At 60.7% G+C, this 115,343-nt stretch carries 102 protein-coding genes and 2 pseudogenes (1 of these 104 only partly in view); 49 read left to right on the top strand and 55 right to left on the bottom strand.

The window, feature by feature from the left end; translation table 11 throughout:
* Positions 1-611 precede the first annotated feature (611 nt).
* From AB3L03_RS10145 to AB3L03_RS10135, 3 genes are read right to left on the bottom strand one after another with little or no spacing between them, the layout of a single operon-like run.
* The gene (locus AB3L03_RS10145) at positions 612-1,667 is read right to left on the bottom strand and encodes a hypothetical protein (protein WP_368508516.1); all 1,056 of its coding nucleotides are present in this window, start codon (positions 1,665-1,667) and stop codon (positions 612-614) included.
* Between the two features lie 3 nt (positions 1,668-1,670).
* Entirely contained in the window at positions 1,671-2,276 is a 606-nt protein-coding gene (locus tag AB3L03_RS10140; protein ID WP_368508515.1) for a WcaF family extracellular polysaccharide biosynthesis acetyltransferase, read from the bottom strand.
* Positions 2,277-2,288: 12 nt separating this feature from the next.
* Complete coding sequence (locus AB3L03_RS10135; protein ID WP_368509028.1) at positions 2,289-3,650, bottom strand: undecaprenyl-phosphate glucose phosphotransferase; 1,362 nt, start codon at positions 3,648-3,650, stop codon at positions 2,289-2,291.
* Positions 3,651-4,093: 443 nt separating this feature from the next.
* On the opposite strand from AB3L03_RS10135, the gene AB3L03_RS10130 reads away from it, so the two are divergent.
* The 4 genes from AB3L03_RS10130 to AB3L03_RS10115 all read left to right on the top strand — a co-directional run bounded on the left by AB3L03_RS10130 (position 4,094) and on the right by AB3L03_RS10115 (position 8,992).
* The gene (locus AB3L03_RS10130) at positions 4,094-5,038 is read left to right on the top strand and encodes an ABC transporter substrate-binding protein (RefSeq protein WP_368508514.1); all 945 of its coding nucleotides are present in this window, start codon (positions 4,094-4,096) and stop codon (positions 5,036-5,038) included.
* A 750-nt stretch (positions 5,039-5,788) separates the two neighbouring features.
* Entirely contained in the window at positions 5,789-6,763 is a 975-nt protein-coding gene (locus AB3L03_RS10125; protein WP_368508513.1) for a GDP-L-fucose synthase family protein, read from the top strand.
* Between the two features lie 29 nt (positions 6,764-6,792).
* Positions 6,793-7,989, top strand: a complete 1,197-nt coding sequence (locus tag AB3L03_RS10120) for a glycosyltransferase family 4 protein (protein ID WP_368508512.1) — start codon at positions 6,793-6,795, stop codon at positions 7,987-7,989.
* A gap of 16 nt (positions 7,990-8,005) precedes the next feature.
* Positions 8,006-8,992, top strand: a complete 987-nt coding sequence (locus tag AB3L03_RS10115) for an NAD-dependent epimerase/dehydratase family protein (RefSeq protein ID WP_368508511.1) — start codon at positions 8,006-8,008, stop codon at positions 8,990-8,992.
* Between the two features lie 73 nt (positions 8,993-9,065).
* Here AB3L03_RS10115 and gmd read toward each other — a convergent pair whose 3' ends face one another.
* The 3 genes from gmd to AB3L03_RS10100 form a co-directional block, all read right to left on the bottom strand.
* Positions 9,066-10,157 (bottom strand): GDP-mannose 4,6-dehydratase, encoded by a 1,092-nt coding sequence (gene gmd, locus AB3L03_RS10110; protein ID WP_368508510.1) that lies wholly within the window; start codon positions 10,155-10,157, stop codon positions 9,066-9,068.
* 191 nt (positions 10,158-10,348) lie between these two features.
* Positions 10,349-10,882: a transglutaminase-like cysteine peptidase gene (locus tag AB3L03_RS10105; RefSeq protein ID WP_368509027.1), complete on the bottom strand. Its 534-nt coding sequence runs from the start codon at positions 10,880-10,882 to the stop codon at positions 10,349-10,351.
* A 217-nt stretch (positions 10,883-11,099) separates the two neighbouring features.
* Entirely contained in the window at positions 11,100-11,276 is a 177-nt protein-coding gene (locus AB3L03_RS10100) for a hypothetical protein (RefSeq protein ID WP_368508509.1), read from the bottom strand.
* Positions 11,277-12,666: 1,390 nt separating this feature from the next.
* On the opposite strand from AB3L03_RS10100, the gene AB3L03_RS10095 reads away from it, so the two are divergent.
* Both AB3L03_RS10095 and AB3L03_RS10090 read left to right on the top strand, forming a co-directional pair.
* Positions 12,667-13,698, top strand: coding sequence for an IS110 family transposase (locus AB3L03_RS10095; protein WP_368508508.1), 1,032 nt, complete (start codon positions 12,667-12,669; stop codon positions 13,696-13,698).
* 931 nt (positions 13,699-14,629) lie between these two features.
* Complete coding sequence (locus AB3L03_RS10090; protein ID WP_368508507.1) at positions 14,630-14,875, top strand: PilZ domain-containing protein; 246 nt, start codon at positions 14,630-14,632, stop codon at positions 14,873-14,875.
* Between the two features lie 299 nt (positions 14,876-15,174).
* On the opposite strand, the gene AB3L03_RS10085 is transcribed toward AB3L03_RS10090, so the two are convergent.
* The 3 genes from AB3L03_RS10085 to AB3L03_RS10075 are packed head-to-tail and all read right to left on the bottom strand — an operon-like array spanning position 15,175 to position 18,988.
* Positions 15,175-17,931 (bottom strand): AAA family ATPase, encoded by a 2,757-nt coding sequence (locus tag AB3L03_RS10085; protein ID WP_368508506.1) that lies wholly within the window; start codon positions 17,929-17,931, stop codon positions 15,175-15,177.
* Positions 17,873-18,547, bottom strand: coding sequence for an adenylate/guanylate cyclase domain-containing protein (locus AB3L03_RS10080; RefSeq protein WP_368508505.1), 675 nt, complete (start codon positions 18,545-18,547; stop codon positions 17,873-17,875). The genes AB3L03_RS10085 and AB3L03_RS10080 overlap by 59 nt, the downstream gene beginning before the upstream one ends.
* A 42-nt stretch (positions 18,548-18,589) precedes the next feature.
* Positions 18,590-18,988, bottom strand: a complete 399-nt coding sequence (locus AB3L03_RS10075; protein ID WP_368508504.1) for a nuclear transport factor 2 family protein — start codon at positions 18,986-18,988, stop codon at positions 18,590-18,592.
* 221 nt (positions 18,989-19,209) lie between these two features.
* Between AB3L03_RS10075 and AB3L03_RS10070 the strand changes: the two genes are divergently transcribed.
* The 3 genes from AB3L03_RS10070 to AB3L03_RS10060 all read left to right on the top strand — a co-directional run bounded on the left by AB3L03_RS10070 (position 19,210) and on the right by AB3L03_RS10060 (position 21,387).
* On the top strand, positions 19,210-19,425 hold the full coding sequence (locus AB3L03_RS10070) for a dodecin family protein (protein ID WP_368508503.1): 216 nt from the start codon (positions 19,210-19,212) through the stop codon (positions 19,423-19,425).
* A 168-nt stretch (positions 19,426-19,593) separates the two neighbouring features.
* Entirely contained in the window at positions 19,594-19,911 is a 318-nt protein-coding gene (locus AB3L03_RS10065; RefSeq protein WP_368508502.1) for a hypothetical protein, read from the top strand.
* Positions 19,912-20,679: 768 nt separating this feature from the next.
* Positions 20,680-21,387: a hypothetical protein gene (locus AB3L03_RS10060; protein WP_368508501.1), complete on the top strand. Its 708-nt coding sequence runs from the start codon at positions 20,680-20,682 to the stop codon at positions 21,385-21,387.
* A 265-nt stretch (positions 21,388-21,652) separates the two neighbouring features.
* On the opposite strand, the gene AB3L03_RS10055 is transcribed toward AB3L03_RS10060, so the two are convergent.
* The 3 genes from AB3L03_RS10055 to AB3L03_RS10045 are packed head-to-tail and all read right to left on the bottom strand — an operon-like array spanning position 21,653 to position 24,211.
* Positions 21,653-22,228 (bottom strand): hypothetical protein, encoded by a 576-nt coding sequence (locus tag AB3L03_RS10055; protein WP_368508500.1) that lies wholly within the window; start codon positions 22,226-22,228, stop codon positions 21,653-21,655.
* A complete protein-coding gene (locus tag AB3L03_RS10050) occupies positions 22,225-23,367 on the bottom strand; it encodes an ERF family protein (RefSeq protein WP_368508499.1) in 1,143 nt (380 codons plus the stop codon). Before AB3L03_RS10050 ends, AB3L03_RS10055 begins: the two co-directional genes overlap by 4 nt.
* Complete coding sequence (locus AB3L03_RS10045; protein ID WP_368508498.1) at positions 23,351-24,211, bottom strand: YqaJ viral recombinase family protein; 861 nt, start codon at positions 24,209-24,211, stop codon at positions 23,351-23,353. The genes AB3L03_RS10050 and AB3L03_RS10045 overlap by 17 nt, the downstream gene beginning before the upstream one ends.
* A 247-nt stretch (positions 24,212-24,458) precedes the next feature.
* Between AB3L03_RS10045 and AB3L03_RS10040 the strand changes: the two genes are divergently transcribed.
* A complete protein-coding gene (locus AB3L03_RS10040) occupies positions 24,459-24,845 on the top strand; it encodes a hypothetical protein (RefSeq protein ID WP_368508497.1) in 387 nt (128 codons plus the stop codon).
* Between the two features lie 52 nt (positions 24,846-24,897).
* Here the strand turns inward: AB3L03_RS10040 and terL are convergent, their stop codons facing one another.
* The 6 genes from terL to AB3L03_RS10010 form a co-directional block, all read right to left on the bottom strand.
* Positions 24,898-26,337, bottom strand: a complete 1,440-nt coding sequence (terL, locus tag AB3L03_RS10035; RefSeq protein WP_368508496.1) for a phage terminase large subunit — start codon at positions 26,335-26,337, stop codon at positions 24,898-24,900.
* A complete protein-coding gene (locus tag AB3L03_RS10030; RefSeq protein ID WP_368508495.1) occupies positions 26,334-26,645 on the bottom strand; it encodes a DUF5681 domain-containing protein in 312 nt (103 codons plus the stop codon). Before AB3L03_RS10030 ends, terL begins: the two co-directional genes overlap by 4 nt.
* Positions 26,646-26,739: 94 nt before the next feature.
* A complete protein-coding gene (locus tag AB3L03_RS10025) occupies positions 26,740-28,086 on the bottom strand; it encodes a DNA modification methylase (RefSeq protein WP_368508494.1) in 1,347 nt (448 codons plus the stop codon).
* A gap of 59 nt (positions 28,087-28,145) precedes the next feature.
* Complete coding sequence (locus tag AB3L03_RS10020) at positions 28,146-29,021, bottom strand: hypothetical protein (RefSeq protein ID WP_368508493.1); 876 nt, start codon at positions 29,019-29,021, stop codon at positions 28,146-28,148.
* 2,049 nt (positions 29,022-31,070) lie between these two features.
* Positions 31,071-31,280 carry a hypothetical protein gene (locus AB3L03_RS10015; RefSeq protein ID WP_368508492.1) on the bottom strand — a complete coding sequence of 70 codons (210 nt, stop codon included), beginning with the start codon at positions 31,278-31,280 and terminating at the stop codon, positions 31,071-31,073.
* 183 nt (positions 31,281-31,463) lie between these two features.
* Complete coding sequence (locus AB3L03_RS10010; protein WP_007595450.1) at positions 31,464-31,679, bottom strand: hypothetical protein; 216 nt, start codon at positions 31,677-31,679, stop codon at positions 31,464-31,466.
* A 225-nt stretch (positions 31,680-31,904) separates the two neighbouring features.
* Here AB3L03_RS10010 and AB3L03_RS10005 point away from each other — a divergent pair, with 225 nt between their 5' ends.
* Both AB3L03_RS10005 and AB3L03_RS10000 read left to right on the top strand, forming a co-directional pair.
* On the top strand, positions 31,905-32,270 hold the full coding sequence (locus AB3L03_RS10005) for a hypothetical protein (RefSeq protein WP_368508491.1): 366 nt from the start codon (positions 31,905-31,907) through the stop codon (positions 32,268-32,270).
* Between the two features lie 1,891 nt (positions 32,271-34,161).
* Complete coding sequence (locus AB3L03_RS10000) at positions 34,162-34,665, top strand: hypothetical protein (RefSeq protein WP_368508490.1); 504 nt, start codon at positions 34,162-34,164, stop codon at positions 34,663-34,665.
* A gap of 372 nt (positions 34,666-35,037) precedes the next feature.
* Here AB3L03_RS10000 and AB3L03_RS09995 read toward each other — a convergent pair whose 3' ends face one another.
* The 3 genes from AB3L03_RS09995 to AB3L03_RS09985 all read right to left on the bottom strand — a co-directional run bounded on the left by AB3L03_RS09995 (position 35,038) and on the right by AB3L03_RS09985 (position 36,571).
* A complete protein-coding gene (locus tag AB3L03_RS09995; RefSeq protein ID WP_007595448.1) occupies positions 35,038-35,223 on the bottom strand; it encodes a hypothetical protein in 186 nt (61 codons plus the stop codon).
* 271 nt (positions 35,224-35,494) lie between these two features.
* Positions 35,495-35,680, bottom strand: coding sequence for a hypothetical protein (locus tag AB3L03_RS09990; protein WP_368508489.1), 186 nt, complete (start codon positions 35,678-35,680; stop codon positions 35,495-35,497).
* Between the two features lie 717 nt (positions 35,681-36,397).
* Positions 36,398-36,571 carry a hypothetical protein gene (locus AB3L03_RS09985; protein ID WP_162847251.1) on the bottom strand — a complete coding sequence of 58 codons (174 nt, stop codon included), beginning with the start codon at positions 36,569-36,571 and terminating at the stop codon, positions 36,398-36,400.
* 513 nt (positions 36,572-37,084) lie between these two features.
* Here AB3L03_RS09985 and AB3L03_RS09980 point away from each other — a divergent pair.
* Positions 37,085-37,330 carry a PilZ domain-containing protein gene (locus tag AB3L03_RS09980; RefSeq protein ID WP_018459961.1) on the top strand — a complete coding sequence of 82 codons (246 nt, stop codon included), beginning with the start codon at positions 37,085-37,087 and terminating at the stop codon, positions 37,328-37,330.
* Positions 37,331-37,857: 527 nt separating this feature from the next.
* On the opposite strand, the gene AB3L03_RS09975 is transcribed toward AB3L03_RS09980, so the two are convergent.
* From AB3L03_RS09975 to AB3L03_RS09965, 3 genes are all read right to left on the bottom strand, one after another.
* Positions 37,858-39,429 carry an IS66 family transposase gene (locus tag AB3L03_RS09975; protein WP_368509026.1) on the bottom strand — a complete coding sequence of 524 codons (1,572 nt, stop codon included), beginning with the start codon at positions 39,427-39,429 and terminating at the stop codon, positions 37,858-37,860.
* Between the two features lie 73 nt (positions 39,430-39,502).
* The gene (gene tnpB / locus AB3L03_RS09970; RefSeq protein ID WP_247333956.1) at positions 39,503-39,850 is read right to left on the bottom strand and encodes an IS66 family insertion sequence element accessory protein TnpB; all 348 of its coding nucleotides are present in this window, start codon (positions 39,848-39,850) and stop codon (positions 39,503-39,505) included.
* The gene (locus AB3L03_RS09965; protein ID WP_368508302.1) at positions 39,847-40,215 is read right to left on the bottom strand and encodes a transposase; all 369 of its coding nucleotides are present in this window, start codon (positions 40,213-40,215) and stop codon (positions 39,847-39,849) included. Before AB3L03_RS09965 ends, tnpB begins: the two co-directional genes overlap by 4 nt.
* Before the next feature lie 434 nt (positions 40,216-40,649).
* Between AB3L03_RS09965 and AB3L03_RS09960 the strand changes: the two genes are divergently transcribed.
* Entirely contained in the window at positions 40,650-40,862 is a 213-nt protein-coding gene (locus AB3L03_RS09960) for a hypothetical protein (protein WP_368508488.1), read from the top strand.
* Between the two features lie 182 nt (positions 40,863-41,044).
* Here AB3L03_RS09960 and AB3L03_RS09955 read toward each other — a convergent pair whose 3' ends face one another.
* Both AB3L03_RS09955 and AB3L03_RS09950 read right to left on the bottom strand, forming a co-directional pair.
* Positions 41,045-41,221 carry a hypothetical protein gene (locus AB3L03_RS09955; RefSeq protein WP_161494789.1) on the bottom strand — a complete coding sequence of 59 codons (177 nt, stop codon included), beginning with the start codon at positions 41,219-41,221 and terminating at the stop codon, positions 41,045-41,047.
* Positions 41,222-41,533: 312 nt separating this feature from the next.
* Positions 41,534-41,743: a hypothetical protein gene (locus AB3L03_RS09950; protein WP_007595423.1), complete on the bottom strand. Its 210-nt coding sequence runs from the start codon at positions 41,741-41,743 to the stop codon at positions 41,534-41,536.
* Positions 41,744-42,370: 627 nt separating this feature from the next.
* Between AB3L03_RS09950 and AB3L03_RS09945 the strand changes: the two genes are divergently transcribed.
* The 4 genes from AB3L03_RS09945 to AB3L03_RS09930 all read left to right on the top strand — a co-directional run bounded on the left by AB3L03_RS09945 (position 42,371) and on the right by AB3L03_RS09930 (position 45,850).
* Entirely contained in the window at positions 42,371-42,673 is a 303-nt protein-coding gene (locus AB3L03_RS09945; RefSeq protein ID WP_368508487.1) for a hypothetical protein, read from the top strand.
* A 235-nt stretch (positions 42,674-42,908) separates the two neighbouring features.
* Positions 42,909-43,808 carry a hypothetical protein gene (locus AB3L03_RS09940; RefSeq protein WP_085349980.1) on the top strand — a complete coding sequence of 300 codons (900 nt, stop codon included), beginning with the start codon at positions 42,909-42,911 and terminating at the stop codon, positions 43,806-43,808.
* Positions 43,809-44,669: 861 nt separating this feature from the next.
* Complete coding sequence (locus AB3L03_RS09935; RefSeq protein WP_240543094.1) at positions 44,670-45,116, top strand: hypothetical protein; 447 nt, start codon at positions 44,670-44,672, stop codon at positions 45,114-45,116.
* Between the two features lie 497 nt (positions 45,117-45,613).
* On the top strand, positions 45,614-45,850 hold the full coding sequence (locus AB3L03_RS09930) for a hypothetical protein (protein WP_085349978.1): 237 nt from the start codon (positions 45,614-45,616) through the stop codon (positions 45,848-45,850).
* 400 nt (positions 45,851-46,250) lie between these two features.
* Here AB3L03_RS09930 and AB3L03_RS09925 read toward each other — a convergent pair.
* Positions 46,251-46,997 (bottom strand): annotated as a pseudogene (locus AB3L03_RS09925) (IS5 family transposase).
* 220 nt (positions 46,998-47,217) lie between these two features.
* Complete coding sequence (locus AB3L03_RS09920) at positions 47,218-47,418, bottom strand: DUF6494 family protein (protein WP_085349977.1); 201 nt, start codon at positions 47,416-47,418, stop codon at positions 47,218-47,220.
* A 966-nt stretch (positions 47,419-48,384) separates the two neighbouring features.
* Between AB3L03_RS09920 and AB3L03_RS09915 the strand changes: the two genes are divergently transcribed.
* Positions 48,385-49,281, top strand: a complete 897-nt coding sequence (locus tag AB3L03_RS09915) for an ABC transporter substrate-binding protein (RefSeq protein WP_368508486.1) — start codon at positions 48,385-48,387, stop codon at positions 49,279-49,281.
* 528 nt (positions 49,282-49,809) lie between these two features.
* Here the strand turns inward: AB3L03_RS09915 and AB3L03_RS09910 are convergent.
* A complete protein-coding gene (locus AB3L03_RS09910; RefSeq protein WP_085349974.1) occupies positions 49,810-50,217 on the bottom strand; it encodes a hypothetical protein in 408 nt (135 codons plus the stop codon).
* Positions 50,218-50,823: 606 nt separating this feature from the next.
* On the opposite strand from AB3L03_RS09910, the gene AB3L03_RS09905 reads away from it, so the two are divergent.
* Together AB3L03_RS09905 and AB3L03_RS09900 are read left to right on the top strand one after the other, a co-directional pair.
* Complete coding sequence (locus tag AB3L03_RS09905; protein ID WP_026233982.1) at positions 50,824-51,093, top strand: cyclase; 270 nt, start codon at positions 50,824-50,826, stop codon at positions 51,091-51,093.
* A 233-nt stretch (positions 51,094-51,326) separates the two neighbouring features.
* On the top strand, positions 51,327-51,758 hold the full coding sequence (locus AB3L03_RS09900) for a hypothetical protein (protein ID WP_018460247.1): 432 nt from the start codon (positions 51,327-51,329) through the stop codon (positions 51,756-51,758).
* Between the two features lie 114 nt (positions 51,759-51,872).
* Here the strand turns inward: AB3L03_RS09900 and AB3L03_RS09895 are convergent, their stop codons facing one another.
* The gene (locus tag AB3L03_RS09895) at positions 51,873-52,706 is read right to left on the bottom strand and encodes a Crp/Fnr family transcriptional regulator (protein WP_204514099.1); all 834 of its coding nucleotides are present in this window, start codon (positions 52,704-52,706) and stop codon (positions 51,873-51,875) included.
* Between the two features lie 1,397 nt (positions 52,707-54,103).
* On the opposite strand from AB3L03_RS09895, the gene AB3L03_RS09890 reads away from it, so the two are divergent.
* Positions 54,104-54,319: a hypothetical protein gene (locus tag AB3L03_RS09890; RefSeq protein WP_204513778.1), complete on the top strand. Its 216-nt coding sequence runs from the start codon at positions 54,104-54,106 to the stop codon at positions 54,317-54,319.
* Positions 54,320-54,497: 178 nt separating this feature from the next.
* Here AB3L03_RS09890 and AB3L03_RS09885 read toward each other — a convergent pair whose 3' ends face one another.
* From AB3L03_RS09885 to AB3L03_RS09875, 3 genes are all read right to left on the bottom strand, one after another.
* Entirely contained in the window at positions 54,498-54,881 is a 384-nt protein-coding gene (locus AB3L03_RS09885) for a hypothetical protein (protein WP_143273163.1), read from the bottom strand.
* Between the two features lie 114 nt (positions 54,882-54,995).
* The gene (locus AB3L03_RS09880; RefSeq protein ID WP_204513779.1) at positions 54,996-55,262 is read right to left on the bottom strand and encodes a hypothetical protein; all 267 of its coding nucleotides are present in this window, start codon (positions 55,260-55,262) and stop codon (positions 54,996-54,998) included.
* A gap of 225 nt (positions 55,263-55,487) precedes the next feature.
* Positions 55,488-55,646: a hypothetical protein gene (locus AB3L03_RS09875; protein WP_204513780.1), complete on the bottom strand. Its 159-nt coding sequence runs from the start codon at positions 55,644-55,646 to the stop codon at positions 55,488-55,490.
* Positions 55,647-55,830: 184 nt separating this feature from the next.
* Between AB3L03_RS09875 and AB3L03_RS09870 the strand changes: the two genes are divergently transcribed.
* Positions 55,831-56,094: a hypothetical protein gene (locus AB3L03_RS09870; RefSeq protein WP_368508485.1), complete on the top strand. Its 264-nt coding sequence runs from the start codon at positions 55,831-55,833 to the stop codon at positions 56,092-56,094.
* A gap of 102 nt (positions 56,095-56,196) precedes the next feature.
* On the opposite strand, the gene AB3L03_RS09865 is transcribed toward AB3L03_RS09870, so the two are convergent.
* Positions 56,197-56,934: a metallophosphoesterase family protein gene (locus AB3L03_RS09865; protein ID WP_026233678.1), complete on the bottom strand. Its 738-nt coding sequence runs from the start codon at positions 56,932-56,934 to the stop codon at positions 56,197-56,199.
* Positions 56,935-57,527: 593 nt separating this feature from the next.
* Between AB3L03_RS09865 and AB3L03_RS09860 the strand changes: the two genes are divergently transcribed.
* Complete coding sequence (locus tag AB3L03_RS09860; protein WP_246776154.1) at positions 57,528-58,958, top strand: undecaprenyl-phosphate glucose phosphotransferase; 1,431 nt, start codon at positions 57,528-57,530, stop codon at positions 58,956-58,958.
* A 37-nt stretch (positions 58,959-58,995) separates the two neighbouring features.
* On the opposite strand, the gene AB3L03_RS09855 is transcribed toward AB3L03_RS09860, so the two are convergent.
* From AB3L03_RS09855 to AB3L03_RS09840, 4 genes are all read right to left on the bottom strand, one after another.
* A complete protein-coding gene (locus AB3L03_RS09855) occupies positions 58,996-59,289 on the bottom strand; it encodes a hypothetical protein (RefSeq protein WP_204513783.1) in 294 nt (97 codons plus the stop codon).
* Between the two features lie 532 nt (positions 59,290-59,821).
* Positions 59,822-62,053 (bottom strand): AAA family ATPase, encoded by a 2,232-nt coding sequence (locus AB3L03_RS09850; RefSeq protein WP_018458860.1) that lies wholly within the window; start codon positions 62,051-62,053, stop codon positions 59,822-59,824.
* Positions 62,054-62,081: 28 nt separating this feature from the next.
* Positions 62,082-62,642, bottom strand: a complete 561-nt coding sequence (locus tag AB3L03_RS09845; RefSeq protein ID WP_231188831.1) for a hypothetical protein — start codon at positions 62,640-62,642, stop codon at positions 62,082-62,084.
* A gap of 114 nt (positions 62,643-62,756) precedes the next feature.
* Entirely contained in the window at positions 62,757-62,939 is a 183-nt protein-coding gene (locus AB3L03_RS09840) for a hypothetical protein (RefSeq protein ID WP_204513784.1), read from the bottom strand.
* A 281-nt stretch (positions 62,940-63,220) separates the two neighbouring features.
* Between AB3L03_RS09840 and AB3L03_RS09835 the strand changes: the two genes are divergently transcribed.
* Genes AB3L03_RS09835 through AB3L03_RS09820 form a run of 4 tightly spaced genes read left to right on the top strand, consistent with a single transcriptional unit; the run spans position 63,221 to position 67,989 of the window.
* A complete protein-coding gene (locus tag AB3L03_RS09835; RefSeq protein WP_368508484.1) occupies positions 63,221-64,432 on the top strand; it encodes an acyltransferase family protein in 1,212 nt (403 codons plus the stop codon).
* A 7-nt stretch (positions 64,433-64,439) separates the two neighbouring features.
* Positions 64,440-65,783, top strand: coding sequence for a hypothetical protein (locus AB3L03_RS09830; protein WP_018458856.1), 1,344 nt, complete (start codon positions 64,440-64,442; stop codon positions 65,781-65,783).
* Positions 65,784-65,791: 8 nt separating this feature from the next.
* On the top strand, positions 65,792-66,898 hold the full coding sequence (locus tag AB3L03_RS09825) for an acyltransferase (RefSeq protein ID WP_085349972.1): 1,107 nt from the start codon (positions 65,792-65,794) through the stop codon (positions 66,896-66,898).
* Complete coding sequence (locus AB3L03_RS09820) at positions 66,895-67,989, top strand: acyltransferase (RefSeq protein WP_085349971.1); 1,095 nt, start codon at positions 66,895-66,897, stop codon at positions 67,987-67,989. Before AB3L03_RS09825 ends, AB3L03_RS09820 begins: the two co-directional genes overlap by 4 nt.
* A 22-nt stretch (positions 67,990-68,011) precedes the next feature.
* On the opposite strand, the gene AB3L03_RS09815 is transcribed toward AB3L03_RS09820, so the two are convergent.
* On the bottom strand, positions 68,012-69,109 hold the full coding sequence (locus AB3L03_RS09815) for a glycosyltransferase family 4 protein (protein WP_368508483.1): 1,098 nt from the start codon (positions 69,107-69,109) through the stop codon (positions 68,012-68,014).
* Between the two features lie 295 nt (positions 69,110-69,404).
* Here AB3L03_RS09815 and AB3L03_RS09810 point away from each other — a divergent pair, with 295 nt between their 5' ends.
* Both AB3L03_RS09810 and AB3L03_RS09805 read left to right on the top strand, forming a co-directional pair.
* Complete coding sequence (locus tag AB3L03_RS09810; protein ID WP_368508482.1) at positions 69,405-70,862, top strand: lipopolysaccharide biosynthesis protein; 1,458 nt, start codon at positions 69,405-69,407, stop codon at positions 70,860-70,862.
* Positions 70,863-70,881: 19 nt separating this feature from the next.
* Positions 70,882-72,243 carry a polysaccharide pyruvyl transferase family protein gene (locus tag AB3L03_RS09805; protein ID WP_368508481.1) on the top strand — a complete coding sequence of 454 codons (1,362 nt, stop codon included), beginning with the start codon at positions 70,882-70,884 and terminating at the stop codon, positions 72,241-72,243.
* Positions 72,244-72,258: 15 nt separating this feature from the next.
* On the opposite strand, the gene AB3L03_RS09800 is transcribed toward AB3L03_RS09805, so the two are convergent.
* The 7 genes from AB3L03_RS09800 to AB3L03_RS09770 form a co-directional block, all read right to left on the bottom strand.
* The gene (locus AB3L03_RS09800; RefSeq protein ID WP_368508480.1) at positions 72,259-73,416 is read right to left on the bottom strand and encodes an acyltransferase family protein; all 1,158 of its coding nucleotides are present in this window, start codon (positions 73,414-73,416) and stop codon (positions 72,259-72,261) included.
* A 194-nt stretch (positions 73,417-73,610) separates the two neighbouring features.
* Positions 73,611-77,522 (bottom strand): RHS repeat protein, encoded by a 3,912-nt coding sequence (locus tag AB3L03_RS09795; RefSeq protein ID WP_368508479.1) that lies wholly within the window; start codon positions 77,520-77,522, stop codon positions 73,611-73,613.
* Positions 77,523-78,000: 478 nt separating this feature from the next.
* Positions 78,001-79,392: a hypothetical protein gene (locus tag AB3L03_RS09790; RefSeq protein ID WP_204513790.1), complete on the bottom strand. Its 1,392-nt coding sequence runs from the start codon at positions 79,390-79,392 to the stop codon at positions 78,001-78,003.
* Positions 79,389-80,663, bottom strand: a complete 1,275-nt coding sequence (locus AB3L03_RS09785) for a glycosyltransferase family 4 protein (protein ID WP_018458846.1) — start codon at positions 80,661-80,663, stop codon at positions 79,389-79,391. The genes AB3L03_RS09790 and AB3L03_RS09785 overlap by 4 nt, the downstream gene beginning before the upstream one ends.
* 27 nt (positions 80,664-80,690) lie before the next feature.
* Positions 80,691-82,037 (bottom strand): glycoside hydrolase family 5 protein, encoded by a 1,347-nt coding sequence (locus AB3L03_RS09780; RefSeq protein WP_231188823.1) that lies wholly within the window; start codon positions 82,035-82,037, stop codon positions 80,691-80,693.
* A gap of 34 nt (positions 82,038-82,071) precedes the next feature.
* Positions 82,072-83,253, bottom strand: coding sequence for a glycosyltransferase (locus AB3L03_RS09775; protein WP_210350951.1), 1,182 nt, complete (start codon positions 83,251-83,253; stop codon positions 82,072-82,074).
* Positions 83,254-83,415: 162 nt separating this feature from the next.
* Positions 83,416-84,501, bottom strand: a complete 1,086-nt coding sequence (locus tag AB3L03_RS09770; protein ID WP_368508478.1) for a glycosyltransferase family 4 protein — start codon at positions 84,499-84,501, stop codon at positions 83,416-83,418.
* A 381-nt stretch (positions 84,502-84,882) separates the two neighbouring features.
* Between AB3L03_RS09770 and AB3L03_RS09765 the strand changes: the two genes are divergently transcribed.
* The 3 genes from AB3L03_RS09765 to AB3L03_RS09755 all read left to right on the top strand — a co-directional run bounded on the left by AB3L03_RS09765 (position 84,883) and on the right by AB3L03_RS09755 (position 88,292).
* Positions 84,883-85,890, top strand: coding sequence for an NAD-dependent epimerase (locus AB3L03_RS09765; RefSeq protein ID WP_026233673.1), 1,008 nt, complete (start codon positions 84,883-84,885; stop codon positions 85,888-85,890).
* A gap of 24 nt (positions 85,891-85,914) precedes the next feature.
* Positions 85,915-87,327 carry a mannose-1-phosphate guanylyltransferase/mannose-6-phosphate isomerase gene (locus AB3L03_RS09760; protein ID WP_368508477.1) on the top strand — a complete coding sequence of 471 codons (1,413 nt, stop codon included), beginning with the start codon at positions 85,915-85,917 and terminating at the stop codon, positions 87,325-87,327.
* A 74-nt stretch (positions 87,328-87,401) separates the two neighbouring features.
* A complete protein-coding gene (locus AB3L03_RS09755) occupies positions 87,402-88,292 on the top strand; it encodes an aldose 1-epimerase family protein (protein WP_085357447.1) in 891 nt (296 codons plus the stop codon).
* A gap of 30 nt (positions 88,293-88,322) precedes the next feature.
* Here AB3L03_RS09755 and AB3L03_RS09750 read toward each other — a convergent pair whose 3' ends face one another.
* Positions 88,323-89,171, bottom strand: a complete 849-nt coding sequence (locus AB3L03_RS09750; RefSeq protein ID WP_085349963.1) for an MBL fold metallo-hydrolase — start codon at positions 89,169-89,171, stop codon at positions 88,323-88,325.
* 246 nt (positions 89,172-89,417) lie between these two features.
* Here AB3L03_RS09750 and AB3L03_RS09745 point away from each other — a divergent pair, with 246 nt between their 5' ends.
* Positions 89,418-90,230, top strand: a complete 813-nt coding sequence (locus tag AB3L03_RS09745; protein WP_085349962.1) for a response regulator transcription factor — start codon at positions 89,418-89,420, stop codon at positions 90,228-90,230.
* A gap of 232 nt (positions 90,231-90,462) precedes the next feature.
* Here the strand turns inward: AB3L03_RS09745 and AB3L03_RS09740 are convergent, their stop codons facing one another.
* Both AB3L03_RS09740 and AB3L03_RS09735 read right to left on the bottom strand, forming a co-directional pair.
* The gene (locus tag AB3L03_RS09740; protein WP_231188821.1) at positions 90,463-91,269 is read right to left on the bottom strand and encodes a transglycosylase SLT domain-containing protein; all 807 of its coding nucleotides are present in this window, start codon (positions 91,267-91,269) and stop codon (positions 90,463-90,465) included.
* A gap of 79 nt (positions 91,270-91,348) precedes the next feature.
* Positions 91,349-92,491, bottom strand: coding sequence for a S9 family peptidase (locus tag AB3L03_RS09735; RefSeq protein WP_085357448.1), 1,143 nt, complete (start codon positions 92,489-92,491; stop codon positions 91,349-91,351).
* 141 nt (positions 92,492-92,632) lie between these two features.
* Here AB3L03_RS09735 and pgm point away from each other — a divergent pair.
* The 4 genes and pseudogenes from pgm (at position 92,633) to AB3L03_RS09715 (ending at position 97,371) form a co-directional block, all read left to right on the top strand.
* Positions 92,633-94,278, top strand: a pseudogene (gene pgm, locus AB3L03_RS09730) (phosphoglucomutase (alpha-D-glucose-1,6-bisphosphate-dependent)).
* A gap of 293 nt (positions 94,279-94,571) precedes the next feature.
* On the top strand, positions 94,572-95,621 hold the full coding sequence (locus AB3L03_RS09725; RefSeq protein ID WP_198957655.1) for an aromatic ring-hydroxylating dioxygenase subunit alpha: 1,050 nt from the start codon (positions 94,572-94,574) through the stop codon (positions 95,619-95,621).
* Between the two features lie 6 nt (positions 95,622-95,627).
* Positions 95,628-96,380, top strand: a complete 753-nt coding sequence (locus AB3L03_RS09720; RefSeq protein WP_204513794.1) for a GntR family transcriptional regulator — start codon at positions 95,628-95,630, stop codon at positions 96,378-96,380.
* A 10-nt stretch (positions 96,381-96,390) separates the two neighbouring features.
* Positions 96,391-97,371 carry a PDR/VanB family oxidoreductase gene (locus tag AB3L03_RS09715; RefSeq protein ID WP_204513795.1) on the top strand — a complete coding sequence of 327 codons (981 nt, stop codon included), beginning with the start codon at positions 96,391-96,393 and terminating at the stop codon, positions 97,369-97,371.
* 145 nt (positions 97,372-97,516) lie between these two features.
* Here AB3L03_RS09715 and AB3L03_RS09710 read toward each other — a convergent pair whose 3' ends face one another.
* Positions 97,517-99,478 (bottom strand): bifunctional diguanylate cyclase/phosphodiesterase, encoded by a 1,962-nt coding sequence (locus AB3L03_RS09710; protein WP_204513796.1) that lies wholly within the window; start codon positions 99,476-99,478, stop codon positions 97,517-97,519.
* A 344-nt stretch (positions 99,479-99,822) separates the two neighbouring features.
* Positions 99,823-100,188, bottom strand: a complete 366-nt coding sequence (locus tag AB3L03_RS09705; RefSeq protein WP_018455021.1) for a nuclear transport factor 2 family protein — start codon at positions 100,186-100,188, stop codon at positions 99,823-99,825.
* Between the two features lie 100 nt (positions 100,189-100,288).
* Between AB3L03_RS09705 and AB3L03_RS09700 the strand changes: the two genes are divergently transcribed.
* Genes AB3L03_RS09700 through hemC form a run of 3 tightly spaced genes read left to right on the top strand, consistent with a single transcriptional unit; the run spans position 100,289 to position 103,562 of the window.
* Positions 100,289-100,879 (top strand): TetR/AcrR family transcriptional regulator, encoded by a 591-nt coding sequence (locus tag AB3L03_RS09700; RefSeq protein ID WP_368508476.1) that lies wholly within the window; start codon positions 100,289-100,291, stop codon positions 100,877-100,879.
* Positions 100,880-100,930: 51 nt separating this feature from the next.
* Positions 100,931-102,556 (top strand): GMC family oxidoreductase, encoded by a 1,626-nt coding sequence (locus tag AB3L03_RS09695; protein ID WP_204513797.1) that lies wholly within the window; start codon positions 100,931-100,933, stop codon positions 102,554-102,556.
* A gap of 25 nt (positions 102,557-102,581) precedes the next feature.
* Positions 102,582-103,562: a hydroxymethylbilane synthase gene (hemC, locus tag AB3L03_RS09690; RefSeq protein ID WP_085357454.1), complete on the top strand. Its 981-nt coding sequence runs from the start codon at positions 102,582-102,584 to the stop codon at positions 103,560-103,562.
* A 202-nt stretch (positions 103,563-103,764) separates the two neighbouring features.
* Here the strand turns inward: hemC and hemE are convergent, their stop codons facing one another.
* A complete protein-coding gene (gene hemE / locus AB3L03_RS09685) occupies positions 103,765-104,799 on the bottom strand; it encodes a uroporphyrinogen decarboxylase (protein WP_368508475.1) in 1,035 nt (344 codons plus the stop codon).
* 110 nt (positions 104,800-104,909) lie between these two features.
* On the opposite strand from hemE, the gene AB3L03_RS09680 reads away from it, so the two are divergent.
* Together AB3L03_RS09680 and AB3L03_RS09675 are read left to right on the top strand one after the other, a co-directional pair.
* Positions 104,910-105,125 (top strand): hypothetical protein, encoded by a 216-nt coding sequence (locus AB3L03_RS09680; protein WP_007595236.1) that lies wholly within the window; start codon positions 104,910-104,912, stop codon positions 105,123-105,125.
* A 171-nt stretch (positions 105,126-105,296) separates the two neighbouring features.
* On the top strand, positions 105,297-107,201 hold the full coding sequence (locus tag AB3L03_RS09675) for a diguanylate cyclase (protein WP_368508474.1): 1,905 nt from the start codon (positions 105,297-105,299) through the stop codon (positions 107,199-107,201).
* Positions 107,202-107,207: 6 nt separating this feature from the next.
* On the opposite strand, the gene AB3L03_RS09670 is transcribed toward AB3L03_RS09675, so the two are convergent.
* Positions 107,208-107,426, bottom strand: a complete 219-nt coding sequence (locus tag AB3L03_RS09670) for a SlyX family protein (protein WP_007606917.1) — start codon at positions 107,424-107,426, stop codon at positions 107,208-107,210.
* Complete coding sequence (locus tag AB3L03_RS09665; protein ID WP_204513800.1) at positions 107,416-108,183, bottom strand: rhodanese-related sulfurtransferase; 768 nt, start codon at positions 108,181-108,183, stop codon at positions 107,416-107,418. The genes AB3L03_RS09670 and AB3L03_RS09665 overlap by 11 nt, the downstream gene beginning before the upstream one ends.
* A gap of 184 nt (positions 108,184-108,367) precedes the next feature.
* Here AB3L03_RS09665 and ggt point away from each other — a divergent pair, with 184 nt between their 5' ends.
* From ggt to AB3L03_RS09640, 5 genes are all read left to right on the top strand, one after another.
* The gene (gene ggt / locus AB3L03_RS09660; RefSeq protein ID WP_247299611.1) at positions 108,368-109,954 is read left to right on the top strand and encodes a gamma-glutamyltransferase; all 1,587 of its coding nucleotides are present in this window, start codon (positions 108,368-108,370) and stop codon (positions 109,952-109,954) included.
* Positions 109,955-110,123: 169 nt separating this feature from the next.
* Positions 110,124-110,738 carry a (2Fe-2S)-binding protein gene (locus AB3L03_RS09655; protein ID WP_247299610.1) on the top strand — a complete coding sequence of 205 codons (615 nt, stop codon included), beginning with the start codon at positions 110,124-110,126 and terminating at the stop codon, positions 110,736-110,738.
* A 4-nt stretch (positions 110,739-110,742) separates the two neighbouring features.
* Positions 110,743-111,759, top strand: a complete 1,017-nt coding sequence (locus AB3L03_RS09650) for a xanthine dehydrogenase family protein subunit M (RefSeq protein ID WP_368508473.1) — start codon at positions 110,743-110,745, stop codon at positions 111,757-111,759.
* Between the two features lie 2 nt (positions 111,760-111,761).
* Entirely contained in the window at positions 111,762-114,053 is a 2,292-nt protein-coding gene (locus AB3L03_RS09645; protein ID WP_368508472.1) for a xanthine dehydrogenase family protein molybdopterin-binding subunit, read from the top strand.
* A 60-nt stretch (positions 114,054-114,113) separates the two neighbouring features.
* Entirely contained in the window at positions 114,114-114,578 is a 465-nt protein-coding gene (locus AB3L03_RS09640; RefSeq protein ID WP_026232858.1) for an FKBP-type peptidyl-prolyl cis-trans isomerase, read from the top strand.
* A 58-nt stretch (positions 114,579-114,636) separates the two neighbouring features.
* On the opposite strand, the gene AB3L03_RS09635 is transcribed toward AB3L03_RS09640, so the two are convergent.
* Positions 114,637-114,855, bottom strand: a complete 219-nt coding sequence (locus tag AB3L03_RS09635) for a CsbD family protein (protein WP_007606928.1) — start codon at positions 114,853-114,855, stop codon at positions 114,637-114,639.
* Positions 114,856-114,982: 127 nt separating this feature from the next.
* Between AB3L03_RS09635 and AB3L03_RS09630 the strand changes: the two genes are divergently transcribed.
* A protein-coding gene (locus AB3L03_RS09630) for a cupin domain-containing protein (protein ID WP_085349946.1) crosses the window boundary here: on the top strand, positions 114,983-115,343 show its 5' portion. It continues 152 nt past the right edge of the window; only the first 361 of its 513 coding nucleotides appear in the window; its start codon is at positions 114,983-114,985; its stop codon lies beyond the right edge, outside the window.

The raw sequence follows: 115,343 nt of genomic DNA, 5'->3' as shown, positions 1-115,343 counted from the left end.
CCCCGCAGTTATAAAGAGAAATTCCTCACGCAAGTTTGGCGCTTGGTTCCAGAGGTCGCAAAAAAATCAAATCCTTTGATCGCATTTTGACCACCAAGAGCAGCCACGACTCGACGCCTGCCAGCCAAGGCTTTGACTTGATCGGCGATATCAGTCGTATGGGAAGTTCCCAATGCAGGGTGCAAATAGCTCAGGTCCCAGAACTGAGCGTCATGAATCCATCCTGTCGCGACGCTGCTGAAGCGCTCGTCTAGTCCAAATGGAAGAATAATAATAATTTCCGTCTTTGGGAGCCGCCTTAGAACTGCGAATAGGGCCCGTTTGAAACGATACTTGAAACTCGTTGTGAGAAAGCATTCAGCCGGCCGAAAAAAAGTCCGACCGTAGGTCTTCCGGCTGCGGCGTTCCGGATCGCCATCAAACAGAAGGCGACTTTATTGTCGTCAAGCATAGGGAAGAAGTCGGCAATAGTATTGGCTGGATCTGCCTTTAGCCGAAGCCCAACCTCACGAAGGGCGACCGCTAGTACCTGTTCGTACGATTGTCTATGGCCAATTTCGGAGAAGGTCTTTAGGGCGACGTTTTGCATTCGGGCGGATAGCAATACAGGACTAGTTTTTACCACGCGCGACCTCATCGAGAACTTGGCTGTAGTGTCCTTTCAAGAAATACAATCCGTCTTGCGGGATGGCCTCTTGAAGATCGTGATAGAGACGGCCATTTTCGGCGAGCAGGTTTCGGATAGCTTCGGCTACCCCTGCAGGCGAGAAGCTACAAACTAGGCCAAGCCTGCGTTCTTTAACAACTTCGGAGGTGTAAGTGCCCTCGTTTGTAAGGATCGGCCTTCGGAAGGCGCCCGCATGATAAATGCGATTTGGAAGAAGCCATTGCTCATTTTCATCGGCATGTGGATCGAGCAATCCCAAGATCAGGTGATGAGTATGACAAATTTCGGGAATTTCCAAGTGCGTGAATGTTCCTTTTAATTGCACATTTGGGAGCAAGCTGAGGCGAGACAGCAATCTCTGATCGATATCCTTGCTCGCGTACCCGTAGAGGCTAAACTCGGCTTCAATGCGAAGTTCTTCCGCGACAGTCGCAATAATCTCGAGAACCCGCTCTGACCTGAAGATTCCAGCGTACACTATCTTCAGCGGGGGGGGGGCGGTGACTGGCTGCTTGTTTTCTTGGTGCATGTCAGTCGTGAGATAATTCTCAACAACTACAACTTTGTTAGAATCAATCTTTCCAGAAAAATGCTTGCTGTAGAATTCGGGGGAGGTAAGCAGTAAGCGGTCTGCTTGCTTCAAAAGGAGAGCCTCAACAGCGCGCAGTGCTGGTGAGATGAACTTATGCCTAAGAAGGTGCGGATTAATATCAGAGACGTCCCAGATGAGACGTTTCGCGGGCCTGAACAGTTTCGCTAAAGATCCAACAAAGCAAGCATCGGCCCCCCAAAGCCACCAGATTGCATGATTTGACCGCATGAGGAACATAAACAATCTTAGATAGTCTAGTGAGGCTATCCGCACTAATAGCGACCGGCGTGTCTTGTCGATCTCGGTTATGTATTCTTCGATCGAGCATTCGCTTGCCGCGGCATCTTGCATTCGACGGACGTGCGAGGAGTGCCTCGGTGCGAAGCTAACAAACAAGGCTGACTTCATGCTTTAACCCGCCGCGTAATTCGCTGTTGTCGATCGCGTTGCAGGTGGAAGCCTGTCTCCGATCTTTTTCAAAGGACTCCCCGCCATGATCGCAGAAGGGAGCACATCCTTTAAGACGGTGCTACGTGCGCCAACTATCGCCCCGGCTCCGATCGTTACGCCGGGCGCAATGAAACAATCTGCAGCGACCCAGGCTTCGCGGTCAATTGCGACAGCTTTTGCGACCAACGGAAAACTGATGTCGTTATAGTCATGGCTGGCTGCGCAGACATACGAGCGTTGAGAGACGACCGCGTGTTGCCCGATAGTGATGGGACCCAAGCTGTAGAGTTCAGCGTTGTCGCCAATCCAGCAATGGTCTCCTAACCTCACTTTCCACGGATAGGTCACTCGCACAGTTGGCCTTATGAGCACGCCCTTGCCAACCTTGGCTCCGAAAAGTCGCAACAGCATGCGGCGCCAACCGTATGCAGGCTGGGGCGACCAAGCAAACAAGGTTTGCTGAACCGTCTGCCACAACAAGACGGTCAGACCGGATCTACCTCTGAATCCGGGGGGCGCTTTGGATTGCGAGAGGTCCTGAAACCTCGGTCGCACGTTGTCGGCCATCAACATCTCAACTCAATATGCGTTTGGGCGGGCAAAACTGACCATCAAAGTTCTTAATAGGATCCTGATGTCCAGCGCCGTGCTCCAGTTGTTGATGTACCACAGGTCATGCTCCACGCGCTTCTGCATCAGGTCGAGCGTGCGGGTTTCTCCGCGATAACCATTAACCTGAGCCCAGCCGGTGATGCCGGGCTTGACGTGGTGGCGGAAGGCGTAGTTGCCGATGATCTGCTCATATTCGGTGTTGTGGGCGGCCGCGTGCGGGCGCGGGCCGACCAGCGACATCTCGCCCTTGAGCACGTTGAAGAGCTGCGGCAGCTCGTCGATCGAGGTCTTGCGCAGCCATTTGCCGATCGGCGTGACGCGCGGGTCGTTCTTCTCCGCCTGCCGAATCGTCGGGCCGTCCTCCAGCACGCGCATGGTGCGGAACTTGAAGATCTTGAACGCGCGACCGCCAAAGCCGTGGCGGGTCTGGCGGAAAAGCACCGGTCCCTTCGAGCTCAGCTTGATCAGGATCGCGGTCACCAGCATCACCGGCGCGAACACGAAAAACGCAAGACTGGCGCCGACGAGGTCCAGCGCGCGCTTCAGCGCGCGCTCGTTCCAGGACAGCGGCGCGCGGCGAAGCTCGGCGGTGAAGGTGTTGCCGGTGCCTTCAAGCGGATAGCGCAGGAAGCGCGCCGTGTTGGCGTCCGGCACGAGATGCACCGGGAGCGGCAGGATCTTCAGGGCGTCCAGAATGCTGTCGATCGCGTGTTGCCGGCTCCAGTTCATCAGCAGGAAAACGTGCTCGATCCGGTTCTCGCGCGCATAGGTGATCATCTCCTCGAAGCGGGGCGCCTGCGAGGACAACAGCAGCGGCGAGGCGAGGTCTTTCGCGGGGATCTCCATCACGCGCATCAGGCGGTAGCCGTGCTGGGCGAGGTCGTCGATCGCGTTGGAGGAGGCCGCAAGGCCGAACTCGGCGATCATGATCGCCCGTCCGTTGGCGAAGGCGCCGGTGCGCAGGGCCCGCGCCGTCCAGCGCGCGGCGGCCGTCTTCCAGGCGAGGAGGAGGGTGAGGCCGACAAGATAGAACGAGATCGCGGCGCCGCGGGAGAACCCCTCGCTGATCTTCATCGTGAAGGCGATCGCCAGCAGCGCGCCGAACAAGCCTGTCCACGTCGCCAGCGTCGTCCGGAACGTGCGCGGCAGGTTGGTGATGGCCTTCAGGCGATAGCCGTGCTGCACCGTCGTCAGCAGGATGAAGTTGATGGCGACTAGAACGCTCGCCCCGGCATAGACGTCGGCCTTGCCGACGACCCCCGCGCTCGCGAGGAGATAACCGGCCGCGCAGCCCATCCCGCTGACCACGATCAGTGCCGCATCGACCATGCCCACCAGACGCTCCACAACCACAGGGCGCATCCAGCTCGGCGTAAAACTTGTAGGCGCCGCAACCGCTGGCTCGACCACACGAATGTCCGTCGCAGAATCAGCCACCGGTACTGGTCGAGTGGAAAGAATCGTCATCCTGCCAAACCCACTGACTCAAAATTCATTATCCGAACAAGCCGTGCTATCGGTCAAAGTCGCTGTTAAAACAAGGCGAAGGAAAAATTAACCTTACCCCACAAGCTGCATTGTAGTCCATCTCGCCTCGACTGATATGTTAAATTTCACAACCCGTTAGGAAGACCTCGTTGCCTCGAACCCAGTCCCGGCGGCGGGCCCGGCCGAGAGGAAAGCGCTACCTCGCCATTGGCCTTGCTGTTGTGGCCTTGTTGGGGACCGTGCTTATCCTTATTCGCCCCGACGCAACCCCCGTCCGAGCTCCGATGAGTTCCGAGCCCGTCGCGGTCAAGCTCCTCCTCGATGGGCCGTACGGCGCGAGGTTTGCTGGCGAACTCGCTGCATCGAATGAAGGATATTTCTCCTCCCGCATTGAGTTGGCGGCCCAACCCGCCCTTGACTTCGTCCAGACGATTGCACGCCAACATGCTATCGGCGTGACGAGTGGCCAGAAGTTTCTGCTGGCGAGCTGGCGCGGCGTCCCCGTCACCGCCTTCGCGGCGAGCTTCCTCGATACCTCGGTCGCGATCTTCACGCTCGAAAGCTCGGGGTTGCGGCGGCCGGTTGACCTGGTCGGGAAACGGGTCGGGTATCGCAGAGCGAGTGAGGGAGAGGTCGTCTTTGATGCCATGATGGCGCAGCTCGGACTTCCCCGCAGCCAAATCATCAAGGTCCCGGACCGCGACAGCTTCAATGCTCTCCGGGCCGGAGAAGCGGATGCGATCATTGCCGCCATCGACGAGCAACCCGATCCCTCCAGTCCGACTTTCGCAAAGCTGAACGTGATCAAGCCGCAGGACTACGGCATCCATGTCCCAGGCCAGGTCTATTTCGCGAGCAATGATCTCATCCATGACCAGCCGTCCGTGATCGCCGATGTCCTTCAGGGCCTCATTCGAGGATGGCAGTTTGCCTACGCGGACTATGCACGGAGCGTGCCCGTTCTCGGTGGCGCCGGCCCGGCCAAGCTGAATTCCGAGCGGCTGAGATTCGAGTTGCAGCAGCAGCGCCCGCTGGTATTGCCGACAGGCGGGCGTATCGGCGACTACGACGAAAGCCGCTGGCGGACGCTTCGGGACATCCTCCTCTTCGCCAAGCTAGGTGAGGAAGACGTGCCGCTGGCTCAGACGGTCAACTACCAGTTCCTTCGGGATGTGTACCGCCGTTCACCGGACCTCGCTGCCCCAGGCGCCTGGAGTGGGGAGAAATAGGACCAATAAGCCACACCCGTGCGCCATGTCGTTCCGAAAGTCCGTCGGCCGCCCGGCATGAGTTGCATTTCCGCCGGTGGCCTTGGTACAGTCGGTTCACTATTTGGGCCAATCGCGGAGTGGCTTATGCATCGTGACGTTGGTCGGCTGGGGGCTGACAAGCGACTCGGGGATCAAATCCGCAGGGGCAAGGAGCTTTTTGGGATGTTTAAGACGTTGATGCGAGCGGGTCTTTTGGCCGCAACTGTTAGCTTTTCCGCGGCGAGCGGAGCGAGCGCGGCGATGCAGATGCCGGCACCTGCGGCCTTGCTTACGGGTGAGGGCCAGGTGACGCCTATTACCTTCTGGGCGCAGCCTTATCCGTATCGGTATGCGCCGTGGCGCCGTTGCCCGCTGGTGCGGGTCGAGACGCCCTATGGCTGGTATATGGATCGGGTCTGCGCGCCTCTCGGTCCTGTCCTGCGCCGGGCGTACTGAGGATTACCTAACAGGCGGCGTCTGCCGTTTTTCGATGATGTCTAAAGGCAGCCGCACAGCCGATGCGGCTGCCTTGCTCGTTTTTGTTTCATTGTGTGCTGACCTTTTGTGCGCGCGGCGCAGGTTCACCATGAATATCTTTGTCAGACCGGGACAGGCTGTCGCATGGTGAAGATTGTGTTACCAGATTGCCGGGGCTGCATCGGCAGCGTGATTGCGTAGTGCGGCGGCCGCCGGATGATCCGGCCAAGCCGGACGCTGGTAGAGGATACGATGGCAGGGGTTTCAACCTACGATCTCACGGGCAAACGTGTCTTCGTCGCGGGTCACCGCGGCATGGTCGGATCAGCCGTCGTCCGCAGGCTTGCGTCAGAGAACTGCATTGTCCTGACGGCCGACCGGCGTGAGCTGGACCTCACAAGGGAAGAGCCAACGCTGAAATGGCTCGAGGCCAATCGTCCAGAGGTGGTGGTTCACGCCGCCGCAAAGGTTGGCGGTATCGCAGCCAACAACAATCTCCCGGTCGATTTTCTCTGCGACAACCTGGCGCTGGAATTGAGCGTGATCCGCGCAAGTCACATGGTTGGCGTACAGCGCCTACTGTTCCTCGGCTCGTCCTGCATCTATCCCAAACACGCCAAGCAGCCGATCGCCGAAAGCGAATTACTGACTGGGCCGCTTGAGCCGACCAACGAGTGGTACGCTATCGCGAAGATCGCCGGCCTCAAGATGTGCCAAGCCTTTCGTCGGCAATATGGCGATGACTTCATTTCGGTGATGCCGACCAATCTCTATGGCCGTGGCGACAATTATCATCCGGATCATAGTCACGTTCCGGCGGCACTGATCCGGCGCTTCCACGAAGCCAAGCTCGCAAAAGCACCCAGTGTCGCCGTATGGGGCACCGGTACGCCGCTTCGTGAATTTCTCAACGTCGAAGACTTTGCGGACGCGTGCGTTTTTCTTCTGAAGAATTATTCGAGTGACCTGCCGATAAACGTCGGGAGCGGAGACGAGTTGTCGATCGCAGACTTCGCAGCGGCTGTAGCTGATGTTGTCGGCTACGAAGGTAAATTGATTTTCGATGCGTCCAAGCCCGACGGCACGCCGCGCAAGCTCCTCGACAGTTCCCGCGTTCGCGAACTTGGGTGGGCGCCAAAGACGCCCTTGTCGGTTGGGCTGGCTGTTGCCTATGCAGATTTTCTCGAGATGGGTGGACGGAACATGCGTGTTGGCGTCCAAGCTTAGAGCTCTGCCCGTTCAGAAGAGATATGCAAGTGATCAAGAATATCCTCTATCTTTCCCCGTATTTTTGGCCTGAAGAGATCGGATCTGCGCCATATTGCACGGAGCTTGCGATTTGGCTCCAGGAACATGGATTTCAAGTTCGTGTGGTCGCTTTCCGCCCACACTACCCAACAGTTGAAAAGTTCGGCGGCTGGCTTGACGGTCGGCGGGATGAGGAGAGCCTGCACGAGATAAAAATATCTCGCATTCCTGTAAGCGAGCGAGGTGCGGGAGGCTTCAAAGAGCGAGTAAAGAACGACATTCGCTTTCTGTTTGCCGTGCTCAGCCGGGCTGTTCGCCGCCAATTTAGAGCGACTGACATAGTGGTCGCTTACGTGCCCAGCATTCTAACGGTGTTCGGAGCGTTAGTAATCAAGCTGCTTTCAGGAGCAAAGATCGTTACGGTTGTGCACGATATTGAGAGTGGTTTGGCTCGTTCTCTCAAGATCGCCACCAGTCCGTTATTGATTTCGCTAATGCAGGTGGTCGAGCGATTCGCGCTCAATCGGTCCGACCAGATCGTTGTCTTGACCGACGGCATGAAAAGTGAACTTCAGAAGCTTGGCTGTAAGAAGCCGATTTCTGTCATTTCAATTTGGGCGACTCCCTCGCGGGAGGCGCCGATGCCGCATTCGCCGCCGGTTTTGATGTACTCTGGAAATTTTGGAAAAAAGCAGAACCTCGATCAGCTTTTGCCTTTGATCAAGCGGCTGTCGGTTGAGCGTGGTGACGTGAGAGTGGTCATGCAGGGAGACGGCTCGGAAAAGCATCGCATTGCTCGCCTGTTTCAAGACGCCGGCATTGCTGATGCGATCTTTCTGCCGCTGGCAAGCAGCGAGAAGTTCACGGAAAGCTTGCAGGCGGCTAGCCTCCATATGGTCCCGCAAGCGCTTGATGTTGCCAATTATGCGTTGCCGTCGAAGCTATTTTCGATCATGGCGGCTGGGCGTCCTTATGTCTGTATCGCAGAGCCAAGCAGCCCCTTGGATGTTTTGACCGAACGTTCCAATGCAGGGATATGCGTTTCTCCTGGCGATGAAACCGCATTGTTTGAGAGAGTCGTTACTCTCATCGACAGCAAGGAGGAATTGGAAGCAAAGGGACAAAACGGTCAGTCCTTCGTGGCCAATTGCATGAACAAGCAGGCTATTATGCGTCAATACTTATCGGTGATTGAACAGGCATGACCTTAGAAGGTGGGTTATGAAAGTTGATAAACGAATTGCTGTTGTTTTCGGAGGACACGGATTTATTGGGTCGCATCTAGTTCGAGCCCTCATTGAGTCTGGTGACTATTCGAGGGTGGTAAGCGCCGATATCGCGCCCCATCAAAGATTCGAGACGGTTGGCGTCGAGTATGTCCATTGTGACGTTCGACATCCGATTCCTCCTGAGTTCATTCCTGACGTGACGGATATCTATAATCTGGCGGCCGTGCACGTTACCCCAGGTCACGACGATTGGGAGTATTATTGGACGAATGTTACTGGCGCCTTGAATGTAACCGATTATGCCCGTCGGACTGGTGTCAGCGCTTTGCTTTTCACGAGCTCGATATCGATATACGGACCGAGTGAAGAGGAAGTCTCGGAGTTGTGCCAACCGAATCCCGAGAGCGCCTATGGCAAATCGAAGCTCTTGGCTGAGCGGGTACACGAAGTATGGCAACGCGAGAGCGCCAATCGGAAGCTTGTCATTGTTCGACCTGCTGTCGTTTTTGGCTTTCAGGAACGAGGTAATTTTACGCGACTAGCTAGGACTCTAGAAAGGAGAGCATTTTTCTATCCCGGTAGACGGGATACGAAGAAGGCGTGTGGCTACGTCAAAGACCTCGTTGCATCGTTCGAATTCGCTCTAAGGAGTGATGAGAAGCTTGTTACTTACAATTTTGCATTTGATGAACCGATTACGACTGAAAAAATTTGTGCCGCATTTCGCGATGCGGCGCACTTACCTAAGCCCGTCGGTACGATACCGTTGCAGCTGATCCTTCTTGCAGGACTTCTCTTTGAGATGCTTTCGAAGATCGGCATCAAGACTTCCGTTAATCGAGCTCGCGTGATGAAGTTGTTTCGATCGACAAACATCGTGCCGCGAAAACTTCAAGAAGCTGGTTTTGTAAGGAGGTTCGATCTTGTGAGCGCTCTCCAAGATTGGCGCTCTTGTTCCGCGCTGGGTCGGTTCGAGTAGAATTCTAGGCAATCGGTTGGCAGGCTCGCAAGCGGCGGTCACAAGGGTGACCGCCGCTTCTTTCTATTATTGCTTATTCATGGCGTGGGAAATACCTAAAGCCGTGCTGCTTGATGAGTTCATCTCGCTTCGCAGATTCAAGGTCTTCTTTCATCATCTCGCGCACAAGACTCTCGAAAGAGGTTACCGGCTGCCAGCCAAGCTTTTCCTTCGCCTTGGACGGATCTCCAAGCAAAGTGGCGACTTCAGTCGGCCGGAAATAACGCGGATCAACCGAGACCACGCATGTTCCGCTTGCCACATTGTAGCCCTTCTCGTCGACGCCGGACCCTTCCCATCCGATCTTCATGCCGACTTCGCTCGCCGCGACGTTGACGAAGTCTCGCACCGAATGTTGAACGCCCGTTGCGATGACGAAATCTTCCGGCTTTTCCTGCTGCAGCATCAGCCACTGCATCTCAACATAATCGCGCGCATGTCCCCAATCGCGCAACGCATCGAGGTTTCCGAGATAGAGCCGCTCTTGCAGGCCCAAATGGATCCGTGCCAGTGCGCGCGTAATCTTTCGGGTCACGAAGGTCTCGCCGCGGACAGGAGATTCGTGGTTAAACAGAATGCCATTGCAGGCATACATGCCGTAGGCTTCACGGTAATTGACCGTGATCCAATAGGCGTAGAGCTTGGCGACCGCATATGGTGAGCGCGGATAAAAAGGCGTGGTCTCCTTTTGGGGGATCTCCTGAACCAAACCATAGAGTTCAGACGTTGAGGCCTGGTAGAAGCGCGCCTTCCTCTCCAAGCCTGTAATGCGCATCGCCTCAAGGATCCGCAACGTGCCAAGGCCGTCGGAATTCGCCGTGTACTCGGGTTCCTCGAACGAAACCGCAACATGGCTCTGCGCTGCGAGATTGTAGATCTCGTCTGGCTGCACTTGGCCGACGATACGGATCAAGCTCGAGGAATCCGTGAGATCGCCATAGTGAAGCCGGAAGGGCGGATTGGGCTCGTGTGGATCGAGATACAGATGGTCAATGCGGTCCGTATTGAAGAGGGAGGTTCGACGCTTGATGCCGTGGACCTCGTACCCCTTCTGCAAAAGAAGTTCAGCCAAATAGGCGCCGTCCTGGCCGGTGACGCCGGTGATAAGTGCTCGTTTCTTTGTCATATCAATCCCATAATGAAGATTTGTGCTTACACGAAATTGGCTTCACTAGGGAGGGTGAAGCCGAGCAAAAATCAAGCCTTAGATTAACGGCCTGCTCTGTCCCGTCTGGATGCTCCGGGATCCCCATTATGGTTACTCTGAGCTTCCTTGCCAACGAGGAGGATACTCGCGAGCCGTATTCTTCGAACGTCCTAGAAGACACCAACTTGGCGCGTCCAATACCGTGGATCAGTTTCCGATTCCGCCCGCACCAGGATGTATCGGTCTAAGGCATCCACGAGCGGCGTGACCACTGGACTTAGGTTATCGAGTACAAGGACCGCTCTTCCCTCACGCACGAGCAGTACAAGGTGGTGCTCTCCGGTTGCTCGGATTACCACTTCTGCGAGAAGAAGAACCGAACTGGGCCAACCCGATCGAAGTAATAGATGGCGCTTGGTAACGGCGTAGTCGCCGCAATTGCCCTGGGAGGGAAATATCTGCCATTCCGCGTCACGTCGGCTTGCGAGCAGATCCTTTGGAGCTATGCCGAAATTCACCGTCGAATTGATTTCAGCGAGCTCTCGCCAACGCTGAATCGAGGAGCGGAAATCTCTGATTCTGCAATCGTCGTGGCGTTGGCAGTCCTCCGGATATTGGACGCAGAATTGTGAGAATGAAAGTGGCGGAGCCACTGCTTGAGATTTGTAGTTTGAATAGGCTGGCTGGCTGCAAACGCAATACATTGTGGCCAGCATGCGGAGAGCATGTCTGATCATTGAAATTCGCCTGATCATTCCTGATTGCTTGAACGAACTATATTGCGTTGCAATGGAGGTGCTATGACAATTGTGAGGCAACTCATGCTCAATTGTGGAGCAGTGCGCTGGGCAATCTGGACCATAAATCGTTGCCGGATGAAGCTAACGTCGAGGCAAGGTCTCATCAGCAAGAACCTTTTCGCTAGAGCTTGACGCCGCTTGGCCAACCTTTGCGCTCCGCAGCATTGGCAAGATCAGCCATTTTTGAGCGCCGAAAGTTGTTAATCTCCTTCAGCATCATTAGGCGTGGAAACTGTGCTCCGTTCAGGGGCGATTCAAACGGCACGAGGATATCGCGCGCTTGAACATAGGCTTCCATGCTGATCGAAGCCGTACGATCGCAGGCGGGCCTCGATATCGAGCGCAGCAGAAGGATCTAGCTGCCAGTCCCGTGCGTTATTGATCGTGTAGATTTCAGCTACATCCTGAAAGTCCGGCGCAATGCCGGCGACATCAATACGCCGCAGCGTCATCTCGATTGCTTTTTGACGGCAAGTATTCAGAAGTCTATGCCGCAACACGCGATAGCCGCAACGCACTGCGCGACTCTGAGAGCGTTTAAGTAGCAGATATCACATCGGGAGGACGTTTATGAAACGCCACCGGTTCAAACAGTTAAGACGCTAGGCCAACGACTCCTCGAGGAAGCTAGGGGCAAGGGAAAAGGCGGGGCACCTGCCTCCGGGTGCGGAACGTGAAGACCTTTTGAAAGGCCCACGTGCGATATCGCCGCCCATATTGATGAATGGCTTTCCTTCCCGGATTGCAGGCGCGGAAGTAAGGCGTATGCTTCTAACTGATTTGCAAACTGAGGGAGGTGCACTTGGCAGCCGACCTGGTTTTTAAAGTTGCCATAATAGGGCTAGGTGTATTTTCGACGGTTCTAGTCTCTATGTTGTACTTCAATCTGTAAAGGCAGAGGCTGCGCCTCGGTGCGCGACCTCGTTGATTCAGCCCGCAAGCGACGTCTGCTGGTAGTCCATGGCGTCTGTTAATGCGGTGCAGCTATATGTCTGTTCATAGCGCAGCCCGGCAGTTCGCAACCGAGCGCCCGACCGACACTTTTGGCCGCAGCGGACTCCAGTCCATCGAAGGGGAAACAACCAATTAAATAATTTAATTGCGTTAAAATTTAATGCGCTTATAATATAATCCATGATAGGCGCTTTGATCATAGGGACGCTACTGGCCGGATCGCTGGCCCTCGTCAGCTTGCTGGTCATTTATCCGTCGCTTACCTGGTGGGTCGACGAATAGAACTGCGAAATCGGGCCTAGGTTGACGGGAGTGGCGGTCACGCAATGGTTGGTAAACGGCACGCTAAGTTCACCTTGGAGCCACGATCCCGCCGCAACGCACCTGCATCCTCCGCAAGGGCGTCTCAGGAGACTTCATGGAAGAGATCGCAATCACGTTCGTCGCCGTCGCCTTTCTCGCCCTTGCCGGCCTCGTGGTCGTGGTCAAACCATCGCTGAGCTTTTGGCAGAACGACGAAAGCTAACGATTTTCTGTCCTGCGACCAAAGCCCGCGTATTGTTGCGGGCTTTTTGCTGCCCTGAAGGGAGTGAACGTGGTTCTTGCGAGGTGCGGCTTGAGCAGGGAGCTCTTTGGCATTCCCGCTTCTGATGCTGTGGACGGCTCCTCCACGGGCACGAGAGTGCCAAAGACTGGGCGTCGTTTAAGGCTCCCACGATTCGGAGGAGCAACCTATGCAGTCAGTTTCAACAATTGGTCTGGATATCGCGAAGTCGGTCTTTCAAGTACATGGGGTCGATGCAGCCGGCCAGGTGGTCATACGCCGTCAGCTCAAGCGCCGCTTCGTGCTGTCCTTCTTTGAGAAGTTGCCGCCGTGTCTAGTTGGGATCGAGGCTTGCGCTTCATCGCACCATTGGTCCCGCGAGCTGCAGGCGTTGGGGCATACGGTGCGTCTGATGCCTCCGGCCTATGTGAAGCCCTACGTCAAGCGGCAGAAGAAGGACAGCACCGACGCGGAGGCTATTTGCGAGGCGGTCACAAGGCCCAACATGCGGTTCGTGCCGACCAAGACGAACGAGCAACAGAGCTGTCTGATGCTTCATCGCGTACGCCATCTCTTCATTCGCCAGCAGACTGCTGTCATCAACTCGATCCGTGAATATCTGGCCGAGTTCGGGATTGTTGCCCCCGTCGGGCGCAGGGGTGTCGAACAGCTGTTGGAAGTCGTCGCCGATCCAGCTGACCGCCGGGTCCCGGAGGTGGCCCGCGCGTGTCTTGCGGCTCTCGGCGGTCAGTTGCGGGTACTGAAGGCTCAGATCCTGGAGTTCGACAGGCGCATCATTGCCTGGCATCGATCAAACGCGACGAGCAGGCGACTGGATGCGATCCCTGGCGTCGGTCCAGCACTGGCAACGGCGCTAGTCGCAAGCGTTGCCGATGCGGGAACCTTCCGGTCGGGGCGGGACTTCTCGGCCTGGGTCGGACTCGTGCCGAAGCAGAACTCCAGTGGGGGCAAGGACAAGCTTGGCCGTATCAGCAAGCAAGGCGATCGCTATTTGCGCAGCCTGTTCACAGCGGGCGCACTCGCCGTGATCCGCTATGCCAAGATCCATGGCACGAGCCATCGGCCTTGGCTCACTGCGTTGTTGGCACGCCGCCCCACCAAGGTCGCAGCCATCGCACTCGCCAATAAGCTCGCCAGGATGGCATGGGCGATGATGGCCAGGAACGAACCCTACAAGGAACCCGCCGCTCTCACGGCGTGAACAGATCACAGCCGGTCATCCGGCTGTAACGTAACGGTTGGAAAGGGCGAACAGCACTAATGCAGCGCCGGTCGATCCGGCGATCAGGACAACCCACATGGGCCAGGGCATCTTCGAATGCGTGCTTTTGATCGGGACCTGATCCGCGGAGGGCATTATGGCCAGCGGTCATGAGTACCGCACAAGAAGGCCGAACACATGGCTGCTCCGACCAACGCCGCAAGTGAAGATTCTCCTTGCCAACCCGGAGCCGTCCACACATGGCCCATGGCTTCCGTTGACGCGGTGCAACTACGTGTCGATTGATAGGGGCAGACCGGAAGTTTGCTCCCGATAGCCAAACCGCCCCCTTTGATCCGAAACCGAAGTTCGGGGCGTCACCTCGCGTTGCGGCTGCAGTCAAGGACACGAAGATGGGGAGAGTGGGGGAGGACTCTCGGCTATCCGATCCATTGCGGGAAGGCGTGTCCGCTCCTTCGGCTTGTTCGCCCTCGCTGCTTGCGGAAACGTTGTAACCGACCGTAGACGGCCAGGCGACTGCGACCCAAGCGCTCGCCGAGCTCGGTCGAAGTCATGCCCTCATCGTGTAGCGCAAGCAGTCGCGCTTCTTCTTCGGGTGACCACGGGCGGATCTCTTGTCGATTGTTGGACATCGATTCATGCCAGCAAAAGCGCTGCGGAGCGTCATCGTACGTCAAGATCGTAAACGATAAGTTCAGGAGGAGCCGCCTCACAGGGTGACTTATATTCAGAGCCAAAGAATCCCGATCGAGGTCCTTGAGCGAGACGGACACGACGTATCCGACTAGGAGAGAGAGCTAGCCAAAGAGCCGTCGGGCTTGGCAACACGGATCGCGAGGCAGTTTAGACTGCTTGAAATAGCTTCGGCCGATGAACGACCCGAGACAGCCGCGTCAACTCAAGGATAATCATGTCGGATCGCCGGAAGATCGATCGTTCGGAGGTCGACTTAGCCGCCTACATTTTCGGAGATGGCGGCAGCCGACGTTGCCGCGTGTTCAATATCTCGGAGGACGGTGCTGGGATCGAGTTGTCGACGAAGCTGCACATGGCTCCCACGTTCAAGATGATGTTGGAAACAGACCGTATCATCAGAGATTGTCGTCTCGTCTGGTCCAGTGATACTCGCATCGGCGTCGTGTTCAAAGCCAATTGAGTCGGCTCCGGTACCATCAGCGCATCCAAGTGATCTTGTTCCATCGATCTGAAGACGCGCTGGTACTCTGCCTCGTTAAAGCCCTTGCCCAGCAGAGCAGCCCTCAACGAAATACCTGCTCTTTTTGCCGCTTCTCGCGCTGCCGCACCCTCTTGGGTCTTGCTAGTACGATCACGAGTGCGGGCCCGGGTGCCCACCAACAACCAATTTAGTTTTCCAGATTGCGCGAGCCTCAGCAGAAGCTTCGGTCCACCGGAAGCCCCGGAACATGCGAATGGTGCACCGCTGAACACGTGACGTTAAACTTCAGCGATTTCCTCCAAGAGTGCTTTGGCAGAACGAAGGTCTGATGTTTCGAACCCTTCCGTAAACCAGCCGTAGACGGGACCAAGGAGGCCTCTCGCGTCGGCCTTCCTGCCCTGGTCGCGCCAAAGCCGAGCCAGACTCATGGCCGCACGTAATTCAAAGGCTTTCGCGCTTTGGCTTTGGGCAATCTTGAGCGCAGCTTGCAAGTAGTTCTCGACCTCCTCAGCTGGAGCACCACGAGTGCGATGCAGTTCGCCCTCCATGCATGCAAGCTCCGCCTCCCACATATGTTCTTCGTTGCGCGCAGCAATGGCCTTCGCTTCGGCCAGGGTGGCCAGCCCGTTTTCGTCGTCACCTAACTGGTGGTGCATCGCCGCGAGCATCCACAAGTACCGGACCTGGTACCAACTGGCTCCGAGCCTGGCCCTCTCGTTCAGACTGAGGCGCATGAGGGCGAGGCCGCCCTCCGCGTTACCTTCTTGGGCCATTGCCCAACCCCGCAGGATGAGACCGCTCAAGCGCCAATAATTCAAACTGTGCTGATCGGCGAGATCGATGATGGCTTCAGCGTGCGCATGCACACCCGCCACGTCACCCATCAGCTCCGCAGGCCCCGCTCCGCCATAGACCTGCACGTGCGCCGTAAGGTTCGTTTGATTTAACTCCGCAGCGTATTCAAACGCCGCGCGGCTGGCCCTCTGCGCCTGTTCGGAATAGCCAAGTATCCAAAGCACGATCGCCAGGTAGGGTAACGCCGAGGCCTTCGGGTCATGTACATAGTGGACAGGTGGCGGCCGATGCGTATCCGGCTGATAGCGCCTCACGATCGCTTCGAGCTCTAAGCGCGCGGTAAGAAAGTCGCCGGCGTGCATGGCGGTGAGCGCCGCCAAACGATGCGTAGCTAGTTTGAGCGCCGTGTCCCCGGTGCGCTCGGCAGCGCGCTGGGCCTCGGCGACAAGGCTCTGCATGGCACCAAAGTCGCCTCGCACGAAGTGGAAAACAAACTTGCCGCTAAGGGTGGCGAACAAGGCATCCGTGTCATCGAGTTCATAGCAGAGTGCATGGGCCCTGCTGAAGGCCGTGCCAAGCTGCGGAGCCGTGTATCCGTGAATGGCAATCAGCGGACCTCCGATCGCCGTTTGCAGGGCGAGTTCCTGGCGATCGCGCTCCGGCCCTGCTGGATTCGACTTGAGTGCATCCAGCCCTCTTGTGAGATGAGCGATCGCCTCGAGATTGGCGGAACGCCCCGCGGCAATCCGGCCCGCCCGCAGCCAATAGCCGACCGCCTTTCCCGCCAGTCCCCCCTGCGTGAGGTGCAAAGCGATCGTCTCCGGCTCAGCTTCTGCACGGGCAGGATAATGTTCTTCGAGAGCTGCAGCGATGCGAGCATGGATCTGCTGCCGCTTGCTCTTTAAGAGGCTCTCATGCGCGATGTCTTGGACCAGCGCATGTTTGAAGCTGTAGCCAGTATCCGGAGGTGCTCCACGGCGGAATATGAGTTCCGCTGTCATTAGATCATTGAGAGCACGCTGCAGCGCGTGTTCGTCGAGCGCCGTTACAGATCTTAGAAGCTCGTGTCCGAATTCGCGCCCAATGCATGCCGCGATCTGGGCGACTTCCTTTACCGGCGCCAATCGATCGAGGCGCGCCATCAACGAGTCCTGGAGCGTCGTCGGGATCGCTAGGGGCGGCAAAGGACCAATCAACTCATAGTAGCTGCCCCGGTCTTTGAGCAGCCCGGATTCGAGGACGGCCTTGGTGAGTTCCTCGACAAACAGCGGCACGCCATCAGTTTTAGCCAGAATCTGCTCAAGCACCTCTTGTGGAAGTATTTTGCCGCCAGTGATCCGGTCAACGACACTCGCCCCTTGCCTGCGGCCTAGTCGGCTTAAAGAGAGCGCCGTCACGTGCCCATGACCTGCCCAGCGCGGAACGAACTCAGGCCGGAAGGTGATGATGATCAGAATCGGGAGTTGCTGCACTTCGTCAACGGCCCGGTCGAGGAGTTCGAGCATGGTAGGGTCTGCCCAGTGAACATCCTCGTAGACGGCGAGCAGCGGCTGCCTTGCCGCCAGGCCTTGTATCTGCTCCAGGAGAGCCTGGAACGTTCGCTCCTTCTTCTGGTGTGGGCTAAGTGCAAGTGGCGAGTATCTCTCGCCCGTCGGGATTGCCAGGAGGTCCGCAAGAACCGGCGCGCTCTCATGCACGTCGTTTGTGGCAAGAGCGAGCATGGCCTCGAGTTTATCGAGCTGTTGTTCGGGAGCGTCCTCCCGTCGTATTCCTGCTGCCCGCTCAAGGAGCCCAATGACAGGATACAAGGCGGTGCTGGTATGGAACGGAGAACAGAAATGGCTCAGTGGCGTGTGCGGCGCACCTGCGAGGTGGTCGCGCAGCGCCCGCACGAGCCGGGACTTGCCAATGCCTGCTTCGCCGCCGAGCAGGACAATCTGTCCCTCTCGCTCTTTCGCCTGCTCCCAGCGCTCCAGGAGCAATGCAAGTTCTTGGTCTCGTCCGACGAGCGCGGTCGTTGCCATGCCGTGCTGGGCGTCGAACCGACTCTCGGCTGCGCCCTCACCACTGACAAGCCAGGCCTGCACCGGCTCCGGGAAACCTTTGAGCGGCACTGTGCCGAGGTCCTGGTAAATGAAGGCTTCGGCCAGCAGGCGGCGCGTTGACTCGGCGATCACCACATCACCGGGCTCGGCCAGACTCTGCAGTCGGGCAGCCAGGTTCGGGGTTTCGCCGATCACGGCGCGCTCGCGAGCCTCTCCCCTCGCCTATCAGTTCGCCGACCACGACGAGACCGGTTGCAATGCCGACGCGCGCGGCAAGCGCTACACCGCCCGGCTCGGTAAGGGAGGCGACCGCCTTGGTCACTCGAAGCCCGGCGCGGACGGCACGCTCCGCCTCATCTTCATGCGCCCGCGGCCAACCGAAATACGCGAGAACGCCGTCGCCCAGGAGCTTGGCTATGTGGCCTTCGAACCGGGCGATCTCGCCCGCCACGGCGTTGTGGTAGGCCTGCATGAGGTCACTCAGCTCCTCGGGGTCGCGCCCTGAGGCGAGCGCGGTGGAACCGACCAAGTCGACGAACATGACCGTAAGCTGCCGACGGTCCGCCTCTGAGGGCAGTGACCGCCTTGTCCGTTCAGTTGGCTCACCCGCATCAGTGGCGACGGAAGCGATCGATGACATGCGCGCCTGAATCGCTTTCAATACGGTCTTGCGCGGCCCGAGCGGCAAGCCGAGTTCTCGCAGATCGGCTTCAGTCAGGTCGTGCAGGACATCAGGCGTAACTTCGGCTTCCTGGAAAGCGCGAGTGTAGCGCTCCAGCCCAAGACTGCGAAGCCATTCGGCTATATCCACGCGACGTCTCCTCGCGCGGCGCCAAGCGATACGACGGCGAGTTCAGTTGAAGGTATGTAACCTCAGCTTCAGTGAGCCATCCGCTTGACGCTCGAACACATGGGTGGCAATGCCGCCGGCACTTTGGCGGCTCCCATCCGGTCCCTTGCCGTTGGCCGTCCATTTTGCGGTACTGTAGACGACCTTCTCGTCTCCACCCGCATCTATAATCGTTAGTTTGTGATCAGTGAATCCGCCTGAAAACAGCCCAGCAAAGAATTTCTCGATTTCTTCCGGACCCGATATAACCTGATGCGTTGGTGGTAACACTTTCGCGTTTGAAACGTACGCTGTGGCGACCCCTTTGGCGTCAGCTTTGTTGAACGCCGTATCCCACGCGGCATAAGCTCCGGTAACTTCGGCTCTGACGTCGGAGTTCGTCGAGGAGGCCAGGTTCGTCATGATTCCCTCCCTCAGAATTGGCTTAGTGACCTTCATCATACTACTGCTGGCCAGTCCGCGAAATCGGAACTCGCGGGAACAGGGCGTGCTATTAGGCCGCGGACGAAACGAGGGCACATCCGTACTTCCGCTGAGGGCTATGAGCGCCTTTTTCCGACTTCCTAGATTTCACAATGGCAGGGAGCACCTGCTTCCTGCTTCATACCGAACAGGAGGACGACATGCCTGATAGCGTCTACAAGGTCATTGAACTGATCGGTACCAGCAGCGACTCATGGGAGAAGGCGGCCGCTAATGCGGTCGAGCAAGCTGCAAAATCTCTCCGAGATCTTCGCATTGCAGAGGTCGTCAAACTCGATATGCAATTGGATGCGAAGGGAAAAGTAGAGGCCTATCGCGCCAAGCTCAACGTGTCGTTCAAGTTCGACGAGTCCTGAGCCTCAGCACCTCGCCCCGCTTGCGGCGCGAGGTCGGCTCACTGGAGGAAGGCGCGTCGCGCGCCCCGCCGATCGACGTTTGTGATCCATCCTGGAAGCAGAGCCTAGTCCAACTGGGACCGCTATGCTTTGATGCGTCGGGCGGCAACCGTAACGCGTGGTGGCCTCATGTACATGGTCATTCGCAAGTACACCAAGGTTCGTTCGGTTGCGGACGCTGCCCGCCGCGCCAAGAGCGGCATCGGTCAGATCCTAAGGCAATCGCAAGGATTCAGATCTTACTACCTGCTGGATGGGGGCGACGGCGTTGGTGTCGCCGTGATGATATTCGAGGACCGCGAAAGCGCAAATGCAGCAAACGCTAAGATACTGGAGTTTGTTCAGGCAAGTCTGCATGACCTCGATCTTGGAGATCCCGAAATCACGACCGGCGAGGTATTGGTGAATATCGAACCTGATGCGTTCTCGGGCATAAAGTACTCGTAAACGCCGCCAGTTGCGTGGGGTGCCCCCTTGCCGCTGCAGTCGATCCGATCGCCGTCGCGTTGGGCGATCGCGCCCTGGACGTACGGATGTCGTCCGTCAGGAATACTCGATTGCGACTGCTTTTCGAGGAGTACCAACAACATGAACCAACACACCTTCGAAACATTTTTCAGAACGATGAATCCGAGTACTAGGCCTCCAAGGATCATGAGAGAGAACCGTCATGCTTCCTCCTCAACTTGTGCCGCTCCATGCATTTAATTCTATTTAAATAAACGATTTAAATGGTGAATTAATGATGAAAAACGAGACCAAGAACTTTCGGCGACGATTCCAAAGAGGCGAACGAGCATATGTTTGCCGCGGAACGCGCCCATCTAACACTTCGAGCTGCAATCTTGCGGTCTACTTGTGCACCGCCGGTTGTTAGAATTACGGCAAGGAAGGGGGAAAGCACGCCCTGCGCTTTGTGCTTAAATCTGGTCCCGGTGGTGTAGCGGTCGTCGGCATAGGGTTGCTCAATCGGATTCACAAGTTACGCTCGCAGTCTTGACGACAACGCGCATTGAGGCCAAGCTGTGCGTCGGTCGTGCGTAGCGGTGTCCCTCACCAGCCCGAGCGATAAGGTCCGAGACCAGGCCGAACCGGCCCAGCGTCCAGCACCAAAGCCAGCGCAAAGAAGGCCACGACCATTTCACCTTACATCACAGCTGCGTCTGCAGGCGGCCTGTTGGCTGTCGCGAGGCCGATCGACGAAGGGAAATGGTCATGACGACTAAAGCACAACTTCAGGCGCTCGCGCGTAGCGCCAAGCGCGCACACGAGCGCACCAAACAAGGGCGAACAGAATTTATTGCGGGCACGTTTGAGTTGGCTGCCGCATTCTGTAGGGCTCGCAGCAAATTGCCGAGCGATCAAGCATTCCATGCATGGATCGAACAAGCTGGTCTCCGGTCGATCGGCAAGGACGATCGCTGCGCACTGATTCTCATTGGTCGGCACGTCACCGCGGCCCGCCGATTTTTCATGCAGAACGAGGATCGGTGGTCATGGCGCGGGTGCGCGTCTCATTTGTCGATGCTCGCGCCGGTTTCGCAGCCTGCGAAACCGGTAGTCAGTCCGACAAGAACGGTCACTGTACACGTCACCAAGGAAATCGTTCGCCTCAATGCACCATACCAAGTTGTTACACCCGAGCCGAAACCGTTGGCTGCACCGCTTAAATTTGTCACGAGCAAGCGAGAATGCATGCCGCAGCCTATAGCAGGCGAGACACCCCGGCCACTTGAAGCTATCGGGGCAGTGCAAGCACTTATCGAGGCCTCATCGCTGTCGACGGAAACCGTCGCGCTTTACTGGCCCTTCGAGCGAGGTGAGCGACCTGCACCAGACAGAATACGGGAAGCGGCGCATTGGCTCGAATTGCTGGCAGATGCCGTGGAAGCGGAGGCTCTGCGTAAGCCGCAACATCACTAATAAGGCGGATTGGAAGGTTCGCGGGTGTGACTACCCCGCTTGATCAAATGGTGAAGTGAGCGAACGTCCCTAAACCAATGGGGGAGGTCGCCGGCCACTTTTCGAAGTGTTCGACACATGACCGCGAGTGCTGTGCGCCTTCGCGTTCATGTGTTGAGCTAATGCTCCAGTGTTGCTTCGCAACTCGGTTCGGCCTTGGCGATCAGACTGAAAGCTTGAGTGCGAGCCGGAATGGAAGGCTCGCATTGGACGCTCGATCTGGCTTTCAACGTAGCTGTCGCATCGGTCCACCTCGCAAGCGCTGATTCCTGATCTCGCGAAGGAGCAGCATGCGCTTGGCTTGTGCGGCATTGAGCAGCCCCTCGAACAGGACCAGGACCTCGCGCGCCTGCACGTAGACTTCGGTGGTGATGGCGTGTTGGTCAAAGCCAAAGGTCGCAAGCCGCGCGTCGATCTCGGCCGCCGCGACCGGATCAAGTCGCCAGCTCAATGCGTTCTGCCGGGTGTAGGACTCGGCCTCCGTTTCAAACTCGGAATTGATCCCGACCAGATCGATGCGACGCAGCGCCGCTTCAATCGCGTTTTGGCGATAAGTCTCAAGCAGCTTGTGCCGCAACATGCGGTAGCGCTGGATGTCCCAGGATAGCTCGGCGACATCGATTGCAAGCAGCCACTCGATGGCGGATTGCGGTGCAAGGTCGGCGAAGATCGCCTGCCGCAGCGCTTGGTATTGGTCGAGGTGTTCGCCCGGCAGCAGCAGGGGCGGCGGCGCCAAGGCCTCCAACTCGACCGGCAGCGCCGTGGTGGTGAGCCCGCGCGTGGTTTGGAACAGACCGTTCATCCGGCGGCCTCCGAACCCAGTTTTGCGGCAAGCGGCGCAGTCTTGACGATGGCCTCGGCCGGACCGTGGACCGGGCTCGCGGCCCACAGATCGTGGGCGACCGGCAGCGGTGCGATCTGCAGGTTCGCCCACCACGCCCGCTCGTTGCCGTGCTGATGCAGCTCGTGGTGATGGGTGCGGCACAGGGGGACAGTGAACTCATCGCTGACCTTGCGTCCCAGCGCCCTGGCTTGGGCGAATTTTAGGTGATGGGCATCGCACGGGGTTTGCCGGCACACCAGGCAGGGCTGCCCCCTAACAAACAACAGGTGCGTCTTGCTGCGTTTGCGGGACGGCTCCTTGGGATAGGCGAGCCCGGCCTCGGGTAGCGCTGGCTGCAGCGCGGCCTCGGCGTCAGCAGCAGGCGCTGTTGGCAGGCTTGGCGTGCCAATCAAGTCGGCCGTCTGCTCGGCCTGAGCACGGCCAGCGTCCTCAAGCTTGGCCTGATAAGCTGCCTCGACCTGCCGGGCATCCGGCTCCTGCAGGCTGTTCTTGAGCGGGAGGCTCGCCATGGCCCAGCTGAGCAGATCGGTGCTGGCAGGCAGCGCTTCGAGCTGGCGCAATAGCTGCTCCCGGAGTGCGGCGGACTCGCCCGGCCGCAGCACCGGGGCACGGTTGAGAGCGCCCTTGCCGGGCGAGGCCTTGGGGTTAGGTGGTGCGGGGGGACCAGCGGCCGCATCCGGGGCGTCCAGATCATCCTCGCCGGCAATCCCGACCAGCGCGAACAGGGCGTAGCGTCGGGCGTAGGTGAGCGCCGCGCCCATGCGATGCGGCGCCTCGATGTCCCGTGCGGCGCAGACCGGCCAGTCCGAGGAGATCCACTCGCCGGAGGAATGGGCGAGCAGGGTGGTGAGGTGAATGTGGCCGGTGCTGGCCTCGACCCGGGTGCTCTGGATGGCGGCGATCTCCTGCTGGCTCAAGGTCTTGCGCACGATGTCGAGGCCGCTCGCCAGCGAGGCATAACGAAAGGTGCGGTCGTCGTCGCGCAGGAACGGCGAGCGGATCTGCGCGGTCAGGGTCTTTTCCGGATTGGTCAGTTCGGCTTGCGCGCGGGCCAAGGCCGCTGCGATCGCCCCGATATGCTCACTGGCCTGGTGCATGGACGCGCTCCATCTCAACCGGATCAAAGCTGATCGCGCCGGCTTTGGATCGCTTGGCGCGAACGCCGTGGCCGAACGCTTCCTTGGCGTCCTCGGGCAGCAGCTTCTTGAGCTCGGTCTTGGCCAATTCGTGCTCGCCATGGGCATCGCGGGTGCGCAGATAGGTCGCCGCGCACTCCGCCCACAGATTGGATGCGGTCATGTCGACGACCTTGACGGCGGCCAGCCGCGGCCGCGGCGTCTCGATCCCGAACAGGAGCGGCGGCTCGCCGCTCTGCACGCTGCGCCAGAACTTCTTTTCGGCCGTGAGCAGCAGATGCTGGTAGAGCGGATCGGCATGCACCGTGAGCTCGACCCATTTGCCGCCGCCGGTGATGATCGACAGCACGGCCGAACGGGCGGCGATCACCCACATGTTGTGCTGCAGCTGCGCCATGTGTTTGTCGGCCGCGGCCTCCTCGGTGAAGGCCCAGGGCAGCATGAACTTGGCCTCGAACACCGCGCCGGTTTCTGCGACGATGCCATCGAGGGTGGCCGCCATCCAGCTGTGGACGGGATGGCGAATCCGCTTCTGAATATCCGTAATAGTCACGCCCGACGCGCGCTGGTACCAGCTGCGGTTGAGGTCTTCGGTCACGCTGCCGAGCTGGACGATGAGGTTGTGCGCAAAATCTTGCGGCGCGATCTCGCCGCGCTTTTCGCGCCACAGCCGCGTGAGATCGTCCTGATCATTGCCCATGATGATGCGGGCATCCGAGCCGCCGATAAACGCGCGGCGGTCAATGGGGTCGAACTTGACGATGCGATGTGGCGCCTCGGCGCCATCGGTTGCAATCAGGGTCACCGGTCTCTCCTTGGTTTGGCAAACGCGGCTTGCCGCCGCACCACCACCAAAAGCCCCGCACCGGCGAGGAGAGATACCGGGGCTAACGGTCAACACCCCGTCCCATTAGTGACGCTCCTTTTGCGCGGGAATGCCAGTCCTTTCTGCAGCGAATTTGCGGTTCGTTGTGTCCAAAAATGCTTGATGTCTCAAAGTCTTGGAGCGAGCTTTCGGGGGCTGCAACCCGCCCCGGTCGAGGAGCTCGGAGATGACGTCAATTCGACAAATCGAAGCCAATCGCGCCAACGCCAAGCGCAGCACCGGACCGAGAACGATGCCCGGAAAGGTGAGGTCCAGCCGCAACGCGTTGCGCCACGGACTCGCCACGAGTTGCAAGCCGGATGCGCCGACCTTTGCAGCTGCAATTCGCGCGGGCCTCGGCTGTGAGATTGGACCCGAAACGGCCGCCGCGGTTGCGGATGCCAAGTGCGAGCTATGGCGCGTGCGACTGGTCCGCCACGCGCTGTTGGCCGCCCTCGGTGGGGACCCGGTTGGAGACGTCGCGCGCCGGCTCGAGGCGCTTGAGCGCTACGAGCGCAGCGCGCTGGCCGCGCAGAAGCGCGCGTTTCGATCGCTAAGCTCAGCGCGTGTGTAGATTTGCGATTGGCTTCGTTCTGGAGAAACTCTCGATGTTGCCCGGTGACCGATCATGGAAAGCCGTAGCCATAACCCTCTCGGCCGACCGAAATGATGTTGAGCTGGACGTCATCGAACATCGGATGGTTGCCCGCCCATCTCAAAAATTGCGAGGTGCTGTCGACCTGGTCGTCGTGCTTGCCGTGGGGAAACGCCAGCAGCTCCAGCAAATAGTCGTCCAGCCAGGGCGCATCTGTGGGCAGATGCACTTGTCCGGCCTCGATCCGGAAGGATTGTGCCGCCATGCGATCGGCCTTGCTGCCTTCGGGCTTGATGCCAATCGGGCGCGGCATGCCGTCCGGTGTGTCGCGTTGCAGGTCCTGCAACATCGCGATGGCGGGGCCGGCGTCCTCGACCAAAACCGCGTCCGCGTGATATTTTGTGGCCAGGGCGGCCACGGCGCGCCGGAGGTCCGGATATTGGTGTCGCCCGCGGTAGAGATCGACGAGGTAGTAGTCATTCTTGATCATGCGCCAGATGGTGCAGACCGAGTAATCGTTGGCCTTTCCGGTCATCATGGCGGTGTCCCAGCTCTGCACAACATAGCCGGATGGGCCAGCCGCGGGCAGTTGATCGAACCAGCGAAACCAGTCGCGCTTGATCAGATTGCCCTCGAGTGGGACCGGCCGTTGCTGGTATTGCGCGGAGAATTGCAGGCTGCCGATTTCGGCCTTGATCCGGTCCAGCACCAGCTTGCTTTCGCGCCGCGGGTGCAAGAGGTCCCCAGTGCGCCGGCGAAAAACGCGATCGTTGCCGATGGCGATGTCGCTATCTTCGGTGGCAGTGGCGGGCAGATCAAGGTGATGCCAGCCGCCCGCTTGCAACAGATGACCGGCGAGATCGTCTTCGTGCAGGCGCTGCATCACCACGACGATGCGGCCAGTCTCCTTATCGTTCAATCGCGATACCAAGGTGCCGCCAAACCAATCGGTGACGCGATTGCGCCCAGGCTCCGACATGGCCTCCTCCGCCTTGAGCGGATCATCGATGACGATGAGGTCCGCGCCTCGACCGGTTAGCGTGCCCCCGACCGTGGTGGCGTAGCGGCTGCCCCCGGCCGTAGTCACGAGTTCGGTGCCGGTGTCCTTGGCCGGGCGCATGGCCGGAAACAGCTCTCGATACCAGGCCGATTCGATTACCATTCTGAACTGGCGGTGCAACTCGGCGGATAGTTCGCTGGCGTAGCTGACCACGATGATGCGGCGGCTGGGCTCGTGGCCCAGCCACCAGGCGACGAACGCGACCGAGACTGAGAGCGATTTGAGCGACCGCGGCGGCTGGTTGATGAGGAGCCGACGGCAATCGCCGTCGTGGACGCGCATGAGCTGATGGGCGATCGCATCGACGTGCCAGTTCGGCAGATATTGGCTGCCCGGAAAAACAGTCGCGAAGGCCCTTTGGATGAAATAACGCAGATCCGTTCGCAGCAGCGCCGCCACCACCGGCATCATGTGGCGTCCTCCCCGTCGCGCTTGGGCGGAGCCGCAGCGGTCGCATCAGCCAAGATGTGCTGTCTGAATGCCTCCAGAATGGCCTGATCGTCGACGGAGGGGCTTTTGGTGGCGTCCTCCTCGGCGCTGCCGCTCATGGCCATCGCGTAGGAGAGCAATTTGTCGAGCGCCCTGACGTCGCCTTTGAGCGCCTTTTCCCGCAAGCGAAGCAATGCCGCCTTTTGCGTGGTGACGCGTCGGGATCTGCCACCGTCGTTGAGCGCGACCGGGGCCAATAGGACGGTTTTCAGGTCGGTGGCAAAATTCAAGCTGCCTTTCGACCGACCGCGCGGGTTTCCGGATTGCCCTGGCTTGAAACGGCTATGTAGGGGCGGGCTGCCGTAGCCGACGCCTTTCGATGAGTTAACCACGGCTGCGCTCCAGGTCAGCGGTGCTGGTTTGCCCGAACGGCGCGCCGGTCTCGGCGTGCACCGCCGTCTTGCCAGTTAGATGCTGCCAGCGCTTGATCGCGACATCCACATAGCGAGGTTCGATCTCAATCAGCCGCGCTCGCCGCCGGGTCCGTTCTGCGGCGATCAGCGTCGTGCCGGCGCCGCCGAACGGATCGAGCACGATGTCGTGCTCGTTGGTGCAGTCACGAATCGCGTCGGCCACCAGGGCGACTGGCTTGACGGTCGGGTGCAGCGAGAGCTTGCCCTTGGCCGAATTTGTCCAGGTGTTTTGGCTGGGATAGCTCCACACGTTCGAGCGATTTCGGCCGTCTTGCCCTAACCGCACGTTATTGATATGTGGCGCGCGGCCCTTTTTGAACACGAAGATGAGCTCATGCCCGGACCGATACAATGATCCCATGCCGGGGTTTGTCTTGGCCCAAACGCACAGGTTTTTCATTTCCGTGTAGATGGGAGTGGCGGCGGCCAGCAGCGGTTCGATCCCGCGCCAGTCCATGCAAAGGAAATGGATGGCGCCGTCTCTGGTGAAGGCAGCGAGCAGGGCAAAGCTCGTCGCTAAGAACGCCTCGAATTCAGTCGTCGACATCTCGCCGGATGCCATCGCAAACTCGGCATGGGTGATTCTCCCCTTGCCAGATACGTGGCCATCGATTCTCTGGTTGTACGGCGCATCCGCGAACGCCATGTCTGCCAACTCATCGTCCAGGAGCCGACGGTAACTTTCGTCATTTCTTGCATCGGCGCAGAGTATGCGGTGCTCATCGCCGAGTGCCCAGAGATCGCCGGGTTTGGTGATTGGTGGCTCGGCATCGGGTGCGGGCAAGTCATCTTCCCAATCTTCTGAATCGGACGCCGCGACGTCGAGTTCTCCCATCGAAAATCCGGTTAGTTGCAGGTCGATCTGTGGCTCGATCGTCAGGAGCTCACTCAATTCGAGACGCAGAGCTTGGACGTCCCAAGTGGCCTCTTCAGTTACGCGGTTGAGCATAAGCCTCAGCATTCGCAGCTGAGCCTCGCTGAGATCGGTAATGGTGACGGCGAGGACATGATCCAGACCGATCTGCGCGGCCGCTGCAACGACCGCCCATCCCGCTATCACCCGTAGCATCGCGTCAACGAGAATGGGAAGAACTTGACCGTACTGGCCCAAGCTTGTCGCCAGCGTATCGATTTGTCGCTTGGGGTGGCGACGGGTTTGGTTGCCGGGCGGCGGCTTGAGGTCGCCGATCCGAACGGGAACGGCTTTCAAATCGTGGCGAAGTGCATCGCCATTGGTTGGTCGGGTGTAGTTCTCCAAGAGGGCCTCCGTGTGCGATATGCCTGTCGGCATATTGGCGGGAGGCGCGCAGAATGCACTTAGAAGAACGTGGGCCTGATCCCCGATTTGCGATCGCGGGTGCGATTTCGCCGTCCGATGGCGGCGGCCATCAGGCTGCAGACACTTGGTGCGGTGATGGACGGAACGCAGGTTCGCAAAAAATTCAGCACAAACTGTCCGGCGACCGTCTGGGGGGTGCCCTTATACTCTAAGCCCAAATAGGGATTGTGGGTAAATGTGCCGCCGTAGCGCTCGATTAGCTCCCCGAGGGAAATTACGCCGTACAGCAGCATCGGCCGCGGGAGCGGTCCGCCGCATTTTTTGCTGGTTTCGAGCGCACCTCGGGTCGCACGCTCGAGTTGCTGGGCGATCCGCACGGCATCAGCGAATTCCCGCACCTCGTAATGGCACGGGTTGGGGAAGTCCCGAAAGGTCTTATCCTGAAAGATCCTATGCTGTGCGGGCTCGTTCAGCAGGGTAAGGTATTGCGCGAGGCGGTCGGCCGCATCGGCCAACATGATAAGCTCAGCGTTACCTGCCTGCCTGGCGCTGCCTGCAAGCGCCCGCAATCGGCTTGGAAAGGAATAGGCGAGGCTCAGGGGACCCGCGGGTTCGATCGGCGGATTCTTAGCGACCCAATCGAAGTCAACTTTCTGCGCGCAGTTAAGAAACTCGCATACGAGGCACGCGAATTGGTCCAGCGCCGCGTGAATCTGGGCCCGGCTTGGTTGCTGAGCTAGGCGCTTGTCTTCCTTCAGAATGAGTTCGCGAAGCCCATCCAGCTCTTTGCGAATATCGAGCTCATGGCCGTCGCGGGAAGGGCCAGGGAAAGCCCTCATCAAATCGTTGAATTGGTCATTGCTAAGCAGAAAACCTTCAGAGGCGCCGCCCGGTCCCGCGTCGGGATCATACATTTGTCCGTAGCCGGCCAGTCGGACCAGTCCGGACCAGCCCCACTGTGCATCAGCATGCCCACGCATTAAGGTCGCCCGCATCAAGGGTGAAGTTCTTAGGTTAAAGCAGAACATTCGGCGGCAACCATGCTTAGGCAAGTCCGGACAAACACGGTGGTGCACGGCAGCGAACGGCCGCTCTGGAGGGCGCTTGGATGCTACCTCTCATCTCTTGCAATAAACTCAAGAAATTCCCTCGATGTCATTTTTTCAGAAGTAACCCCATTTCGCGCGCCATCCGCTTGACTGAGCCGACATGCCGGCGAAGAGCTGTGGCGATTTCCGCCGCGCCGTACCGCCGGCGGATCATCGCCGAAAGCTTCTTGCGTTCGAGGTCGCTTCATTCCTTTGGCTTCGAGATTTTCATGGCGTGATCTTCGGGCCGGTCCGAGGCGGGCGACATTGGGAAATTTACGGGTGCCATCCTGAGTTGTGCCCAAAGACCGAGGAGAAAGTGGGATGCAAGCATCGCGGACGCTTGCTGGGCTTCGTGTATGCTTATCCGCGCACGACCTATCCCATGCGAGCCAAGCCAAACGTTGCGGGCCTTCGCGGCCGCGGCGAACCTACACGGGGTGGCGCATTTCTGGACCGCTCCCAGCTCCAGGCCGTCGACGGCAAACAACAGGCTCAGGGACAAGTTCGCGGGCGGCGCTACACCAACGCGTGCAGTCGGCCCGCCATGAAGATGAGCGTGAATGGATCGAGATGGCGACCAGCACACCTGCGATTTGATTGCATCGGCGAAGCCCAAGTGCAGCGGGTTAGTCTTCACACCCTTTCAGGAGGGGCGGCGGGGAGTTTAATCGCCAGGACCGACGACCAACCCGCCCCTTGCGCGAAGACACGTCCGCAAATGCGGCCTACTCGACCTTGCTGCTTGCGGAAGCGCTGCAAACGACCCGTAGGCCGCCAGGCGTGCGCCCTAACCGGTGGCCGATCTCGCTTGCGGTCACAGTCCTATCGGACAGCGCAAGAAGCTGTGCTAATTCCTCGGGCGACCATGAGCGGATTACCAAGGCGATTGTTGGATCAACTACGCCAGCGAAGGCACCGAGAAAATCTAGTGCTGAAGCGCGTACGCGATCAGGTTGTGTGGGCCCTTCGTTTCCGCTGAGACGCGATCAGCTTGCCGTCGGTTGATGGGCTCTTCTGCGACGTCGATCAACGTACGCTTCCTGACGCTGTTCAGGATTGAGCGGACATGCCGCGATAAAAATTAAGTCAACCGAACCAGCCAGCGCGTGGGCTCGGCGACAGCGCTGATCTTCGAAGGCTCAAAGCTCTCTGCACATCGGGGGTGTTGTCTGTTCTTGACCTTGACCCGGTGCTTCTGCCGTCCGCACCGGCGGTTCCGGTGCTTCGATACCAACCCTCCAACCCCATGCGGCAGCCGCCCGATATAGGTCAGGCCCGAGCCCGCCGGGCGCGGCCGTGCAGAGAGATAGCTCGCCGCGCCGATTAAATATCAAAAAATAAATCGAATTAAATAAATTAAATAATGGAACGAGATTTAAATTTGGATTAGGATGCGAATGCTTGGCGCCGGACGCACGCGTCAAGGACCTCCTTGGAAGCGGCCCCATCATCCTGCCCCTGCTCACGCCGTCCAAAGGATGTAGGGGCCGCTTCTTTGGCAAATCGGGAGGGGAATCATGCAGTTCCTGTCATTGGGTGATTTGTTTTTCATCTCCGCAGCAACAGGTACGCTCCTATTGGTCGAGGTCGGAGTTTTGATCATTGTGGGCGTGATCTGAGCCGGACGCCTTCCGGTCAATGCTCCCATCGTCGCGGGCGTGCGCCTGGTGCGTGGCTCTCTTCCACTCCTACTGAGAGGGGTCAAGTGGGCGGACAACCATCGACGTCATGCCTGCGGTCGCGAATGATAACGCGGGCACCTGGCCTCTGCTACCGTTTCCGGATCGCTGGTACGCCACCTGTTGATCTGTGATGCGGCTCGGTCCTGCGGTGCTTAGCACGCCGCAGGCACGAGCGATTTTCCAAATTCGGTTATTGCGCGGCTGCCGCTTGCTGTCGTTGGTGTTCGAGGCCTGTGCCTGACGTGTATGCCACCAAGGCGACGTTGTACGCCTGCCACAGCGTATGGCGGTCAATATCCGGGAAACACTTCAACACGAGCGGTTCAACCTCGGCGACTTGATACGCATCCAGGCATTGAAGAATAACGCAGCTGACGTCGGCGATGCTGTGGTTTTGCATTTTCATTGCTCCCGGCTATGACATCAGCTGGTTCCGCGGCCGCGGTCTCTTTGGTCTGTTGTCAGGACGACCCCTGCAGCCACAAGCTGAAGCAACCGCCGGCAGACATTGATCGATGGCCCGATCACCTTAGGTGGGGAGCCTCGCTCGCGCGCTAAGTGTGCGGCAAGCGCGACGCCCTTGTCAGAGGCGGTCGCGACCCGACGATGATGCGCGGACATTGAGCTCTGATGAACCGCCCGGTCCATTAGTTTGGTGGAGTTGTTGGAGTCGCCTGTCGAGTTCTTGTTTTTTGGCAACGATCCTCGCGGCGAGAATCTGATCGACATCGGTGTAGAGAGCCCACAACTCATCGAGGGACATCTGCTCAAATTGCGGTTGGTAATCACGAATATCCACAGTCCGGCCCCCGGCTGGGGCGGGTAGCAGCGAAGTCAGTCTTGAAAGCCCGGACCCTTACGCTGATCAGATGATCGCGTTGCTGGCCGGGCCGACCGCGCTGCCCTCATAAACCGCCTTCCCAGCTCCAGTTTCGCGTGCCGCACCGACGATTCTGCGCTCGGCCTTGGCTACTCGGTCTCGAAGCGTCTCAAGTTCGGATACTTGAGACGCGAGTGCCTCACAATGTTGGTGCAGAGCGAAATGACAATCATCCAGTCGCGCACGAGCGTCCATTGCACGCCCCTCTATGGTACTGCCCCAGAAGACGTGGCCCGCAATTGGGACCACCGCGAGACTAGTCAAATTGACCCATCAGGTCTGTGCGCTTTCGCACATTCGCTGTATGCTTTCCCTCCGTGGATCGCCGCGCGTCGAGTTGCTGCGAGCGGCAAGCAAGATATTGCTGCTGGCCTGCCGCTCGGGCCTCACGGTTTTCGAATTCGCAAAATGGAGGGCTTCCAGGCGACTGCCGCCCGCAGACAAGGCCGGGCCTTGGATCTCGCGATCGCACAAAACACCGCCAGCACCGTCTACGGCCCCGGCATTTAGGGTGGTGCTTGGGCCGCTGCGATCTGCGCGCGTTAGCCTGGATCAGCCGGATGTAGTATCCCGCGCCAAGGAAAATCGGCAGATCGCGCGTTTCTGCCGATGACGACGATATCTCTGCTTGGCCTGGCTATCTAATCTCGAAAGGTCCCGCGGTTCGACAGCTGGAAGCGAGCGCCGCGAAACGCTGGCGCGGGGAAGCGGAGGAGCGTGGATCTCAACACGGGGCTGTCTCGGCGCCGAATATCGGCTCGCGCGGCTCTTTGCCATCGGGCGGTTGATCGGTTCGCGGGAGGCTAGTTTCAGGGCGTCTGCTGAGCATTGCGAATACCGGCCGATCTGCGTGGTTTTCATGCGGTGGTTCTCCCCCTTTCTGGTAGCAGTACTTCGATTGCGTAAGGCGCGAGCCGGATGTCGGTCTCGCTCTCCGGCTGGTGATCCACGGGGCTTCTTCTCTCTTGAGAGAGCAAACTTGGCCGCTAGGCGTCTGAACAATGAACGCTTTGCGACTTGCATAGCTGCGCGAAGGCAGCCTTCGCCTCGTTAGTGCCAACATGCATTCCTTTGTCTTACTTCTCGACTCACCAGTCTGCCTCGCCTTGACGAGCGATGCGGGAAGCCTCAGCCCTCAGCCGCTCTTTTTCGGGCGGAGCAGCGCTTGCGATTAGACAAGTGCGCGATTTTGGTCTTCTTCACCACAATCCAATTAAATGGCAAGTGAGGTCCGGCGATTCAGGAGCGCATCGCGTCGATAGCGTGTGCGATTAAAATGCCCACGCTCAAAATAACTAGAAAAATGAGCAACCAGGTACTCACGTCCACCTCCTGTCTTGGAAGTGAACCTTCCTGTTTATGCACAGTCAAAGGCATCACGTAGGGAACCGCGATTTCAGCGGCCGCTGAGGATTTATTGCCACACGGCGCGCTATCGTCGGAACGCCAGGAAAAGGAGTGTGCCGACGATGGCGGTCGCGAGAAGTGGAAACCAAATGTCCGGCACTTCAGGCACTCCGACTCACTGCGTCGGATTAAATGCGAGCTGCGCTCTTATTTCTTCTGGTTTTCACTATTCTCCACAGCTCAAACAGAAGTGGCCGCAACTCGCAACGAATATTTGCGGTATTATGTTCGTGGTTTGGCGTCGTCAGTATTCGGAGCGGTTCGATCTCGCGTGTTCGTATAGCTAGCCGGCTCACGTGCAGATCCATTTCTGGTAGCAGTTCCAGGTTTAACGTATCTCGGTAGCATCAAGCTTACCGAGTGACATTCGTTGCCAACTTGCCGAGACGGAATATCGTCGCGTCGATCGGGCATTTTTGTTCCCGAACCATCAGTTAGCGGGGGTGGCCTGAAAACGGGTTCGATTTCCATGATCTGATATTCGTCGTATGGAAATTCGAACTATCGTGCACCAGCCGCGCAGTTCTCCTATCGCGACCCGCTGGAAGCCGAGTACGGCCAGCTCATCGAGGGACGAGAGCGGGTCAGACAGGCCGAAGCCGCGGCCTCAAAGCGGTTTACGATCGCGACAAGGAAAAGAATTCGCCGCAACGAAGATGCATCCGCTGGCAGGCATCTGCTCGATGCGCGCGGCGGAGTTCGTGGCGTGCAGCGCCAGGGTTGTAACCACCAAAGTCAGGTCATCGAGAGGGGTCGAGATGCCTTGGTGGCGGGCTTGGGGGAGAAGCGTGCAGTCGGTGGGACTACGACCGCTTTGAATGCGCCCGCGAACCGCGAGGGCCAGCTCCGTCGGATTTCCGGGCGATGCGCCGCCGTCCGTCTTTCCCGAAGAGCCTCGACGGATTGGAGCCCTGTGCGCTCTCGCCGAAAGTCCGCCCTCCGGTTTTCATCGTGTGGCCTTGCTTTGGTCAAACCGGCGTTGGGGAGTGTGGACTTGCCCGATTTAATGCTCGGCCTCGGCCCGGGTGACATCGGGTGCGATGGGCCGATGCATTCGCCGATTAAACCGATAGCTCTGACTCTCTTTAAGAGCGGAATGAAAGAGTATCGGGCGCTTGTTGTGAACGTGAACGTTATGGGCTCGCTCAGCGGCTGGGACTTGGCCAGACAGGTTCGAGAACAAGAGCCGACGTTTCCCGTGATCTACATGACCGGCGCTGCGGCCGACCATTGGGCGTCCCAGAGCGTCCCGAACAGCATCCTGTTGCAGAAGCCGTTTGCGCCGGCCCAACTTGTCACGGCGATCTCGCAGCTCCTCAATCAGGTCCCCCTACGCGCGAATGAGGCCGCCTCAACTCCGGTTCACTTCCGCTTTTGCGTCACCAATCGCAAGGGGATGCTGTGGAGATCCGCGCGACCTCGCACAGCCGGTTCTGTCCATGCCCCAGCGCGCGAGCAATGTCGTCGGGTCGATTTCCTGCGGCGGCCATGGCCATAGCGATCAGCCGCTGATGATCTTCCGGCGTCCACCTTCTCACCAGTGGGTAGCGTGACTGTTCCATCGCGCCAGCGGCCCCCAGCCTGTTGCACGCCTATGCCTGCCTATACAGTTCGCAGATCTGCGCCCAACAAGCGAGGTGGGCTGCTGGTCAGCGATCGGCCAGAATGAAAGTGCTGCTGCTGGTCGCGGAGCGAGGCGCGCCGGTGATGTTCGCCCGGATCGGGGTCGTGCGCCTGTGGAAAGCGCCCTGGAGCGCAGGGGGGCTAAAGGAGCGCCCCAGGGCCGCCCACTCCATGCCGACGACGGCGTAAGGCCGGCATGATCGCCTACGGCGTTGCCCAAGGCACCGCCTATCGAAATGCCACTGCCTTAGTCGTCATGATGGTGGTGGTGGTGGTGGTGCTCATGCGAGCTGCCCCCGCCAGACCGCGCAATGGCGTTAGACGTCAGCGATGTTGATAGCAGTAGCGTCATCGCTGGAGGCGTCACGACGGCAAACCTACCGCAGGTCTTCAAGAACTCGCGGCGATCCTCGTCTTCTGTGGCGCTTGGCATGCTTGACTCCGGTTGGTGGCGTGCGGATATTAAGCCGAACGAAATTTAAATCAATTAAACAAATTAAGTTCCTTTTATTATTTACAAGGCCGCGAGCCGGCCTCCAGTCAGGTGGGTGTGCCCGCTACCGGACAGACCGGTCGTTGGTTGTATGTTACTGCCCGACGTCAAGAACTCGCGATTGAATACAGGCCCTTGCTAAATCATCCGCTATTTCCACACCGACGAGCAATTTTGTTGAAGAGCGTCGCAAGGACCCTCACCGGATTAGCTAATCAATTGCCGGCTTGCCTCTCAGATGAGAGACGAAGCGCGTCACGCACGAGCCGCCGATGATCGCCCAGGGGCCGAGCCGGAAGACGGCCAACGTCTTTAGGATGTCCGCGTCGGCGACGATGCAGCGGAAAGCCACGCCTTCGAACGCGCCAAGAAGATCGTCAGGAGCGATGGTGCACATTGGGAGACGCAAGACCTCAGACAAGAATTCGCATGACAGCTCGGCAAAGCAGCAGATGGGGAGTGTCCACGTTGCGCCCAACATTGAACAGCCCGGGCAGTGCATCCGAAATTCAACACCTCCTATCGTTCGCCCTGCTCAGTTCCAGAATTAACTTGCAACACGAACATCAAGCTTAATTCCAGACCGCGATTGCGGCCGCGCGCTAGAGGACTAGTTTGCGCACACGGACATTGTCCTTGTCCGCTCCACCCCAGCGAAGTCGCCGCACCATTATATTCGGTGCAGCGACTTCGACGCTGGACAGTCGCGCGAGCTTCACTTGAGAGAGCAGCCGGACCACGAAACGCTTGATCTCATCGAGATGCGTCGCCGACTTACGGCGCTCCGGTCGAAACACTCGGACAATCTTTTAATTACTTCGCTGTTGAACCGCTTTTTCGTGAAAGTCGCATTTCTCCTGAAGCCGACGGACCGGGCGCACGAGCAATATCTCAAATCCGAATTCGAACGAACGTTGATAAAGGTCAAAGAGATTGCTGCACGGACGAAATCTGACTGAAGGCCGCACCAACGCGTGGCTCTGGACCCGATTGGCCGGGTATCCGCCACTGTTCTATCGGATCAGCCAGTAGCGGTTGTCGGCTTTGGGCACTGGTGCTGAACAATAATCTCCGCATTCGTCTTCGTCCTCCCTTAAAAAATCGGGTGCTGCTGCTATTCCCGGGGCTTGTCGGTAATCTCTCGCACAGCCAAGCTCAGCTCCAGCTCTCTGAGCTGCTCAATCAGAAGTTCTACGATCTGGTCGTAGTCAGACGCCTTCAGCGAATGCACGCCTCGCAAGGCCAGTTGGTTCTGGAGGATCATCGCCATCATGGCTTTAACGCTCATGGGCCCTCTCGTCGGGAAACAAAGATCGTCATAAAAACAATCAGAAGTAGACGTCAAAGCTTGCGGATGCGCAACGTCCGTAAGAGTACGGACAAGGCGGCAAATCCGTTTGGCACCGCACAAACGGGAGAATGTGTCGCGTGTGCGCCTTCAGACTAATCCGTTGGAAAAGAAGGCGCCGGGCTGCTGGGACAAGTGTAACGTTTTCGCAGGTAAGGCCAGGTAGGATGTAGCTTTACTCGCCGACAGGCCAGCCATGAGATTGCTAATGACTTCGGATTGCAATGATGAACTAGCGGCTATCGCTCGAGCAATCGCAACCAAGCAGCTTTATATCGAAAGTCAAACCACCTTGATCCAGGTGCTCGAGCGTGACGGACACGACATGCTTGAGCAAAGAAAAGCTCTTGCTAAGGAACGATCAGACCTAGCAACACAGATCGCGCGACAATTTAAGCTGCTAGAGACAAGGTGCACATCGGGCGAAGATGATCTCGTTGCGGCTATAATGAAATGATAGAACGTCGAAAGCTGGAGCGCATCGATGTGGACGAGGTCGCCTACATTTCAGGCGACGGCGCCAGCTTACGCTGCCGCGTGGTCAACATGTCGGAAGAAGGGGCAGCAGTTGAGCTTCCGTCGAAGCGGCACGTGGCCTCCACATTCAAACTAATGCTCGAGAAAGATCGCATCATCCGAAGTTGCCGCCTAGTCTGGTTGAGTGGAAATCTTATCGGGGTCTCGTTCGAGGATCTTTAGGCGGAGAAGAGTCAGTTAGCTCTGCCCTACAATGGAACTCGCGGTTCTTTTGCTGGCATGGATGGGCGATGTCAAACAATAGACCGGAAATCCGTTCGTGGTCCCCCGATGCAGCAGACGCCATGAAGAAGTGACTTCCATTTTGTGGGGACTAACACTCGCCGCTTCTTGTTTGCGCTATCGAGGAACCGCGCGCCTCTGTGCAGCGGCTAATCTTCCTTTCCTAACTCTCGCATCACGACCTTGAGCACATGAGCAACGGCTCTTGCAGCGCCTTCGCCTCGTCCCTTGGCGCGCGCACCTAACGCCGGTTAAGGGATTGGTTACCGGTCACTGTCACCATTTACATACAGTCGCATTATGCGGCAGCGCATTCTGAGAACAGTCTATTCGACACGCCCGGTTGGCGGTCTCTTTCAGGAGACGCCCCAATGCTTAAGGGCTTCACGGTCTTCGTTGTTGCGCTGATCGTACGCGTCTGGTGACGGCCCCTGGTTAGGTCATCTTGAACGGATGGCTGACCGCGCTTATGCGGCCTGAGCGACGTTCTGAGGTCGCCAATTCCAGGGCATGAGTTCGTGGATGCGCTTGGCGGGATGATCCGGTAGGCGCGCCAGCACGTCGGCGAGCCAAGCCTGCGGGTCGATGTCATTGAGCTTGGCGGTGGCGATGAGGCTGTAGATGGTAGCCGCGCGCCGTCCGCCCTCATCGGACCCGGCGAAGGTCCAATTTCTTCTGCCCACGGCGACAGCCCGAAGCTTCCGCTCGGCGGCATTGTTCGACATGCAAAGCCGTCCGTCATCAACGAAGCGGCTAAACGCATCCCAGCGGCTGAGGCAGTAATTGATCGCCTTGGTCGTGTCGTTGTTCCTGGAGAGCTTGGCGCGCTGCTCGCGCAACCACGCCTCCAGCTCGACGATCAGGGGGCGGCTACGCTCCTGGCGCACACGCAAACGCTCCTGCGCAGTAAGACCGTTGATCTCGCGCTCGATGGCGAACAGAACATCGACGCGCTTGACCGCCTCGGCCGCGATCGGCGCCTTGCTGAGCCGCGCGAGATCAAAGAACTTGCGCCTGCCGTGCGCCCAGCAGGCGGCCTCGATGATCGGGCCGCCCTTGCGATTGGCCTCGTAGAGCCTGCCAAAGCCGGCGTAGGCGTCGGCCTGCATCAGTCCGGCATAGCCCGCCAGATGCTGCTCCGGATGCGCACCGCCACGATCGGGCGAGTAGAAGAACACGGCCGCCGGCGGATCTGGGCCGGCAAACGGACGGTCGTCGCGGACATAGGTCCAGAGCCGGCCGGTCCGGGTCTTGCCCTTGGCCAGGACCGGCACCGTGGTGTCATCCGCGTGGATGCGCTCGGCTGCGAAGACGTGGCTCCGGATCGCATCGACCAGAGGCATCAGGGTTGCCGCTGCGGCACCTACCCAGTCCGCGAGCGTCGATACGTCGAGGTCGATGCCTTCACGCTGGTAGACATCGCTCTGACGATGAAGCGGCAGGTGCAGGCCGTACTTGGCGAACAGGACATGGGCCAGCAGCTTGGACCCTGCACGCCCGCGCGCAATCGGATGCGAGGGGGCCGGCGGTTGGGTGATCGCTTCGCAGGCCCGGCAGACGAGCTTCTCGCGCACGTGCTGGATCACCTTCCACTGGCGCGGAACGAGCTCCAGCGTCTCGGTTACGTCCTCGCCAATCTTGCGCAATCGGCTGTCGCCGCAGCACGGGCAGGTGGCCGGCACCGGATAGACGATGCGCTCCCGCGGCAAATGCTCCGGCAGCGGCCGACGGGCTGGCTTGCGGCGCTCGAACGATGGCACCGCTATCTTCTCCGCTGCCATCTGCGCCGCGGTCTCAGCTTGCGCCGCGTTCTCCTCCAGGTCCGCGAGCTGTAGCTCGAGCTGGTCCAGCAATGCGCCTCGCTCGGAGGACTGCCCGAACTGCTCGTGCCGGAGCTTCTTGATCGTGAGCTTGAGCTTCTCGATCAGCAAGGTCCCCGCCTGGGCCTCGGCTTCCGCGGCCAACCGGGCCGCTCGCTCGGCGCGCAGCATCGCCTGCAGCGTGGTCACATCGTCGGGAAGAGAATCATCGGCGCCCATCGCCGACCAGAGAATCACAAGACGCGGTCTCTGTCCGGACCGCTGATCGTGCCACCGATTCAAATCCCAGCGATCAGCCAGCCGCCTGCGGTCGCCAGGTCTGTTGCGGCATCCGCCAGTCGATGCCCTCCAGCAGGTAGCCAAGCTGGGCTGGGGTGATTGTCACCACGCCATCAGCCGACGACGGCCACAAGAAGCGGCCGCGCTCCAGCCGCTTGGCATAAAGCGACATGCCCAGTCCATCGTGCCAAAGGATCTTGATCAGCTTGCCACTCTTGCCTCGGAAGACATAGAGATCGCCGCCGTGCGGGTCTCGCGTGAACGCTTCCTGCACCAGCAAGGCCAGCGAGTTCATGCCGCGACGCATATCGGTGTGGCCGGTCGCAATCCACACCCGCACGCCCGACGCAATGGGGATCACCGCGGCCGTCCATCTGCCAGTGCCGCCACCGCGGCCTTCAGCGTCGCCGCATCAACCGTGCCCGTGATCCGCATCCGAGCCCCGGCCGAAAACTCGATCTCGATCGACCCGCCGCTGCTTGACGGCGCGACTGGACAAGGCATCGGCCCTGATTCCGCGACCACCACCGCCGGTACGAAGCCAGGTTGATCGGCGGCATCCTTCGGCTCAGGCCGAAACGACCGTCGCCATCGCAGCAGCAATGAGCGCGAAACGCCGTACCGCCGCGCGGTTGCTGCGACCTGGCGCGGCGCCTGTAAGCTCTCCAGGACAATCTTGAGCTTCTCATCCTCGGACCAGCGTCGCCGCCGGCCCGTGTCCACCACCTCAAGCCGTTCGACTTGGGCACTGCGCCTATCACTGTCCATAGGGACAGTTCTCAACAATACGCCTCATTCGGCAAGGCGGCCCTCACCGGGCGGATACCGCTGATCAGTACAGCGCAAGTGGATCAATACCTGACCCACGGTCGGTACACCGACGCGGCCATGGCTATGCTGCGGCAGATCGGTCGCGCGTTTGGATTTTAAATAGTTCTTTTGCGACGGAGACCCGTCATGGACGGCATCTCATGGGGCGATCTCGAAAGGGATGAACAACGCGCAATCACGATATTGGGAGCCGGTCTTTCCATTAAACTGTGCAGCCCCCTTGCTCTCCTGGCGTCAGGTCGGCTTGGGCTGCTGCACACAATTTGCGAAGAGATGCCGTTTGAAGTGTGTAAGCGGTTCGGCGCCGGTCGATCACGACAGGGGGTGGGATGCCAAACGCAATCGAGCTGATTGTGGACGGTTACGTTCGCTTGAACAATCGGAGGGCTCTGGATGATCTCCGCATGCAGCGTCGGAAACTGGCCGTGGACCTAAAGGCACGTACGGGTTTTGATTTCCGGACGACCGTCCAGCAGATCGAGGAGGATATCGCCGTGATCGAGGCTGGGCTGGCGCGGTTGGATGGCCCGGCGGCGAGCTAAGCTGCCAAAGCAGTTCGCGGTTCAAGCCGCCCGAAATAGCTTCTTTCTCGGTCCCGCGCATAATGATCTTGAGCACATCATCCGGCAACGGGCCATTGCAGCGCCTTCGCCTACTCCCATGTCGGCGTGGCATCCAGCCACCTGCTGCAGGTCAACATCGTCTCGACGCATTTTACTGGCGCTTAGTAAGGCAATAGTTCGGACGCTTTTGTCCCGGCCAGGCTGTGGAAATTCTTGCAATGACCTATGGCTGTACGGGTGACATGGCGCTCAGCCGAAGGTGTGTAAGACCACAGCATAGTGGTTGCAACAATGAGGAGGGCAACGGCCGCGATTGCAGATGAGATCAGACGCTTCATGGGAAACCTCCGGTTTCCGATTGAAGGTTCGTCCGACAGTTCGATTTAAAGGTTCAATGAAAAAGCCAAAATCTCGGCCCGCTCATCGAGTTCCGTTTGAGACGTAAGGGCGGCCCGCCCGTGCTAGGCGGCATGCCCACCCGCAATCGTGAGGATCTCGCACCCTCCGAAAAGCCCCGATCCGAATGGTTCGGAAACACCCCGGCATCGGTGCGAAGTTGCCGACATGGCGGTTGACGACGCGGAACAGCGCGCTTATGGCGGCTTGGTTGCTGGTGATCAAACGCGCCAACGAGAACACCCGCTCGCCACCTACTCGACGTCGATCATTCGCTCCTTGGTGATCCGCAGGCTGCGGACGTAATAGCCTTGTGCCTGAACGGCTGACTTGATTTCGTCGCTGACCTTGAGAACTCGTTTCCTGCTCTTCCGCCACTTATGTGCAGAGTAAAGCACGGGCACGGGAGAGCCTGAACTTAGAACGAGCAAGAAGCGCCTGTCATTGCGATAGACATCATACATTTCGCCCCCCGCGATCATGTTGAAGTAAGCATGTCTGGTCGTCTCCATGGACGAGCTTAGTATCGCGAATGGCTGCGCGGGTTGTAAATCTGCAACGTCCGGGATTTCTTCAGCAACGTTCCCGATTGGGAACGAACTTGGTGCAGCTCGGCCGTGGGTATTGATCAAGCTCTTGCGAGCGGTCGGGTAAAGAGGCAATCGAATTCCGCCACAACTGCGTGAGCAAATGCGCGGATGCTCGAAATCCCCCGCTGCGATCACTGCGAAGAAGAGTTCGCGCCAGAAGAGCTGATAGTTCTTGCGCCACCGGCCGGGGACGGCGAGTTGATCTGCGGTCGGTGTATCGAAGTCAGTCGCGAAGCTACCGCGCGGTGATAACTGATGCTCCAGCGCATCAGGATCATCTCGATCCCACAGCTTCCGTGTAGGCGGTTCACGAGCTCGGGCGCAATCCAGCCTCCTCGGTAGCATCAAGCTTAACGAGTGACATTCGTTGCCAACTTGCCGAGACGGAATATCGTCGCGTCGATCGGACAATTTTTTTCCCGAACCACCAGTTAGCGGGGGTTGCCTGAAAACGAGTTCGATTTCCATGATTCGATATTCGTCGTATGGATCTGAACTATCGTGCACCAGTTCTCCTATCGCGACCCGCTGGAAGCCGAGTACCGTCAGCTCATCGAGCTACGAGAGCGGGTCAGAAAGGCCGAAGCCGCGGCCTCAAAACGGTTTACGATCGCGACAAGGAAACGAATTCGCCGCAACGAAGATGCATCCGCTGGCAGGCATCTGCTCGATGCGCGCGGCGGAGTTCGTGGCGTGCAGCGCCAGGGTTGTAACCACCAAAGTCAGGTCTTCGAGAGTGGTCGAGATGCCCTGGTGGCGGGCTTGGGGAGAAGCGTGCAGTCGGTGGGACTACGACCGCTTTGAATGGGCCCGCGAACCGCGAGGGCCAGCTCCGTCGGGTTGCCGGGCGATGCGCCGCCGTCCGTCGTTCCCGAAGACCCTCGACGGATTAGAGCCCTGTGCGCTGTCGCCGAAAATCCGCCCTCCGGTTTTCATCTTGTGGCCTTGCTTTGGTCAAACCGGCATTGGGGAGTGTGGACCTGCCCGATTTAATGCTCGGCCTCGGTCCGGGTGACATTGGGTGCGATGGGGAACGCCGATGCATTCGCCGATTAAACCGATATATCCCGGCTCACAAATTCATGGTCCCGCGCTCTCACCAGAAGACGTCGAGCTTGTTGCGCGCGCGGATGAACGGCTCGTCCACGCCTATGATCAGATCGCACGTGCAGATGAACAGCTGGCGCGTGTCAACGAACAGCTTTCCAAGTTAGATCAGGATGGCACGCGCCACCCTTCTCAGCCGAAGAATTCCGCGAAATGGTTTCGACCACCTGACCGCGGGGCGAGCTCATTGCGCGGAAGGCCGGCACTGCGCGGCCTGATCGGTCTGCTGTTGGCAAGCGGCATCTGTTTAGCTGCTCTTGCAGCGCAGTCATCCGACGGCGATGCGGTCAGAGCAATGATGTATCGGTGGTCCGCGCGTGCCGTTTCACCTTCGTTGCCGCAAGAAAGAGCCGAGATCTCCTCGGCTCTGCCTACCACTCAGACGAGTGCAACCTATGTGGCACTTCAGCAACCGGGGCCGCTGACTACACCGCACGATGCGATCCAGGCAGCCGGCCCCAGTTCGCCGGAGCTGGCGCTCCAGGGATTGGCGGGCGACCTTACGAACCCGCCGCAAGCGATCGAGCAGCTCAAGGCCAGCCAAGATCAAATCGTTCGCGACCTTGGCCAGCTCTCCGACCGGCTTACGGCGGTCCAGGCACAAATGGTGCGAGACAGAGCGGATGCCGCCGAGCAGCTTAGGATGGTCCAAGAACAATTGGCCGGCATCACCACCAACGCTTCCGAGCAGATCCTACGCCCCAAGACGCCAGTGCCGTTGCCCAGGCCAATTGCCGCCACGATCCGCAAACCTGTGCCAACCGTTCCGCGGCCGCAAGACAGGGGGCGGCCACACGCGCCGCTGCAGACCGACCAGGCCGTGCAGGACTAGGGATTAGCTGTTTTCAACGCGTCCGATCGCTGCGAGACCTCGGTGCGGAGCGCCGAGGGCTGTTGCTTGCTCCGCAGCTGCCGCCATCGCGCGGCTTGCAGCCCATAGTTCACTCGCAACCGGGAGGGAGATAATCGTCCCAATGTGGGGGATGGCGAAGCCTTTTGGCGCTCTCCTTCCCTGTTAGATTGGGGCGGGAGCGCGACTGGCGTTCCCATCACCGGAGCTCTCCGCGGACGCTCAGATGGCACGCTCCTTGCCAATCAGTCGGACCAGTGATTTTCGTTGCGAGGAGACGTCTAGCAATGGGACCAAAAATTCGAATTTTCAAACGCCCAAAGCCCAATCTGGCACATGTTGCCCGCAATCTGATGCAACTACTCGACGCGCTCGAGGATCTTGAGGAGCTGAGAGAGAAGGTCCGGCTAGCAGAAGCAACCCGAGTGTTACATTAAAGCGGCCACCTCCGTCAGAGCTGCTGACTAATCTGCAATGGCACCTTGAATCGGCAATAGTAGCTCGCGCGGTTTTGCGTTTTGCGTGTGACCAATCGAGGGCGCGCGTGCGGTCCAGCACTATGCGGCAGAACCCGCCATGGCGCAGAGGAACCGCGCCGGGGGATCATGGTTAACGGTCTGGCAAGGAGATCGTCCAATGCCCCATGCCACCCCTTTGGTGCTCGCCGCCATCGTCGCCAGCTCAGCTATGCTGGTCCTCGCGCCAGGAGGCGCCGCAAATGCTGGGTCGGCGGGTGCGGGCACGGGGACAAGCGCGAGCAGCGCCAGCGCTGGTCCGTCGGCGCCTGCCGGAATGGGGACGAATGCGGGTAGCGCCGGCGCTGGTCCCTCAGCGCCTGCCGGAATGGGGACGAAAGACACCGCCACCGGCGCAAATCCGAGCACCAACAATCAATTGAACAATCCGAACGTTGAACCCGCCACGCCGACAAAGTCGCGGACGGCCGCACAGGCCGCAAGAAATGTCGGGGTTGGTCACGCGCAAAATGGCCTGCCGATCGGGGCCATTGGGACGGGTACAAGCAACGAGGACCAGATCATCATCGGCTCATTACCCTCCCGAAACGCATCAGCCCCGGCAGCACAGGCCAAAGGAAACATCAGTGGTGGTCACGCGACAAATGGTCCCCCGGTCGGAACGTTTGGAAAGGGCCCCAGTCTTTCGGACCAAGTGAGCCGGCCGCGCGCCGCGCGAGCTGGCGATAAAGTGCTGGACGCCAAAGCGCAGGTCGAGCGACGAACAACCGTTTCGCCCAAACGCGTTCCCGGCATCACAAAGCGGGGTTTGTAGCTGCGAGCGAAGCGGCGAGCAGACTTGCGACCGAGATCCGGTGGGCTTCGCAGGGTCGGTCCCGATGGCTGGCGCCGCAACTCGCCTGCCAGAAGCCGGATGATTGAATCATTTAATATCGCGCCATTTAACTCAAGCCTTGAACCGGTCCTGCCGCGGCGCGCGCCCGGCCAATGTTCGACGCACAGCAGCTTGGTGCCGTAGACCTGATGCGTGCAAAACTCGGGTCTGTGCGGTTTCAGACCTTGATGTACCTTTGATGGCACCCTGGGTGGACCTGCGGCAAGGTCGGAGACGAGGCCTCGCGCCGCGACCACCAGCCCGTCCATCCAAAGTTGGTCCCATGGGCGACCGTGCCTATGCACCGCACGGTGAATACGCCGCTAACTAACAGTTAGGAGAACCAATATATTGTTTCCGTGGTTGAATCATCCGTCATCCCGGACAGCAAGGTTACTGTTTGCGTCGAGGATGAGTTTAGAACCTGAGCCAAGACGATGAAGGACCTCAGGCGACGATTGGAGAGGCTCCGCGCGGACGCCAGAGACTTTGCTCTTATGAGTCAGTCGGCGACCGATGCCGAAAAGCGCGCGCTCTTTCAACGCTTGGCGGATGAACTCGCCTTCGAAGCTCTTGAGCTTGAGATCATCGTAAAACAACAAGGGCACTCGGATTCCAGCGAGCAGCACGAGGTCGTGGAATTTAAGCCATCCGCTCACAAGAAGCGCGGCTGATGCGGAAAGAGGCTGGGCGGTCGGCTTGTCTTATCCGTCCCGCGCCCTGAACGATTTTAAGCATAGCTTCCACCAACGGCCGCTAAGGCACCTTCGCCTCATCCCATTGCGCATGGATCCAGACGTCGCGCGGTTCATCAGCTCGATCAGCTCGACCCGCGGGGCCGGCCACGTCCCAGGCGGCGTCCTTGCTCAAGCATTTGAGCGCAAGTCGCAGTATCCGGAGCTGGCACCTCGCTCAGATCGTGCAAGGTGACGATCGGCATCGCAGCCGCCCAGCAGCTCGGTCTCGGCAAGGTACCAGCGCCCAGCCGGACACCAGCCCTTCGCGCGGCATCGACGACAAGGGGAAGAACGAAACCGCACATCGCGATGTTGCATCGGACCGCCTTGGCAAGAACTAGGACGCGGACTCATAAAGACGCAGCCATAGCCTGATTGACGCGAGCTGAACGAAGGCAAGGTAGTTGGCGGCCAGCCTATGTACCGCCTCGCCACCCGACGACATTGTTTGATCCGATTGAAGAACCGCTCAACCCGGTTGCCGGTAGAGATATGGGCTGAAGCAGATCGGATCGCTGCGATTGCTCTTCGGCGGGATGTTGGCCCACGCGCGCCCTTCTTCATGGCAAGCTCCCTGATCCAGTCCGCGTCATAGCCACGGTCCGCAAGCAACATTGATCCGGATTTTCAGACGAGACAGCAGTTTTCCGGCAAGTCGAACGGATTGGCCTTACCGGGGCTCAGCGCCAACCGTACCGGCAGACCATTGCTGTCGACCACCGCATGGATTTTGCTCGTCAAACCGCCGCGGGACCTTCCCATCGATTGGCTGGTTCCTTGCGATGCAGGCCCCATGCTGATGTACGCTGACAATGGAGGTGTCGATCATCTGGGTAGCGGCATCATGGGCAGTGGCAAGCGCTTTTATGATGCGGCCCCAGACGCCAGCCCGCCGCCGCCTGACGAAGCGGTTATAGCAAGTGGTGTATGGCCCAAACGCCGCCGGCAGATCACGCCAGGGTGCTCCTGATCGAAGGATCCAGAAGAGGACCCGTCTGTCGTTCGACCGGGGGACGCCACGCGGCTTGTTCGGCAGCATCGGCTTGATAGCGGTCCATTCATAGTCAGCGAGTTCGTAGCGCATGATTCGAGCTCCAGTTCGGGAGTTTGAATCACGGCAATCCGGCCAAACGCAACGCTCATGGGCAGACACTGGTACGCGCCTTTTGGACAGGAACGGGCATCAACCATCCCGCACTCTGTGCCAAAACTGTCGAAAATGACCCAAAGCAGTCGTTGCTGGAAATCAACAGGATTGAATGCTCCACCAACAGGGCGGCAATGTCGGGGCAGCCGGGACATCGTCAGAGTGCGATTGTTTCCTCGACTACATGTTTCAGCGCCGTTCCCTCAGCCGACAGGGTCATTCGCAGTTTGAGCTGGCCACCTTTCACCGCCCCGCTGCGCACTAGGTTTTCGATTTCGCGCTGCGATGTAACTCCAACATGCTTCAGAAATTTACGGATAGCCATATTGAAGCGGTCTTCATCGAACTCGGCGGTCATGGCTGTTCTCCCTGGTCGGTCAGGCGATGTCTAACACGAGGCGAGCAAAGACCCAACATCGAGGCCCAACTCGCGTCACCCCCGACTTCCTCCTCAACCTGATTGCCTACAACGTCGGCCCGGAGCTGAAGACTACACCCGAGGCGGCGCAAGGTCGGCCGTTTGAGGTGGACCGGACACTGTCGCCGACCGCCGCTTGTGACCCATGGCGGAAGTCAGTGACCGGTCAAAAAAATATTCCTTCGAAGGCCGCTGAAGTCATCTTCCATTTGTTCGGTTTTGGCGATTACACTGTTGCACTCGTATGGTACCCAATTTTTTTGATTTCATGACCTTGTCAGACGTCACCCGCCGCAGATTGATCGGCAGTCTCGCGGCCGGAGTAAGCGCGGTCTCGGTAACTTCATCAAGCATCAGCAGCGCACGTGCTCAATCCGCGCAAAAGACGTTTGTTCTTATTGGCGGAGTCTTTTACGGAGCTTGGTGTTGGCGTCACCGAGAGGCTCGAAAAGCAGGGCCACAAAGTCTATGCGCTTACGCTTACGGGATTGGCAGAACGCTCGCATCTCCTCAGCAGAGACATAAATCTCGACACGCACATCACGGACATCGCAAATCTCGTCGAATGGGAAGACCTCACAGACATTTGCCTCGTTGCTGGGCTGCCATAACTAAATTGTAGCCGAGCGATCCGTCTCGCTCGGCTTGCGAGTAGCCAGTGTACGAACGACTTCCACGCATGGCCCGTCACCGACCTCAGTTAGAGCGCTGCGAGGGCCGCTTCCGGGAGATGAGCCGACCCGATCATGCAAGCTGCCGAGGGCTGCCTTTGACCCATAGCTGCCTCGAGTTAAGAGCAGCATTGCGCTGCAGCATTTTCGGGCGTGCGACAATCTGCATCGAGCGGGACGAAGAGCATACCTGTATTTCATCAGTCGTCTGCTCTCACGATCGTTGAGGGTTCCAATGAAGCGGCGAGATTTGATTGCGCTTTTCATAATCGCAACAATGGTCTCGCCTTGTGCGGCATACGCGGAAACGGGCACGCTTCCAACAATTGGTTATCTCGGCTTCGACTCGGCCGACAAGAGCAAGGAACTGCTCGTCGCCTTTCGGGATGGTCTCCGCGCCCATGGCTTTGTAGAAGGCCAGAACGTCACGATCGAGTACCGCTTCGCTGAGGGAAAGTATGATCGCTTTCCGGAATTGATCGCAGGTCTTATTCGGGATCGCGTTCAAGTAATCGTCGCCGCGACTGGTACAAACGGAGTTTTGGCGACAACGGCAGCGACTAAGACGATTCCGATCGTGTTTGCGATTGCCATGGACCCGGTACATCTTGGCGTTGTTTCCAGTTTGAACAGGCCAGGAGGAAATGCGACTGGCGTGAGCATGTACACCCCGCAACTCACCGCCAAGCGACTTGAGTTATTGGCAGAGTTGACGCCGCCAGGGGCAACAATCGCAATGCTGGTAAATCCAACGAATCCAAATTCGAATGTAGTGGTCTCGGATGCCGAAGCTGCGGCTAAGTCGCTTGACCGAGAAATTCACGTTCTGAAGGCGAGTACGGACGAGCAAATTGCTGCTGCCTTCGGCGAAGTCAGAAACCGGAAGCATTCCGCGCTGCTTGTCAGTCCAGATGCATTTTATATTGCACGTCGAGATCAACTCGCAGCGTTGTGCGAGCAGTACCGGATCCCGGCGACTTATGAATGGTCGTTTTTCGTCAAATCCGGCGGACTTATGAGTTATTCGCCTCGCATTACGGATGTTCAGCGTCAGCTTGCCGACTATACAGGAAAAATTCTAAAGGGCGCTCGCCCCGCCGACCTTCCGGTCGAACAACCGACCAGATTCTGAGTTGGCCATCAATCTCAAAACAGCAAAGCGCATCGGCCTCACTATCCCGCCCTATCTCCTCGCTCGCGCCGACGAGGTAATAGAATAGATTAGGGTTGCTGCGATGCATGAGTCCGGAAGTGGCCCATAGCCGACCTGTCGGGAGCAGGCCGGTCGAGGACCGCTTGTGACCCCAATTCAGACATCGGCCTCCCTCTCTCTCTCCCTCTCCCTCTCTCTCTCTCTCTCTCTCTCTCTCTCTCTCTCTCTCTCTCTCTCTCTCTCTCTCTCTCTCTCTCTCTCTCTCTCTCTCTCTCATGTTGCAGTAGTCTTGAATTGAGACGCCCCGACCAATTGTCGCGGCGCTCGTCGATTTCATATCGTCCGCCAACTAGCCCTTAGACGTTTGTCTCGCGTCGGTTAGCGCAGCGACATATCTAGAGTTCGGCGCAACCAGGAAGTCACGTCAGAGGGCAAACCGACCCGATCGGTGCGCCGTCGCGTGCGCCATTCCCAACTACAATCGTTTTTTTTGCGAAGAAACGCACCTTAAGCCTTTAGGTCCGTGATCCGCATAATCGCGACCACGTTCCCATCATTGAACGCCTGCTCCTTTGTGTCCTTGTTGCAGGTCCAGACAAAATTCTTCTTGCCGGTAAAGGTCTTTTCGTCCTGCTCAAGCCGAAGCTCTCCTTCGGTGATATGGCAGACCATGGCATTCATCATCGGGGGCCCCATGGTCTTCGATCCCGGCTGCATGATGATGTCGCGCATTGAGACGGTTTTAAAACCCGGGATCAGCGATGGTGTCTCGCCATCATACTCACGCACCACCACACCTGGCCACGGAGTTGTGTCCTTGTAGCCCGTCGTTTGAGCGGCGGCGGGCTTTATCATGGCCGCCGATGCCGCTGCCAACCCGAATGTCAATGCAGACCTTCGATCGATCTTGCTCATCGCTTTTCTCCCTGGGTTACTTGCAACAAGCCGCCGCAAAAGCTGCGCGCGTGTGGAATGTGAAATCGTGGTGTGAAACCGAAAAGGGGGCGGTCTCTTAGGCTAGCGTACCTGCCGACAGCGCTAGTACTGCTCGTTCGTCCCGAACGGTGACTTCGGCACATCCCGCTTCAAGGGCAACCACATTCTACGAGAACGGACGCGCCCTAGAAATGGGTGTTTCGCCCAAGAGGCATAATGCCTCAGTTTGCTTAGGCCTGAAGTTCGGACCCGGCGTCAGCAACTTCACACTGCGACCAACTGAATACGCAAGTCAGTGTCACTGACTGGTCCTGTGGCGGGTCGCAGTAAGTGCGCGGCCACGACCTATTGGCGTCGAGTGCGGAGGCGATGATGCTGCTCCCGCAAGACCGCCCGGAGCTAGCCCATCAGCGAAGTGGCAGCACGCCTCAGTTTTATCGGACAAAGGGCAAGGTCCGATGCCATCAGTGCAACCCGGAAATGAAATAGCTCCAAGCGATGGCCGGTATTATACTGGTGCGACTGGAAGTGCTGTTTCAAGCGTTCGTGGAAAGATTGCTACGACCAGTCTGGGAGGAACATCTGATGACGACTATGTTTGTTAGACACACGGTTTCCGACTACAAGACCTGGCGGAAAGTTTACGACGATTTTGCTTCGGTTCAGAAGACGAAGGGCGTAACAGCCGAGGCTGTCTACCGAGCAGTCGAAAATCCCAATGACATCACAGTAACTCACGAGTTTGCCACGATTGAAGCTGCGCAAGCCTTCGCGGAGAGTGCTGAATTGAAGAATGCCATGCAGAATGCGGGAGTAGCGAAAGCTCCAACGATTTGGTTTACCAAAAAGGCGTGAAGTATCGATCCCGGCCAAGTGCCGGCCGTGGTGGTACCATGTCGCCTGTTGGCCCATTGAGACATGCCGAAGCGGTCTGACGATATCCGTTCACAGGGGTAGACCGGTAGAGAACGGCACGCGGCCAAAGTGACGCGATTGACCCTGGCTGTGTAAAAACGCAAAGATCGAAACGCGACGAGAATGACATTCTGGCTTTGCGGGCCCGCCGCCCTAGAATTGCGGCGATCAGGATGGGCGAAATGCAGTATGTTTGCGACACGCCGAAGGGTAAGACCTGGTTCCGTATCGAAACGGAAGGTGAAGCGGTGCAAGAGTCGCGCCTGATGCGCCACACAGTCGAGAAATATTTCTGCCGCGAGCGAGAGAAGGCAGTCCAATCCTGGCGTCCGGAGCAGCCCAACGCGATCGAGCGCGACATCGGCCTCGAGGCCCATGTACAGCGAGAGATGCCGCTTTTCCTCACGTTGCGTGACAGGGAGGGTAATCCACTGGCTACAGCGATGCTGCCACCGGGTGGCAAGGATCGCGGCGGGTTCCGGATCATCATCGTTGCCGCATGCAATGCCGATCCTTATCCTGAGCAGGATGCGGCCATCGCTGCGCTAGGAGCGCATTTCGGTCTCACACTCGATCGCCACCGCTGCTTCCCCTACGGCCGCTAAGGAGCCTGACAAGTATCGCTGCTTGGAGCGAAGTCGGCTCATGTCCCGTTGCGGACCTGCGCCGGCCTGCTACCTAATGGCAGCTTCTGACCGAAGGCGGCTATCGCATGGTCTCTATTTCTGCGAAACGGCTCTGGATTCACCACTCGCTCCGCCGGACGAGACGATGGCGCTTTCCCGGAACGGCGCACGGGTAGGCTGGGGCGCGGACAATTCCTGGCAATACATCCGATCGATCTTGCGCTGCATGAGCGCATAGCAGTCGCATACAACGCGCTCGAGCCGCACCCGGTCGATCTCGATAAACCCGCGCCGGTCGGAGGGGACGGCGCCGGCCGCGCGCAGCTTGCTCATCGTCAGAGTCACTGTCGTCCGCCGCACCCCAAGCAATTGCGCAAGCGCCTCCTGCGTCACCGGAAGGAGGTCATCTGGAACGCGGTCGTGAAGCTGCAGAAGCCACCGCGCCATGCGGCCATCCACCCGGTGCAGCGCGTTGCAAGCGGCTACGTGCTGGAGTTGCAATAACACCGCGCGGGCGTGGAGCTGAACGACATTCCTGATGGCTGCGCTTTGCGCATAGGCATCCCGAAATTTGGCGGCGGAAATCAATGATGCTGTGCCAGCGATGCGTGCAATCGCGGTCACGGATGAAAGCGATGGGCCGAGTACGGAGAAAGAGGCCAAAGCGCCTTCCCGTCCCATCAAGGTGGTTGCGACCGTTTGCCCGTCCGGCATATCGAGCATGAAGGCGATTGCGCCGCTATGGGGAAAATAGACCGGGTCCATCTCATCGCCCGAGCGCACCAGAACCGCATCTGGCTCAAACGAGATCTTCTGGAAGTAGGGCGTGAGCAAGCTGAGATCCGCTGGCGGCAGCGCTGCCAGTAGCCGATTCCCGATGCCAGTGCGGTTGACGGTCCCGATGCTTTCTTGTGAAAGAGCCCCCACTGAACGGCCGCGTCCATCTATTTCATTCACTAGGATTATCCGAATTATGAGTTGCCGAAAGGCAACTATCCAAACAGAGCCATTAGTCGAGATCAAGCACGGACATTTGCGGAGACGCTGCCGGCGTCTCGCCGCGCAAGCAGGATCTTGCATACATCATACTATTCACGCCCGTTGTGCGACTCGGCGAGCGGGGCCCTGCGGGATGATCAACCGGTGATGGTTCCGGCAGCGCTTGCTCTTGGCTTCCTAGCTGACGTCTTCGGCGGTGTGGGGCGTGCACGTCTTTTGGCCCGGCGCTTCCGTTGACACGGTGCAATTATCCGTCGGTCGATTGGGGTAAAGCCGGAAGTTTGCCGCCGTCCGCCAGAGCGACGCTTTTGCCCTCAACGGACATGCGGGCGTTGTCCGTCGGGAGGCCCCAGGCCAGCACGCTTAGGTCTGCCGAAAGTGCGGACATAACGCGGCCAGCTGCTTAATGAGTACACAGCCTAGGAGGGCCCTGCTGCCAGTTAAATTCGGCGACTGTTCGCGATTCCTCGCCGTGCGCAGACGCCGCCCCTGCACTGGCGGTGATCCACAGGCGATGCTTGCGCTATTCGCGCCACGGCATGCGGCACGGATCCGTAGCCCGCACATCGCCTGTTTCGTCCAGCCGTATGCACGCAAATTCCCTGTTCGCTAGCGATAAATTCCCTGTTCGGATTTGGCGGATCGCGCCCCGGATGCACTGAATTTCGAGGCAAATGTTCGCATTTTCATGGGATAGCGGCCTCACCGCAGGCGCGCTTTCGCTGTAAAATTCCCTGTTCGCAGGGAATTCGGACCGCGGCAGCGAAGGAACTTCCTGCGTCTGTCGTGATTGCTGTTCAAGCGCAGGGAGACGCATCCATGATCCGCAAACCTCTGTTCGTTGTCCTTGCCTGCATAGCATTCTCGTCGACAGCGTTCGCCCAAGGCGGCGGTGGCGGCTCGGGTGGGGAGCCGGCGGCGGCGCGGGTTCGGCGGCAAGCTCTGGTGCTGGGACAGGCACCTCGTCGAGCAGCGCGACCTCGGGCCCCTCGGCTCCTTCCGGCATAGGGACTCAAGGCACCACCACCGGCGCTAACGTGAACACGAGCAGCCCCAACCCCAGCCAGAACAATCCGAACGTCCAACCCCCAACCGCGAACGGAAAGACGCCGGCCGCCGCGCAAGCCGAGCGTAACTCCGGGGTTGGTCATTCAGCTAATGGTTTGCCGATCGGAAGCCCCGGATCAGGCACCAGCAACGAAGATCAGAAATAGGGCGATCTATTCATCAGCTCTCACCGAAAGGCCCACCGTTGTGGGCCTTTTCCTTCGAGCTATGGCTCCGAATAGATCGGACAGCCTGCGGCCAGTGTGTTAAGGCCGGGGATGAAAAAATTGATTTTGGCGATGCTGCTCATCGCGACGCCGGCCTTGGCGCAGCCCGAACCGCAAGTTACGAAGGCCCCATTGACCGATCGCGAACGGGTTCAGGCCGATCGTGCGCAGGCCGCCACGCAGGAGAAGGACGCCCCGACCGCGCGGCCGTGGGACAGGGGCGCGGATGGCAAGCGGCCCTGGGACCGGGGTGCGCAGGCGAAGTAGCAGCGTTCCCGACGGGACCTCGAAAGCTTGCCGGCAATCGGCAGCAGCCTTCCGTGAGGATCCTTCCGCGACGGAACTGAGTTTAGGCGGCACGGGCTGGGGCTGCCTCAATTTCTCCATCGAGCCGTCCAGTGCACGACAGCGCTCCGGCTCCGCTTCCTCGCCAGTCGGCACGGCCCTATCTGACGGTCACTTCCACAGCGATGATCGAGGATCCGCGCTGCCTGCGGTTTTCGCCTGACACCGCAATTCGAAACCGGTCAGTCCCTGGACGTGAGGGGGCTTGGTAGCGAAATGACGGGCCGACGATCGTCACATGACCGGCACTGGGCGCCTCTGCCAGTTTAACTTCATCCAGAAGCTGAGTTCTGCCACGCAGGCCTTGCAGGCATTCCGTGCCGGCTGGGATTGAAACAACCCAATACACGGTGTCGGAAAGCAGTACGAAGCGCTCGGGCCGCAAGGCGCATTCACCTGCGGCCGCAGCATGCGCTTGCAGCCAGTATCCCGCGAAAAAACATAGGCTTGCCGCCGCTGTTTTGGGCCTCATGCTGCCGCCCATGCGGTGATCATGGTTGGATCGGCCAGGCAAGCTCAAACAAAATCGCCGCCACCGGCTGCCCGGTGTTGCGGCGATTCATGGGTGAACGCGGCTGGTCGCTAAACGCTGTGCCGTTCACCGAGCGTACCAATACCCCCACCAGCGTTGCGACACAGGCCGGGCCTCCGCCTTGAGCGCGGCGACTTCCTCAACCGAGCGAAGGTTGGGGCCATAGATCGCAGGCGGGTAGACATCATCCCAAAACACGTAACCGGTTCGGACGTAGGCCGACCGATGATGCGCAGGAGCAAGCGCGAGCTCCGCGGCTGAAGCTGCGGTCGTTATCAAAGCAAGGCCAAGAACAGAAAGAGCAATGGATGGAGCAAGGGTGCGGAAGTTCATTGGATCAATCCCTCTCGAAATGGGCGAGAAATAATGCGACGGCCTCTAAAAGGTTGCAAGCGCATCGTTCCATAGAACGGCTGCGAAATCCAGCTATTCAGGTGCGCGAATCCAGCTGGACTGTTCGGACAGAACAGATTTGAAGGTGACCCCGGATCGGTGCGGCCGGCCAAAGACCGCGCTAGCGCTGAGCCAACACCTCGGATGCTATTGCTCAGGACAAGATCAGGCGTGGACAATTTTTTTGGCACCAGGAGAGTCACCAAGAATATCAAGAATCATGATGTCGACACACTGCTCACTCTTGATGAGCACCGCACTATTCAGGACGACTCGTATGGCTTCTGCATTGGTCTTCGCTTTGATCTTCTGCGCCGGCGTCACGTTGGGCTATGCGCTGCGTACCCGGCACCCGCAACGAACGACGACGAACGAGCCCTCCGGCACCTCGCGCAGAACGTCCCGATCGACTCCCAATTCGGCATTCGGACACGTCCGACGTGCCTTTTAGGCCTCGTCCAGCGTGCGAGCGACACCTTTGTTCTCACGACCATAGGCGACACAGAACATGACCCAGGCGATGAGGGACGCACCGCGACGGTACATCGTGGACGGTACAGGACAGCGTGTCCTTTTCGGTTTGACGATCGCGGAAACCATCGAGTTCGAGACGTTGGACAAGCCCGACGCGCCCCTCGGCCCTGGCCTTCGCTTCGATCAGAACAAGCCGGGACAACGATGGCTGGAGCTCTACGCCAAGCATGAGCGGGCCTGGCGCAACTGGATGGCCGACAGGCGGGCAGGACGGGAAGTGCCCCTCGTGCTCAACTAGGTGATGCTCTTAGCTCGTGACCGCCGAGGCATTCCATTGGCTTCAGGAACAATCTTCCCGACAAATCGGGAGACATTCCCAGGGTAGTCATATCCTGGGCAGTCATACCGCGAGCATCCGGCTGCCTTGTATGCTCATGAGAGTTAGATTGCCCGTCGCGTAGGCGCCCGTATCGATGTTGACCCGGTTTGCCAGAACTTCGGCGGTGCGCACCGGCGTGTGACCATGAACGATATATTTGCCGAACTGCTCCTCACTCTGAAGGAACTCTTCGCGAATCCAAAGCAGGTCGCTTTCGCTTTGCTCTGCCAAGGGGACACCCGGGCGAACGCCGGCGTGGACGAAGAAAAAATCTCCACAGGTAAAGCTAAGCCGTAGTTCGTCCAGGAACTCCAGATGCTCACCCGGCATTGCGCGGATCAAATCGCGCATGATCGACGCTGGGTCGTCGCGCTTCAGGTCTGGCGGCGCGAGTCCATAGGACATGAGTGTCTGGGCGCCACCGATGCGAAGCCAATCTTCAAACAACGAAGGGTCTTCGAAAACCCTCACTAAAAATGCCTCGTGGTTTCCCTTGAGAAAAATCGAGTTTCCCCGCCGGCTTCGTTCGACCAAGAGGTCAAGCGTGGCGCGCGTGTCCGGGCCGCGATCGACATAGTCGCCCATGAACACCTCGATCGCATAGCGTGGCCGACTGTGGGCCAAGTCGGCGTCGATGACCCGCAGCATGGGCTGCAGCAAATGCGAGCAGCCATGAATATCCGAGATCGCGTAAATTCGGACGCCATCCGGCAGTTGCGGCCTATGAATCGGCGGGTGTGATTGGGCAAAAGATGTCATGGCGCGCACACTCGGTGAGGTGGTGGGGACAGTTTCGCCAAGTCGGTCCGCGGCCGGACCTTATTGAAGGGTGTCGCCTCTCAGACTGCCCGATTGCGCCGAAGGAAAGGAGGATATTCGCTTGCTTAGCTTGTCGGCGCGCGCTGAGCAAATCAGGCAACTCTGCCGTGGGCTGCATCGCGCCCGGCAGCGGGAAGATGCATGCCTCGCTGAAGACAGTTGGGCGGATACAGCTCTAGATCGTAATTCATCGGACTTCTACTAATCGGATCACATCGCTTGCGGAGTCACTCAATGTGGGCAACAGGCGCATCAAAGATGAGCTGCTATCGCTTCACGCAGGCGCCCCAGCGAATTCGACGCGGAACTTGATTCAAAATAGGGCAGCGAGTTTCGATCGTGTGTCAGCACTGTGACGCAGGTCTTCCGCGCCCCATGACCTCTCAACAAAACGCGATGCATTCATGCATCGCAAAAGTTTCGCGTGCAGCGCCACAATATCGCTGTGATCACTTCACAGTTTGCGTTCGGGGAAGTGACGGATCTTCAGCATCACGGATCAGCGTCAAGCATTCTCGATAGCAGAGGTTCGAATGGCTGTTGCAACTTATGGTTCTGAAGGCGCTGGTGCACTGTCGTCAACGCGCGGCACGGCTCTTCAGCGGCCTTTTCAGATCGTCATCATCGCTGCCGACCTGCTGCTGATCCTGCTCAGTTATGGTGCAGGGGCGGCGCTCTATAATGTCGCGCTTGCCTCCACTGGCGATGGCGCGTCGATGGGGGCAGGATTGATTGTCGGCGTTGTGTTCGTCGCGGTCGCATATTCCCAGGACGTCTACGCCACGCACCGCTTGCTGAATCTGGTCTGGCAGCTGCGCAAGGCCGTCTTCATCTGGTTGGCGTCGCTGACGATCCTCGCTATGGCGGCATTTCTGCTCAAATCCACGGACAATCTGTCTCGCGGCACAGTGATCATTTTTGCTGCAATCGGCGGCGCCGGATTGATCAGTCTGCGTTTTCTCTGGCAGTTCGTACTCGCGACAAACTATGCCAGAAGCCGCTTGGTCGATCGCAAGGTGATCCTGTTGAGCCTGAAGCCGCTCGATTTCACCTCAAGCCGCTTCAAGGATTTGCGCAGAAACGGTTTCGACGTCATGCGTCATTTCGTGCTTGGGATCGACAGCGGCGACGGCCATTGGGAGCGACAGATTCGCGATGTCATTCGGCAATCGCGCCAGGCGGACGTCGACGAATATCTTCTAGCGATCGATTGGAACGAATTGCCGATGCTCCGAAAGATCGGGCCCTTCCTGCGCGCGGTGCCCCAACCGGTACGCCTTCTGCCGGATGATTCAATCGCCGACCTCGTGTCGCGCCCATTCCTGCCAGTCAGCGGGACCGTAGCGGTCGAGATTCAGCGGCCGCCGCTCAGTGTTTTCGAGCGTTTCCAAAAGCGCTGTCTTGATGTAGGGGTGGCCTTGTTGGCGCTCGTCATACTTGCACCGCTGCTGCTGACAGTCGCCGTTCTGATCAAGCTCGGATCGCCGGGAGCTGCCATCTTCCGCCAGTCGCGCCGAGGGTTCAACGGCAAGCCGTTCGAGATATGGAAATTTCGGACCATGACGGTCTGCGAGGACGGCCAGACGATTACCCAGGCCACCAAACGGGATGCTCGGGTCACCAAGATCGGGCGTTTCCTTCGCATGACAAGCATCGACGAGTTGCCGCAGCTTTGGAATGTCTTGCGCGGCGACATGTCCCTGGTCGGGCCGCGCCCGCATGCGCTCGCCCATGACAATTACTACGACGAACTCATCAGCAAATACGTTTACCGCCACCACATGAAGCCGGGCCTGACAGGCTGGGCTCAGGTCAACGGCTTCCGGGGAGAAACCCCGACGATCGACTTGATGGAAAAAAGGGTGGAATATGACGTCTGGTACGTCAGCAATTGGAGTATCTGGCTGGATCTGAAGATTATGGCGCGTACGGCCTCGACGGTGCTGTTCCAGGAGGCCTATTAGTAGGAGCCGCCTAGGGGGCGGCGGCACTTATCGGCCGTCAGCTTCCGTTGCCGGGGGTCTTCTTGAAGAGACGAAGGACGGCGTCCCGTAGCGCAAGCATTGGCGGCACAAGGACGAAGAACGCTCCCATGGCGACTGAGGCAACGACGTGACGAAGCGAAAAAGGCTCGTCATGCTCGAGCTCTCGGCGATTCGGATCGAGCGGGGCAGGCGCGAGAGTGGTCGCCAGCGGTCGGGATTCCCGGCGGGCCTTACGCGGGGGAACCACGATCAACACGAAAAGAATATTGAGCAACACCCAGATGCTCAGGACAATAAGAGCAATCACCATCCGAACCTGCCGAAAAAATGCGAAGAGTATGAGCGCACGTTAGCCCCCTGAACCTCGGAAGGAAAGGTGCTCAAAGATTCGGCAGTCCAGGTTGCGGTCACGATCAACAGCCCTTCGTGCCGGGGGCAGGTTTGTGCAGGCAACACGTCACTATCTACTATCTTTCGTCCGGATCGCCGTCGTCAATCCATGCCTTGGGCTATGGCAGAGATCGGCATTTGTGGATTCCGGATGAATACGGGGATTGGGCGCGTATCGGAGCCCGACGATAGGGTCACTTGGCGGGTTGGTTCCCACGTCGTCGCGGCCCCGGAACTCAAATAGAGCCCCGCTGACGCATCTTCGCCCCGCCTGGCGTCCCGCCCCACGGCTGCGAATTTCCGACGGCCCGTTTCGGTCGGCTCCTGCAGACGATGGGACCGAAAAGTGGGTCCCTGCAGTCTCTTCGGAAGGCTCCGCGGCGGCCGTCAGCAGGTCGGGGCCTGCGCTAGGGGCGCAGCCGCGGACTGTGCGGCTTGCTGCGCCCCTCGCTCTAGGAATGTTCGACGTAATAGCTGTTGCGGTGCTTACCCTTATACGCCTCGATGCGTCCAAGCATCTTCGGGTTGGCGCGATTGAGGACAGCACCCAGCAGCTTCTTCTGAAGGATCTCCGACCCCGAAATTGATTCTTGAAGCGCAGCTCGCGTGGTTGCTCCCCATTCGATCACATAGACCATTGCATCGATGAGGACGCTGAACGCTTTTGAGTCCGCCACCGGCATCACAGGCGCAAGATCGATAATGATATATTCGTAGTGTTCCCGGAGCATCGCGAGCAGGTCGGCCATTGGCCTCGATGCGATGACGTCGGCCGAATTGACCATGCGCGAAGCAACGATGGACGGCAGGAAATCGAGACCGGTCTCCTTGCTTCGTTGCACGTGATAGCTGAAGCCCGTGGGATCACTGAGGGCCTCGACCAGTCCGCTGTTGGCGTTCGGCGCGAGTTCCCGTGTGAGTGAGCGCGTATGCAGGTCGCCGTCGATGAGGATGGTGCGGTGACCTGTCATGGCAATCAACTGAGCGAAATTGGCCGCGACTGTCGTTTTTCCTTCCTTTGGCAGCGACGATACAATGCCGATGACCTTGATCTCTCGGGTCATGCGCGCAACGTCGATTGAGACCTTGATGTTGCGCAACGTTTCCGCAAACCGCGAGAACGGATGATCGACGACATAGCGGGATAGTCCCGCTTCGTCGGCTTTCGCGGATGCCGAAAGCAACGCGCGCGTCTTTGTCGGCGGGCGAATATCTGGGAGAACGCCAAGACACTTCACGCCGAGTTCGTCCTCGACCTCTCCGGGGGTCCGCAAGACGTCGTTGAGGAGCTCGCGCGCAAAGGCGGCGCCGAAGCCGAGGCAGAGGCCGCCGACCAAGCCTCCCACCAGGGCCAAAACCGTCCGCGGCGAGCTTTTGCGATCAGGCTTGGTCGCGGTGCTGATCAGGCGTGCCTCGCTGAGCGGGAAGCTCTGATTTTGGGTGGCGCTTTGCAGCTTCTCCAGGAAGTTGTTGTAGAGATTGCGATAGGTGTCGGCCGCGCTTTCGAGATCGCGCAGCTTGACTTCTGCCTGGCCGGTGTGACCCGCCTGGGCGACCAGCTCTTTCACGTTCTTATCGAGAGAAGCCTCTCGGCTTTTTGCGATCTCGTAGTCGCTGCGATAAGCGTCCCCAATCCGATGAAGCTCATCGGCGATATTCTTGCGCAGTTCCTCCATCTTGTTGGCCAAATTGACCGCTGCAAGATGGGTCTTGCCGTAACGCCTTGACCAATCGGCATATTGGGCCTGTAAATCGAGGTACTGGGCGCGCAGGCGCGTAATGACCGAGTTGTTAAGGGCGTCAGTCACGGTGGGTTGGGCGAGGTCTTGGTCGGAAATCGCTTCGATCCGATCGAGGCGCGCCTTGGCTTCGGCCGTGGCCGCCCGCGCCTGAACCAGCTGTGTATTCAAGTCCGACAATTGCTGCTCGGACATGAGGCCGCGGCTGGTTCCGACGATATTGTGCTCTGCCTTGAAGGTTTGCACCGCGCGGTCGCTGGCCGTCGCCTGCTCGCTGAGCTCGACGCTCCGCTGCTGGAGCCATTCGGTCGCCCGTTTAGTGGACTGGTATTTTGCTTCCAGTGCACCCACGATGTAGGCATCGGCGATCGCATTTACGATCTTGACTGCCTTGTCCGGGCTGTGTGCGCGATAATTGAGCGACAAGACGTATGTGGTCAGGACGCGCTCAACCCTCAGACTCTTTTGAATCGATTCGACCACGGCATGTTCGATCCGCTCCTGTGTGGGCGGTTCGCCGGATTCGAACACTGACATGATCTTGCCGGTAACGACGGCGAGAAGTCCTGGATTGGATCCGTTGAATTCCGGATCCTCGGTGAGCCGCAGGCGGCGAACGATTGACAGGATAAGATCGTCAGAATTGATGACTTCGACCTGGCTGTCGACATAGCCAGTGTCGATCAGAGCGCTGTTGGTCCCGCTGTCCTTGTCCAGAACCTGGGTTTGCCGGGTGTCCATCATGATACGGGCGTTTGCCGTATACATCGGCTTTGCCAGAACCAGATAGACGATGACCAGAGCCAGCGAAGCGCCAACTGCCGCAGCGATCAGCGGCCATTGCCGACGAAGGACATCAGTGACACGGTCAAAGCTGAGGACCGCGCCGCCAAACTCGATGCCAAACCGGTGTCCCGATTGGAAGTGTTCTCTAGGCTGATACATCTGAAATTCGCTGCCTTAATGGTCAGGATCAATTCGGGAGGGGAACAGGTTTGAATGGATTGGCCAGTTTGGTCTTCCATTCGCCTTCCAACAGCGCTCCGCCCCGAGGCTGCGTCGGCTTGTTGTCTCTCGGCTGCAATTGGGCGCTGGAGCCATCTTCTCCCGCCGCGGAATAGCCCGCCTGCACGGCGAGGTCACCGACTCGCTGCGTGAAATCCCTAATCTTGCGCGCAGCGTCCGGTTTCGTTGACGTGCACAGCGCTTCTGCGAGCCGCAGCGCCGCGCCGATGGTCGAGCGGTCGGGGGAAGCCGATTCGGAAATGAGCGTCTGCACCGACGGCAACACCGATGGATTGGTCGCGATATATGAAGAAAGGCGAGCCCTCAGCTTCTCTTTGTCGTTGCGTAGCCGTTCCAGAAGCGAAGACGGCGCCTTCACGAAGGCGTCGAGTTCGGTTTGTGAGGCGCGGTCCGAGAATCCGACGCATTGAGCGCGGGTCGGACCGACGCCCGATGCGATCAGAGCAAATCCCGTCAAGATGATGGGTTGCCATCTCGGCTTCGTACGACGCGTCACTTCGCAGCTCATCCGTGTCCCTTCGTCGTTGCTGCAAACCAGTACACGCGAAGAGTGGCAGCCAACTGTGTCAATTTTTGTGCGATGCAAAAGCGGGTTTCATTCGGTCGCGCTTGCCATCGATTGCTACATCAGTGCCTTACCTTTCGTCGGTTGTGCAAGTACGATTTGCAATGCCTGCGAGATCGGCACAATGGCGCCTGCGATTTTTGCAGTTTGAAGATTTATGAGGCGGTCGCAAAAAATCTTGTCGCGAAATTGACACAAGAAAATTTTCCAGCGAGCAGCGCGTGGATACGCCTGGATCAAGAAACATCTTCTGTACAGGCTAAATCGCAACACCGCCGGGTTTCGCGCATACTTTGTTCGCAAATGCTCGCGACCATGCCCCGGCGAGTCAGTTCGTTCGTCCCGATGCTCCTCGATCAGCAAAAATGGCGCAAAGTTGTCGCGCGCATGTTCGAATGACAGAGAGCGTTGAATTTATCGCCGGTCGTCATGCGTCATACGCGAATCCCCGATCGTGATGATTGAAAGCACGCAAAGACCTGATACAGACTGCTGCGGTGCAACAGCTACGGAATGTCGATGTGACGGAGTTGGTTCATCGTGAGAAAGCGCATGTCCTGCCGCTCGACAGCATCCGGGGTATCGCCGCGACATCTGTGGTGATCCACCATCTCCTGCTGATGCCGACCTTTCTCGCGGCATTCCCACACAATGCGTGGATCAATTGCTCGTTCTTCAGAAGCGCGTGGCTATTGGTCGACTTGTTCTTCGTTCTCAGTGGCATCGTGATGTCGTTGAGCTACGTCGAGGGCGACTTCGGACGCTTCTCGCTGCGCGAATTCATGGTGCGGCGTTTGGCGCGGGTCTATCCGCTTCACATCGTCATGCTGATCGCAAACCTGCTGTTCCGCCTCCTGCGTATCGGCTTGGTCGCCGCAGGCGTCGTGGTTGCCGCGCCGACCGCCTTTGAGGTGAACAATGCCTATTCCTTCCTGCTCAACGTCTTTCTCCTGCATTCGGTGGGACTGATCGACTATCTCAGCTGGAACGCTCCGAGCTGGAGCATAAGTGTCGAATTCTACACCTACCTGGTGTTCGGCCTGATCGTCCTGCTGGCCCAGCGCATGCGTTCGCTGTCGTGGTTCTACGCCGTCTCCGGGCTCGTCGCGGTCGCAAGTCTTGTCGTGATCGTCTTCGTGCTCGACAAGAGGAGTCTGGGACTCCAGACCGATTTCGGCATTCTTCGCTGTTTTGTGAGCTTCTTCCTCGGTGTCTTGACCGTCAGGATCGTTCGTCGGCTGCCAGGCAAGCCGAGCCCTGCCGTGCAGGGAGGGCTGCAGTTGATCGCCATGATTGCCAGTATCGTCCTGGTCAGCCTCGCAGAGACCAATCCGGCGACCACCTTCCTGGCGCCGCTTGTTTTCGCAGCCTTCCTTGGCACGCTGCTGGCGTTTCCGGATGCGTTGCTGGTGCCGAAGATTCTGGTGGCGCGGCCGCTGGTGTGGCTGGGGCGCAGATCCTACTCCATCTATATGGTGCATGCGCTCGTGGTGCTCTTCGCGGAGTATTTCGTGCGGGCACTTGGGCCACGGCCGATCGCGGCGCTCGATTCGATCTGGACGGGGCTGCCGGCGACGCTGAATCTCGTGATCTCCCTGGCCGCTGTGCTGGTAGTTTCGAACTTCAGCTATCTCTACATCGAGAGTCTTGGCGGTAAGCTGCTTCGGAATGCCCTTGGAAGCCGGCCCGATTTTTCGCCATCTCCGGCGGCATCGGCGCGGCTGACGAATTGAGGCGAGCATGACGGCCCTTGCGCTGCAGCGCCCGCAGATCACGCTGGTCAGCCTCAACATCGAGGCGATCGCGCTCGGGGTTTATCTGGTCCGAGACGCCTTCGGCGGCGTGATCCGCTACTACACCAGCATCTTTCATCTGGACACGCTCTGGTACCTGCCCGACGGCGTCGCGCTGCTGTGTCTGGCCCAGTTCTTCGTGCATTGCATTTTGCGCAATCGCAGCACCCTGGCGCTCCTGGTGTTCGCGCAGATCATGCTGTCGCTGGTGCTCGGCTACTTCATGATGGGCACTGCGACCGCCGCGATCTCGGCTTTCAAGATGATGCTGCCGGTGTTTGTCGGATTCTGTTTCTGCGATTCGAGCCTGGGTTCCTACCGAAAGCTGCTGTCGATTATCGCCGTGACCTTCTATCTCTCCGTCATCGGCGTGTTGTTGACCAAGTTCTACCTCATGCCCTGGGTCGGCTACAAATATGAATCCTTTGGCGCCGTGCGTGAGGCGGGCCGGCTATGGTGGGCCTATGGCGGTGACGATCAGCGCCTGATGGGCTTTGCCGCCGACAATACCATGGCCGCATTCTTCATCCTCGTGTCGTTTGCGATCACGTCGATCCGCAAGAGCACGCTCTGGTGCCTTCTGTACGGCTCCCTGGCGGTTTACGTCATTCGTCTGACCACCAGCAAGACGACCATGATCGTTCTCGTGCTGTACCTGGTGCTGCTGGTGATCGTGCGAATGCTGCCGGAGAAGTCGCGTTTCCCCGCGATCCGCGCGATCGCGTTGTGGTCGTTCGCTGCGATCCTCGTTCCGTTCTTCATGATCGTGGTCGCATCGGGCACCGCAGCAGTGCCGCACTCGACCTTGTTCAGCATTCTCGACCGCATCAATAACAGCTGGCAGCTGCCGTTCGTCTACATGAGCCAGCTGATGCCGATCGGTCTGGTAACCGGCTGCGGCGCGGGTTGCTTCAACTATCCGCAGAAGCTTTTCTCGCCGCTCGCGGCGTACTGGGTACCGGTCGACAACTTCTACATCGGAACATACCTGATGTTCGGGCTTCCGTTCGTCGCATTCATGGTGATGGTGTTCCGGGCCAACTTCGGAGCGACCGACGTCTACAAGCTGACGCTGCTCTTCGTGGTCAACCTGTTTACCATCACGGTCTTGAACTATGGGCCGGCATCAGGGCTCCTGATCATCGCATTGAGCTTCAGCGAAGTATTCTCCCGGCGGGCGACCTCCGCGCGGGCAGCCGATACCGTTCCGATAGAATTGCCGCGGCCGATCCGCTCATTGGAGGGTCTCGGCGTAGATATGCCAGGGACGGCAGCGCGTGGGAGCAGGTGAGACAAACGATGCATAGACGGCTTGCATTCATCGATACGCTGCGCGGCATTGCCGTGTTGGCGGTGCTGTTCCAGCACGTGTTCGAGGTGATCGTCCAGAAGCACCCCACCGGCGCCTATTATTGGGTCTTCCACGATGCGATCGGCTACTACATGAACTTCGGCCGGTTCGGAGTCGTGCTGTTCTTCTTCGTCAGCGGATTCGTCATCCCGTTCAGTTTTCCGGACAGTGCTACTCCTGTGCGCGATTTCACGATCAGCCGCTTCTTTCGGCTCTACCCGGCGTACTGGACGTCGATGGTGATCGGGCTCGTCACGATGCAGGTGCTGGAGGCCAATGCCTACCCGTTGTCGCAGGTCATCGCGAACGTGACGATGCTGCAGACTTTCGTGAACATCCCGAACCTCTGGATCTTCTACTGGACGTTGGCGATCGAGCTCCTGTTCTATGTCGGATGCACCATTCTTTTCGCGATGGGATTGCTGAACCGGCGCTTTACTGCAGTTGCGATTGTCATTGCTGCGGCGCTGGTCGGGACCGCCGCAGCACTTCTGATCGAAAGCAGGACGGTGTCGTCGCTGATGGAGGTTGGGCTGAACCTTTCGGCGATGTTCCTGGGCAAGGTCATCCGCGACACCGTCATCGGCGGAAAGCTGCGATGGCCGCACGTCGCCGTTTGTACGGTGTTCTATGCGATCTTTGCCATCACGCTGGCGGAGAGGCGGTTCGGCGGCGTCTATCAGGAGAACTTCTTCTACAGCTATTCGATCGGGTCGGCTTATGTCTGCGCAGCGCTCGTCTTCATCGCGTTTGCGGCGTTCGGTGAGAGGATGGCCTGGCGCCCGATGGCGTTCGTGGGAACCATCAGCTATTCCGTCTATTTGATGTCGCCGTTCGTGATCGTCTGGATCCATCGCCTCGTCTGGCTCGGTGATGGACCGCTGGGATGGGCCGCTTTCGCCGCGCTGGTCGCAGCATTGTCAATTCTGGTCAGCTGGTCGACATATGCGTTCATCGAGAAGCCCAGCATCTCGTTCGGCCAAAGGTTCCGGTCGAAGCGCAGGAGGGCGGTCGTTCTCGAGCCGGCACTCAGCGCGCAAGGGGCAGCTGAGTGATCGAAAAAACGCGCCAGCCGAATGCCGGATACGACGGATCTTTCGTTCCCTCCGTCCAGGGACTTCGTGGCATTGCGGCGCTGAGCGTGCTGATGGATCACTTCTACGACATGCCAAAGGGAGGCGTGTACGACATTCCGGATCCGGGCTTCCTGCCGCCGCTCTGGCTCTGGCTGCAATCGGTGATCAATGTCGGCGGCCACGGTGTCGAGCTGTTTTTCATGATCAGCGGCTTCCTGATCCCGGCCAGTCTGGTGCGGCACGGCTCGCTGCCAAGGTTCTTCCTCGACCGTGTCCTGCGCATCATGCCGGTGTTCGTCGTGCTGCATCTCGCGTTGTTCGTGATTGGCCCGATCGTGGGCTACAAATTCTTCCGCGGGATCGATCTGACCGGTTATCTCGCGATCTTCACGGCCAATCTGTTCTTCGTGCAGGACGCTCTCGGCTTGCCCATCGCTCAGCAGAATGCCTGGACCTTGACTTACGAATGGGCGTTCTACATCTGGTTCGCGCTGACATTCTCGGTGTGGCGCATCGGAGGGAGAATGCTGGCGGCGCCCCTGATCTTGCTGGGCGTGGCCTGTCTCCTGCATTGGCCGATCACGGCGTTCTTCTGCATTGGCATGCTTCTCAGCGCCACGGGTTGGCGCATCTCCATTCCGGGACCTCTTGGCTTGATGGCGGGCCTGACGTGCGGGGTCGCCATGTACGCGAGCCTGGTGCTGTTTCACCCGTTCGTAGGTCTTATTCCGGGCCTTTTGCTGTTCGCCATGGTGCTGGCCCCGGACTCCGGTCTCGCCAGGGCGCTCAGCACGCCGGCCCTGCAGTATGTCGGCAAGATAAGTTACAGCCTTTATCTCGTGCACCCGTTCGTCCTGTTTCCGTTACAGGTGATCGGGCTCAAGCTCGTCGCTGTCGGTGTCGACCGCTGGCTGCTGTGGGCAGCATTCATCGTGCTGGGATCGTTGATGTCGCTGGTTGCAAGCGCGATCACCTACGAGCTGATCGAGGTGAGGCTGAGACGATTGTTGGATGGCGCGGTCCGCGGCATGTTCTTTCGGTCATTGAGCAAGATGGAACAGTCCGCCTAGAAGATCGCAATATAAGTCACGATCAGCTCACGGTACGGCCGGCAAGCTTGCGGTAGGATGGCAACAGGCCATCGGCGATGCGATCCCAGTTCAACTGGCCCGCCGCTGTCTGCCGTGCACCGTCGGTCAATGTCGCGGTAAGCGATTTCGAGGTCAGGACGCGTTCGAGCGCATCGGCCAAGGCGGCAGCATTACCAGGCGGGACCAGAAGCCCGTTCACGCCGTCTGTCACGACGTCAGGAATGCCACCGGTGGCGCTGGCGACGACGGGACGGGAATTCCCGTAAGCAGACGCCAGCACGCCGCTCTGCGTCGCATCCTTATAGGGCAGGGCGACCACGGTCGCAGACTGAAATAATTGTCCCGTATCCTCGGGCGAGATATAGGCATCGATCGTTTTGACCGTCGGCATGGCCTCCATGCGCGCGCCGAGCCGCGTCATCTCGGGACCGCGGCCCGCGACGATCGCTTCGTGCGCCACGCCGCGCCGGTCCAGCAGGTCGATCGCATCGATGAAGATGTCCAACCCCTTGTAAGCCCACATCCGCCCAAAAAACAGGATTCGTGCAGATTCGGGTTCGATGGCCGCGGCGCGCGTCGGGGGCACCATGAGCACGCCGTGCATGCTAGAGACGATTTCTCCATTAAAGTCCGGCGTCGCATGGCGGAAATCTGCAATGCAGCTCTCGCCGTGCGTCGTGACGACTGACGCTGCCGCGCGCATGCGCGCGCGCCAGCCGTCCTCGCGCGGAGAGGTGCCCGATCCGCCTTCCGAATGAGGAATTGCGTCGTGAACGGTCAGCACCAGCCGGATTCCAAGCGGACGCAGGAACTGGATCAGCTTGGATGTGTAGACTTCCGGAACTTCGTGACAATGAACCACGTCTGGACGAAACGAAATTATGTCCATGAATGAAGCTGGAATGCCGATGGCGCCGGCGCGGCGCAGGCTCAAATCGCGGATCCTTGTGTTGAAGGGTGTCGTCACCGCGATATCGGCCAGTTCCCACTGCTGGTTCGCATCCTTGCGGTTGAGGACGAGGCGAACATCGCAATGGCGCGCCAAGCCGGACGCGAGCCGGTAGGAATATTCTGCAAAATGCGGCGCGTAGATCGCCACGCGCAAGCGCCTGGAGTTGCGATTGAAGGCGGTGGTAGGCGAATTCATCAAGGCATCCATTTTGCATCACATCGCTGAGCCGGTTGGAGTGTAGTCCACGATTTGAACTCACTTCCACGCTAAATCGGATGATAGATGGTGCTCATCTGATTGCCATAACGTCGTCGTACTGCTGCGCGATTGCTGCCGCCATCGGGACGGAGTGGAAAAGGGCGACGTCACGCGCGGTCATCGATTCCCTGTTTGTCTAGCGGGCGATTGTGATTGGATCTGTCGGAATTGGGTCGATTTTTTGATGAACGTCACTCCGGGCAAACAACATCAGGTCGTGGTCGCGTTGTTGTGGTCGCTGGCGCAGAACTGGGGCGGCCGTGCGCTGTCATTTGTTCTGTTCTTGATATTGGCGCGGCTGCTCAATCCTGCGGATTTCGGTCTTGCCGCGCTGGTTGGCTTCATCCTGCTGCTCCTGAGCTCCATTTCCGAATTCGGGTTCGGTGACGCGTTGATCCAGCGACGCACGCTCGAGCCTGCGGACGTGACACTGCCATTTTTCTGCTCACTGGCGGCATCGGTCCTCCTTGCCGTTCTCATCGCCCTGCTGGCGACCGATATCGAGCGTTGGCTCGACGTGAAGGGACTTGCGCCGCTCTTGACGGCTGCGAGCCTCTCGCTTCCGATCGGTACCGCCACGCTGTTCCAGGAGGCGCTCTACAAGCGCCAGATGGATTTTCGTGTGCTTGCGCTCAGGACCATGGTGGCGACCGCGATCTCCGGAGTGGTCGGGATCGCCTGTGCCTATGCCGGGTTCGGTGCCCTCAGTCTCGTGATCCAGGTGGTCGTTCAGAGCGCGGTCAGCGGCCTGTGGCTCTGGAGCCAGCCCAGATGGCTCCCGATGCGCGGCTACGATCTGAAGAGCTTGCGCGAACTCTCCGGCTACAGCGTCCACGTCGTGTCGAACAGGCTGCTGGACTTCGCCATCGTGCGTACGATCGACATGATCATCCTGTCGCTTTATGGCGTCGCGGCCTTGGGCATCTACACGGTGGGCGCGCGGGTCTACATTATCCTGATGCAGTTGCTGACACAGGCGGTCATGGACGTCGCGCTGAGCGCACTGTCCAAGATCGCGCATGAGCGTCACCGTATTGCCGACGCCTATCTGCGAAGCGTGAGCCTCGGAGCATTGATTGGCTCTCCGGTCTTTGTGCTCCTGGCGGCGATCGCGCCGGAGTTCTCCCTGCTGCTGTTCGGCTCAAAATGGGCCGGCAGCGAAGCCGTGATGAGGCCGCTGATGCTCATCGGCGCGATTCAGACGGTGCAGTTCGTGAACAGCGCCTATTTTGGCGCCATGGGCAAGCCCAACTACGTCTTCCTGCTGAACATTCTCAAATTCGCCACGGTGGTACCCGCAATGTTCCTGCTGCCGTCGCACGACATTGGTCAGCTGGCCACCATCTTCGCTGTCGCGCAGCTCGTGGTGACGCCCGTGACGTTCGCGCTGGCGCTCAGGCTGCTGGGCCTGAGCTGGAACCAGTTTCTGCGGCCCGTCGCAGGCTGTCTTTGCGCCATCCTTCTGGCTTATGGCGCAGTTGCGCTATGCCGCGAAGCGACCCCGGACATGAATCCCTATTTGCGGATAGGACTGCTCTCGTCATGTTTCGGGGCGACCTATCTGATGAGCATCTTGCTGTTCTGGCGAAAGCAGCTGTTCTCCCTGATCGCTTTCGTCGTGAAGCGTGGTGCGACCGCCTGATGAAGACGAGGAAGACGTCGTGAAGCAATTGATTCCGGTACCCGTTCGCAAGCATCTCCGAGGCTGGCTCAACAGCGCGAAGAACACGCCCATTGCGGTCGATCTGCTCGAGTTGCGCAGGTGGCAGATCGCCAGGAAGGCTATCGGCGGCAGTGCCGCGCCGCGCAACAACCCGCGCCGGCTCGTCCTGCTCCCGTCCGACCCCTGGAGCATTCATCAGTCGCGCGGCGATGAGGCCATGATCGAGGCGGCCGTCGGCGAGATGAAGCAGGCCCATCCGAACATCGAGGTCTACATTGTCACCGCCACCAAAGCGGCAAGCGCGGAAGTGCGCGCAATGGGGTTCAAGCCGCTCGAATTTTGGAGGCAGCCGTTTTCCTATATGACGGTGGCGCAGGAGCTTTCTCTCACCAGGCCGGATTTCGGAATGGTTCTGGGGGCAGACGTGCTGGACGGCTACTATTCCCCCGTGGACGCCGCTCGCATGCTGCTCGTCGCCGATCTCATGGCAGGGTGCGGCGCCAAGGTCAGCGTGCTCGGATTCAGCTTCAACTCCCGTCCGGCCAAGGCATTGCGCGAGGTGTTTCGGCTGCTCGATCCCGGCGTGGTCTTGAATTTGCGCGATGCACTATCTCTTCAGCGCTTCAAAGAGTTCGCCCCGAATCGTGCGCACCTCGTCGCTGATTCCGCATTCATGCTGGTGCCACAGGCGGAGACCGCGGCTGTGAAGCAGATTGCGGCCGCGATTGCGGAGCAGCGCAGGCAGGGACGCGACGTCTTTGTCTTCAATATCCACCCGATGTTGTTCAGGAAATCCGAGCCGGCCAAGCTACGGCGAATGATCGAACTCGCGGCGAGCGCAATCGAGCGCATGTCTCGAGAGCATAACGCGAGCTGGGTGTTGCTCGCGCACGACTATCGTCCGGAGATCGCCGACGACAATTGCCTTCGACCGCTGGCCGGTCGCCTGAGCGCAGCGCTGGGCAACCATGTTCATCATGTCGAGCACGTGCTGTCAGCGAGCGAGATCAAGGCAGTCGTCGGTCTGGTGGACGGCGTCGTCACCGGCCGCATGCATCTTGCGATTGCGGCTCTCGGACAGGGAACGCCGGTTGCGGCGATCACATACCAGGACAAGTTCCAGGGCCTGTTCGCTCATTTCGGTGTGAGCGAATCGCTTCTTCTCTCACCTGAGCAACTGCTCGCGGGAGACAATCTCGAGAAGTTTCTGCTGAGGTTCCTCGGCGCCTACAAGACGGCTGGCGCGCAGGTCCGCAATATGCTGCCGGCAGTCATGGAGCTGTCGCGCGCCAACATCGCTCCGCTGCGGGGCGATGGTTTGATGTCGGTTGACGCGGTGTCCGACGGTAAGGTCGCCTGAGGGAGCGGGCGGACGTCAGTTGGCGGCCTGCTCCGTCTCGTCGAAACGCACGGACGTCTTGGTGACAGACGTCTTGTTGGTGGCAGGCGTCTTGGCGGACGATTGCACTTTGCGCGGCGATCCAAATCCGATGTCGGCCCCACGATTGATCAGCCGCCGCGCCGGGTTCTCGAAATAGGCATAGGTGCGATCGGCGATGATGGTCAGGATCGCGCAGCACGCGAGAGCAAAGAGGCCAAATTGATCCGGACGCAGACCAAGCGACGCCCACAACGGCTTGAATACGGCGATGAGGACGGCGTCGTGCAGCATGTAGATCGAATATGAAGTGTTGCCGAGCCGCCCGAGGAGGCGGCTGCCGGGAATTTGCACGAAGGCGCTCTCCCCGACGGCGGTGAGCAGGATCGCGCAGGAGAACAGAATGATGGCCAGATCCGGCTTGGCGAAGATGTTCAGGACAAGCACGGAGATCCCGAACAGGGCGACGCCGGCGAAGACGACTGGCTTCTGCCGATACGGATGCGACAACCTGAACAATATGGCGAGCAGGATTCCATTCAGGAAGCTCGGCAGCGCACGGAGCATCCCGTAGTCGTAATTGGCTCCATACATCTGCGATCGTTCTTGCCAGATCGGCAGATGGCCGTGGGCCAGGACCAGATAGAGCGCCGCGACGATGGCGGCCAGCACCAGCGGATGGACCTTGCGTGCAAGCAGCATAAGCAGCGGAAAGATCAGATAGCAGAAGAATTCCGCGCTGATCGACCAGGACGGAGAGTTGAAGCTCAAATGATCGGTAACGCCCCAGGCTTGAAGCAGCACGAGGTTGTACAGGAAGTCCAGCGGCGTCGACCTCGCCGATCGGTCCAGACCGAATCCGATCAGCAATACGAACACGAGTAAAGTCAGAAGATGCAGCGGATAGATCCGCGCAATGCGGCGGATCATGAACCGGGCATATGCCTTGAGACCACGCGCGTCAGACGGATAGGAATAGGAGATCACGAACCCGGACAAGATGAAGAACATGTCCACGAAAAGGCCATAAGATCCGTTCCAGACCGGTGCGATGCCGCTGTCGATGATCTTCAGGTGGAAAATGAAGACGCCGAGAGCGGCAACGAAACGATAGAAGTCGAGAACGACGAACCGTCTGGCTTCATTGGCTTCCATCGTGTGTCGAATTCCTTGCGTGACGCTACCTGCTGCTTAGCGGTGAATTGTGACGCAAGTTCGCTGGGCCGCGTTCGACGGCAGGCGGAATAGCCGTTATGCGGCTTATGCCTCGCGACAAGGCAGCCGCCTAATTATTGAACGGCGCCGGAACTTGCCTGAGCTAGTCCCGGCGCCTGAGATGTTCGCCGTGGTCAGACGAACAGGAAATCGTGGCTGGTCAGGCTGGCGACGTTGACGTTCTTCAGGAGGATCGAGTCGCTGGCCGAAAGCGTGACCAGGGCGTTCGCGCCAGACTGCGTGATTTGCAGATGGCTATAGTCCTGGGCGAGGAGCTTCGAGATCTCGATCACGTCGTGAGTGGCGGCGTTGCCGGCCTGGAAGTTGACGATCTGGTCTTGGCCGTGATCGTAGACGATCGTGGTCGAGCTCGGCGCCGCCGAGAACAGGTCGTTGCCGGCCCCGCCCTGGATCGTCACGCCGCTCGCAACCGCCGTGACGTTGTGTGTGCCGTCGGTTTTGGTGTCGTCGAAGAACTGGAGTGCATTGGCTGAATTGTAGTTTTCGTGCTGCGTCGTGCCGGCCTGTCCGTTGAAGTTGAACAGGAACACGTCCTTCGAACCGTCGGCGTTGTTGGCGATCTCCTGGGTCTTGGAACCGGAGCCGTCGTAGATGTCGGTCAGCTTGCTGCCGTCGTTGTTGATGACCTGGGTATAGTCCAGCGTGCCATCGGCATGGGTCCGGGTAAGCTCGACGATATGCCCGGAGGCATCGAGATGCTGATGCTGCGTGGTGTAAGACTGCCCCTTGATGTTGTAGCTCCAATTGTCCGACGTGCCATCGGCGTTGGTTATATACGCGGCGGTCTTGACGCCGTTGGTGTAGGCGGTCGTGGAGCTATAGCCGTCGATCTTCGTCGTCACCTCGCTGGTCAGAACGCCCTTGGCGTCGTACCAATCCGAGGTTTTGGTCCCGTCTGAGCTCTGGACAAGCGTGAAGGCGAGGCTGCTATCGGCGTGGGTGCGCACGATGTTAGTGAGGAAGCCGGTCGGATCGTAGCTGTCGTGCTCGTTCGTGTAGGTCTGGCCCACGATATTGAACTGGAAGACGTCCTTCGAACCGTTGGCGTGGTAATCGGTCTCCATCATCTTGACGCCGGAGGCATTGTAGTTGCTCACCACGCTGCTGCCGTCGCTATTGACGACCTGGCTGTAGTCGAGCGACCCGTCGGCATGCGTGCGGACCACTTCGGTCGTGACACCGGAGGGGTCGAGGTGCTGGTACTGCGTGGTATAGCTCTGACCTGTTATATTGTAGCTGTAATTGTCGTGGCTCTGGTCCGCATTGGTGATGTAGGCCGCGGTCTTGACGCCGTTGGTGTAGATCGTCGTTGCGCTGTAGCCGCTCGTCTTCTCCAGGACCTCACTGGTGAGGATGCCGCTGGCGTCGTACCAGTCCGAGACCTTGGTGCCGTCGCTGCCCTGCTGCAGTTTGAAAGCCAGGCTGCCATCGGCGTGCGTGCGAACGAGCGAGGTGAGGAAGCCCGCCGCATCGTAGATGTCGTGCTCGGTCGTGTAGGTCTGGCCGGTTATGTTGAGAAGCCAGATATCCTTGCTGCCATCGGCGTTATAGTCGGTTTCCTTCGTCCGCTTTCCCGCTGAGTCATAGTTGGTGACGACGCTGCTACCGTCGTTGTTGATGACCTGCGTATAGTCGAGCGTGCCGTCGGCATGCTTGCGGGTCACGGCCGTGACCTTGCCGGAGGGATCGACGTGCTGGATAAGTGTGCTGTAGCTCTGGCCGGTGATGCCATAGGCGTAATTGTCCTGGCTGCCGTCGGCATTCTTGACATAGGCGTTGGTTTTGACGCCGTTGCTGTAGAGCGTCGTCGAGCTGAAACCGTTGGCCTTTTGGACGACTTCGCTGGTGAGGCTGCCGGCGGCATTGTACCAATCGGTCGTCTTGGTGCCGTCGGTCGTTTGCACCAGCTTGAACGCCAGGCTGCCATCGGTGTGGAGGCGCGTCAGGGTCGTGAGAAAGCCGGTCGTATCGTAAACGTCGTGCTCGGTCGCGTAGTTCTGGCCCTTGATGTTGTAGGTCCAGACGTCCTTGCTGCGATCGGCATGGTAGTCGGTCTCGACCAGCTTGACCCCCGTGGCGCTATAGGTGGTGATCACGCGACTGCCGTCGCTGTTGTAGACCTGTGTCGAATCGAGCGAGCCGTCCGCATGGCTGCGGACCACGGACGTGACCTTGCCGGTTGAATCCAGGTGCTGGACTTGGCTCGTGTAGCTCTGCCCCTTGATGTTGTAGGTATAGTTGTCCTGGGTGTGGTCGGCGTTCTTGACATAGACCGTGGTCTTCACGCCGTTGGTGTAGATGGCCGTCGAATAATAGCCGTCCGGTTTTTGCACGACTTCGCTGAGAAGCGTGCCGGTGGTGTTGTAGGTGTCGGTGGTCTTGGTTCCGTCGGTAGCGAAATGGACGGAGGTGGTCTTTACGCCGCCGGTGTAGCCGATCGCGTCTTTGGACCCGTCGGTGTAGACGATCGTGGTCGAAGTGGGCAGTCCGCTTGCGTTCAGGCCGGTGTCCGCTTTCGACAGGAGGTTGCCGCTGGCATCATAGGTTTTCGTGCTGCTCCAGGTCGCGGCCGAGTTCGTGATCGAGAAGGAATGGCCGCCCTGGATCTTGGACAGCGCATTGCCGTAATGCGCGATCATAGAGTCCATCGTCGCTTTCGAAGCGACGGGCAGGACATGCGAGTCGGTGAGCGTAATGGCTTGAAGCGCCGTCGACGTACTCAGGTCGGACAGTTGCGGCACGATCTCGGCAGCCGTACCGCTGACACTGGTTCGGGTGTCCGGCGGAATCGGGGTGGTCGCAGGCGCGTCGATCTCGATGATCAGCGGGTGATCGCTGACCGGAATCGTAATGGTGCTGACGTCCGTGTAGCTCGCGATCGCGGTGGTCCCGGTCAGCGTGTCGTATACCTTGACCGAATGATGCACGCCGCCCAGGTTCACCGTGACCGTCTGGGTCGGATTGGAGATCTCGGCATCGGCCGCATCATTCCAGAGCTTCGGCTCCGCCCAAACGACAAGCTCGTAGGCGCCATTGCTTTTGCCGAGCACCATGCTGTTGCCCGAGGCCGGCATGTTGCTGAGGGTGTAGTTCAATGGATTAGTCGGCTGCAGGCCGCCTTTGCCGTCATCGGCCAGAATGCTCGTCAGGTTGTGAATTGCCGTCGCGGCGAGCTTCGGCGTTCCGTCGGAGTTGAATAGACCGAAGTTGGCTTCAGGATTGGTGTTGCTGGCGGACGAGTCGCGATCGAACATCTCGTAGAGATAGGTCGCACTCACGCCAGCCTTGTAGGCATCCACCAGGGTGTTCAAGATCGACTTGGCTTGCACCGTCTCGTCGACGCCGAGATATTGGGTGTTGGCTTGGGTGGTGTAGCCGGTCTCCGTAATCACGATGGGCTTTCCCGGCGCGGCGGTCGAGACGGCGCTCAAGGTGGCAGCAAGTGAGCTGCTGGTCGTCAAGCTGGTGCTGACATAGGCATGCGCATTGGCGAAATCGACCGAGCCCGACATGTTGCCGAGCTGGCTGTAGCCTTGGGGATCGTTGTAGGCGAGCGACAAATTGATGACGGGAATGCTGGAAAGCGTGCCGTCTGCCTTGACCGCCTGATAGAGCGCGCTTTGGAACTGGGCCGCGGCGCTAAGGCTCGAGCTGCCATTGTAGCTGAAGGGCTGGTGATTGGCCTCGTTGAGCCCCTCGATGGCGCTGATGCTGCCTGGATGGCTCGCCACGAACTTCTCGAGCGACACGATATACTTCTGGAGGCCGGCGGTGCCCAGCTGGGGCAGGGCGGACGACACCAGGAAGTCGAATTTGTAGCCGGCAGCCGCGAGCCCTTCAACGACCGGTTGTGCGGCGGGGCTGGTTCCCATCGCGTCGCGCAAATGGGTGACGCCAAGATACTTCAGGTCATCGACCATCAATGCGAGGTTATTGTAGTCGGTCCACCCGAAGCCGGCATGCGTGTTGACGCCGATGGAGTTGATGAAGCCGCTTGCGGAGAGGACGGTTTGATCTGACGACATTTCACACTCGAGTTTCTACGCGAACGAAATTGCTCGCAGGGATTTGCGTTCAACCTTCTCGATCGAGTGTGAATTTCAGATAAAAATCGGAGCTACAAATCGAGAGCGATCAGCAGTTCCTCGCAGGAACAGCTCGACTCTGATTCAAGACAATAACGATGTCGTGCCGACGCAGCATGACCTCAACATGGCGCTTCCAAGAATTCGCAAGGTTTCACTGCTGAATCTATGCGCATGTCGCGCTTCAATGATGCATGTGACTTGGGGCGCGGAGCGGTGAAACTGTCAGGTCGACCCGATGCGCTGGTAGAATTTTGCCAGCACGAGCAAATCACTCATTTCTCGTACTGGTTGTCAGTCACTTCGCCGCATTTTGAAGCGAAGTAGAGAGTTCCACGGTAGGAACTTCGCGGACGCGGGCAGAGCGTCAAGGGCGCATCTAGCTCCAAAGAAGGTTTGCAAGAGACCGGTCGACAGATCAGCTCGGGCGAGCCAGGAGGAGAAAGTTTCCGCGCCAGCCGACCGCCGCCGTGGCGATTGCGGCGATGACGATCTTTCCAGCAAGCCACGCCGCCGGTTCGCTCGGCGCATGACTGAGCGATCCGATCAGAATGGCGGCTGCGAGCGCCTGAAGCACCAAGGGCCAGCGCGGGAACGCATCGAACCTGAGGGTAGGGCCAAGCCCGGCCAAGATCGCCGCGAGCGTGGCGATCGAGGCGCAGGTGACTGCCGCTTGGGGTGACAGGCCGGCCCAGACGGCAACCAGGGAGAACGCCGCAACCATTGCAAGCTGCCCGGCAGCAACGAGGGCGAGCCTGGTCGCGAGCTTTTCCAGGTGGGGAACGACCGCGATCGTCGCCTGCAGGTGGGTATGGAGGAAGTAGAAAGCAGCGACCGCCGGCCCTGTCGCCAGGAAGCCCTCGACGCTCTCCCGCGGGACCAGGATGCGGGCCGCGTCCGGAATGAAGGCGACAAGCCCGCCCAGCAGGACCAGGGTCGTGCAGATCATGAACTCGAACATGTGCCGCGCCGATTGTCTCGACGTCGTGGCGCTCCCGTGCTCGAAATCATTGACCACTTCAGGATAACTCACGGTGTGGATCGCCGCATTGAGGACCCAGAAGGGACGTTGCAGCAGGTCGAGCGCAATGGAAAATCCTGCACCGGCTCCTGTGGCGCCGAGTCGCCCGACGACGATGATACGAAGCAGAACCGGCACGGACAAATGGATCACGGACGCGCCGGCTGCAAGCATGCCGTAACGCGAGAAGTCCTTCCAGTCAGCCAGCATTGTTCGCAGCGACACGCGATCCAGCGGCGTGCGATATGCGATGAGACCGGCAAGGAGCCCAAGCAGGTGACCCAATGCGATGCCGAGCAGCGTCGCTTCGGCCGTGCCTGAGATCATTCCGCCCGAGACGGCCCCGCCCAAAAGCGCTGTCGCACGCAAGGCAAGAAGGCAGGAGGCGGTTCCCAGCCGGTTCGACAGTCGTACCGACAAGAAGTACAAATCGGTCGAGCCCTGAAGCACGGCCACGCTCAGGCCGAGGACGACCAGCCGTGGCGTGAGGCCGCTGATCAAGGAGGCGCAGCTCCCGACCGCAACGAGCGCGCCGGCGCTCATGAGGGCCGCCGCAAAGAGCGACGATCTCAGTCGAGCAGCCTCGCTCTCCTTGGCGGCCGCAAGAAAGCGCAGCCCCGCGAGCTGCAGCCACTCGAACATGAGGACGCAGAGCAACTGGCTCGAGGCCATTGCGAGAGAATAATTGGTGTAGTCGGCGGCAGGCAGCAGGTGACTGATCACAAAGATCAGGATGATCGCTGCTGCGCTTTGGTAAACGTAGCCGGCGATCGCGAAGAGACGTGTCATCTCGGAATGAAGCTACTCTTTGCCACCGCATGCGCTTGTGGTACCCCGGCTATTGCCGGGCGCACGGACGACATCCGTCGCTGACGCAGTTGTTCATACAGGTTCTTGTACGACGACAATACGTCGGAAAAGATCCACTTGTTCGTGTCGGCGATAAGCCGACGGCTGATCTCGTCGATCTTGTGCGGGTCCGCGGCGATTTCGCGCATGCTCGTGGCCAGGGATTGTGGATCTGCTTCGGTCAACCACCCGGTTACGCCATGCTCGATCGCCTCCGGCATGCCGCCAAAGTGCGTACCGAGCAGCGGTCTGCCCGCCGCCTTGGCGTCGGCGACGACGAGCGGGCCGGGATCGTGCCAGATGGACGGAGCGACCACGACGTCGACTTGCCTGTAGAATTCATCGGGAGACACGAATCCCATGAACTCGACCCGTGCATGCGGCGCCAGTGCTCTCAGGCGCTGTTGTTCCTGATCGCCCAAGCGGCCGGCAATCATCATCCGGATCCGATCGGGCGGCAGCATGGCCAGCGCTCGCATGAGATTGTCGATGCCCTTCTCCTCGGTGATCCGTCCGATGAAGCCGAATGTCACTTCCGTCGTGCAGACAGGCCGCGGGTAGGGTGAGCGCGGCGGCTCGGTCGAGGCATTGCGGATGACGGTGCGGATTGGGGTCTCGGCAAACATGCCCATATCGGTGTGAATGGAGAGGACGCGCTCGCTGACGCCGACCACGGCATCGAGCCAATGCGTCGCCCGTTTGCGGTGGTACGTCAGGATCCCACAGCTCGTACAGGTGTGTTCGCAGGAGCGGCCCTTGTCGAAGCGGGAACAGCGTGGACACGTCAAATAATAATCATGAAGCGTATGCAGGACCGGAACTCCGAGCTTGGCGGCTACCCGCCAGATCGCCGTGGTCAGGCCCGATAAATTATTGGAATGCAGAACGTCCGGCTTGAAAGCGCGAATGCGCTCCGCGATCATCGGGGCCTGGATCTGCCAATCGTCGATCGCATGCCAGATGCTTCGTTTCACGACGTTCTTTTGCTCCGTGAACGGCGCATAGACGTTTTGCACCGGTGCGGAATAGACGTTGATACCGTTGCATAATTCACGGCCCTGCTCGGGTGCGGATGCGGCGCGCACCACCTCGACCTCGTCGCCGCGCTGAGCCAGGCCCTCGGCAAATCTCCGCGCGAAGATCTCTGCTCCGCCGACGATCTTTGGTGCCTGCGGGGTCGGATAAAGCGTGGATGTCAAAAGGATCTTCATCGCGTCAACCTCTTTGTGCCGATCCGATTACCGTGCCGGCCGTATATCCAGTGCGGGAATGGCGTCATTATTGGCGGCGATCAGGACCGGCGTGCTCGAAACCGGCAGCCAGATCCCGGAGGCTGGCCTTGCAGTTGCATCGCAGGGGGCCGCGAAAGTCGCGCCTGGCAGATCGCCTCTGATCCGGACCTCGTAGCGTCGATCCGGATCCTCGGACCAGACCGCGATCTTGCCGCCGGTGGTCGAGGATGCTCCGATCGACATCACCCCGTTGGCAAGGCTTCTTCGTTCGGCGGTTAGAGTGGAACGGACGAATGCCCAGGCGCCACGCGCCGCGCAGGCTACGGGTTTGGGCGAATTGTCGAAACCGTAGAGGCCAAAATTGTCCTCCAGCTCGGCTGGATTCTGACCACTATTTTTGAGCTCATAGATCCACATCCCCTTGAGCCAGCGCGCCGCTGTCGAGGCCCACAGGATGAGCTGTGCCGTGTTATCGGCCTGAGCCTGCTCGCTGACACCACATTTGTTCGCAGCCGTGGTCCAGCCAGTCTCGGTCACGTAAATGGGGAAGTCGGGATTGCCGCTCGCTTGGCCGACCAGTCGATGGAACGCCGTGAGCCGGTCGATAATCTCGGCCGAATTGCGCTTCGCCGGCGCCATGCAGAAATTGTAGAGATGAATCGAGGCGCCATCGGCGTATTGAAGGATGCCGGTTTGCAGCATCTTCTCCGTCCACGTCCAACCGGGATCGTCGCCGATCGCGCCGACGACGAAAGGTGCATTCGGCACCGCCTGCTTGACCGCGGGCCGTGCGACCTTCGCGAGGGCCAGGTAGTTGTCGGCTGAGAATGAAGGGTCCTTCTTGGCTGCCAGATTCCACTCGTTCCAGAGTTCGAAGATCGGGCGCTGCGGCGCGACCGATCGCGCGGCCGCTGCCGCATAGTCCGCGAACCGCTGCCGGGCTTCGTCCGTCGTCGGAGGCGACGAGTTCGGCACGAGGTGATGACCAAATGCAAGGATGAGGAGCGGCCGGGCGATGCCGGACTGAACCTGCGCGTCGAGCCTGCCCAACCGCGGCGTGAAGCCCATCCGACGTCCCGGCAATTCGAAATCAGACCAGGGAAAATCGTCGCGGAAGGCGTTAAAGCCCAGTTGCTTGATCTGGCTGACGTTCACGGAGGGCACGTAGCCTCGCGAACTGACCGGCCCTCCCAGTCCCTGATGGGTGCCGATACCCAACAGGAATCTGCTTTCAAGCGTCTGAGCCTGTTGAGCGCATGCCGGGACAGACAGAGAAACAGACGCGATGAGGCTCGCCATCCAGAGCAGCCTGTTGCGACCCAAGGTGCGGTGGCCTGCCATCGCCTGGATCATACCCGTCATCATTTCTCGCCTGCCGCAACTCACCTCAAAAAGGCTTCGAGAGGTCCGATTGCAGTGCCACGTTCTGCTCGACTCCGCTCTTGTTGTCGTCGAGGAGTTCGACATAGACCTGATGCAATTGGCGGTGTGTCTTCTGGACGTCATAAAACTGCTTGAAGCGATCGTAGCCGCGTTGCCCCAGGACCTTGAGATCCAGATCGAGCATCCGTCGGAAGCCGTCGATGAGAGGTTGAACCGCAACAGGTTCGCAAAGCACGCCGGTGACGCCGTCAACGACGATTTCAGGCAGCGCTCCGCTGTGGAAGGCCAGGATGGGCTTGGCCGCGCGCATCGCTTCCAGAGCGACGAGGCCGAAGGCCTCCCATCGTGACGGGATGACGACGAGATCGGCCGCCTCCAGCTGAGCCTCGATCTGCTGACGATCCAGCCAGCCTAGCAGCGAGACGTTGGCGGGAACCGCAGCTCCGTCGAACTTGTTGACCACGGAGGCGCCGACAATGCGAACATCCAGGACATCTTCGAGGGATCGTGCGGCCTCGATCAGGAGGTCGAAGCCCTTTTGTCGATCAAGACGGCCAATGAAAAGGACCTTGGCCTTCTTTGAAGTCCAATCTGTCGCAGCGCCGTACGGCAGTGGGCGGCTCTTGGAGATGCCATTGTGCACCAGGGTCAGACGGTCGGTCGGAATTCCCGCCCGGACCGCTTCATTGAATTCATCGCCGGAAATGCAGATGATACGATCCGACGTGCGGGCCAGAAGAGTCTCTGCAGCTTTTGCCGCCAGATGGCTCAGGCGGCCGGTCTCTCGCGAGAACGCCCAGCCATGCGGGCAATAGACGACGCGAGGACCTTCGGAACGAGCCGCCAACGCGGGCCTGAGAACGAGTCCGGCAAACGACGAATGGAGATGCATTACGTCGGGTTTGAAGGCGTCGAGCGCCTGCATGCTCGCCCGCAGCATCTGAAATAGTCCGGCGATGCTGCGGCCCGATCTGTCGAAGGTCGTGATCTGGCTGTCATCGATTCCGACGAGGTCGTGGCGATGATCCGATGGCACAACATAGTGCACGTTCTCCGCGCCGAAGCTCGCTTGCTGCTGCGGATGCAATTCGTTCAGGTAGCTCGCTATCCCACCCCGGATGGTTTCCGCGACATGCAGCACCTTCACCGCCTGCCTTGCGGAAGATTGAGTTGGGAAGATCGACATGGCGCATCCTTAATTGAGCATCAACGGATGCGATCACAATCCATCCAATCCATAGCGAGATTTGGGCAGCGGTGTGGTGTTGTTGCGCCGCGATGTCGAAGCTCTCTTGCTTCGAAGTCGAACGTACACACGGAACTCGTTGGATGGCGGCCGTTGTCGCCGCTATGCGCGCGACGCGAGAAAATCCAACAGTGCTCGCGCCGAGTCTTGCCACGAATATAATGCAAGACGATCTTGTTGCTTTCGGCGCTCCTGATCAGAGATTGCGCCGATTGCCAACCTTTCGAGCATAAGCTGTTGCAGCGCTTGAGCATCGTTGGCGCAAAAATAAGCAGCTGCTTCGCCGCACGTTTCCATCACCGCGTCAGCCGTCGAGGCTATGACCGGACAGCCGAAGATCATGGCTTCAAGTGGCGGTACACCGAAGCCCTCGTATAGAGAGGGAAAGACAAACGCCAGAGCGTGCGCATACAGAGCTGCAATCTCGCCATCCGCCAGGCGTCCTGCCAGAAGCAGGCCCGATTCGCTCTCGCCCAGATTGTCTTGAAATACCTTGCTGTTATCTCCGCCGACAATGACGAGGGGAACGTCCTTTCGTTCGAGCAGCCGCGCCGCCTCGATTGCAACGGCGAGATTCTTGTTCTTGGTTCTGGAGCCGACAAAGAGAAAATATTTTCCCAGCTGAAGCCCTAATCGTTCGAGAATACCGTGATCAGGCGTTGTGGACGCGAAATGCTCCGCGCTGTTGGGGAATATCGGAATGTCCGTTTTCGAAAGGCCAAGCATTGCAGCCAATTCATTGCGAGAAAAGGCCGATACGGTCGCGATCGTGGCCCGCCGTGCAAGCAGGCGGCCCATCGTGCGGTGGACGGCCAAATAGCGCCAATTGAAGAAATCGGGCCGGCGGAAGACCTGTGCGTCGTGGATGACGACGATATGATCGCCATGAAACACAGGTCCGGCATTGGCCAGACTGATCAGGCGACCTCCAGCGGCGGCGCGCGCAAGTTCAATCTGATCCCAGGCATGTCCGCTCAGCCGTCCTATCTTGCGTACCTTGATGTGGGCGAGATTGATCGCTTCGCTCGTCTCGCTCGGCACGAGCAATTGCCACTCGGCTCCTCTGAGGGCAGCGGGCGATTGGTCGGACGCAAGCAACGCATCGATCGCTTTGACCAGTTCGGCGGCATAACGCTGAACGCCGGTCAGCTTTTGCGAGAGAAAGCGGCCGTTGATGAAAAGCTTCAATTTTGTGCCGTTCGGGTTGTCGATGCCACAACGCGTGGGTCGCGATTTGTGCTTTCGAACCAAATGTGAGCACGGAAAGAAGCAGCCCGAAGGCACGAAATTATGACGGCATCGGTAGTGATCGCGCTGTTCGTTCGGCGCTCCCCGGGAACACTTGTTGAAAGTCTTGCCGGGCAGCCGGGAGCCTTTTATGGACGCGCGCCTGATGTTGCGTCGGCAGGCAGAGGGCGCTCCCGTCTGGTTAACTTGGGGAAGGCTGACATCCGAAGCGCCCGGCATTAAGCTTGCCGATGCGAGGGGGCTGTTCTCCAATGCTGAACCCTTGCCTCTACCGGTTCAGTCTGGCAATGCGGTATATGAGGACGGACAACGGAGTTTATTTTGGCCCCCGTGGTGGTTACCGGCGCTGCCGGCTTCATCGGCATGCATGTCTGTGAGCGCTTGCTTGCGCGCGGGGAACGAGTTGTCGGCATCGACGCAGTGACCCCTTACTATGATCCCGCGCTCAAGCGCGCTCGCCTCGAGACGCTCAAGCATGAGGCTTTCACGTTCCACGAGATCGACCTGGCGGATTTCGCTGCGGTGACGCGTGTGTTCGACGAGGTCTCGCCCGACCGCGTGGTGCACCTTGCGGCGCAGCCCGGCGTGCGCGCATCGATCGACGATCCCATCACCAGCATCCGCGCCAATTGTGATGGCTTCGTCACCGTGCTCGAAGCGGGCCGGCGCCACGGCCTGGCGCATCTCGTCTACGCCTCGTCGAGCTCCGTGTATGGCGCCAATCGCACCTTGCCGTATTCGACCGAGCATTCGGTCAATCATCCGGTCAGCCTCTATGCCGCGAGCAAGAAGGCCAACGAGCTGATGGCGCACACGTTCGCACATGTTCACAAGCTGCCGGTGACCGGACTTCGCTTCTTCACTGTCTATGGTCCATGGGGCCGGCCCGACATGGCCGCCTGGCTCTTCACGCGCGCGATCTTTGCGGGTGAGCCGATCAAGCTTTTCAATAATGGAAATATGTGGCGCGATTTCACCTATGTCGACGACATCGTCGAGGGCGTGATCCGCACCCTCGATCGCCCCGCGACGCCGAATCCCGCGTGGAACGCCGAGCAGCCGGAAAACTCGTCGAGCTATGCGCCGTATCGCGTCTATAACATCGGCAACAATTGCTCGGTCGATTTGATCGAGTTCGTCGAGACACTGGAGAAGATCATCGGCAAGCCCGCGATCCGCACGCTTTTGCCGATGCAGGCAGGCGACGTCCTCGAGACGCGCGCCGACATTTCGGCCCTGCAACGCGACGTCGGCTTCACGCCCTCGACGCCGCTGGCGGATGGCTTGGGCCGCTTTGTCGAATGGTACCGAAATTATCACCGCGTATAAACCCCTCTCTTGAGTAGCTCACACGTGTCCCAAAAAATTATCCCCCTGATCATGTGCGGCGGTGCCGGAACGCGGCTGTGGCCGGCTTCGCGCGAGGTGCGCCCCAAGCAGTTCCTGCCGCTGTTCGGCACGCGCTCGACCTTCCAGGACACGCTGCTCCGCGTCTCCGAGGCCTCGCTGTTCGATCGCCCGATCGTCATCACCAATGCCTCCTACCGCTTCATGGTGCTGGAGCAGCTCGCGGAAATCGGCATCGAGGCCGACGTGATCCTCGAGCCGATGCGGCGCGATTCCGGTCCTGCGATCGCAGCCGGCGCGGTGTTTGCGCAGAACCGCTCGAGTGAGGCGATCGTGCTCGCGCTCGCCGCCGACCACGTGGTGCAGGACAATGCCGCGTTCGTCGCGGCGTGCCGCCAGGGCCTCACCGCCGCGAGCGCCGGGCGCATCGTCACCTTCGGCGTCAAGCCGGAGCGGCCGGCGACCGAATACGGCTATATCAGCCCGGGCGAGGTCATCTCCGGCGAGGTGCACGCGGTCGCGCGCTTTGTCGAGAAGCCGGATGCGGTGAAGGCAGCCGACTACCTCAATTCCGGCTATCTCTGGAACAGCGGCAACTTCATGTTCCCGGCCAGCGTATTGCTCGACGAATACCGCAAGGTCGATGCGGCGAGCGTGGAGACCATCTCCAATGCCGTGACCAATGCCGGCCGCGATCTCGGCTTCGTGACGCTGGAGCCCGAGGCGTTCGGCGCGGCCAAGGCGATCTCGATCGACTATGCGGTGATGGAGAAGACCGCGCGCGCAGCGGTGGTGCCGGTGTCGTGCGGCTGGTCCGACGTCGGCTCCTGGCACGCAGTGTGGGAATTGTCGGACAAGGACGCGCAAGGCAATGCGTCGCATGGCAGTGCGGTGTTCGAGGATAGCCGCAATTGCAACGTCACCACCGACTCCGCGCTGGTCGCGCTCGAAGGCGTCGACGATCTCATCGTGGTCGCGACCGCGGACGCAGTGCTGGTCTCGCGTCAGAAGGATGCCAACGGGCTCAAGCGGCTGGTCACGAAACTCAAGGCGGTCGCACCGAAGGTCACCGAGGAGCACCTCAAGGTGCATCGGCCCTGGGGCAGCTACCAGTCGGTCGACAATGGCGAGCGCCACCAGGTCAAGCGCATCGTGGTGAAGCCGGGCGGGCGTCTGTCGCTGCAGAAGCACCATCATCGCGCCGAGCACTGGATCGTGGTCCGCGGCACAGCCCGCGTCACCGTCAACGAGACCGTCAAAAGTGTGCACGAGAACGAGTCCATCTACATCCCGATGGGCGCGGTACACCGGATGGAGAACCCCGGTAAAATCATGCTGGAGCTGATCGAGGTCCAGACTGGAAGCTATCTCGGGGAAGACGACATCATCCGGATTGAAGACGACTATCAGCGCTCTTGAGCAGAATGTCGCTCCAACATTCCGCGAACATTTAGAAATTGTCCTGCGAATTGCGATGATCGGAGCAGGCTACTATGACCGACGACACGCACACAATCCGCTGCGGCGGGCTCGCCGCGACCATCAAGGCGCAAGGCGCGGAGATGTGTTCGCTGGCGAGCGATGCCGGCATCGAGTTCGTTTGGCAGGCGGGGGCGGCCTGGCCGCGCCATGCGCCGCTGTTGTTTCCGATCGTCGGGCGTCTCGCCAGTGACGAATTGCGGCACCGGGGCAGGACCTACCGGATGACCCAGCACGGCTTCGCGCGTGACAGCCGCTTTGCGTGGGTGGAACGTGGCGAAAGTCGCTGTATCCTGGTGCTCGAAGACAGCGAGACGACGCGCGCGCTCTACCCCTTTGCGTTCCGCCTGACGGCGACCTATGCGCTCGACGAATCCGGTCTCGATCTTTCACTCGTGGTCGCGAACACCGGCAAGGAGATGTTGCCGGCCTCGCTCGGCGGCCATCCCGCTTTCAACTGGCCGCTGCAACCAGGACTGGCGAAGGAGAGTTACGCGCTGAGCTTCGCGAACGCAGAGCCATCCCCCGTCCGCCGTCTCGACGGCGGCTTGCTGCGTCCGGCAACGGAGCCGAGCCCGGTCCAAGGCTCCGTGTTGCCCCTGTCAGAATCCCTGTTCGTCGACGACGCAATCATCTTCGATCGGATCGCGAGCACTTCGGTCCGCTATGCCGCGGAGCAGGGCGCGTCCACCGGGCCGTGGTTGAAAATGTCATGGCGCGGCTTTCGCGAGCTTGGCGTCTGGTCGAAACCGTCGGGCGCGCCGTTCCTCTGCATCGAGCCCTGGCGCGGCTATGCCAGTCCCGCCGGCTTCGACGGCGAATTCACTGACAAGGCGGGCCTGATGCACATCGCGCCCGGGACGGAAGAGCAATTGTCATTTCGGGTTGAGGTTGGATCGTCCTGAGGCCGGACGGCCTTCGCGCATCTCAAGTTCTCAGACCTCGATCCGCGTGAGGTCCTCGCCGAGCACGACAGGACCCGCGTAGTCCCGCCTGACATCCGCGAGCAGCGCATTCAGCATGGAATCATCGGTGCGAGGCCGGTGATGAGTCAGCGCGAGCTTCTTAACGCCGGCCTTGGCCGCGACCTTGCCGACTGTATCGCCGCAGGCGATCGTGAATTTCGCAAGCCGGCGCAGGTGCTCGTTGTCGATCTCCGGCGTGGCGAGAAAGCAGCACTGGACCAGCAGATCGGCCCCCTCAGCCAGTCGTTCGAGACCGGGGCACGGCACCGTATCGCCGGAAATTGCGATGACCTTGCCTTCGGCCTCGAAGCGGTAGCCGAGGCACGTCCAGCGTGCGAGGAAGGCCGGCGACATGTCGAGGCCGTCGCCATGCGAGACGAGTTCGGCACTGATCTTCCAGCGCCCGGTGTCGAGAACGGGGCCCGGTATAATGTCGGTCGCGACGACAGGTTTCCAGCCGCCGAAGCTCGGCTCGCCCTGATCGCGCCAGGTGATGTCCTTGTCGTAGACCTGCGTGACCAGCGTATTGACGAGCCGTTCGGTATCCGGCGGTCCATAGATGCGCAGATCGTCCTTGCGCCCGTGCATCCATGAATTGAGCATCACGTCGTAGAGGTCGCCAATGTGGTCGAAATGGTGATGGGTGAGAAAGACCGTGTTGATGGAGCCGAGCGGCACGCCGGCCTTGTTGAGCTGCACCATGACGCCGCGGCCTGCATCGATCAGGATATTTTCCTCGCCGAGCCTGATCAGCGTTGTCGTCGCCATGCGGCGCGGGTCCGGGCGCGGGCCGCCGGTGCCGAGCAGGATGACTTCCATGGCGCCACCTCCTGGGGCAGACTTTTCGGGCGTTACAGTAGATTTGAAGCGGTTGGCGAGGCAAGCGTCCGTGGGACGGCCGTCAGCCCCCACAACAACCGCTTGTGCGGGGCTCCCGAACATGATGCGCGGGACGAGAAGTGTGGGCCAATTCATACTTAATACGGCCAGATCGTGACCAATGTTGTTTGGGCGCGATAACGCGCCTAGTATTGCAGCAGGCAATTCGAGGGGGCTCGAACAGTCGTGAATGTACGTTCACAGGACGGCGCGCTCGGCGACCTGAGCTTCGAGGTCGGCCCGCAAGCACACAGGACATCCAACATCGTGGCTGATTCCGCAGTCCAGGAATTGCGTGTCGCTGGCCGCGAGCGGCTGATCGTCGTCGAGGACGATCCGGTGACGCGGACGATGCTGGTCGGCTATTTCAGCGAGAACAATTTCGACGTGGTCGGCGCCAGCTCCTGCGCGGAATGCCGCCAGGCGCTGCGGACGCGGACCGATCTCGTCTTCCTCGACGTGCAGCTGCCCGACGGCGACGGTTTCGATCTCGCCAAGGAGATCCAGGCGACCAGCAACGCGGGCATCATCTTCGTGACCCGCCGCGACACCGACGTCGATCGCATCCTCGGCCTCGAGGTCGCGGGCGACCACTACGTCACCAAGCCGATCGATCTGCGCGATCTGCTCGCGCGCGCGCGAAGCGTGCTGCGGCGGCGCTCGATCGACCGCAAGGCGGCGCGCAACCACAATTCGATCGCCTTCGGCGACTGGATCATCGACCTGACGCGGCGCGAGCTGCTCGGCAGCGACGGCAAGCCGGTGGCGCTGACGCGCGCCGAATTCGACCTGCTCGCAGCGCTCGTCGGTGCCGACGGCAGGCCGCTTAGCCGCGACTATCTGATCGAGGTCGTCAGCAATCGCCAGGCCGAGGTCGACATCCGCACCGTCGATGCCTTGGTGGCGAGGCTGCGCCGCAAGCTCGTCGGCAGCGGCACGCCCGTCATCACCACGGTCACCGGGGTCGGCTACAAGCTCGCGCTGAGCGAACGGCTCTAGAGCCGGGCGCAGCACGAAACGGTGCCGGCTGAGCCGTCGGCTTCAGCCACTGAAGCCGACCAGGAACCGAATGGCGAGAAAGGCCGACAGCGCCACGGCGCCGGTCGCGAAGATTGCAAACAAAACTCTCAAACTATTGTGCATGATCTCTATTCAGGTTCGGTTTCAAAGTCCGGTTTCAAAAATGTCGTTCGTCCAATCGCTGCTCGTCTCAAGGCAGGCGACTCTAATTCTATTGGCGTGATGCGATCCGTTTCCACTTGGCTTCGACGCGAGCCTTGATGATGCGGACCCGGGCTTCCTGTGCCGCCCAGTATGCCCTGCTCGCGACCGCCGTGCCTTGACGGTAACGTGCGTAAACGTCCTTCGGCTGCGCCGGTCTCTTTTGATTGTGCGCTGACTTCAAGACGGTGGGCGCCGGAGTTGGCGCCGGTGCCACATCTGGGACGGCGGCAGCCTGGTTTCCCACATTCATCGAGTTCATAGAGACAAGACGATTACGGGCGCGATGACAATAAACCTGGGAGCGCGGCGTCATGGACTCCTCGTCATGACCGGCTCGATATTTCATCAGGGCGCGGCAAAGGTCCCCGCCTGCCAGGCGCCATGCGCGGCTCAGATAGAGAACGCCATAGTGGATGTTGATATCGGGCTCTGCGAGCTCTGCGTTATGTCCCCGAAATCCGAGCATCGCTGCCGTTTCGGGTCGAATTTGCATGAGGCCGATCTCGCCGACGGCGCCAATGGTGCCCGGATTGTATCCGCTTTCAACGAAGACGACGGCCTCCGCGATGTCGGCGGGCAGATCGGTCCTGGCCGTTTCTCTTTCGATAATTTTTCGAATCGCCGCCCGCGAGGCCGGCGTCTCTCCAGCGCCGAGATCTGCATCGTGACCGCCAGCCGCCAACGCCGGTTCCGCGGCGTTCAGAGCGCTGCCCTGAGCGTGCACGGAGGTGGATGCCAACCAAAGCACAGCGATCGCAACGTGTGTCCACGCCGCGCGGGCATTGATGTGTGTTCGATCCCGCAGCATGGACATGTATTATATCTTTCGAGTTAACAACCGATTTTCTGGCGGCCTGGCTCGGACGGCGCGACCGGCCAGCGGCGCAATGAAGCTATCGCGACCGCGAGCTCTGGTCGGTTGATGTGCTTGGCGCAGCCCCGGCCAATTTGTCGTCGACCGCATAGAGTGTGCAGGTGGGTGACCATTTTGTGCAGGCGCCAAGTGAATCGCGCTGGGCGTCGTCGGCGGTCGCGCGCCCCGTACGCCAGCCGTAACCGCCGTTCGGCGACACCGCAAAAGCCTTGTGCGGCATCGTGCTGGCGAGATAGCGCGCGAACTCGGCCCGCGCGGCCTCGCTGAGCTGGCCCGGCGGCGGCAGCGGATCGGGCGGGCTCAGGACGTCGTGGCCGAGACCTCGCTCGCGCAGGAAGGCGTCGAGATAGGGCGTCCATTGCGGACGGCTCACCACCGAATAGAGATAGTGGCCATCGTCGCCGTAAGGCGGCGCTGCGACGAATTTCGCGTTGCCGCCGCTGGCGCGAAATCCGTCATGGAGGCGGCGCGCGAGGTCGGGACCGAAGTACGAATCGTTGGCGGCGTAGACCCACAGCATCGGCGCGCGGGAGGTTTTGCCGAACGTGGCGAAGGCCTGCACCAGCCCGTTCGGATTGCAGACGTCGTCATCGTCGCGCGAGCCGCGCCCGCCGGCAAAGCTGATCGCGGCGGCGAGACCCGCTGGCGCCTGCGCGGTCAAGGCGACAGTGGCGAACCCGCCGGCGGAATGGCCGGCCGCGATCATGCCCGAGGTGGTGACGTCGGCCCTGCGCACCATCGCCTCGATCGCCGCGCGCAAATCCGCCACCGCGACCGCCGCCGCCGGCAGATAAGCGGCATTGGCGCAGCCGCCGACGCTGTCGACGCGCCCGCCGGGCGAGGTGCCGTAGCCGCGCCGCATCACGATCAGCGCGGCGAAACCGCGCCGGGCATATTCGAGAGCGATGCCGTAATATTTGTGCGCGGACATCGTCGCGCGATCGTCGAAACTGCGCGGCGAGCCGTGGCTGAGCAGCGCGAGCGGATAGCGCTTGGTCCCGGCTGGCCGGACCAGGAACGCCTCCAGGCCCTGCGGTCCGGCCTCGGCCATCGGGATACGCAAGTCCTCGGTGTAGAACTCCGCGGCCATTGCATCGGGCACGATGCCAGCCGTCGCAAACCAGGCCATCAGAACAACCAAGAGCCTCTGAAACAGCGTCATGCCCCGACTCGAAAAGCCCCGATCAAAAGACCATAGCATGATCCCAGGAACGGCCGCCCCATCGCGGGTGTTGTGCTCTTGGCGGGGGCTTGGCCGATGCTATGGTATCGCGCAATTCTACGACAGGACGAGGTATATCCAGTGGCTGATGTTCATCCCGCGGCGGGCAAGCAGGCCTCGCCGGACGCGCTCACCAACGTTCCGCGGCTGGTGACGGCCTATTTCGCCGGCAAGCCTGATGTCGCCGATCCCGCGCAGCGGGTGGCGTTCGGCACCTCCGGCCATCGCGGCACCTCGTTCAAAACCAGCTTCAACGAGGGCCATATCCTCGCGACGACGCAGGCAATCTGTGATTACCGACGTGAAAAGGGGCTGACCGGTCCGCTCTTTATCGGCATCGACACCCATGCGCTGGCCGAGCCGGCGCTGGTCAGCGCCGTCGAGGTGTTCGCGGCCAACGGCGTCGACATCATGATCGACAAGGACGGCGGCTACACGCCGACGCCGGTGATCTCGCATGCGATCCTGACCTACAACAAGGGCCGCACCTCCGGCCTTGCCGACGGCGTCGTCGTCACGCCTTCGCACAATCCGCCCGAGGACGGCGGCTACAAATACAATCCGCCGCATGGTGGACCGGCCGACACCGACGCGACCTCCGTGATCGAGAAGCGCGCCAATGCCTATCTCGCCGACGGCCTCAAAGGCGTGAACCGCATCGACTACGCCAGGGCACGCAAAGCCGCGAACGTCCACGCCTATGACTTCGTCACACCCTATGTCGCCGATCTCGGCAACGTGGTCGATCTCGACCTGGTCAAATCCGCCGGCGTGAATATCGGCATCGATCCGCTCGGCGGCGCCGCCGTGCATTACTGGCATCCGATCATCGAGCGCTACGGCCTGAAGGCGACCGTGGTGAACGAGGCGATCGACCCGACGTTCCGTTTTATGGCGGTGGACTGGGACGGCAAGATCCGCATGGACTGTTCCTCGCCTTACGCGATGGCGAGCCTGATCGCGATGCGCGACCGCTTCGACGTCGCCTTCGCCAACGACACCGACGCCGACCGCCACGGCATCGTGACGCGCACCGGCGGCCTGATGAATCCGAACCATTATCTCGCGACCGCGATCTTCTATCTGTTCGCGCACCGCCCGAACTGGGGCAAGGGCGCCGCGATCGGCAAGACGGTGGTGTCGAGCTCGATCATCGACCGCGTCGCGAAAAACTCGGCCGCAAGCTGGTCGAGACCCCGGTCGGCTTCAAATGGTTCGTCGACGGCCTGCTCACGGGCGGCTTCGGCTTCGGCGGCGAGGAGAGTGCAGGCGCCTCGTTCCTGCGTCGCGACGGCACGGTGTGGACCACCGACAAGGACGGCATCATCCTCGGCCTGCTCGCGGCCGAGATCATGGCCAAGACCGGCCGCGATCCGAGCCAGCTCTTCAACGATCTCACCGTCGAGTTCGGCGTGCCCCATTACGCGCGCATCGACGTCGCCGCCACCACGCCGCAGAAAAACATCCTGAAGTCCGTCACGCCCGAGCAGCTCGCCCTGAAGGATCTCGCCGGCGATCCCGTCCGCGCCACCCTGAGCAAGGCGTCCGGCAACGGCCAGCCGTTCGGCGGCATCAAGGTCGAGACCGATTTCGGCTGGTTCGCCGCAAGGCCGTCAGGCACCGAGGACGTCTACAAGATCTACGCGGAGAGTTTTCGCAGCCCCGAGCACCTGAAGGCGATTCAGCAGGAGGCTCAGACAGGGTTGGCGAAGGTGTTCGGGGCGTAGTCGTCGAGCCAAAGCGCCGCTGCCACTGCTCCCCCGGGGGGGGGAGACTCGCCGCATCAACAGGTGTCATCACCCGCGAAAGCGGGTGATCCAGTACGCCGTGGCGCCAGTTGAGTAAACCAACAACCGCCGCGGAGTACTGGATTCCCCGCTTTCGCGGGGAATGACAGCGGAACAGATTTGTATACACGATGCGAGATAAAGGTATTATAATACGCTCCCATCCGCCCTTGAACGATTCCATTCCTCCGCTATTGTATACATAACGTATCCACAAGCCTTGGAGTGAACCGGTGACAAAACCCTTCCCGATGAACGCCTGGTATGCCGCCGCCTGGGACGCCGATGTGAAGCCGGCACTGCTGCCGCGGACGATCTGCGGCAAGCACGTCGTGATGTACCGCAAGGCCGATGGTTCGGTGGCTGCGCTGGAGGATGCCTGCTGGCACCGCCTGGTGCCGCTGTCCAAGGGTAGGCTCGAAGGCGACACCGTCGTCTGCGGCTATCACGGCCTGAAGTACAACGCGCAAGGGCGCTGCACCTTCATGCCCTCGCAAGAGACCATCAACCCGTCGGCCTGCGTGCGCGCCTATCCGGTGGTCGAGCGTCATCGCTACATCTGGCTCTGGATGGGCGATCCCGCGCTGGCGGATCCTGCGCTGGTGCCCGACCTGCACTGGAATCACGACCCCGCCTGGGCCGGCGACGGCAAGACCATCCACGTCAATTGCGACTATCGCCTCGTGCTCGACAACCTCATGGACCTCACCCATGAGACGTTCGTGCACGGCTCGTCCATCGGCAACGAGGCGGTTGCGGAGGCGCCGTTCGACGTCACCCATGGCGAGAAGACGGTGACGGTGACGCGCTGGATGCGCGGCATCGAGGCGCCGCCGTTCTGGGCCAAGCAGCTCGGCAAGTCCGGGCTCGTCGATCGCTGGCAGATCATCCGCTTCGAGGCGCCGTGCACCATTGCCATCGACGTCGGCGTGGCGCCGACCGGCACCGGCGCGCCCGAAGGCGACCGCTCGCAAGGCGTCAACGGCTTCGTGCTCAACACCATCACGCCGGAGACCGAGAAGACCTGCCACTATTTCTGGGCCTTCGTGCGCAATTATCAGCTCGGTGAGCAGCGCATCACTACCGAGATCCGCGAGGGCGTCTCCGGCATTTTCCACGAGGACGAGCTGATCCTCGAGGCGCAGCAGCGCGCGATGGACGAGAACCCGGATCGCATCTTCTACAATCTCAACATCGACGCCGGCGCGATGTGGACGCGCAAGCTGATCGACAAGATGGTGGCAAAGGAAAATCCGCCGCAGCATCTTCAGGCCGCGGAGTAAGCCGACATGGCCGAGCGCGAGGTCGACCGCTCCGTCTCGCAGACCGTGAAGGCGCAGCTCGCGCTGCGCGACCAGCTCCTGTCGGGCTCGTTGCGCCCGGGCGAGCGCATCTCCGAGCTCCAGGCGGTGGAGACCACCGGCGCCTCGCGCACCCCGGTGCGCATGGCGCTGGTGCGGCTGGAGGAGGAGGGCCTCTTGGAGGCGATTCCCTCCGGCGGCTTCATGGTGAAGGCGTTCTCCGAGCGCGACATCTCTGATTCCATCGAGCTGCGCGGAACGCTGGAAGGGCTCGCCGCGCGCTTTGCCGCCGAGCGCGGCGTCTCCGCGCGCGAGCTCGAGCCGCTGAAGGAGTGCCTCGCCGCGATCGACGAGTTGTTGCGCCAGGTCCCGATCTCGGTGGATGCGTTCTCGTCCTATGTCACTTTGAACGCGCGCTTCCACGCCCTGCTCACCGAATTGTCGCGAAGCCCGCCGCTGATCCGGCAGATCGACCGCGCCTCGTCGCTGCCGTTTGCGTCCCCGAGCGGTTTCGTGATGGCGCAGTCGGCGCTGCCCGAGGCACAGCAAATCCTGATCATCGGGCAGGAGCACCACCGCGTCGTGATCGACGCCATCGAGAACCGCGAAGGCGCCCGCGCCGAAGCGGTCATGCGCGAGCATGCGCGGCTCGCGGTGCGCAATTTGCGGCTCGCACTGCGCAACCGGACCCATCTCGACCTCTTGCCGGCGCTCGCGCTGATCAGGTCCGCAACCGATTGAGGGGAGTGCCATGCGCTTCATCGAAACCTGGATTCCGGCGACGCTCGTCTCGATGCGCGATCTCGCACCCGGCATCCGCGAATTCCTGATCCGGCCCGACCAGTTCGACGGCACGGCCTATCCGGTCGGCAGCCACATCAATATCAGCGTTACCATCGACGGGCAGCCCGAGACGCGGTCCTATTCGCTGGTCGGGGAAGCCTCGTCCCAGGGTCTAAGGATCGCCGTGCGCCGCGCCCAGGACTCGCGTGGCGGCTCGCGCTATATGTGGTCGTTACGGCCGGGCGCGCGGCTCGACATCACGACGCCCGCCTCGCTGCTCGCCGTCGATTGGGCACGCCAAAACTACTGCCTGATCGCCGGCGGCATCGGCATCACCCCGATCCTCGGTGCCGCGCAGGCGCTGGCCCGGCGCGGCACCGATGTCACGCTGCATTACGCGGTGCGCTCGCGCACCGAGGCCGCCTATCTCGACGATCTCGCCGCAACGCTGGGTGATCGCCTGGTCGTTCACGCCAGCGATGAGGGCAAGCGGCTCGATCTCGACGCCCTGTTCGCCTCGGTGCCCAAAGACACGCTGGCGCTGTTCTGCGGCCCGATGCGGATGCTGGATGCCGCGCGCCACGCCTGGATCGGCGCCGGCCATCCGCTTCCCGATCTCCGCTACGAGACGTTCGGTTCGAGCGGCACGCTGCCGACCGAGACATTTCGCGTGCGCCTGAAGGGCTCCGATGTCGAGCTGGAGATCCCGCGCGAGCGCTCGATGCTTGATGTCCTCAACGCCAGCGGCCACGACGTGATGTACGACTGCAAGCGCGGCGAATGCGGCCTGTGCGCCATCGACGTGGTCGCCATCGACGGCGAGATCGACCATCGCGACGTCTTCTTCAGCGACCATCAGAAGCAAAGCAACCAGAAGATCTGCGCCTGCGTTTCGCGCGCCCGCGGCACCATCACGGTGGACACGCTGCTGCGGGCGGATCCGGTCTGAGGTGAGGTCGTCATGCCCGGGCTTGTCCCGCCTGCGCGGTCGGAGCCGCTTCGGCGAGGCGAAGGCCCGGGCATCCACGTTCTTCGTGCGATGTCGTAGGTGTGGATGGACAGGCCCGGCCGTGACGCCGTGAATGCTTTGGTGGCTACGCCGCGTAGGTCGCCCGCAACTTCTTCGGATCAAGCAGCGCCAGAACGCCATCCGCCGACACCGGCCGGCTGATGAGATAACCCTGCACCTCGTCGCAACCGATCTGGCGCAGATATTCGAGCTGGTCGGCGGTCTCGACGCCTTCGGCGACCACGCCGATGCGCAGGTCGCGCGCGAGCCCAATCACCGATTTCACGATCGCGGCGCAGTCGGGCTGCACCAGCATGTCGCGGATGAAGGACTGGTCGATCTTGATGCGGCTGAACGGCAGCTTGCGCAGGTAAGTCAGCGAGGAGAAGCCGGTGCCGAAATCGTCGAGCGCCACGGTGACGCCGAGCTCCAGCAGCGCGTTCAGGACCGACGCGGCCGAGGCGTATTTCGACAGCAGCATCGATTCCGTGATCTCGATCTCGAGCCGGTGCGGGGCGATCTTCGCGTCCGCGAGCGCCTGCACGATGATCTGGAGGAGGCCGTTGTTGTGAAACTGCGCGGCCGAGAAATTCACCGCGACCCTGATCTCTTCGGGCCACTCGGCAACCGTCGCGCAGGCGCGGCGGACGACCCATTCGCCGATCTCGTGGATCAACCCGGTTTCCTCGGCGATCGGGATGAATTCGCTCGGCGGCACCAGCCCGCGCTGGGGATGCTGCCAGCGCAGCAGTGCCTCGAAGCCGGTGATGCGGTTGCCGCCGAGGTCGAGGAACGGCTGGAACACCAGGAACAGCTCGTCCCTGGCGATGGCGCCTTCCAGATCCGATTGCAGCGCTTTGCGGTCGCGTGACGAGCGGTCGTCGGCTTCCTCGAAGAAACACACCGTGCCAGGTCCGGCCTTCTTGGCGCGGTAGAGCGCGGTGTCGGCGTTCTTCATGATGTCGAGTTGCGTGCTGCCGTCACGCGGCGCCAGCACGATGCCGACGCTGGTCGCGCCGACGATCTGGCGGCCCTCGATCTGGAACGGTTCATCGAAGGCCGCGACGAAGCGCTCGGCGATCTCGAGCGCATCCTCCGGCCGCGCCCGATTGGCCATCACCAGCGCGAACTCGTCGCCGCCGATGCGTGCGACATGCTCGGCCGCGCGGGTGCAGCGTTGCAGGCGGCTCGCGATCTGGACCAGAAACTCGTCGCCGGCGGGATGGCCGAACTTGTCGTTGACCTCCTTGAAACGATCGAGATCGAGCAGAAGCACCGCGAATTCCTCGCCGGACAGAGCGAGCCGCTTCAAGGCTGCATCGAGCGTTTCGTTGAACGCGACGCGATTGGGCAGATGGGTCAGCGAGTCCTGCCGCACCGTACGCTCGGCCTCGATCTGCCGCATCACGCGCCGTGCGAACGCGATCGAATTGACGAACACGCTGCGCAGCAGCACTGATCCGTAGACGACCACCAGGAAAGCGATCAGCAGAAACGCCGGATCGCCATTCCTGCCGAGGCAGATCGCGATGCCAGCGAAGATCGGGGCCGTGAATGCGATCGCGGCGATCGGGATGGTGGCGAAGGCCAGCGCGCCCCCCGCCAGCATCCCCGAGCAAAGGCAGGTGATGACGAGCTGCCCGCCCGTTGAGGCATTGACGAAGAATGCGACCGGAACGGTGCCCCAGGCGGCGCCGAGGATGAAAGCATTGCGCACCAGCCGATGCATGGCCCGGCGCGAGACGAATTGCGGTTTGGTGATGCGGCGCGCGGCATGGGATTGCAGGCCGAACGCGATCGCGGCGCCCGCCACGATGGCGGCCCAGATCAAGGCCAGCTTCAAGTCCGGCGAATGCCACAGCGCGACGACGAGTACCCCGGCGTTGCAGGCATTGGCCAGCATGATGCCGACCGAATAGCCGAGCACCAGCGACATCTGTTCGGCGCGGATATGGCCGGCGACGGCTTCGTCGGTTACGGGACCGCCAAAGGCCGACAGATCACCGGCGAACAGCCGCGCGAAATAGCTGGTCGTTTGAGTCCGCATTCCAGAGCCTAGCAGCATGGGCCGCTTGTCCGGCCCGGTCAGGAGAATTCGCTGCAAACCTTTGACGAACTATGAATTATCCAAACTTGCGACGATTGCTCTGACCACTTCTGCGTGTTCGCGATATTGTATCGATAACAAATCGATACAAATGCGGCGCCTCGCGTTACGGCTGTGACGGGAGGCTATGTTCGCTACCAATTCCGCTGTCATGCCTCGCCTTGTGCGCACTTGCGCACTGGGGCGGGGCATCCAGTACGCCGCGGCCTATCGGATCAATCAAGCCTGTCTCGGAGTACTGGATCGCCCGGTCAAGCCGGGCGATGACAGTTGTGCTTCAGGCATCACCGCCCCAACTGCTTCGGATCGTAATAGAACCGCTCTTCGATCAACTGATCGCCCCGCCAGGTCTGCCATGCGATCTCATCCAACGTTCGGATGATGCCTTCGGCATTGGTGAAGCTGAATCTCCAGCGCGTCGCGACATGATCCCCTTCGATCAGGCTCGGCCCAATGCGCACCGCCTTGACCTCCTTGAAGGCTGCCAGCACGCCGCGCTCCTTGGCGGCGAGCTTGTCGCGTCCGACCACGGGATCGCCCTGGTTTTCATAGGTGGCGGCGTCCGGCGTGTAGTAGTCGAGGATCGCCCCGACGAAATCCCCGTCCTCCAATCGTTTGGCAAAAGCTTCGACGACATCACGGCTCGGCATGGTGCACCTCACGAATAAAACCGACTGCTGGTCGGTAAATACCGACCGACGGTCGAAAAGTCAACTGGCTGTCCTCGTCCATTTCGACTACAGCAGACCCATGGCGAAACAGGCGGAGCGGCGGGCTGCGACATCGGAGGCGATCCTGACGGCGGCGCGCCGCCTGTTCGGGACGCAAGGCTTTGTCGCGACGACGATGGACGAGATCGCCGAAGCCGCCCACGTCGCCAAGGGCGCGGTGTATCATCACTTCAAGACCAAGGAGGCGGTGTTCGAAGCGGTGTTCAATGAGGTCTCGCGCGACCTCGTCGCCGAAATCGACTGCACGGCCCGTGCCGAGAAGGACGTGCTTGCCGCGATGGTCGCCGGCACCCAGCATTATTTCGCCGCGACCGCGAAGGGCCCGACCGGCCAGATCATCCTGCGCGACGGCCCGGCCGTGCTCGGCTGGGAGCGCTGGCGCGAGATCGACGCCAAACATTTCGGCGGCAAGCTGCCGCGCGCGATTGCGGCGGCGATGGAGGCCGGCCTGATCGCGCGGCAGCCGGTCGAGCCGCTGGCCCGGCTGCTGCTCGGCGCGGTAACGGAGGCCGCCGTCGCCTGCGCCGGACGCGCCGATATCGCAAGGGCGGGTGCGGAATATGCCCGTGCGTTCAGGTCGCTGGTCGAGGCGCTGCGCGTGGCTGCATGATCGTGCTAAGTGATGATTGGAAACGCCCGTCAACAAAAAGAACAGTAGCGCATGAACGCAACTTCCTCCCTGACACCCTCCGACCCTGAATTCGACTACATCATCGTCGGTGCCGGCTCTGCCGGCTGTGTGCTCGCCAACCGGCTGTCGGCCAACGGCAAGCACAGCGTGCTGCTGCTCGAGGCAGGCCCGAAGGATTCCAACATCTGGATCCACGTGCCGCTCGGCTACGGCAAGCTGTTCAAGGAAAAGACCGTCAACTGGATGTACCAGACCGAACCGGAGCCTGAGCTGAAGGGCCGTCAGGTGTTCCAGCCGCGCGGCAAGACGCTGGGCGGATCGAGCTCGATCAACGGCCTGCTCTATGTCCGCGGTCAGCACGAGGATTACGACAGATGGCGTCAGCGCGGCAACGCCGGCTGGGGCTATGACGACGTGCTGCCCTATTTCAAGAAGGCCGAGAACCAGTCGCGCGGCGCCGATCAATACCACGGCAGCGGCGGCCCGCTGCCGGTCTCCAACATGGTGGTGACCGACCCGCTGTCGAAGGCCTTCATGGATGCCGCGGTCGAGACCGGTCTGCCCTACAATCCTGATTTCAACGGCGCCACCCAGGAAGGCGTCGGCCTGTTCCAGACCACGACGCGCAACGGCCGCCGCGCCTCGACGGCGGTGGCCTATCTCGGCCCCGCCAAGGCCCGTCGCAATCTCAAGATCGAAACTGGCGCGCTTGGCCAGCGCGTGCTGTTCGAGGGCCGCCGCGCGATCGGCGTTGAATACCGTCAGGGCGCCACATTGCGCCGCGCCCGTGCGCGCAAGGAGGTCGTGCTGTCGAGCGGCGCCTACAACTCGCCGCAGCTGCTCCAGCTCTCCGGCGTCGGACCCGCCGACCTCCTGCGCAAGCACGGCATCGACGTCGTGCTGGACGCGCCGGGCGTCGGGCACGATCTCCAGGACCACATGCAGGTCCGCATCGTGATGCGCTGCTCGCAGAAGATCACGCTGAACGACACCGTCAATCATCCGCTCCGCCGCACCATGGCTGGCGCGCGCTATGCGCTGTTCCGCAAAGGCTGGCTGACGATCGCGGCCGGCACGGCGGGCGCGTTCTTCAAGACCAGTCCGCGGCTGGCCTCGCCCGACATCCAGGTCCACTTCCTGCCGTTCTCGACCGACAAGATGGGCGAGAAGCTGCACGATTTCTCCGGCTTCACGGCGTCGGTGTGCCAGCTCCGTCCCGAAAGCCGCGGGTCCTTGCGCATCAAGAGCGCCGACCCGACAGTGCCGCCGGAGATCCGCATCAACTACATGTCGACCGAGACCGACCGCACCACCAACGTGGAAGGCCTGAAGATCCTGCGCAAGATATTGCATGCACCGGCGCTGAAGCCGTTCGTGGTCGACGAGTACGATCCCGGAGCGAAGGTGTCCACGGATGCCGAGCTGCTGGACTATTGCCGTGAGCGGGGCAGCACCATCTACCATCCAACCTCGACCTGTCGTATGGGCAATGATGCGCTCGCGGTGGTCGATCAGCGGCTGAAGGTGAGGGGCCTCGAAGGCCTCCGAATCGTCGACGGTTCGATCATGCCCGATCTCGTGTCGGGGAACACCAACGCGCCGATCATCATGATCGCCGAAAAGGCCTCCGACATGATATTGGAGGATGCGCGGTAAACTCGCGTCTTGAGAGGATTTGGGCTTGGCTACGCGATTCAAGATCGGCACACGCAAGAGCGCGATGGCGCTGGCACAGACGGAAGAGATCGCGCGCCGCCTGACCGCCGCCATGCCCGATCTCGACGTCGAGATCGTCAAGTTCGACACCACGGGCGATCTCGACCAGACCAGCAAGCTGTTGCCCCATGGCGGCAAGGGCGGTGCCTTCGTGGCGCAGATCCGCGCCGCGGTGCTGTCGGGCGAACTCCACGCGGCGATGCATTCGCTGAAGGACATGCCCGGCAACGAAGACACGCCCGGCCTCGTGATCGGCGCCACGCTCTCGCGCGATCCTCCCAACGACGCGCTGGTGCTGCGTGACGGCGTGACGCTGGAGGCGTTGCGCCAATCTCGTGGCAAGGGTTTCAAGATCGGCACCAACGCCGTCCGCCGCGCCGCCTATGCGCGGCGGTTGTTTCCGGACGTCGAGATCATCCACTTCCGCGGCGCCGCGGACACGCGCGTGCGAAAACTCGACAATGGCGAGAAGCAGCGCCTGCCGGATGGCGGCGCGGTGGGGCCTGCGGATGCGCTCATCATGGCGCGGTCCGGCCTCGACCGCGTCGGCCTTTCACAGCGCATCGCCTACGAGTTTACCGCAGCCGAGATGCTGCCGGCAGCGGGGCAGGGCATCGTCGCCGTCGAATGCGCCGCGCAGGACTGGCAGACGCGTCGCATCCTCGCATCGATCGACGATCCCGCTGCCCACGCCTGCGCCGATGCAGAGCGCGAGGTGCTGTGGGTGCTGAACGGCCATTGCAATTCGCCGGTGGCGGGCTTTTCGACCATTGCGGGTGATCAGATGTCGCTCACCGCGTCCGTGCTCGATCTCTCCGGCAACACCATCATCGAAGCCTTGCGTTCGGGCCCCACCAATCGCCCACGCGAACTCGGCCGTGCGGTGGGACTGGATCTGCTGGCCAAGGGCGCCGCGGAGATCATCGAGCGCAGCCGGCCGCGCTAAGTCGGCCGCGAGGCGGGCATCGGTGGATGATGGCATCATGCGCCTGTTTTGCCCGACGGGTCAAATGTTGGCGCGCTCTGATGCGATGACGGCGCACCTGATTTCAGTCCGCCCTAAGTCATTGATCGGGCGTGGCCTCTCTACTGTGCATGGGGTTGTTTTCGCGTTTTTTTGTTTTTCCGCTCCCCAGGCGCAAAATAAATCAGCCCCGAACCCGCTTCAGCATCTGCTCGACATGGGCGATCGGCGTCTCCGGCTGGATGCCGTGGCCGAGATTGAAGATGAACCGCCCTTGCGCGAAATTCGCCAGCGTGTCGTCGACCGCGCGGTCGAGCGCGGCGCCGCCTGTGATCAGCACCAGTGGATCGAGATTGCCCTGAACCGCAACCTTGCTCTGCACGCGCTCGCGGATGAAGGCCGGCTCCGCGGTCCAGTCGATGCTGACGGCGTTGACGCCGGTCGCCTCGATGAACCCGGGCAGTTGCGCACCGGCACCGCGCGGAAAGCCGATGATCTTGGCGTCCGGCACCTTGGCGCGCACGCCTTCGACGATGCGCCGGGTCGGCTCGACCGACCAGCGCGCGAACTCGGAGGGTGGCAGCACGCCGGCCCAGGTGTCGAAGATCTGCAAGGCGTTGGCGCCGGCCGCAAGCTGCGCCAGCAGATATTCGATCGAGTTCTCGACCAGCACGTCAATGATCTCGGCGAACGCCTCCGGATGCCGGTAGGCCATCATCCGCGCCGGGGCCTGGTCGGGCGTACCCTGGCCGGCGACCATGTAGGTCGCCACCGTCCACGGAGCGCCGCAGAAGCCGATCAGCGCGATCTTGGGATCGAGCGCGCTGCGCACGATCTTGAGGGCCTCGAACACCGGCGCGAGCTTGCCGAAATCGGCGTGCTTCGCCAGTGTTGCGACCTTGGCGGGATCATCCAGCGGTTCGAGCCGCGGACCCTCGCCGACCTCGAAGCGCACGGAACGTCCGAGCGCATAGGGGATCACCAGGATGTCGGAGAAGATGATCGCCGCATCGAAGCCGAACCTCCGGATCGGTTGCAGCGTCACCTCGGCGGCAAGCTCCGGGTTGAAGCAGAGATCGAGAAAGCCGCCGGCCTTGGCGCGCACCTCGCGATATTCGGGCAAGTAACGGCCGGCCTGCCGCATCATCCAGACCGGCGGAACGACCTGCCGCGGGCCGGAGAGGACGTCGATGAATGGTTTGGTCGCAGACTGGGGCACGAACGGTCCTGAAGATGGTTAGGGCTCCTGATACACCGCCACGGCCCGAAGCGGAACAGGGGAACCAAGCGCAATTGGGCCGCGTTGACCAGCCAACGGAGGACGAGACCATGGCTGAGACATTCAACCCCGCGCCGCATGACAAGCACGCCGACGATCTGCACGAAGCGCTCGCCGCCGACCGCCACGCCAAGCTCGACGCCGGTCTGAAAGATACCTTCCCGGCGTCCGACCCCGTGAGCGCCGCCCAGCCGACGCCCTCGAAGGCCGATGCGGAGGCCGACAATCCCTCGCTCTGGGACAAGGTTAAGGCGATCTTCAGCTAAGGCGGAGAGCGCCGGATTCCGATAGGTTTGCTAATGCCTTGTTAGCGATGCGCTGATTCCGGCGTCCGTACGACTACGGAAAGCCGGGGACATCACTGCATATTTCTCCCGGTGTTTCAGAGTTCAATAACAGAAGCAGCAGAGTTTCCGGTCATCGGAGAATTCTGCTGCATGAGTGCTGTAACCCAAAGAGCCGGATGGAGCCGCCTGCCGCTGCGGGCGGCTGCGTTCGTCGCGCTGACCTGCGTGGCCATCCTCGGCGTCAGCGGCTGGCGGGAATGGGCGGCCCGCGACGCGGTGCTCAAAGGCGCCGAGGCAGAAATGGCGAACGTTGCGCGCTCGCTGACGCAACATGCCGAGGACAGCCTCGATCTCCTGGATTCAGGCGTCGTCGGCGTCGTCAGCCGGCTGGAGATGGACGGCACCGAGCCGGCCACGATCGCCAAGCTCCGAAACCTGCTGGAGGCGCGAAAGAAGGCGATAGAGCGCATCCATAGCCTCGCCATCATCGACGAGCGCGGCAACTGGTTGACCTCGCCTGGCACGATCGGCTCGACGCTAAACGACGACGCGTTCTTCCGATATCACCAGCTCTCGCCGAAACGGGAGCCCCATGTCGGCCGTCCCGTGAAGAGCCTGCTCGACGGTGAGTGGGTCGTGACCCTGTCGCGCCGTTTCAACAAGCTCGACGGCAGCTTCGGCGGCGTGGTGCTCGCGACCATCAGCTCGGGATATCTCTCGCATTTCTACGAACAGTTCGAGATCGGCCGCAACAGCTCGGTGGCGCTGACGCACGGCGACGGCCTGATCATCGCGCGTAACCCCAGCAACGACAGGTTCGTCGGTCGCAGCGTTGCCGATACGCCGCTGTTCCGCGATACCGCCTTGCAGCGGCCGGGCGGCGCCTACCATTTCAAGTCGCCGCTCGACGGTGCCGACCGGGTCAGCTTCTTCAAGCGCTCCGGCCGTTATCCGCTGGTCCTGCTCGCCACCGTCGACAAGGCCGAATTGCTGGCGCCCTGGCGTGCTGCGGCGATCTCCCGCATGCTCTACGTGCTCGCGCTGGTCATGCTGATCGCGATCATCGGTGCGGTGTTGGTGCGGCAGCTGCAACGGGGCCAGAGTATGGCGGCCGCGCTGGTCGAGAAGGAAGCGCATTTCCGGCTGCTTGCCGAAGGCTCCAGTGACATGGTGACCCGTATCGGGCTCGACGAGCGGCTGCGCTATGTCTCGCCGTCATCGATTGGCGTCGTTGGCTGGCGCGCCAATCAACTGATCGGTACCCTCGCGCTGGCCGGCATTCACCCGGACGACCGGCCGCAGGTCCAGGCCCTCGTCGACGCCATGAAGCGCGGCGATGCGGAGGAGGCGCGGGTCACCTATCGCAATGTGCACCGGCAGAACTCGGAAGTCTGGCTCGAATCGACCATGCGGGTGACCCGCAAGGAGAATGGCCGCGTCGACGGCGTGGTCGCGATCTCGCGCGACATCACCGAGCAGAAGAAGCTCGAGACCCGGCTCGAAACGCTCGCGATCGAAGACAGCCTCACCGGGCTTGCCAATCGCCGCCGCTTCGATGAACGATTGAAGGAGGAGTGGGCGCGTGCCTATCGCGAGCGCTCCAGCCTCTCTTTGCTGATGATCGACGTCGACCACTTCAAGTCTTACAACGACGACTACGGCCATCCCGCGGGCGATGCCTGCCTCCGGCAGGTGGCCCAGATCATCGCTGCTGAGGCGCAGCGTTCCGGCGATCTTGCGGCGCGTTACGGCGGCGAGGAGTTCGCCATGTTGTTGCCGAACACCGACGCTGCGGGCTGCGCCCTGATCGGCGACCGGATTCGACGGGCGATCCGTGATGCGGGCCTGGTCCACACCAGCAACCATGTGGCTGGCTGCGTCACCGCTTCGCTCGGCGGTGCTGCGTGCCGGCCGGCGCTGGAGCGCACGGCCGGCGTCGCCTCGCTGGTCGAGGCCGCCGACCAGGCGCTCTATGCCGCCAAGGAGGCCGGGCGCAACCGGCTGATGATGTCGGGCGAGGTGAGTAACCTTCTTCTCAAGGCGTCCGGTCAGTAAGCCCGCTCAATAATGCGGCGGACGCTCATTGGCGGCTCCCGGCGCATTCGCCTCGGCCTCCTGCAGCCGCTCGCCGAGCTCTGCGATTCTCCGCGTCAGCGCGTCGATCTGCTTCCACTGCGCGGTGATGGTCTGGTTCAGCGTCTCAATCGCGTCGTCCTGATAGGCGAGGCGGGTCTCCAGCGTGTCGATGCGCTCGCCGAGCGTCTTGATCTCATTCGTCACGTGCCGCGTCCTTGTCCCGTTCGCGCAATCCACATTCTTGCAAACCGTGGCCGAGCGCGACACGCTCATCGAACACGAAGCATTCGCCGCGCCAGCGACTCTGAGCCTCCGGCACCTCTTCCAGATATTTGAGAACGCCGCCCTTGAGGTGATAGACCTCGGCAAAGCCGCGCGCGAGCAGGTGTGCGCTCGCCTTCTCGCAGCGGATGCCGCCGGTGCAGAACATGGCGATTCTGCGGTGTCTGGCGGGATCGAGCTGCTCGGCCGCAAAATCTTTGAACTGGCCAAAGCTCCTGATGCCGGGGTCGAGCGCGCCCTCGAACGTCCCCATCGCCACCTCGAAGGCGTTCCTGGTGTCGAGCACCAGCGTATCCGGCGCTTCGATGAGCGCGTTCCATTCGGCCGCATCGACATAGGTGCCGACCTGCCGCGTCGGGTCGGCGCTTTCGTCGCCGAGCGTGACGATCTCCTTCTTCAACCGCACCTTGAGCCGGCCGAATGGCATCTTCTCGGCGGTCGAGAACCTCAATTCGAGATTGTTCAACCTGCCGCCGAACATGTCGCCGTGAGCGAGCTCTTGGGTAAGCGCGTCGATCGCCTCGCCCGCGCCCGCGACCGTGCCGTTGATGCCCTCCTGCGCGAGCAGCACGCTGCCCTTTAGCTTCAGGCCGGCGCAGAACGCGCGCAGCGGCTCGCGCAGCTCGCGGTAATCGGGCAGGGCGGCGAATTGGTAGAAGGCGGCGACCTTGTAAATCATGGCGCCCGTTTAGCAGGCGGGGCTCGCCCGGAAAACCCGCATCGAGCAGCTCTATTCCCGGCGGATGGCAGGCATTTCCCTGGCATGCCAGCATTGCCCCGGCCGGCCGGAATGTGTCATGTAGGCCCGGTTTTTCCGAGATGGCGCGCCATCCGCACCAGACGCCCAATGAGAGCAGAATTCGATGAGAAACTTCCATTTCCCCGGCAGGTCCACGGTCCACGCCACCAACGCGATGGTGGCGACCTCGCATCCGCAGGCGTCGCTTGCCGCGATCGAGGTGCTGCGCGAGGGCGGCACGGCGGTGGACGCGGCCGTCGCGGGTTCGGCCATTCTCGGCGTGATCGAGCCGCAATCGACCGGCATCGGCGGCGACTGCTTTGCGCTGATCCAGCCGCGCGGCGAGGGCAAGATCATCGCCTATAACGGCTCCGGCCGCGCCCCGAAGGCGGCGAACGCCGATTGGTATCTCGAGCGCAAGATCAACTCCGTGCCGCTGACCTCGGCGCATTCGGTCTCGATCCCCGGCGTGATCGACGCCTTTGCAACCGTCTTGCGCGATCACGGCAAGTTCGGCTTCGACCGGCTGCTTCAGCCCGCGATCAAGGCGGCCGAGGAAGGCTACGTCGTCGCCCCCCGCATCGCCTTCGACTGGAAGAACCAGTTCGAGAAGCTGAAGGCCGGCACCAACACGGAGCGGTATCTGCTGCCGCACGGCAAGCCGCCGGTGGCCGGCGACGTCATCCGCCAGGCCGAGCTCGGCAAGACGCTGCGGGCGATCGCCAAGGACGGCCGCGACGCCTTCTACAAGGGCCCGATCGCGGAAGACATGGTGGAGACCCTGCGCGGGATCGGCGGCCTGCACACGATCGACGATTTCGCCGCGCACACCACTGAGACGACGACGCCGATCGGCACCATGTACAAGGGCTATGACGTCTGGCAGTGCCCGCCGAACGGACCCGGCCTCACCATGCTGCTGATGCTGAACATCCTGTCGCGTTTCGACCTGACGAAATACGCGCCGCTCAGCATCGAGCGCTTCCACCTCGAAGCCGAGGCCGCGCGCATCGCCTACATGCATCGCGAGCTGCATGTCGCCGATCCCGAGCATATGCAGATCGAGGTCGCCAGGATCCTCGCCAAGGAATACTGCAACGAGCACATCGACAAGATCCGCATGGACGGCATGCTCGACCTGCCGAACGTCGCGCCGCCGATGAACCCGTCGACCATCTACATCACCGTCGTGGACAAGGACCGCAACGTCTGCTCCTTCATCAACTCGGTTGCGCATTCCTTCGGCTCGGCGATCGTCTCGAACAAGACCGGCATTTTGCTCCAGAACCGCGCCGGCGGCTTCCGCATCCAGCCCGGCCACCCGAATTGCATCGCCGGCGACAAGCGTCCACTGCACACGATCATGCCAAGCCTGCTCACCAAGGGCGGCCGTTCCGTGATGCCGTTCGCGGTGATGGGCGGACAATATCAGCCGGTTGGCCAGACCCATGTGGTGACCAACATTCTCGATTATGGCTGCGACGTGCAGGAGGCGATCGATATGCCGCGCGGCCTGCATTATGAAGGTCAGTACCAGCTCGAGGACAGCGTGCCGGCCGCCATTGTCGAAGGCCTGAAGAAGCTCGGCCACAAGACCACCAGCGTCGTCGGTCCGCTCGGCGGCGCGCAGGCGATCTGGATCGACTGGGACAAGGGCACGCTCACCGGCGGTTCCGATCCGCGCAAAGACGGTTGCGCGCTCGGATACTGACCACCGCGCACGGAGTTCCCCGCGCGAGATCAGGAAAAGTTGACGAAGGGCGACGCGGCATTTGCTGCGTCGCCCTTTCTCGTTCGGAACGGAGCTCATTGCTTCAGGTTAAGGGCCGATGAGCGGTGCAGGCGTGCGCTGCTCTTGCTCGAAGCGGCGGAGGCCCTCCATGTCCGAAAAATCAGGTTCCGGACCGTCCGGATTCGATCGGCGCGCCTTCATGGCCGGCGTTGCCGGCAGCGCGCTGGTCCCCATGACGGCGCGTGCGGCCGCGCAGGATGCGAGCGTGTCGGCCGCCCAGGATCCGGCGCTTCCTGTCGATGTCACGCTGCGGGTCAACGGCAAGGACAAGCGCCTGCGCATCGACGCCCGCACGACGGTGCTCGACGCGCTGCGGGAGCATCTCAAGCTCACCGGCAGCAAAAAGGGCTGCGACCACGGCCAATGTGGTGCCTGCACGGTACTGATCGACGACCGGCGCGTGGTGTCGTGCCTGACGCTCGCGCTCGCGGCCGAGGGGCAGGAGATCACCACGATCGAGGGCCTTGCCACCGACGATCATTTGCATCCGATGCAGCAGGCCTTCGTCGACAACGATGCGTTTCAATGCGGCTATTGTACGCCGGGCCAGATCATGTCCGCCGTGGCCTGCGTCCAGGAGGGGCATGCGGGCAGCGAGGCCGACATCCGCGAATACATGAGCGGCAACATCTGCCGCTGCGCCGCCTATCCCAACATCGTCGCCGCCGTGAAGCAGGCCGCGCCCGAGATCATGAAAGGCTAAGCGCATGCGACCGTTTTCGTATCAAAAGGCAACAGACTCCGACATGGCCGTGCAGGCGCTCAGCGCTGCCGCGGCTGCGAACAATCCGCTGACCAAGGCTACAGCGCAGCCGCTCGCGGGCGGCACCACTCTGATCGATCTGATGAAGCTCGACGTGATGCGGCCCGCCGCGATCGTCGATATCAATCCGCTGGCGCGGGGCTGGTCGGCGATCGAGCCCGGCAGTGACGGCTTGCGGCTCGGCGCGCTCGCGAAGATGTCCGACGTGGCCGCGCATGCCGAGATCCAGCGCCACTATCCGGTGATCGCGAATTCCCTGAAGCTCGCCGCCAGCGCCCAGCTGCGCAACATGGCGACGCTCGGCGGTAACGTGATGCAGCGAACGCGTTGCAGCTATTTCCGCGACGTTTCCTATGAGAATTGCAACAAGCGCAATCCTGGTTCGGGCTGTGCCGCCATGGACGGCGTCAATCGCATGCATGCGGTGCTCGGTACGTCCGATCAGTGCATCGCGACCTATCCCGGCGATTTTGCGCAGGCGCTGATCGCGCTCGATGCGATGGTCGAGATTACCGGCAGGTCCGGAACGCGCAACCTGCCGTTTGCGGATTTGCACAAGGCACCCGGCAGGACGCCCGACATCGAGACCACGCTTCGGCCCGGTGAGCTGATCTCTGCGTTCTCCGTTCCCGGCCGCTGGCCGCGCTCGGTGTATCTCAAGGCGCGCGACCGGCAGTCCTACGAGTTCGCGCTGTCGTCGGCTGCGGTCGCGCTCGACGTGCAGGATGGCACGATCAGGGACGCGCGTGTCGCGCTCGGCGGCGTCGCCACCGTGCCGTGGCGGGCGCGCGAGGCGGAGGCGCTGCTGAAGGGACAGAAATTCGACGACGGTCTGGCGCAGCGTGTGGCCGATGCCGCGTTTGCGGACGCCAGGGGCCGCCAGCACAACAGCTTCAAGATCGCGCTCGGCAAGCGCGTGGTGGCGCGCGCGCTCCAGCAGGCCGTAACGATGGAGATCTGATCATGACCGCTGCAGCTCCCGAGCCGAAAGCGAACATGGGCAAGCCGGTGCCGCGCTATGACGCGGCCGCAAAGGTCACGGGCCGGGCGACATATGCGTCCGACATGCCGCTCGACAATCCAGCTTACGCGTTCCTGGTCACCAGCGCCATCGCCAAGGGCCGCATCGACAGTTTCGATCTCGACGATGCCAAGCGGGTCCGCAGCGTGATCGACATCGTCACGCACGAGAACGCTCCGAAGCTGAAGGAATCGAAACTGTTCAGCAATGGCGGCTATGCCGGCACCACGATCCAGCCGCTGAAATCGGCCGACATCGCCCATGACGGCCAGATCATCGCCGTCGTCATCGCCGAGAGTTACGAGGCGGCGCGCGAGGCCGCCAATCGCGTCAAGGTCAGCTACACGGCCGCGGCGCCGAGTGCGAGCTTCGACTCGCCGGGGACCACCACGGCAGCGGCAAAGGGGCAGAACGCACAGTTCAAGGAAGACCCGGAGGTCGGCGATTTCGCCAAGGCGTTCGACGCGGCCGAGGTCAAGCTCACCGCCTCTTATGAAACGCCGACCCAGCACCACAATCCGATGGAGCTGTTTACGACGAGCTGCGCCTGGATGGGCGACGAGCTCGTCGTCTACGAGGGCAGCCAGTACGTCTACGGCCTGAAGAACGGCGTCGCCGAGCAGCTCGGTATCGACGCCGACAAGGTCCGTGTCGTCAATCCCTATGTCGGCGGCGGCTTTGGTTCGCGCGGCTCGATGACGCCGCGGACCGCCGTCATCGCCGGCATCGCCAAACGCCTGAACCGGCCGATCAAGCTGGTGCCGACGCGCGACCAGGGTTTCACCATCGCGACCCATCGCGCCGAGACGCGCCATGAGATCAGGCTTGGTGCGGGTCGGGACGGCAAGCTGGTGGCTTTGAGGCACGACGGCGCGGAGGTTTCGTCGCGTCCGGATGCCTATTGCGTCGGCGGCACCAAGACGACGACGCGGCTCTATGCCTGCCCGAACGTCGCAAGTCTGGTGTCGATCGTGCGCGCCGACCGCAATACGCCTGGCTTCATGCGCTCGCCGCCGGAGGTGCCGTATCTCTTCGCGCTGGAGAGCGCGATGGACGAGCTCGCTGTGAAGCTGAACATGGACCCCGTCGAGCTCCGCCGCATCAACGACACCACCGTCGAGCCGATCGGCGGCAAGCCCTATACATCGCGGTCATTGATGGCGTGCTTCGACGAGGCCGCGAAGGCGTTCGGCTGGTCGCAGCGCTCGCCGCAGCCGAAATCGATGTCGGACGGCGACTGGCTGGTCGGCTATGGCTGTGCCGCTACCTGCTATCCGACGCAGATGGCGCCCTCTGCCGCGCGCGTCCGCCTCCAGCGCGACGGCCGTACCCGGGTCGAGATCGCCGGTCACGAGATCGGCACCGGTGCGTATACCGTCATCGCCCAGACCGCGGCCGAGCGGCTCGGCGTGCCCTTGGAGAAGGTCGCGGTCTTCCTGGGTGACAGCGATCTGCCGCCGGCGCCCGTTGCCGGCGGTTCGAACTCGACTGCCAGCACCTGCTCGGCGGTGATGATGGTGTGCGACCGCATTCGCCAAAGGCTGTTCAAGGCCGTGATGCCGAGCGAAAGCCTCGCCGACAAGGCCAAGGAGACTGTCGGCATCAGCCAGGCGCCGAGCACGCAGGCGGCGCAGAGCGATCGTCCACTCGATCTCGAGAGGGCCTTCGACGCGCTCGGCGTCGGCATCGTCGAGGAATACGGCGAGTGGAAGCCCGAAGGCGAGCCGCTGGATTCCTTCACGGCCATGCACAGCGGGCACGCGCGGCTCGTCGGTGGCCATCAGATGAAAGACAAGATCGCCTATGCCTTCGGTGCTGACTTCGTCGAGGTCCGCGTCAACCGCTTTACCCATGAAATCCGCTGCCCCCGGCTGGTGGGAGCGTTTGCGGCGGGCCGCATCATGAATCCGCGCACGGCGCGCAGCCAGCTCATGGGCGGCCTGATCTGGGGCATGTCCTCGGCGCTGCTGGAGGCCACCGAGATCGACGAGCGCAATGCACGCTACGTCAACGATAATCTCGCCGACTATCTCGTGCCCGTGAATGCCGACGTGCCCGGTGTCGAAGTGATCCTGCTCTCCGAGCAGGACGACCGTATCAACCCGGCCGGCGTGAAAGGCCTTGGCGAGCTCGCCAATGTCGGCACCAATGCGGCGATCTGCAATGCGATCTATCACGCCACGGGCCAGCGCATCCGCAAGCTGCCCGTGCGGCTCGAAAATATCGAGGTGTGAGGGGTGGAAACGGCGTCAGCGTTGCGCTAGACACCTTGCGCCTCAAACGGAAGGTCTCTTATGCAGCGTTTACAGCGCATGCTCCTCGCCATCATGTCGGCACTCGCGATCACCGTGATCGCCGGCGTGTCCGATTTCGTTTCCACCACGGCCTCGGCCCAGACCGCAGGGAAGACCATGACAACAGCTTCAGGTTTGCAGATTACCGATAGCGTCGCCGGCACCGGAGCTTCGCCCAAGCCGGGCCAGATCTGCGTGATGCACTACACCGGCTGGCTCTACGAGAACGGCCAGAAGGGCAAGAAATTCGACTCGTCGGTCGACCGCAACGAGCCGTTCGAATTCCCGATCGGCAAGGGCCGCGTCATCGCCGGCTGGGACGAGGGTGTTGCCTCCATGAAGGTCGGCGGCAAGCGCACGCTGATCATTCCGCCGCAGCTCGGCTATGGCGCCCGGGGCGCAGGCGGCGTGATCCCGCCGAACGCGACGCTGATGTTCGACGTGGAATTGCTCGGGGTGAAGTAAGCCCGCAAACAAAAAGACCGGCCTCTCGGCCGGTCTTTTCGCATTCAGTGCGACGCCGTTACTCCGTCGCGCGCTTGGCCGCAGCGGCTGCGCGATCAACCGCGTCCTTCGCGGCGTCCTTGGCGTCGCCCATGGCCTGCTGGCCCTTGCCCTTCACTTCCTGGACTGCACCTTCACCCTTCAGGCGCTCGGATCCAGTGGCTTCACCGACGCCCTGCTTGGCCTTGCCCATTGCCTCGTTTGCGGTGCCCTTGATCTTGTCGGTCGTGCTACCCATGAAACTCTCCTGCGGTTTGCTCGCCAAGACAACGTTCGACGGTTATGAGGGTTCCGATTTTGTTATGGCTCGATGTCGCGGCTTTGGGTTAGTTTGCCGCACACGGAACCAATAGAAAGCAAGTCCCATGACCGGCCATGACCATTCGCATTCCCACCATGACCACGATCACCACGATCGCTGGAAACATGACGGCGTGCGCGTCATTCCCGGCAACCAGCTCGATACCAACGTTCCGTCGACGGCGGGCATGGACCGCGCGGCCGCGATCAATTTCGCGCGCGTCGGTGCGCAGAAATTGTGGGCGGGCACGGTCAGCATCAAGCCCGACGCCAAGACCGGCGCGCATCACCACGGCCATCTCGAAAGCGTGATCTATGTGGTGAAGGGCAAGGCGCGGATGCGCTGGGGCGAGAGCCTGCAATTCACCGCAGAGGCCGGCCCCGGTGACTTCATTTTCGTGCCGCCCTACGTGCCCCATCAGGAGA

The organism is Bradyrhizobium lupini (assembly GCF_040939785.1).
Classification (GTDB): domain Bacteria; phylum Pseudomonadota; class Alphaproteobacteria; order Rhizobiales; family Xanthobacteraceae; genus Bradyrhizobium; species Bradyrhizobium canariense_D.
The sequence above is the reverse complement of the archived record's forward strand: the minus strand, read 5'-3'. Positions and strand labels throughout refer to the sequence as shown.

Bases quoted from the DNA above. Each gene is read 5' to 3' on its own strand.
- AB3L03_RS10145 (WP_368508516.1), bottom strand. From the start codon at position 1,667: ATGAAGTCAGCCTTGTTTGTTAGCTTCGCACCGAGGCACTCCTCGCAC.
- AB3L03_RS10140 (WP_368508515.1), bottom strand. From the start codon at position 2,276: ATGGCCGACAACGTGCGACCGAGGTTTCAGGACCTCTCGCAATCCAAA.
- AB3L03_RS10135 (WP_368509028.1), bottom strand. From the start codon at position 3,650: ATGGTCGATGCGGCACTGATCGTGGTCAGCGGGATGGGCTGCGCGGCC.
- AB3L03_RS10130 (WP_368508514.1), top strand. From the start codon at position 4,094: ATGAGTTCCGAGCCCGTCGCGGTCAAGCTCCTCCTCGATGGGCCGTAC.
- AB3L03_RS10125 (WP_368508513.1), top strand. From the start codon at position 5,789: ATGGCAGGGGTTTCAACCTACGATCTCACGGGCAAACGTGTCTTCGTC.
- AB3L03_RS10115 (WP_368508511.1), top strand. From the start codon at position 8,006: ATGAAAGTTGATAAACGAATTGCTGTTGTTTTCGGAGGACACGGATTT.
- gmd (WP_368508510.1), bottom strand. From the start codon at position 10,157: ATGACAAAGAAACGAGCACTTATCACCGGCGTCACCGGCCAGGACGGC.
- AB3L03_RS10105 (WP_368509027.1), bottom strand. From the start codon at position 10,882: ATGTATTGCGTTTGCAGCCAGCCAGCCTATTCAAACTACAAATCTCAA.
- AB3L03_RS10100 (WP_368508509.1), bottom strand. From the start codon at position 11,276: ATGGAAGCCTATGTTCAAGCGCGCGATATCCTCGTGCCGTTTGAATCG.
- AB3L03_RS10095 (WP_368508508.1), top strand. From the start codon at position 12,667: ATGCAGTCAGTTTCAACAATTGGTCTGGATATCGCGAAGTCGGTCTTT.
- AB3L03_RS10090 (WP_368508507.1), top strand. From the start codon at position 14,630: ATGTCGGATCGCCGGAAGATCGATCGTTCGGAGGTCGACTTAGCCGCC.
- AB3L03_RS10075 (WP_368508504.1), bottom strand. From the start codon at position 18,988: ATGACGAACCTGGCCTCCTCGACGAACTCCGACGTCAGAGCCGAAGTT.
- AB3L03_RS10070 (WP_368508503.1), top strand. From the start codon at position 19,210: ATGCCTGATAGCGTCTACAAGGTCATTGAACTGATCGGTACCAGCAGC.
- AB3L03_RS10065 (WP_368508502.1), top strand. From the start codon at position 19,594: ATGTACATGGTCATTCGCAAGTACACCAAGGTTCGTTCGGTTGCGGAC.
- AB3L03_RS10060 (WP_368508501.1), top strand. From the start codon at position 20,680: ATGACGACTAAAGCACAACTTCAGGCGCTCGCGCGTAGCGCCAAGCGC.
- AB3L03_RS10055 (WP_368508500.1), bottom strand. From the start codon at position 22,228: ATGAACGGTCTGTTCCAAACCACGCGCGGGCTCACCACCACGGCGCTG.
- AB3L03_RS10050 (WP_368508499.1), bottom strand. From the start codon at position 23,367: ATGCACCAGGCCAGTGAGCATATCGGGGCGATCGCAGCGGCCTTGGCC.
- AB3L03_RS10040 (WP_368508497.1), top strand. From the start codon at position 24,459: ATGACGTCAATTCGACAAATCGAAGCCAATCGCGCCAACGCCAAGCGC.
- terL (WP_368508496.1), bottom strand. From the start codon at position 26,337: ATGATGCCGGTGGTGGCGGCGCTGCTGCGAACGGATCTGCGTTATTTC.
- AB3L03_RS10020 (WP_368508493.1), bottom strand. From the start codon at position 29,021: ATGTATGATCCCGACGCGGGACCGGGCGGCGCCTCTGAAGGTTTTCTG.
- AB3L03_RS10015 (WP_368508492.1), bottom strand. From the start codon at position 31,280: ATGCAAAACCACAGCATCGCCGACGTCAGCTGCGTTATTCTTCAATGC.
- AB3L03_RS10005 (WP_368508491.1), top strand. From the start codon at position 31,905: ATGTTGGTGCAGAGCGAAATGACAATCATCCAGTCGCGCACGAGCGTC.
- AB3L03_RS09995 (WP_007595448.1), bottom strand. From the start codon at position 35,223: ATGCCAAGCGCCACAGAAGACGAGGATCGCCGCGAGTTCTTGAAGACC.
- AB3L03_RS09990 (WP_368508489.1), bottom strand. From the start codon at position 35,680: ATGTGCACCATCGCTCCTGACGATCTTCTTGGCGCGTTCGAAGGCGTG.
- AB3L03_RS09985 (WP_162847251.1), bottom strand. From the start codon at position 36,571: ATGAGCGTTAAAGCCATGATGGCGATGATCCTCCAGAACCAACTGGCC.
- AB3L03_RS09980 (WP_018459961.1), top strand. From the start codon at position 37,085: ATGATAGAACGTCGAAAGCTGGAGCGCATCGATGTGGACGAGGTCGCC.
- AB3L03_RS09975 (WP_368509026.1), bottom strand. From the start codon at position 39,429: ATGGGCGCCGATGATTCTCTTCCCGACGATGTGACCACGCTGCAGGCG.
- AB3L03_RS09960 (WP_368508488.1), top strand. From the start codon at position 40,650: ATGCCAAACGCAATCGAGCTGATTGTGGACGGTTACGTTCGCTTGAAC.
- AB3L03_RS09955 (WP_161494789.1), bottom strand. From the start codon at position 41,221: ATGAAGCGTCTGATCTCATCTGCAATCGCGGCCGTTGCCCTCCTCATT.
- AB3L03_RS09950 (WP_007595423.1), bottom strand. From the start codon at position 41,743: ATGTATGATGTCTATCGCAATGACAGGCGCTTCTTGCTCGTTCTAAGT.
- AB3L03_RS09940 (WP_085349980.1), top strand. From the start codon at position 42,909: ATGCATTCGCCGATTAAACCGATATATCCCGGCTCACAAATTCATGGT.
- AB3L03_RS09935 (WP_240543094.1), top strand. From the start codon at position 44,670: ATGGGGACGAAAGACACCGCCACCGGCGCAAATCCGAGCACCAACAAT.
- AB3L03_RS09930 (WP_085349978.1), top strand. From the start codon at position 45,614: ATGAAGGACCTCAGGCGACGATTGGAGAGGCTCCGCGCGGACGCCAGA.
- AB3L03_RS09920 (WP_085349977.1), bottom strand. From the start codon at position 47,418: ATGACCGCCGAGTTCGATGAAGACCGCTTCAATATGGCTATCCGTAAA.
- AB3L03_RS09915 (WP_368508486.1), top strand. From the start codon at position 48,385: ATGAAGCGGCGAGATTTGATTGCGCTTTTCATAATCGCAACAATGGTC.
- AB3L03_RS09910 (WP_085349974.1), bottom strand. From the start codon at position 50,217: ATGAGCAAGATCGATCGAAGGTCTGCATTGACATTCGGGTTGGCAGCG.
- AB3L03_RS09905 (WP_026233982.1), top strand. From the start codon at position 50,824: ATGACGACTATGTTTGTTAGACACACGGTTTCCGACTACAAGACCTGG.
- AB3L03_RS09900 (WP_018460247.1), top strand. From the start codon at position 51,327: ATGGGCGAAATGCAGTATGTTTGCGACACGCCGAAGGGTAAGACCTGG.
- AB3L03_RS09890 (WP_204513778.1), top strand. From the start codon at position 54,104: ATGAAAAAATTGATTTTGGCGATGCTGCTCATCGCGACGCCGGCCTTG.
- AB3L03_RS09885 (WP_143273163.1), bottom strand. From the start codon at position 54,881: ATGGGCGGCAGCATGAGGCCCAAAACAGCGGCGGCAAGCCTATGTTTT.
- AB3L03_RS09880 (WP_204513779.1), bottom strand. From the start codon at position 55,262: ATGAACTTCCGCACCCTTGCTCCATCCATTGCTCTTTCTGTTCTTGGC.
- AB3L03_RS09870 (WP_368508485.1), top strand. From the start codon at position 55,831: ATGACCCAGGCGATGAGGGACGCACCGCGACGGTACATCGTGGACGGT.
- AB3L03_RS09865 (WP_026233678.1), bottom strand. From the start codon at position 56,934: ATGACATCTTTTGCCCAATCACACCCGCCGATTCATAGGCCGCAACTG.
- AB3L03_RS09860 (WP_246776154.1), top strand. From the start codon at position 57,528: ATGGCTGTTGCAACTTATGGTTCTGAAGGCGCTGGTGCACTGTCGTCA.
- AB3L03_RS09855 (WP_204513783.1), bottom strand. From the start codon at position 59,289: ATGGTGATTGCTCTTATTGTCCTGAGCATCTGGGTGTTGCTCAATATT.
- AB3L03_RS09850 (WP_018458860.1), bottom strand. From the start codon at position 62,053: ATGTATCAGCCTAGAGAACACTTCCAATCGGGACACCGGTTTGGCATC.
- AB3L03_RS09845 (WP_231188831.1), bottom strand. From the start codon at position 62,642: ATGAGCTGCGAAGTGACGCGTCGTACGAAGCCGAGATGGCAACCCATC.
- AB3L03_RS09830 (WP_018458856.1), top strand. From the start codon at position 64,440: ATGACGGCCCTTGCGCTGCAGCGCCCGCAGATCACGCTGGTCAGCCTC.
- AB3L03_RS09825 (WP_085349972.1), top strand. From the start codon at position 65,792: ATGCATAGACGGCTTGCATTCATCGATACGCTGCGCGGCATTGCCGTG.
- AB3L03_RS09810 (WP_368508482.1), top strand. From the start codon at position 69,405: ATGAACGTCACTCCGGGCAAACAACATCAGGTCGTGGTCGCGTTGTTG.
- AB3L03_RS09800 (WP_368508480.1), bottom strand. From the start codon at position 73,416: ATGGAAGCCAATGAAGCCAGACGGTTCGTCGTTCTCGACTTCTATCGT.
- AB3L03_RS09795 (WP_368508479.1), bottom strand. From the start codon at position 77,522: ATGTCGTCAGATCAAACCGTCCTCTCCGCAAGCGGCTTCATCAACTCC.
- AB3L03_RS09790 (WP_204513790.1), bottom strand. From the start codon at position 79,392: ATGACACGTCTCTTCGCGATCGCCGGCTACGTTTACCAAAGCGCAGCA.
- AB3L03_RS09785 (WP_018458846.1), bottom strand. From the start codon at position 80,663: ATGAAGATCCTTTTGACATCCACGCTTTATCCGACCCCGCAGGCACCA.
- AB3L03_RS09780 (WP_231188823.1), bottom strand. From the start codon at position 82,037: ATGATCCAGGCGATGGCAGGCCACCGCACCTTGGGTCGCAACAGGCTG.
- AB3L03_RS09775 (WP_210350951.1), bottom strand. From the start codon at position 83,253: ATGTCGATCTTCCCAACTCAATCTTCCGCAAGGCAGGCGGTGAAGGTG.
- AB3L03_RS09755 (WP_085357447.1), top strand. From the start codon at position 87,402: ATGACCGACGACACGCACACAATCCGCTGCGGCGGGCTCGCCGCGACC.
- AB3L03_RS09750 (WP_085349963.1), bottom strand. From the start codon at position 89,171: ATGGAAGTCATCCTGCTCGGCACCGGCGGCCCGCGCCCGGACCCGCGC.
- AB3L03_RS09740 (WP_231188821.1), bottom strand. From the start codon at position 91,269: ATGTCCATGCTGCGGGATCGAACACACATCAATGCCCGCGCGGCGTGG.
- AB3L03_RS09735 (WP_085357448.1), bottom strand. From the start codon at position 92,491: ATGACGCTGTTTCAGAGGCTCTTGGTTGTTCTGATGGCCTGGTTTGCG.
- AB3L03_RS09720 (WP_204513794.1), top strand. From the start codon at position 95,628: ATGGCCGAGCGCGAGGTCGACCGCTCCGTCTCGCAGACCGTGAAGGCG.
- AB3L03_RS09715 (WP_204513795.1), top strand. From the start codon at position 96,391: ATGCGCTTCATCGAAACCTGGATTCCGGCGACGCTCGTCTCGATGCGC.
- AB3L03_RS09710 (WP_204513796.1), bottom strand. From the start codon at position 99,478: ATGCGGACTCAAACGACCAGCTATTTCGCGCGGCTGTTCGCCGGTGAT.
- AB3L03_RS09705 (WP_018455021.1), bottom strand. From the start codon at position 100,188: ATGCCGAGCCGTGATGTCGTCGAAGCTTTTGCCAAACGATTGGAGGAC.
- AB3L03_RS09700 (WP_368508476.1), top strand. From the start codon at position 100,289: ATGGCGAAACAGGCGGAGCGGCGGGCTGCGACATCGGAGGCGATCCTG.
- AB3L03_RS09695 (WP_204513797.1), top strand. From the start codon at position 100,931: ATGAACGCAACTTCCTCCCTGACACCCTCCGACCCTGAATTCGACTAC.
- AB3L03_RS09680 (WP_007595236.1), top strand. From the start codon at position 104,910: ATGGCTGAGACATTCAACCCCGCGCCGCATGACAAGCACGCCGACGAT.
- AB3L03_RS09675 (WP_368508474.1), top strand. From the start codon at position 105,297: ATGAGTGCTGTAACCCAAAGAGCCGGATGGAGCCGCCTGCCGCTGCGG.
- AB3L03_RS09665 (WP_204513800.1), bottom strand. From the start codon at position 108,183: ATGATTTACAAGGTCGCCGCCTTCTACCAATTCGCCGCCCTGCCCGAT.
- ggt (WP_247299611.1), top strand. From the start codon at position 108,368: ATGAGAAACTTCCATTTCCCCGGCAGGTCCACGGTCCACGCCACCAAC.
- AB3L03_RS09655 (WP_247299610.1), top strand. From the start codon at position 110,124: ATGTCCGAAAAATCAGGTTCCGGACCGTCCGGATTCGATCGGCGCGCC.
- AB3L03_RS09650 (WP_368508473.1), top strand. From the start codon at position 110,743: ATGCGACCGTTTTCGTATCAAAAGGCAACAGACTCCGACATGGCCGTG.
- AB3L03_RS09645 (WP_368508472.1), top strand. From the start codon at position 111,762: ATGACCGCTGCAGCTCCCGAGCCGAAAGCGAACATGGGCAAGCCGGTG.
- AB3L03_RS09640 (WP_026232858.1), top strand. From the start codon at position 114,114: ATGCAGCGTTTACAGCGCATGCTCCTCGCCATCATGTCGGCACTCGCG.
- AB3L03_RS09635 (WP_007606928.1), bottom strand. From the start codon at position 114,855: ATGGGTAGCACGACCGACAAGATCAAGGGCACCGCAAACGAGGCAATG.